Genomic DNA, 115343 nt, shown 5'->3' on the forward strand with positions numbered 1-115343 from the left:
ATATTTTAGCCTGAGTTTTAACAAAAGATAGCCATGCTTAACCCCTAAATTAACACTGATATGGCAGGAGTAGAATTTGACATAAAAAAAGACACCAAACGTAAAGGCATTGAGCCTACACAGATCAAAAGCATCAAGCTTCTGACTCCTTTGGAAAAAGGTTCAGATAATGACGGTACCGGAAAAAACTTTAACCAGGACGGAGCTGTGTTTGGAAAGACCTATAAGTTTAGAGCAGATACTTATACCAATCTTCCCCCAAAAGATAAAAAGAAGATCAAATGGAAATTTAAATATCACAGTCTTTCAAAGAACAAATGGATAGAATATACTTCTCCTAAAACAGGCGAAGAATACAGTCTCTACCTGGATGAAAAAGATATCTGTGGAAGAACACTGCATATTATGGCATACATCAATGATGAAGAATCAGAAGGATATCTAAAAGTATGGCACCATAACAGATTTAGATTTTTTGACAGAAAACTGGTTGAAAAACAAGCAGAAGAAAGAGCTAAGGATCCTTGGAAAGTAAAACAGGCCAGCAGTTCTCTATGTGGAATGGCTGCCTTATACAATGTCCTTATTAAAAGAAGTTCAAGTTCTTACTTGAAAATTGTTAAAGATCTATTGAGAACCGGACAATGTACCATTGGCAGTTATGTAATAGCCCCACATCCTCAGGCCCTTGAAATGTATGATGTAAACCCTCAAAAGAGTCAGGATTTTAAAGGCATGGGAATGTTTGAAGTAGACTGGTTGGTTTTAGCAACAACAAGAAGTAAAGAAAGTACTTCCAATTTAATTTATAAAGGAAAAGAAAGCGGTAGGATGAACATGCTTAAAGCAGTAAACTGGCCGGATATACTTGCAAGAATGGGCAAACAGGTAGGCGGATTCAGCAATTCGACAGCACATGGACTAAGTTACAATAACATCAATAACAAGAAAAGAATATTATCCGGTAGAATTCATGATTATTTTTCCAACAGCGATCTTGAGGAATTATTAGTAATAGATGGCCTTCACAAAAAAGGACGTCATATCCTTATGATGATAGATGCTGATATGATATATAATAAATCAAGCTATAGTTCATTAGCTGATGTTTTCAATGATTCACATTGGGTAGTTTATGAAGGAGGGCTGACTTTTTATGATGCTGATAAGAATCCTACTTCAGATTTGGAAAAAGCAGCATCAGTAAGCTTTAAAATATTCACCTGGGGGCGTGATCCTCAAACGGGTAAATATTTAACACTTGGTGGAAGGTGGGAAAATGATGCAGATGTACAAAAAATGATTGGAAAACCTGGACTAAATATTAAATCATTTAAAAGTAATTATTATGGATATATTGAAATGTACTAGCTATAAAATTTTCATACTTTATTTTATTTCATTCGCATTTATAGCCTGTTCACAGGAAAGACATCTGAAAAATGAAATATATGTTTATCACTGGAATGATAAAGATCCTATCAAAACTATTTCTCTAGCAGAAGTTGAAGGAGAAAAAAAAATAAAAACGTATGATCAAAATATTGAGATAAAAAAGCAATATGACAGTTTGAACAAAACGGTTTATTTACAGCTTATTTTTAAAGATGTAACCCAGTTCCGGCTCAACAAAAATTATGAATTGAAAATTAATAATTCATCATATAGAATCAATGATTTTAAAATGATGTCAAAGAATCAAGGTAGAAATATCATATACACCATTAATAATGAACCGCAGGAAATAGGAGATGATAACATTATAAAAATTGAAGCAGGAAAATAATAGACGGAATAAACCTGATGAATAAGAAAATATATTTTTTAATAGGTTTAATTATTATTGCTATGTCCGGATATGCGGCTTACGGTTTTATTTCCCAGAACAATAAAGATAATCAGTTTAAAACAGAATGTGAAAAAAATCCGAAGGTCCATACATCTTTAATATTTGCAGTAAAACAAGCAGAAAACCCTCATCAGATCAATGTACAGCTCAATGATGATAAAGGAAAAACAATACTGAATAAGATATTAAATGATGCTGAAGAACCTAATGAATTTGAATACGATGGAGGCTTTTCCATTCATGATACAATACAACTTATTTATAATGAAAAAGTATATAGAATTTATGGTTTCCAGTATCACTCAGTAGTTATTAATGACAAAAAAGGACCGGAATGCCAGTATAAGGGAGCTTTTATCAACGGACAATGGAACGCGAGCAATGTATTTGACCTGAATTAAAAAGGTAAAAAGCATAAAATAAAGCACAAAAATTGAAATTAAAAATTTAAACATGACCTCACCATCAACAGATCTTTTCCCTACTTCTACCTATTCGGTGCAGGATCAATGCACTATAAAAATAGGGAGAGAGCAGCATGATGCCTTACTCTCCTACACCCTGTACATAGAACCCGGAAAAAAAGACAGTGAAGAAATAGTAATCAACAGATCGAATTTTAAGGTCAATGGCCAGAAAATAGACACCAAATTTCTTGAGGTATCCAACACGTATATGGATGCTCTGTTTCCCATAACCTGTAAGATAAACAAATACAGTTTTTCCATTGAAAACCTTGGGGAAATCAGAAAACGTATTCAAAAAGCAGACATCAGTATCTATGATATCTACAGTGGAGAAGGTATCGACCACATCCAAACGAATTTTTTTAGAGCCATTGAAACTGATGAAAAACTCACCCAGTTCATCAAACAGCTTCACTTTATCAAAATGCTGGAATATGGCATGCAGAAGTTTAATCCTAAAAGGCAGTATGAAACTTCCTGGAGAGTTTTACCCATTGGGACTTCAGAATGGAAAGGGGAAACCCAATATCAAAAAGAAAACAACACATTGTCTTTTGAACCTAAAATTGAAAATGCCCAGGATATTATGAATGATCTGATCAGATACATTCATCAACATGATTATTATGTCAACTTCGACGAAGAGCATCTCCCTCTATATGCAGACTTTCAGAACAACATCAGCTATACGGGTAAAACCGGAAGGATGGAAAAAGCAGAAACCCAGGTTTGTATTGAAGCAGAAGATAAATTTTATTACCAGCACACCATCACCATAGAAACAAAATAAGAATATGTCAGCACCTATCCCATATACCGTTCAGAGCGGAGAAACGCTGCAGGATATCGCTAAAAAACTGGGTATCAAAGACTGGACAAAGCTTAAACAGTATCATAATGAGCAGGCTGGCTCCGGTCAGCAGACTTCCGATATCCCTTATGCAGGATTCATTCTTCAGACTCCGCCAAAGGACGAAATTTATACCATGAATGGTGAGACTCCACCACCCGATCCGGTAGAAGAGCAAAAGAGTGCCGAACAGAAGCAAGATCAGGAAAAGAAAAAGGAGGAAGAGGAGAAAAAAGAAGAAAAAGCTTCTAAAAGTGATCATGACGGAAAATATTTTGTCGTCCACAATGCAAAATGCGTGTGTGACAAAGCTGAAAATCCAAAACAAACTGCCGATTTACAGGTTACCACCCACTCTATTATTGTCCTGAATGATGAGCAGGGTAAATTGGCTGCGACCGAAGCAGATACTACATTCAACCCTACTCCTGCCACCTTTGGAAAATGTAAGCTAAAACCTTCATCGGGAGGTTATCTTCCCTGTGCTTTAGCTCCTGCACCTAAATGGAGCAAAACCTATGAAAGCACACAGGTCATGGGCAAAAACACCCTTACGGAAATATCCGAACTGCAATGTACCGTAGGTGGAAAAATCACAGTATTCAAACATGGTCAAACCGACTCAGTGAGTAATGCCCACGCCGATAATACCAATCCGGTGGAACTTGCCATGGTCAATCCGGCAATAGATCAGCCTAAGAAAAAAGAGGACTACCCTTCCGTTACTTCTATTGTTTTAACCAAAGTAGAAAACAGAACAGCTTTTAAAGAAATCGATTCTAAAAATAAAAGCAGTATGATCTATCTCCGAAAAGATGAAGAAGCTTCTTTTAAAGCCAATCTGAAAAGCGGTAATAAACAACTTACTTCCTGGATGGTATACAGCGATCATCAGGGGAAAAAAGAAAACAGGATTTTCCTGAGAGAGCAAATCGGAACAGAGTTTTCGCAGAGCTTTGAGGGACTTGGGAAATTCAGAATAGAAGGTTATGGAAAACCTAAAAATCAGGATTTTGAAAAAGGAAAATATGACAAATGCGATCCTTCCTGTTCTATTGATGTAGAAGTGGTAGAAAATACACTGGTTGATATTGAATGTACCTCCGCTGATTTTACTACGCGAATCGATCCTTCCAAAAACAGAAAAATTCAGGAAAGGAGTTCCTTCGGTTTTTAAAGCTAAATTTTTCATTCCCGATCTTACGGCAGAGGAAAAATCAAAACTCACCTTATCAGTACAGGACGGAAGTGGAAATACCATTACAGAAGGCGTTCAGGAGAATGGAGAAATCCTCACCTTCACGCCTAAAAACACCAAAGCAAAATATACCATTATAGCAAGATACACCAATGATAAAGGTGAAGTCATAGAAAAACAGATAGCCGGAGAAACGGAAGGTAATGCTGTATTAGGCATCAGTCATGGTGCGGAGGTTGTAAGACCAGGAACAGCTATGTCTTTCAGTGTTTCCAGGATGAAATATAAATTTGGAGCAGATAATTCCCCGTACGACCTTACTTCTGAAGAATCTTCAGAAATCAAATGGAACCTTAACGGAATTCCTCAGGAAACCGGAAAAAGCTTCACCATAGCAGGCTCCAAACTGATGACTCCTGAAAAATACGTCGTAGAAGCCTACAGCATCTCCGCCAACGCTACCGGAAAAAATGCAAAAAAAGAAGATGATGACTGGCATTTTGAAGTGAGGGAAAATATCGTTACTGAAATCAAAGCTGGAAAAAAGGCCAGAACAGGAGTTGAAGTTCCTTTTGAAATTAGCAAAACATTGCTTAATGGATATGGATCTGCAAAAGATGGCCCCATTGTCTGGAAGGTAACAGGTCCTGCTTCAGGAACAGGAAACGGAGAAAAATTTAACTACAAATTCGTTCTTCCGGGAAATTACATTATCGATTGCCTGATGGGAGGAAGATCTTCCCAAAACCCATTAAAAATAAAAATTATCCAACCGAAAATTCTAATAGAAACATCAAAATGGATTGACAATGATGGAGGGAGCGGTAATATTATAAAAGAAGCAGGATACGGACAGGAAGTATGTGCTTATGTAAAATATGAAGGATTGCAAGGAGAAGAAGTAACATTACAGATTTATGACAACGACAGTAATGGAGTCAACCTGGTACACAATATAGCAGCAAGTTTACCCGAAACCGGAGGAGTGTACTGGCCTTTTACTCTTGATAACAATATAAAGTTAAAAATTGAAGCCAAAGGCTTGACTAAAGATGGAAAACTTCACTTTAAAATAGCTCCCAAAGATGCCACATTGAAAATAGTGAATGGCGATAAGCCCTTAGGGGAATATTTAAAAGTAACCAATGTTCCAAAAATTGTTGACGCCTACTTCTGTGATGCTTCAGATACAGAAAAACTCTACAATTCACCAATTGACAAAGCTTTATATTTTAAAATATATGCCATTAATATGGTAGATAAAAAAGTGGAAGTTCATTTCATGACAAAATCTGATATGTACTTTGACGTAGCATGGAATCCGAAACAATGGAAAGACTGGAAAGACGTAAAAGAAAAATTCGCCAAAGAAACCTTCTTTTACAAAACAGAAGGGACCATCAATAAAAAAGGTGAACTAATCGTAAAAGTAGATCCATCTAAACTGGGAAAACCTAAAAACTATTTTAAAATCTCTGCTGTTGTAAAAACTACAGAAGGAGACGGAAAAGAGGCTAAAGAAAAAGCAGCGTATGCAGACCATTCTGATATGGCCATTCTTTATGCTACAGCCAAGCTTCCTGATATGGTGGAGAATAAGGGAGCAGTGAAAGTGGGAAGAGAACAGTTAAGCAGTGGGGGTAATGAAACTACTGAATGTTGTGCAATTGATGAGGAATACTTCTGTACTAATTATGAAAAAGAGTTTCCTAAAGTAGATAAAAATGGTAAAGCAATACCTTTATCAATTTCTGTAAAAAATAATTTAAAAAGAATTTTCAAAAGCATTTCAGAATATTACTCCAATGAAAAAAGATGTTGTAATAAACATCATATTGCCTATATGCTTGCAACAGCAAAACATGAAACTGGAGAGACATTCGATCCTGTAGAAGAAGCCAATTGGCTAAGCTGGAATGTCAGAAAAAAATATTTTGAGGAAATGTATGATCCTATTTTAGGCAAAAATGAAAAACGGAGAAGTATGGCATTGGAGAATGAAAATACCGCACAAGGTGATGGCGAAAAGTATTTTGGAAGAGGTTACGTACAGTTAACTTGGAAAAAAAATTATCGACGAATGCAGGAAAAATTCAAAGTTAATTTTGTAGATAATAGAAATAATGCTCTAGATCATGAATTGGCAATGAAAATCATGATTTATGGAAGTGAGGAAGGAATCTTTACTGGAATGAAATTATCTAATTATATAAATGATAATAAAAAAGACTACTATAATGCCAGGAGAGTAATCAACGGTACAGATAAAGCAACCACTATAGAAGGCTATGCAGAAAAAATTGAAAAGTGTCTTAAAATTAAAGAATGTAATTGTGGAGGAAAAGATAATGGCAATACTGGTACCCCGTGTTCATCATGTAATAAAACCCACTACAATGCAGCAAAGCCTGAACATTGGATATCACAGGAACCTAGTGAATGTTGGGCAGCAAGTGTTAAGGTACTTAAAAATTATGGAATAACTGGAGGAGCTAGAGCCAATTGCATAATTATGGCTGATCAAGATGATAAAACTTTAACTCCTGTAGATGCTCAGACTGGAATTGATTATATTGATTCACAATTAAAAATTGGTAATCCAGTTGTTGTAGGATTAGATGATAATTTACGTAAAACAACTTACAATGTACATAAAGCGACTGATCACTTTTTTGTTATTGTTGGTTCTGGTTGTGAAAACGGAAAAAGATATTATAATTTCTTTGATGTTGGATCGTCAAAAAAAGAAGCTGGCACAAGCCCAGACAATAAAATGTTTATAAAAGATAATCTTCTAATTAAAGGAAAAAGTAACGGAGGAACTCATGATTATACAGTATCTGAAGTAAGAAGAAATCAATAAAATGAAAAAAGTAGCTTTAAATATTATAATTTTACTCTCGTGCACAGAAAGTGAATTTAATTATGGACGTATTGTAGATCATACTTTCTATCAATTAACAAAAAAAGAAACAAGTATGATTTTATATAAGCCATGTGACGCAAATTACATTTCATATAAAATCAAAAAGAACTATATAGTTCATAATTTTGGACAAGAGGATGATACAATTAAGCAAATAAAAATCAGACAAATTTCACCAAAAGAAATTTTAGTCGAAGGGTTTAATACAAATACAAAAAGTGCAGAAAAAATAACTTTAAAAAAATTAGATAATCAAAAAAAATTCATCATTGAAATAGATAAAAAAAAATATGTTGACAGTATTCATTCCAACAATATTAAAACTTTGAAACAGTCATGTAAAGAATGCTACAATGCCTGTAAGTAAAATAATCATTATATAAAGCCTCCTATGAAACATGTCTTATTATTAATAGCTCTCATCTTATTTTTCTCATGTTCAGGTAAGAACAGTAAAAATATTCCTTTATCTGATAACACAGTTAAAGAAAATAAATCAACTTCTAGAATTTTAGATAATAATTCATCAGATTGCAAGGTACAAGTACAGGAAAATAATATCGTCTTGCTCTGTCATGGTAAAAAAACCACCTATCAGGGTTTAATGATCAACGAAATGTCTATTTCAACAAATTTTTCACAAGGAACAAATAATGAGTTTTCTTTGATTTATGAACTAAATGCTTCTGCAACTAAAGTTAAAGAGAAATATAATTTTATCTATTCAGAACGAGGAATATTTTTAGTATATAAAGAAGTTATAAAATTTGGGCAAGAAGGAATCATGAGCAATCGAATTTATTTTGATTCTTTTGATATGAAAGATAAAACCTACGAAAACCTTGAGTCACAAGGAAGTCAATTAGAAGAAAATTTTTCACAAAATAATGCTACGGTCAATTATCTTGACTTCAAAAGCAAAAATTTTGCAAAGAAAATTTTTAATACATCTAATGAAGATATTTTTATTAACTATCCAGAAACGTCACCAGATGACATTCTAATAACCGACGTAGAAGTTGCAAATAATTTAGCTTTTTCTCTAGAACAAAAAGGAGTGTATAATGACTCTAAATTTCTATTACAAAATATTATTTCACAATATCCGAATAGAGTTGTTGCCTATTTAAATTTGGCTGATGTAGAATGGGGGTTAGAAAATAAAGAAGAAGCCAGGAAGTATTATAATCTTTATCTCTCACTTATGAAAAAACAAAATAAGGACTTAAATAAAATTCCCAAAAGGCTGTACGACAGAATTAATTAATTTTAGAATTATAATGATGGATAAAGATGTTAAAGTAAAAAAATGGGTACTAATAATGCTCTATTTATTTTTAATCAGCTGTAAAACCCATGATGAAAATAAAAAACACCCTACAAAAAAGCCCACTACTGAAAATGTACAATTATCTGAGTCTAAATTTCAGGGAGAATTCTCAGCAGTCGTAGAAACAGAAGAAACGACTTCCGGTACAGCCAATATTACATATCATTTCGTTATAAAAAATGATGTTGCTGTTCTAACTACCAGTACCTATCATGAACCTATCAGATGTAATGGTGACTATAAAGCTATTGCAAATAATGATATGCTGGAATTATATTATTCAGGAAATGAAGAAAACTGTAAGTCACAAAATGCCAATTTCAAAATTAAAAAAGAAAACAACAGCTATTTTGTTCAAGGTCTGGGAGGAGAAGCTACATTTAATGAATGGATAAAATTATCGAAATTAAAATGACAAAACTATCTATCAGTTTTTTTTAATACTACTTCTACTCTAGACTGGCTCCGTTTTACATCAAAAAGGAAAACCCATAAAAGTTTTTCACAAAGCAATGTGGATAACTCTTAAAACACCTCACAAACACCTATCAACAAACGAAATAAACAATTTAAAATCATAGATATTATCAACAATTACCCGTCATTTTCATGAATTTTTGTGGATAACTTCAGAATATGTTTAAGAAAAAAACAGCCCCGGCGTTCTTCGAACGCCGGGGCTGTTTGTACAATATAATTTGCTTAAGCTGTTGCAGCCGGTACAAATACTCTTTGAGATAATTCCTGATCAAAAAGGTAGAGTGCCGATGGATTATCGCAAACCATCTTGATTTTTGTCACATACTGCGAAGCACTAGCCTCCTCTTCTACCTGTTCGTTGATGAACCACTGCATAAAAGATGTTGTTGCAAAATCACCTTCATCATTGGCATTTTTTACGATGTTGAAGATACTTCTTGTTACTTTTTTCTCGTGCTCCAATGCTTTTTCGAAAATATCAGTAGCATTTTCGAACTCATGGGGAGGTTTTGCAATTTCTCCGATGATGATCTCTCCGCCTACGTCATTTAAAAAATCAAACATTTTATCTGCGTGCATCAATTCTTCTTTACTCTGAACTCTGAAGTAATTCGCGATACCGTCAAGATCTTTTCCTGAAAACCAGGCAGACATTGAAAGGTAATATTGTGCTGCATATTGTTCGTGAGCTATCTGTTCGTTAATTAACGTTGCAATTTTTTCGCTGATCATAAGTATAAATTTATATTCAAAAATACGTAATAAAAGCCCGAAATCAAAAGTTTTAATGAAAATTAATACAAAAAGGACGAGAGAAAACCCGTCCTTCAAACATTAAAAAATCAAAATTATGAACTATTATTTTGCTTCCGGAGCTGCAGTATTCATAGTCTTTTTCATCACTTTTTTATCCTTCATTGCCGTTCTTCTCTGCTCCATTTTTGCTTTTCTGTCAGCCTGCCATTTGTCATATTGATCAGGTGTCAGGATCTTTTTCATATCAGCATCCATCTGAGCTCTTTTGGCTTTCATGTCTTCCATTTTGGCCTGTCTTGCTTCTTTACTTCTGTCAAAGTCAGCTTTCATTTCAGACTTTCTTTTTTCATGAAGGCTTTTGATCTGCGCCACCTGAGACTCGTTCAGGTTAAGATCTTTCTGCATCTGGTCAAGGTGCTCCTGATGCTTTTGCTGCATTTTTTGCTGCATCTCTGCTCTTCTTGCCTGTTTGTCTTGCGGAGTCGTTGTGGTCTGTTGGGCCATTGCAAAACCTCCCATTCCGATAAATGCTATTGCTAAAACTAATTTTTTCATCTTAAAAAATATTTAATTAATTGTTATACATCTTTTTGATTATTAGTTAAAAGATAAGTTAAAATAAAATATTCATAAAAAATGTTAAATTTTAATATCAAAACAATAAAATAAAAAAAATAAAAAAAAGGACAGATCCTAAAACCTGCCCTTCACACCACTTAAATATAATATATGAAAATTATTATCTGTTGCTTACTAATCTGCTTCTGAAACCACCTCCTCTGTTTTCACTGCTCTTATTCTGTGATCTCGAAGGGGAATTTTCAGATCTGGAACCTCCATTGTTTCCTCTGAATCCTCCATTGTTATTTTCTCTTTTCTGAGCTCTTTCTCTGTTTGCTTCATTATTTCCTCTGAAACCGCCATTATCATTATTATTTCCGTATCTGCCTCGTGTTCCGTTATTTTCAGAATTCCCTCTGAATCCTCCGTTATTTCTCACTCCATTATTTTCATTGCGGAAACCGTTGTTATTATCAGCCTGCTTACGGAAGCCTCCGGAATTATTATTATCTCTAGATCCTCTGAATCCATTATCAGATCTGCCGCTTCTGATTACATTAAAAGTAGGATTATCCATTCTTCGGAATCTCGATCTGTCTACTCTATACACATTGATGTTTACATTCCTGTATCTTGGCATTACTGCATATCTCGGTGCATAATAAGTTCTCCTGTAATTCTGGAAATAAACGATCGGGCTGGTTCCGCGGTAATAATTGTTCTGGAAAACAACAAATACTCTTGGTCCTAAAATTCTTTCCAATGCATAGAATCTGTCATAATACCATCTGTCCGGATTGTATCTGTAAAAATTATTCCATGTAGAAAAATTCACATACAGGTTATTAAGACTTAGGATCTGATCAATCTGCCATCGGTTTAATCTGTTATCTCTGAAGAATACATTCCAGTTGATATTTACAACACTATTCCTGTAATTATTATAGTATCCCTGGTAATAATCGCTTGGATAATAATCCTGAGGATAGTTATAGTAATAATCGTCCGGGAAATAATTCCTGTCATCTTCATCATTATAATAGCCGTCTCCGTTCTGATAATATCCGTCATCTCCCCATCCGTTATTTGGATACTGCTGGGCGGAAGACAAAGCTGCCAGTCCCAAGGCAAATCCCAAAAGTATTCTTTTCATCTCTATAGTCGTTAATTGGTTAGTATATAGCAGAATATCTCTATTCTATCTTTTGGATATAAATAAAAAAAAGAAGTTAAATCCTAAGACAAAACTTCTTTTAATTTACATTTAACTAATTGATAATCAAATGTTAAATTTATGATCTACCGCTATCTTTTATCCAATAGGCAATTTTTTCATTGAAAGTTTTCTTATTTTTTAAATCTTCAAGCTTTAAATGCATCCTGTAGCGCCAGTAATGAGGGAAAACGGCAGGATTATTAATCCTTTCATTATCCATGTTCGGGTTGGTCAATTCAGGGTCAGCTGCCAGAAACTCCTGGATAGGGAAAACAGCCAGCATCGCCTCAGTGTAAAGATGCTGCTTCATGATGATTTCTGCCAGATGCGAATCCATTTCTTCCGGAGCTTTTCCGTACTGAACCAGCTGCTGATTAAAGTATTTCTGTGTCAATGCAGGATCTTCCTTCCACCACTGCCTCAGCGTTGAGCTGTCATGTGAGGAAGCCGTTACCACATTCATATAATCAGCTTTTTTAGGATTATAAAAGGGAATATTGTCTGACGGCATTCGCTGTACTTTTAAAGCAATGATCGCCAGCTCATCCATTACAACAGGCACACAGCCAGGAACCATTCCCAGATCTTCACCACAGATCAGCATTTTTGTTGCGTTAAGAATAACGGGAAGCTTTTCCATCGCTTTCTCATACCATAGATGATCCTGTCTTCTGAAAAAATAATCATGGTAAAGCTCATAAATTGCCTTCCTTTCCCATTCTGAAAGATATTTATAGGAATGGGTATTAAACACATTAAATCTTGGATGATATACTGTTTCGCCATTCCTTTTTTCAGTAAGGAACAAAACATTGGCACATAAAGAGATAAGCTTTTCTTCTATAGAGCCTTTAGGATTTTTTTTGAAAAACTCAGCCAGTTTTCTCTGGGTATCAAATTCTTCTTTGAATGAGTATGTACCGTCATTATTGCTGTTAATAAATTTAAAAACCTTACTGCTGTCTTCCCCGAAATATTCCCACAAGATTCTTTCATTGATAAAAGGCTTACAATATCTGTTGAAATCAAAAGGAATATGTCTTGCTTTAAATTCATCCAGAACAATTGGAACCGCAGGATAAAAATACCCTAAAATCCCTTGTGTAGCAGAAATTGGCATTCTCCAGATCCTGAAAAATCCTAAGATATGGTCAATTCTCATGGCATCGAAATACTGCTCCAGTGCTTTAAACCTGTTTTTCCACCAGCGGTAATCATCTTCCTTCATGGCTTCCCAGTTGTATGTCGGGAATTCCCAGTTCTGGCCCAGTTCTGTAAACTGATCCGGCGGTGCTCCGGCCTGGAAATCCATTCCGAAAAGCTCAGGTTCCGTCCACGCTTCCACGGAATGCCTGTAAATACCAATTGGAAGATCTCCTTTTAACGATACTCCTAAGCTGTGGATATAATCTACTGCGTCTTTCAATTGCAAGTGAAGCTGGTACTGCACCCAGGCATGAAGCATGGAAGCATCATAATCTTTGCTTTTTGTAGTGAAAAACTGTGAAATTTTTCCTGCAATATATTTTTTATGGGTTTTCCAGTCGTTGAAGTTCGGTGTTTTATATTTATCCCTAAGCACACAGAAAGCAGCATAAGGAGTCAGCCAGTAATCGTTGTCTTTTATAAATTTTTTAAAGTTCCTGTCCTTATAGATTTTTTCTTTCTCTGCAGTGAAAACCGCTTTTAAAAACTTCCATTTTCCTTGGATCATTTTTTCATAATCAATCAGGTCAAGAGCATTTAATGCTTCTTTTTCAGACTGATATTCGGAAACTAATTCTTCCGGTAAAGCAAAATCAAGATTTTCTAAGGAAATATACTGCGGATGCAAAGCATAAACAGAAACTGCTGCATAAGGATAAGAATCTGTCCAGGAATAATTAGCTGTTGTATCATTAATCGGAAGAATCTGGATAATTCCAAGATTGGTTTCCTTCGTCCAGTCGGCCAGCTTTTTAAGATCTGAAAATTCTCCTACTCCAAAACCGTTCTCACTTCTTAAAGAAAACACAGGAACTGCCACACCAGCATCATGATACATCTGGTAGGACTTGAATTTGAAATAATGACTGGAAACAATCTGCAGAACATCTTTCAACTGATTAGCAACCGTAAATCTGTTTTCACCGGTTTCAACATCAATAATTTTTCCTTCTTTTTTGCTGTAGAGACAATATTTAAACTGGATAAACTCATTCTCAGGAATTTCAACGGAAGCTTCCCAAATTCCAAAATCTGTCTGTGAAAGACGGATCGCTTTATCATAATTCCAGTTACCCAGAGAAGCTGTACTGCCGAAGAGGGCAATTTCCCAGTCGGGATTGTAAACAGGTGCTTCAAGTCTGAATAAATGGGTATGTTTTTTTAAAACTGCAGCTTTTTCCGGAACAAACTGATTCAGTTTATTATAAAGAATTTTATTGTTTAAATAGTTCTCCGGGAAGTTCTTATTATTCCATTCATCGAAAATAATAAACTCTTTGTAGTTATGCGGGAAATTTAGATTGTGCAGTACAAATTCTTCTCTAAGGATATTGCCCTTTTCATCTGTAAGCTGATATTTATATGAGATTGATTTTGAGAAATAATCTACTTCACATTTCCAAATACCGTTTTCTGCATAAAACAGGGCATGAGTCTGGATAACAGCACTTTCATTATCAACAATCATAAGCTGTAGATTCTGTCCGGCCTTTGCATTATATCCTACATTAAAGTATAGCTTCATCTATATTTTTTTTATAAAAATACATTTTAATATCGAAAAACAAAACTTATTGAAGATCAAATAATCATTAAAAAACCTTTCCAAAATAACTTGAAAAGGCTTGTATTTTATTAGAGTTAAAGAAATTTATATCAATAGTCTGAGCTTTATTCTGTAACTATAATTTTTTTACTTAATATTGATTTACCGGATTCATTTGTAATGCTTACAATATAAGCTCCATTGACTAGATTTTTGAGATAAACCTGCTGATTGAGTGAACCATCTTTTACAGATAAATTCTGTTCCATTACATTTTTCCCGGAAATATCAAAAACACTAAGCTTTAAATTTCCTTTCACAGCTTTATCATTTACATTAACGTTGATAAAGTGCTCATCTACTCTGGTCGGATAGATATCGATATTAGCCGATGTATTTGCCGAAGAAGCTCTGTCATTGGCAAAATATCTGCTGGCAAGATCATAAATATGAGGTTTTTCTCCTCCAGGAAGAACCTTTGCCTCCAGCGTCAAAAGGTCTACTTCATATAAGCTGTCTCCTTTAGCGCTTGCAATGATTACTTTTCCTTTGGCATTAACAGCAGATCCGTTCACAGAATAATTTTCAGGAATGCCGGAGATCTTACCCATAAATTTGGCTTTCAATTCTTTTGTAATTACCTTAAAAACATTTCCTGAAGCTGAAAAAACATAAAAATTATTTTCAGCATCTGCAATCATATCGCCTCCGAAACCTGTTTCAATAGCTGTAAATGAATTCTTTCCATTGGAAGCATCATCTTTAATAATCCCAAGGTCACTGACTGTGTACTGACTTCCTTTTCTGCTGATCTGAAGCAGCTGTGTTCCGGCATTATTAAGGGCATAAATATTTCCGTCGTATCCTGTGGCCATCCTTGTGATGTGGGAATTGATATCACAGGAAGTCACTTTTGAAACGGTATTTTCCACCAAAGTAATTTCTTTAGTTTTTGCATTTAAAACATAAATATTTGATGAAAACATAGGCATATACACCAAATTATTATTGGATAGATCATAAGCCAAAGCTGCCATAGTAACTGCCTGGGAATGACTGTACGAATTCTTATCTTCTGATATAATGCCTTTCCTGTCCTGAGAAAATACTTTTGCCACAGTATCCGCCGAAAACAATTTTTCTCCGGAATCACCGCTTAACGCATCCATGGCACGGAAATCACTAAAAACTATACTGGAAGTATCTTTTCCGGCAATAGCAAAAAAATCCTGCTGTGCCTGGACATTAGCTCCAAGTACAAGCAGGAAAAGAGGGAATAAATGTTTTTTCATACAATGTAGAATTTAGATTCGTGATCATTTTAGTTATAACTAAGTTACACAATTTACAGATTGAATCATAAAAAAATAATACTGTTTGCATAATATTTACAATCATTTAATCTAAACGTTGAGGTTTTGATAAATTATTTTTCTTTTTTAAACACAAATTTCACCAATAACACTGGACATTAACATGTGTCATTAGTGAAACAATTGTGATACTATTGCTTTTTTAACGCAAAGATTGGTCATTAAGCTGTATTATTTTAAAGAAGCAAAGATTGCCCGCTTCGCTGACATAACTAGAGTCGGTGGTTGAAATTTCAAGAAAGCAGAAGTAGGTAAAGCCTGCAAAAAATTATACCCGCAATTAATCGTAAAAGTAGGATTGCCTGTACCTCAACAAAAAAAGAGCTCCCGCAGATCACACGGATTACAACAGATTGATCTGTAGAATCCACATCATCAGCGGGAGCTGTATTATTTTATTTCAGGATTAATTCAGAACGTAAGTTGTTCCGTCTCTTCCGTCTTTTAATTCAATTCCTTCAGCAAGCAGTTTATCTCTGATCTGGTCTGAAAGGTCGAAGTTTTTTGATTTTCTTGCCTGATTTCTCAGCTCTATTAAAACTTTTAAGGTCTGGTCAAGTTTCTCATTATTATTTTCTTCAATATTCTGAAGTCCCAGAACATCAAATATAAATGCATGTAACGTTGTCTTTAAATCTTCAAGATCTTCAGCAGAAATTGTTTCTTTCTCATCGTTTAAAGCAAAAATATATTTTACAGCTTCAAATAAATGAGCAATCAAAATTGGAGAATTGAAATCATCATTTAAAGCATCGTAGCATTTATTTTTCCATTCCTTAAGATTGAATTCAGATTGCTTTTCATTATTCGGAATAATCGAATTTAATACTTTAACAGCTTCCATTAACCTTATGAAACCTTTTTCACTCGCAATCATCGCATCGTTTGAAATATCCAGGACGCTTCTATAATGTGCCTGCAAGAAGCAGAAACGCACAATAGAAGGGTGGAAAGGCTTTTCAAAAAAATCATTTTCTCCTGTAACTAACTGCATCGGAAGGATATAGTTCCCTGTAGATTTACTCATACGCTGAGAATTCATCGTCAGCATATTGGCATGCATCCAATAATTAACCGGAGCTGTATCATTGCAAGCTTTTCCCTGTGCAATTTCACATTCATGGTGCGGGAATTTCAAGTCCATTCCACCCCCATGGATGTCAAATTTTTCACCTAAATATTTTGTGCTCATCGCAGTACATTCAAGGTGCCATCCCGGAAAACCTTCACCCCATGGAGAGTTCCATCTCATGATGTGTGCAGGAGATGCTTTTTTCCACAAGGCAAAATCCTGAGGGTTTTTCTTTTCGCCCTGCCCGTCAAGGTCACGGGTATTGGCAAAAAGCTCTTCGATATTACGTTTTGAAAGTTCACCGTAGTTCAGACCTCTTTTATTGTATTCCAGAACATCAAAATATACGGAGCCGTTGCTTTCATACGCGAAACCTCTTTCGATAAGTTTTTGCGTAAGCTCAATCTGTTCTACAATGTGACCTGTAGCTGTAGGTTCAATATTGGGAGGCAGCAGGTTGAACATCTCCAGCACTTTGTGAAAATCGACTGTATATTTCTGTACGATTTCCATAGGTTCCAGCTTTTCAAGACGGGTCTGTTTTACAAACCTGTCGTTATCTACGTTCCCATCATCTGTAAGGTGGCCTGCATCCGTAATATTTCTTATATACCTTACTTTATACCCCAAATGCATCAGGGTTCGGTATATAAAGTCAAAGGAAAGAAATGTTCTTACATTTCCTAAATGCACATTGCTGTACACGGTAGGTCCGCAGACATACATTCCTACGTTTCCTTCTAAAATTGGTTTAAATATTTCTTTTTCTCCTGTAAGGGAGTTATATAGTTTTAATTGCATTTTTTTAAATTAAAAGATTCAATGATTAAAGGATTTAAAAATTAGTTAAAATAATTCTGGCCACAACAAATAATTGTCGTGAGAAAAATTTTATTTGAAACTTTTTTAAATATTACCATTGTTAAATTGCTTTTAAGTGATACTGCAGATGATCAATATAATCCTGAATAATGTATTCCAACGTAAACGTCTGAGGAACTGTTTTTGTAGTATCACAGGTTCTTTTCAAGGCTTCATCAGGAATATTTTCCACAGTATGAACGATCTGAAAATTTAAGGATTTCCAAAGGCTGATTACTTCTGAAACCGGAATATTCTGATAATTCTGCGCTTTTACCCAAAAATCCTGATCGTATACAATATTATCATTTTCCTTGTATTGTGTAACTACAAATCTTCTGATATTAGTCAGGGCACTATCACAAAGATGGCCTAAAATTTCTTTTTTGGACCACTTTTCCGGTGAAATTTTATAAGACCATTCTTCTTCAGAAATTGTTTCAAATCTCTGAAATTCGGCAGTAACAATATTTTTTAGAATCTGATAGTTCATATTTTTTTACTAATAATCTAATTTAGCATGACTCCCCACATAATGCAGGAATTCCTGTCTCGTGATCGGGTTGGTTCTGAAAATACCACTCAGTTCTGCCGTAATGGTAGAGCTTGCCGTATCTTTTATTCCTCTGCAGTTGACGCATAAATGTTTTGCATCGATAATACATGCCACATCTTTGGTGCCCAGTGCCTCTTTCAAAGCATCTACAATCTGCATCGTCAGCCTTTCCTGAACCTGCGGTCTCTTTGCATAATAATCCACAATTCTGTTGATCTTGGAAAGGCCAATCACTTCACCGTTTGAAATATAGGCAACGTGCGCTCTTCCGATGATCGGCAGAAAGTGGTGTTCGCAGAAAGAATATACGGTAATATCCTTTTCCACCAGCATCTGGCGGTATTTATATTTATTGGAGAACGTGGAAATTCCCGGCTTATTTTCAGGAAGAAGCCCTCCAAAAATTTCATTCACATACATTTTGGCAACACGCCTAGGTGAATCCTTTAAAGAATCATCCGTCATATCCATCCCCAGTGTTTCCATAATCTCACCGAAAAGCTCGGTAATTTTTTCTATTTTTTCCTGTGGCGATTTATTAAAAGCATCTTTCCTAATAGGCGTATGTTCTTTTCCTGTGAAAATATCATCGTCGTTATCGGTAAAATCAACCATTTTTATTTAATTTGCAACAAAAATACGGATAAAATCTGTTCATCAATTTCATTTTGAACGAAAAACATTATCCTTTCTCAACTTAGCCTTATGATTATTGTCGAAGAAGTACAGAGTGACAACCAGAAAAAGAAATTTTTAGAATTTCCTGCCCAACTTTACCGGCATGACAAAAGCTATATAAGACCCAGAAATCTGGACATCGAAGAGATTTTTGATCCTGAAAAGAATAAATCTTTCCTGGATGGGGAATGTGCCCGGTTCTTATTTAAAAATCAAGAGAATGAAACGGTAGGAAAAGTGGCCGTGTTCATCTCTAAACTTTATGAGCAGAAACAGCCTACCGGAGGAATTGGTTTTTTCGACTGTATCAATGATCAGGAAACTGCAGATTTTATTTTTGATCATTGTAAAAACTGGCTTCAAAAAAGAGGTATGGAAGCTATGGACGGGCCAATCAATTTCGGGGAACGGGATAAGTTCTGGGGACTTCTGACTGAAGGCTTCGCTGAACCGCTTTTCGGAATGAATTACAATTTTCCTTATTATAAAGAGCTGTTTGAAAATTATGGCTTCAAAATATATTTTGAGCAGCTTTGTTTTTCAAGACCTATTTTCGCAGAAGTTTCAAGGATTTTCACGCTGATGCATACCAAGCACAGCAGAAATCCAACCATTTCTGCAAGACCGATGAAAAAGAATGATCTGCCTAAGTTTGCAAAAGATTTTACAGAAATCTATAATCAGGCATGGGCTGCCCATGGCGAAGGCAAGCAGCTGGAAGAAGCAAAGGTTCTCAAAATGTTCAGAACCATGAAACCTATCATCAATGAGCATATTTCCTGGTTTGTGTATGAAAATGAAAAACCTATTGCCATGTGGATGAATCTTCCGGATGTGAACCAGTGGTTCAAATATCTGAACGGAAAGTTCGGAATTCTGGAAAAGCTTAGATTTTTATGGATAAAGCAGTTCAAAAAGAATGAAAAAATGGTGGGTTTGGTATTCGGTGTTGTTCCGGAATGGCAGAAAAAAGGGATCGACGGCTATATGATATGGGAAGGAACACAGCACCTGAGAAAGCATACGGATTTTAAAACTACGGAGCTCCAGTGGATCGGAGATTTTAATCCTAAAATGATAAAGATAGCGGAAAGCCTGGATACTACTGTGACCAGAAAACTGGCTACATACCGGTATTTATTTGACCGTGATAAAGAATTTGAAAGACATCCTATCCTTTAAATAAAAAACCCTGCTGTTGAATAGCAGGGCTCCTTTCATTTTGAACTCTATTAGAATAGCTCTCCGGCTACTTTTTTAATATTGTCACTTTTTCCCATGGAGTAAAAGTGCAGCACCGGCACTCCAAAATCAAGCAGTTCTTTGCATTGGGCAATAGCCCATTCTACTCCAATCTGTTTTACCGCTTCATTATTTTTAGCATTTTCCACTTCATTAATCAGTTCTTCAGGAAGGTCTATCTTGAAGACCTGCGGAAGGATCTTCAGGTGCTTTTTTGTTGCGATGGGTTTAATTCCCGGAATAATAGGAACGGTAATTCCCATTTCCCTGGCTTTCGTCACAAATTCAATAAATCTTTTATTGTCAAAAAACATTTGAGTAACGATATAATCTGCTCCGGCATCTACTTTTTCTTTCAGCCATTTCAGGTCATAATTCATGGAAGGTGCTTCCATGTGTTTTTCCGGATAACCGGCTACTCCTATGCAGAATTTATTGAGCTCATCACAGGCTTTTTCATCATTATGAAGGTATTTCCCTCTTCCCAGGTCATTAATCTGATGAACGAGATCCATAGCACTGGCATGACCTCCGGGTGTTGGCTCAAAGTACTGATGTCCTTTCATGGCATCACCTCTCAGGGCCATTATATTGTCTATTCCCAGGTACATACAGTCTACCAGAAGATATTCGGTTTCTTCTTTGGTGAAGCCTCCGCAAAGGAGATGGGGAACGGTATCTACGTTATATTTATGCTGGATGGCGGCACAAATCCCTAAGGTTCCGGGACGCATTCTGGTGATCCGGCGTTCCATCAGGCCATTCCCTTTATCAATGTAAATATATTCTTCCCTTGAAGTGGTTACATCAATAAAAGGCGGTTTAAACTCCATAAGCGGATCTATGTTGGTATACAGATCTTCAATTCCGATCCCTTTTTGGGGCGGAACGACTTCTAAGGAGAATAAAGTCTTGCCATTTGCATTTTTAATATGTTCAGTGATCTTCATTTTATAGTTTAGTTATTATTGTAGCTTTAAAGTGCCTGTTGATATATGTATTAATCCGCCAAATTGGGTGACAACCACTTTCTTGCTTCCTGAATGCTACAGCCTCTTCTTTCTGCATAATCCTTAAGCTGGTCTTCTGTAATTTTTCCAAGGCCGAAATATTTGGCATGCGGGCTTCCGAAATAATATCCGGAAACAGATGCTGTCGGGAACATCGCCAGACTTTCAGTCAGGAAAACTCCGGTGTTCTCTTCTACTTTTAAAAGGTCCCAGATGGTCTTCTTTTCCAGGTGATCCGGACATGCAGGATATCCCGGAGCGGGGCGGATTCCCTTGTATTTTTCTGCAATCAGCTCTTCATTGCTTAAATTTTCCTGATTGGCATAGCCCCAATATTCTGTTCTTACTTTTTTATGTAAAAATTCTGCAAAAGCTTCTGCGAATCTGTCAGCCAAAGCTTTTACCATGATGGCATTGTAATCATCATTGGTTTTTTCATATTCTTCAGCAAGTTCGTCTGTACCGAAGCCTGTAGTTACACAGAAAGCTCCTACATAATCTGTTTTACCGGAAGCCTGTGGCGCAATAAAGTCACTTAATGCTAAATATTCTTTTCCTTTTGAACGCTGAGCCTGTTGTCTTAAAGTCAGGAACCTGGCCTGTTCTTCATTATTTTCGTTAAAGATTAAGATATCATCGGTATCATTGGAGTTGGCCTTAAAAATTCCGAAGATAGCTTTTGCTTTCAGCAGTTTTTCATCAAGGATTCTTTTCAAAATAACCTGGGCATCTTTAAACAGCTCTTTAGCCTGGGCTCCTACCACCTCATCTTCTAAAATATTCGGGTACTTCCCGTGAAGATCCCAGCTTCTGAAGAATGGCGACCAGTCAACAAACGGAAGCAATTCATTCAGGTCCTGATCCTCGATTACGGTTACCCCTAAATTATTCGGCGTAAAAATCTCTTCGTTTTCCCAATCGATGCTGAAATGACTCTTTCTGGCTTCTTCAATGGAAACATAATCTTTATCAATTTGTCTGTTCAGAAACTTCTCACGGAAATCAGAGTATTCGTCTTTCAGGTCTGAAACATAATCTTTGTTTCTGTCGCCTAACAATGAGCTCACTACATTTACTGCTCTGGAAGCATCATTAACGTGAACTACTGCATTTTTATATTTTAAATCGATTTTCACAGCGGTATGAGCCTTTGAAGTGGTTGCACCGCCAATCAACAGAGGAAAATTAAGGTTTTGTCTTTCCAATTCAGAAGCGATATACACCATCTCATCAAGACTTGGCGTAATAAGCCCGCTTAATCCGATAACATCCACTTTCTGTTCAATAGCTGTCTGGATAATTTTTTCCGCAGGCACCATAACTCCCAGATCCACAATTTCATAATTGTTACAGCCCAATACCACACTTACGATGTTTTTTCCAATATCATGAACGTCACCTTTTACTGTCGCCATCAGAATTTTTCCGTTAGCCGGCCTTGTGCCGTCTTTTTCGGCTTCAATAAAGGGTTGCAGATAAGCCACTGCTCTTTTCATTACCCTTGCAGATTTTACCACCTGTGGAAGGAACATTTTCCCACTTCCGAAAAGGTCTCCCACAACGCCCATTCCGGTCATAAGATTAACTTCAATAACATGCAATGGTTTTGCGGCCTGTTGTCTGGCTTCTTCCACATCTTCTTCAATAAAACGGTCGATTCCTTTTACCAGAGCATGGGTAATTCTATCCTGTAAAGGCCTTGTACGCCATTCCAGGTCTTCAACTATTTCTTTTTTTACAGCTTTATTTTTCTCAGAATAATCCAGAAGTCTTTCTGTAGCATCCTCTCTTTTATCAAGGATCACGTCTTCTACAAGCTCCAAAAGCTCTTTATTGATCTCATCGTATACTTCCAGCATGGAAGGGTTAACAATCCCGATATTCATTCCGGCCTGAATGGCATGGTAAAGGAATACGGAGTGCATGGCTTCTCTTACGGTATCATTTCCACGAAACGAAAACGAAACATTACTCACACCACCACTTACGGAAGCATAAGGAAGATTCTGTCTTACCCATCTGGTGGCTTCAATGAAATCGATAGCGTTTCTTCTATGTTCTTCCATTCCTGTTGCCACAGGGAAAATATTCAGGTCGAAAATAATGTCTTCAGCAGGAAAACCAACTTGATTAACCAAAATGTCATACGACCGCTTTGAAATCTCAAGTCTTCGATCATAATTGTCCGCCTGACCTGCTTCGTCAAATGCCATTACAATGACTGCAGCACCATATCTTTTGACGGCTTTGGCCTGCTTGATGAATTCTTCTTCACCGCCTTTGAGACTGATGGAATTGACGACACATTTACCCTGTGCCACCTGAAGTCCGGCTTCCAGGATCTCCCATTTGGACGAGTCAATCATGATGGGAATTCTTGAGATGTCCGGTTCTGAAGCTATTAAATTCAGAAATTTAATCATGGAAGCTTTTCCATCGATCAATCCGTCATCGAAATTGACATCAAGAATCTGTGCGCCACCTTCTACCTGATGGCGGGCAATATCAAGTGCTTCAGAGAATTTCTCCTCTTTGATCAGTCTTAAAAATTTTTTGGAGCCGGCAACATTGGTTCTCTCACCAACATTGATGAAATTACTTTCCGGCGTTATAATAAGAGGCTCAAGGCCCGACAATCTTAAATATTTCATTAATTTTTATTCTTCTAAAATATAATAGGCGTTGTTTGCATTCTGCCGCAGCAGATCTACATGCTTGCCTAAAGCAGTAAAAATTGGAAATCTTTTATATTCCAAGCCGTGTTCTTTTGCAAATTTTTCGATCTCTTCTGTGATCTCGTTATAATACATATAGCTGTAATTCGGAAAAAGATGATGGGCCACATGAAAATTAAAATTTCCCAAAATATTTCTCACCAGCCAGTTATTTTCTTTTAAATCATTGGTTACCTCAAACTGATGACGGAGCCAGCTGAACGGAAGCCCATTTTTGGTATCTAATTTTGGAAAAGCATTATCAGGAAGCGGATGCAATGGCAGTAATACAAACAGCGCAAAAATGCTTGCCGCAATAATCTGAAGGCCCCACGCTCCCAAAGCCAGACCTATGGATACTTTAAAGAACAGGATGGGAACTACAATCTGGTAAAAGAAATAGAACAGCTTATAAATCACCATTTTTATTTTTTCAATAAGGGGAATGAAACCCTGTGTCTTTAAAATCACTCTTTCTTTATCAAAAAAATCCCTGAAATCTCTGATAAACATCCAATTGAACAGGTAAAGAGGATATACCAGGAAGAAAAATCTATGCTGGAATTTCTGCACACCTTTTGCCTTAACCCATGGAACTATTAAAAGCAGGCCGCTCTGCTCAATATCCGTATCCCATCCATCCACATTCGGATAGGCGTGATGGCTGGCAATATGTCTTTTTTTCCAGATGTATGAATTGGCTCCTACAAAGTCAAAAATATGCAGCACCAGCGAGTTCAGTCTTTTACTTTTATAAATGTTATTGTGAGCCGCTTCATGGATCAGGTTTAAATAAATCAGCACTAAGGAAATTCCCATTAAAACAAAGCTTCCGATATATATCCAGGGTTTGTCAGCATTAAATAAAGCAAAGAAATACAACGCAAAATAGACCAAAGGCAGGATAACCGCTTTGATCTTAATATATACATCCCTGTTTTGGGGAATTTGTTCTAAACGCTGATTCACTTTTTTTCTCAGTTCATTAAAAAGTCTTATATCCTCTGAATTTTTCAAGTAACTTGGCTTTTCCATAATGTTAAATTTTGTGACTTATTTAAAGATAACATTTATAATCAAGCACTTACTCCATATTTAATTAAAAAAATCTATTAAATCAGACAAATTTTTTCAATTTTCTTGGAGCATATTCTGCTACCAGATCTGCAATGGCTTTGATGTGATCCGGCGTGGTTCCGCAGCATCCGCCTATAATATTGATCAATCCTTTCTCTACATATTCTTTGATCTGTCTTGCCATATCTTCCGGTGTTTCATCATATTTTCCGAAGGCGTTGGGAAGTCCGGCATTCGGATACGCTGAAACATAAAATTCTGAATTATGGGCTAAAGTTTCCAGATATGGCGTCAGCTGGTCTGCTCCAAGTGCACAGTTAAAACCTACACTCAGTAAGTTTAGATGTGACACTGAAATCAGGAAGGCTTCTGCCGTCTGTCCACTCAACGTTCTCCCTGAAGCATCTGTAATCGTCCCAGAAACCATAATAGGAATTTTTATACCTCTTTCTTCCTGAATTTCATCAATCGCGAAAAGAGCTGCTTTTGCATTCAGGGTATCGAAGATAGTTTCTACCAGAAGAATGTCTGAACCACCATCAAGCAAAGCTTCACACTGCTGTTTGTAGGCTATTCTTAATTCATCAAAAGTGATCGCTCTATACCCAGGATCATTGACATCCGGACTTAAGCTTGCCGTTCTGTTTGTCGGTCCTATGGAACCGGCAACAAATCTGGGTTTATCCGGATTTTGAGCTGTAAATTCATCACATGCATTTCTGGCAATTTTCGCCGACTCATAGTTCAGGTCGTACACCAGATCTTCCATATGATAATCTGCCATGGCAATGGTGGTTCCGGAGAACGTATTGGTTTCTATAATGTCTGCTCCTGCTTCCAGGTATTTTTTATGGACTTCTTCAATGGCCTGAGGCTGTGTCAGGGAAAGGAGGTCATTATTTCCTTTTACCGGATGTTCCCAGTCTTTGAAACGTTCGCCACGATAATCTTCTTCTTCAAACTTGTAACGCTGAAGCATGGTTCCCATGGCTCCGTCAAGAATTAATATTCTCTCGGATATTGCCTGGTATAGTTGTTCTGAATTTTTCATTGTATAAATTTTGGCTGAAGCCATTTATGTTATTAAACAGGTATTGAATTAATCCAGGGCCTGCTTTAAGTCTGCTATGATATCATCTACATGTTCCAGCCCTACCGAGCAGCGTACCAAACCTGCGGTAATACCTACTTCGTTTCTTTCCTCATCGGTCAGTTTTGAATGCGTAGTTGATGCAGGATGAGTTACGATAGTTCTTGTATCTCCCAAATTGGCAGAAAGCGAGCACAATTTTATTTTGTCCAGGAAGTTCCTTCCTCCTTCTATTCCGCCTTTAATTTCAAAAGCTACAATATTTCCGCCCAGTTTCATCTGCTTTTTAGCAATTTCATAACTCGGATGAGACTTTAGGAAAGGATATTTTACAAGCTCTACATTGGGATGACCTTCTAAAAATTCAGCCACTTTCAGAGCATTTTCACAATGTTTTTCAACACGGATAGCCAATGTTTCAAGACTTTTTGATAATACCCATGCGTTGAAAGGTGACATCGCCGGCCCGGTATTTCTTGCGAAAAGATAAATCTCTTTGATCAGATCGGCTTTTCCTACAGCTACACCACCTAATACTCTTCCCTGCCCATCAATAAGCTTTGTTGCAGAATGCACAACAACATCTGCCCCGTATTTAATAGGCTGTTGCAGATAAGGCGTCGCAAAACAGTTATCTACAATAAAGATTAGGTTATGTTTTTTTGCAATCTGACCAAAAAATTCAAGATCCAGAATTTCAATAGCCGGATTGGTTGGGGTTTCGAGGTATAAGATTTTTGTATTGGGTTTAATATACTGTTCTACATTTTCAGCATCTCCAGCTTTAAAGTAAGTGGTTTCGATATTCCATTTCGGAAAATACTTTGTAAACAAGGTATGTGTAGATCCGAATACCGACTGGCAGCTGACGATATGATCGCCGGCATTCAATAAAGCCGCAAAGGTTGAATAAATGGCAGCCATTCCCGTTGCAAATGCATATCCGGCTTCTGCCCCTTCCATTATTGCAATCTTATCGGTGAATTCTGTTACGTTCGGGTTTGAAAAACGGCTGTATAAGTTCTTAGGCTTTTCTTCAGCGAAGCTTGCTCTCATGTCTTCTGCATCCTGAAATATAAAACTGGATGTAAGATATAATGGTGTTGTATGTTCATCAAACTGGGTTCTTTCAGTTTGGGTTCTTATCGCTGATGTTTCAAAATTTTCCATATAGTTTAATTATCAATGAATCAATATAACAATGTACCAATGATTGCTAGACTGTTACATTGCTATATTGTTATATTATTAATATTATTTAGTTTCACTTACTCTTAAAATATCTCCAAAAACTCCCCTTGCCGTTACCTGAGCTCCGGCTCCGGCTCCCATAATCACGATTGGGTTTTCGCCATAACTTTCCGTATAGATTTCAAAAATAGAATCTGAACCTTTAAGCTGACCTAGAGCAGAACTGCCGGGCACAGAAACCAATTTCACATCAAGCTGACCCTTGTCTTTCTGAAGGTCACCGTGAAGATCACCCACATAACGGAGCACATGTCCGGGCTCCTGCTCTTCTTTAATTTTCCGGTATTCTTCATCCAGTTCATCCAGTCTTGAGATAAATTCGTTTTTATCTACAGACAGAAGATCTTCAGGAATTAAATTTTGAATGTTGATATCCTGGAATTCATTGATGAGGTCTAATTCTCTGGCCAGAATCAGAAGTTTTCTTGCCACATCGTTTCCGGAAAGGTCTTCACGCGGATCAGGTTCCGTATATCCTTTTTCCATTGCTTCTCCGATAATGGTTGAGAATTTATCATTTCTCACAGAGAAATTATTAAAGATATAGCTTAGTGACCCGGAGAAAACGCCTTTTATTCTTGTAATATTTTCACCTGAGAGATGCAGCAATTTTATGGTATCAATCAATGGAAGGCCTGCTCCTACATTCGTTTCATAGAGATAACGTCTGTTATTTTTACTCAACGTATATCTTAGTTTACGGTATTCTTCTATGGGTAGTGTATTAAAAATTTTATTGGATGAAACCAGATCAAAACCGTTTTCCGCCAGCGCATGGTAATTTTTCACAAAATCTTTGCTTGCTGTATTGTCTACTACAATCAGGTTTTCCAGCTGATTTTCTTTTGAAAAGTTGATTAATTCATCAACATTTGATGGGTGCTCTGCTGTTAAGACCTCATCATTCCAGTCTGCATTGAAGCCTTTTTTATTGAAAGCTATTTTTCTTGAATTGGCTACTGCAACTACTTTAAGGTCTATCTTTTTACGTCTTCTTATTTCTTCAGACGACTGTAAAACCTGCTCTATTAATGTTTTCCCGACGTTACCGTGGCCAATGATTGCGAGGTGAACGGTTTTAGGCTTTTTGAAGATTTCGGATTCAATGATATTCTTCGTTTTTTCGTCCTGGGAAGAAGTAACCACAATATTAACTCTGTTTTCTCCTGCAACCTGGTTGAGAAGAAGTGGGAAAACATTGTTTCTGGCCAGCTCTGCAAGGACTTTATTGAAATCTTCAGCTACAAACCCAAGTACGGAAACATTATTGATGCTGTAAATCTGTGAAACCTTTCCTGATTTTCTTTCCGGTTCAAATTCATCGATCAGGCAGGTCACTGCTTTTTCAGCATCGGCTTCATTGACCAGAATAGATATTCCGTTTTCAATAGCCTGTTGGGAGATCACTCCTACACTGATGCGCGCCAAAGTAAGCGCTTTAAAAATTCTTCCATCGATGCCGATCTCGCCCAGGAAATCTTCTCCTTCAAATTTGATGATTGATCTGTTTTTTAAAAACTTTATCTCGTTAGCATTTCTCATTCTACAAAATATTTTTTATGATAGTATTTAATTGTTCGTATTCCATTAGGAAGGCATCATGCCCGTGAATTGACTGTATTTCATGATAGAAAACTTTTTGATTTTTCTCTTTCAGCTGTTCAAAGCACATTTGGATTTCTGAGGCAGGAAAAAATAAATCTGTGTCTACAGCGATAAGGTGCATTCGGGCACTGATCTTTTCCAGCTGTTCTTCTTCGGTGTTGATGTTCATCAGCAGATGGTTCATCAGCTTATAAGACTTCAAACTAAACCTTTCGTTTAATGAATTTCCATGATAAACAAGCCAGTCTTCTGATTCTAATCTTTGATTTTTCTGATCGTATCTATTCTGAAATCTGTCATTTAAGGATTGAGGTGTTCTGTAACACAGCATCGCATGGATTCTTGCTTTTTGCAGGGGTTCATCATTTCCGTTCAGCAGAAATTTCTGAACCAGGCACTGTGCGTGAAGCCAGTCATGAGTTTTAAAATCGCAGGCAATAGGAATAAAAATCTCCGTCAGCTGTGGCTGTTTGGTAAGCATTTCCCACGCAATCCCTCCTCCGAGAGAACCTCCAATAATGGCGTAAAGATTTTTGATATGTAAAGCTTCAAGCCCTTTCAGAAATATTTCAGCAATATCTGATGGCGTGAAGTCTTCGTATTCGTCAATTAAAAAATGATCATATCCGTTTCCGGGAATATTGAAACACAGAACCGTGTATTTATTCGTATCAATAACCTGATTTTCACCGATCAGCCATTTCCACCATCCTTTTTCTCCGGAAACATTTGAATTTCCGGTTAAGGCATGGTTTATCAATATAACAGGTGCTGTAAACAGGTCTTTCCCGAAGATCTGATAAGTCAACGGGATATTGTATTCCTTTTGGGAATGGGTACGATACGAAAGATTAATATAGTTTAGTTCTGTTTTCAATTCTATTATTTTAATACAATTGAAAATGCCACAGGAATGGCTGAAAAGAACTTCAGTAAGTTATCTGTCCAAAATAAATTGGTAGAACGTAGCACCTTCTCTGCTTGCACAAAGGGTTGCTAAGGTTTCATAGGGTCTAATCCCTCAACCTTTCTTGATAACATTTTCAATATTTGAATGAACGCTCTGCAAAGATAAGTCTTTTCTTTTAAAATTAAAAAGAAAAAATATTTAATATTAAAAAACTCTGTAATAATAAGCGTTTCAGGGCTATATTAATAATTCTTCAGATGGAAGGAATTGGAATTATTTTTCAAAAAAACTAACTTCGTATTGAAAAAGTGATGAAATATGACTGTTGAAAAAGAAAGATTACAAGATGCTAAGTGGAAAAACTGGGGTCCTTATGTAAGCAACCGGCAATGGGGAAATGTACGTGAAGACTACAGCCCGAACGGAAATGCATGGCATTACGCGAACCATAATAATGCAGAAAGCTACGCCTACCGGTGGGGCGAAGAAGGCATCGCGGGAATCTCTGATGTGAAACAGCTTTTCTGTTTTGCATTTTCCTTCTGGAATAAAAAAGATAAAATTGTAAAAGAACGTTTTTTTGGGTTAAGCAATCCTCAGGGTAACCACGGCGAGGATATCAAAGAAATTTTTTATTATTTAGATAATACACCTACTCACAGCTATATGAAAATGGTGTATAAATATCCTATCAATCCGTTTCCTTATGATGACCTTGTTGCCGAAAACGGCAGACGAAGCAAAAAGGAACCTGAATATGAGATATTTGATACCGGAATTTTTAATAACGATGAATATTTTGATATTTTTATTGAATACTGTAAAGCGGATCATAATGATATTCTTGCAAGGGTAACCATTCATAACCGAAGCAATCAAGATGCTCCCATCGTTATAGCTCCGACTGCCTGGTTTCGAAATAACTGGAAATGGGGCTACAATACATATAAGGGGCAAATGAATGCTTCTTATGACGGTTGCATTGATATTAACCATGACAGCATTTCGATTAAAAAGTTTTATTCAAGAAATCTGGCTGCGAAAAGTGCTTTTTGTGAAAATGAAACGAATACTCCCAAATTATATGGAGCCCCTTATCCGGGAAACACCTATTTTAAAGACGGAATAAATGATCATATCATCTATGGAAGCAATACGGTAAATCCGGAAAAAAGAGGCACCAAAGCATCTTTTATCATTGATGAAATGATTGGTGCAGGACAATCCAAAACTTTTGATTTCAGATTGTGCCCTGATGAAACGGATGAACCTTTCGATAGGTTCGACGAAATTTTCAGCACAAGAACTGCCGAAGCAGATGAGTTCTACAATGAAATCCAGACTGAAACAATACACGAGGACGAAAGAAATGTTCAGCGACAGGCTTTTGCGGGACTTCTCTGGAATAAGCAGTTCTATCACTATAATGTAGGAAAATGGCTGAAAGGCGATCCGAACTACGAAGCTCCCAGAAATTTCAATGAGTATGTAAGAAATACGGAATGGAACCATCTTCACAATAAAGATATCATTTCTATGCCTGATAAATGGGAGTATCCGTGGTATGCAACCTGGGACCTGGCGTTTCACTGCGTTCCTTTTTCCATTATTGACGGTGAATTTGCAAAAGGACAGCTTCTACTTTTAACAAAGGAATGGTATATGCATCCGAACGGCCAGCTTCCTGCTTATGAATGGAACCTGAGCGACGTAAATCCACCGGTACACGCATGGTCCTGCTTCCGGGTTTTTAAGATTGATGAAAAACAAAATGGTAAGCCTGACCTTTTATTCCTTGAAAAAGTTTTCCAGAAACTTCTCCTGAATTTTACATGGTGGGTGAACCGAAAGGATAAAAGCGGAAACAATATTTTTGGAGGAGGTTTCCTTGGTCTGGATAATATTGGTGCTTTTGACCGTAATATGGAACTGAAGGATGGGCAACATCTTGAACAGGCAGATGGAACAAGCTGGATGGCGATGTATGCTCTTAATATGATGCGGATTGCCATGGAACTTGCACAGTATTACCAGGTTTATGAAGATATGGCCATCAAGTTTTTTGAACATTATTTGTATATCGCTGAAGCTATGGAAAATCTGGGTGACGGTAAGGAAGGCTTATGGAATGAAGAGGATGGATTCTTCTATGATGTGCTACAGCTTGGTAACGGGGACAGTGTTTCATTGAAATTAAGAAGTATTGTAGGACTGATCCCGATGTTTGCCGTGGAAATTGTAGACCATAAATTACTGGAAAAAATGCCTAATTTCCAGGCAAGAATGGACTGGGTATTAAAAAACAAGCCGGAGCTTACGAAGCTGGTTTCCCACTGGGACGAGGAAGGACAGGGAAGAAAGCATCTGATGAGTATATTACGTAAGAACAGGCTGACAAAGGTTTTGAAAAGAATGCTTGATGAAAACGAATTTTTAAGTTCTTACGGAATCCGTGCCATGTCGAAAGTATATGAAGAAAATCCTTTTGTATTCTCTGTTCACGGGACGGAAAATGTAGTGTATTATACGCCTGCAGAAAGTGACAGCCGGATGTTCGGGGGCAACAGTAACTGGAGAGGACCTATTTGGTTCCCGATCAATTTCCTGATCGTGGAAAGCTTACAGCGTTTTCATTTTTACTATGGCAACAGCTTAAAGGTAGAATTCCCTACCGGAAGCGGCGAGAAGAAAAACCTGGATGAGGTGGCACAGAATATCAGCAAAAGATTATGTTCGCTGTTTTTAAAGGATGAAGACGGGCAGAGACCTTTTAACGGAGGCAATGCCAAGTTTAATTATGATGAACATTTCAGGGATTATATTACTTTCTTTGAATATTTCCATGGAGATAACGGCCGGGGTGTAGGAGCCTCCCATCAGACTGGGTGGACGGCAACGGTTGCCAAGCTCATGAAACCAAGAATGACGATATAAAATGTAGCGGCCGGCCCAAATGGGCCGGCCGCTTTATAATCAATTAAAAAATATCTAAACTTTCTCTCCGTTCACCAAAACTTCATACCCGATCTCTACATTGGGTTCTAAAGTTTTTGATACGGAACAGTATTTCTCAAAGGACAGCTGGGCTGCTTTCAATGCTTTTTTAGGATCTATATTTCCTTCCAGAAGAAATTTCACTTTGATAGCCTTAAATGGCTTTGCATCTTCTACAGGAACTCTTTCTCCTTCTACTTCTGCCTGGAAACCTGTGATTTCCTGACGTTGTTTTTTCAGGATAGCCACTACGTCTATTCCACTGCATCCGGCTACGGCCATAAGTACACTTTCCATTGGGGAAACCCCTTTAGCTCCAGGCTGTGAGGTATTGTCCAGAAGAATTGAATTTCCCTGGGAATTGGTACATTCAAATAAGAAGTCGTCGTTTATTCTGTTGAGTGTTATTTTCATTGTACGGATTTATATTTCAGTATTTTTCAATATTCTTATTCAAATATAAAAAACTTTATGCATTAAGCCCTAGGCTAAGACATGATATCAACTATAGCCTGAAAAAGATTTTCCGGATTTTCCGCAATTCGGTTACACATGTACAAATACCATTCATCACCATACACAATATATTGTCTGCATGGGTAGCCTTCTTTATGGATTTCATCCAATAGCCCTTCCTGTATTCCCAGTAACATTTCAAATTCATATTTAGATTTTGGAACATCATATTTTACAATGAGCTCTTTAACTCTATTTTGAATTTTATCATGATGTGTAGCAATAGAGCATCTTCTATTTTTAAGGAAAAGAGTTTCAATATATTTAATGTATAGATCATCTAAGTGTTCTCCTCTCTCTACAGCATGTCCGGGAGGAACAGCAAACGCACCTTTTACAATTCTTATTTTCCCCTGTGTTTCATTTAATATTCGTTCAAGGTCTTTTGGAGTACGGTTTAAATAAGCCTGAAGGGTAATTCCCACATTTGAAAAATCAGGAGATATTTTACAAAAGGTATTAATAATATCATCTGTTCTTTCCACTCCTTCTGCGCTAATCACCACTTCAATATCCTTTTTGTGAGCTGATTCTGCTAGTGATACCAAATTATTATAAGCCAGATTCTTATCAACGGCAAGCCCAATATGTGATAAATCCAAAGAAATGATAGAATCAATGTTCTCTTCTTTCACTTGGTTGATCAAGTTAAGGAAATGTTGAGTTACCGATTCTGATTCTTCCACTGAACGGGTACTTTCTCCCATAAACTCTAATGAAGTAGGAAGCCCTTTCTCATTAATTCTTTTAGCAGTTGCTATAGCTTCTTCTATCTTCTCACCTCCGATATATCTTTTAGCTGCTTTCAACAGTAATTTAAAGAGCTCAGGATTGTTAAGAATATATTCTTTTGCACCTTCATTTAATGCTGCTATTTTTAACAGCGCACCTGCTCTTTCTCTTGGCTTTAGTTCCATTATTTTTTTATTTGTCTTTAAACTGTTTTTATAAAATTCCTCTCGCTTTTATCTCAAGATATTTATTGATAACGTCAATATTTAAATTTTCAGGCAGGGTATAAACGGTGTAGATCCCATATTTCCGAAGTTCCTGAATGATCAGCTTCTTTTCAAATTCAAATTTTTCAGCGATAATCTCGTCATAAATTTCCTGCATGCTTTCAGGATTTTTATGGATAAGGGTCTGTAATTCTGAATTTTTAAAAAAAATGACAACCAACAGGTGATTTTTGGCAATACCACGGAGGTATTTTAGTTGCCGGTTTAATCCGTCAAGGGTTTCAAAATTGGTAAAAAGTAACACAAGGCTTCTCTGGTTAAGAGAATATTTTACATCCTGATACAGACGGTTAAAATCACTTTCGAAAAAGTCGGTTTTAATGTTGTACAAGGCTTCTGATATCTTTTTCAACTGACCTGATTTATTGTCAGCCGCGATTTTATTCTCGGTCTTCTTTGAGAAGGTCATCATTCCGGCCCGGTCGCCTTTCTTCAGGATAATATGGGATAAGGCCATAGCTGCATTGATGGAGTAATCAAGCAGACTCAGTCCATTAAAAGGCATTTTCATTGTCCTTCCCTTATCAATCAGAATAAAGATACGCTGAGATTTTTCATCCTGAAACTGATTAACCATCAACCGGTTCGTCTTGGACGTGGCTTTCCAGTTGATTGTTCTGATATCATCTCCGGGAACATATTCTTTGATCTGCTCAAATTCCATCGTATGACCCAACTTTCTAATCTTTTTGATTCCACCCAGCATAAATTCGCTCTGCAATGCCATCAGCTCATATTTTCTAAGATGAATAAAAGACGGGTAAGCAGGCAGCATAGCATCTTTCTGAAAATTAAACCTTCTGCCTACAAAGCCTAATGGTGAAGAGGCATATACATTCAGGTTTCCAAAGCTGTACTCTCCTCTTTCTTTTGGTTCCAGACTATACTGGAAATAGGTATTTCTTCCTGATTCAATATTTTTTGTAATCAGAAAGTCTCGTTTCTGAAACTGAAACGGAATTTCATCAATGATCCTTGTACTGATCTTAAAGCTGTAATTATTTTTAATGTCGATTTTTACAAAATTTTCATCTCCGTTGGAAAGTTTCTCCGGCAGGATTCTTTGAGCAAGCACGGCATTCTTTTGGTTGAACAGTAAAAGATAATCTACCATCACCGCAAGAAAGCACAGCAGCAAAAGGATATGAGCCGCCCACATCAGAACCGGAAAGAAAAATGCGAGAACATACAGTACCCCCACTCCGATGAGCGAAAAGAAAAATCGTGTATTGATGTATAGGTTTTTCATTTTTTGTAAGGGATTAGGGATAGGATTTAGAGACTAGGGCTAAATTGCGATGAAACAAATATGTTCATCCCTAACCCTTAAATCTAATCCCTACGATCTATCTCGGAATCTCTATTCCCTCTAAAATCTGGCGTATAATTTCATCTGCTGTAAGGCCTTCCATCTCTCTTTCCGGGGAAACAATTACTCTATGTCTTAATACCGCATAGCTTGCCTCTTTGATATCTTCAGGGGTTACGAAATCTCTTCCCCTAAGCGCTGCGAAAGATTTGGAGGCGGTAAGCAGGGCCAATGAAGCTCTTGGAGAAGCACCCAGATATAAGAACTGGTTTTCTCTTGTATTGACTATAATTTTGGCAATATATTCCATGAGCTGGGATTCTACGATGATCTCTTTTACCAGGTGCTGATAGTTTTTCAGCTGCTCGGCAGTAATAACACGGTTGATGCCTTCGGTTTTATCTTCTTTTTTGCTTTCGTGCTGGTTTCTGATAATTGCTATTTCCTGTTCAAGATTCGGATATCCTACATTGATTTTGAAGAGAAAACGGTCCAGCTGCGCCTCGGGAAGCCTGTAGGTTCCTTCATGTTCTATAGGATTCTGGGTGGCTACTACCAGGAATGGCTCATCCATGATGTAGCGGGTTCCGTCCATGGTGATCTGTCTTTCTTCCATTACTTCAAACAATGCTGCCTGGGTCTTCGCCGGAGATCTGTTGATCTCATCAATTAATATAAAGCTGGAAAAGATAGGTCCTTTTTTAAATTCAAATTCAGAGTTTTTCACACTGAAAACAGAGGTTCCCAGAATATCGGAAGGCATAAGATCCGGTGTAAACTGGATTCTGCTGAAACCTACGTCAATAGTTTTTGCCAAAAGCTTAGCCGTAATGGTTTTTGCCACCCCGGGAACACCTTCAATCAACACGTGACCGTTTGATAAAAGAGCTGCAATAAGATGCTCGACCATGCTTTCCTGTCCAACAATAACTTTAGCTATTTCAGCTTTTACTTTGTCTAAACTGGCACGCAGCTCAATCATATCAATTCTGGATTGAAACTGGTCTTCGTTTTTATTTAAATTGATAGAACTTTGATTTTCTAAATTCTGGTTTTCAAGGTTTTCCATAATTATATTTTTTTCAAACAGAGCAATGTAATGGTTTAGGAGTAGTTTTATCGGCAGCCTATATTTCTGCTTATCCTCTAATCTATTGTTACATTACTAGATTGTTATATTTTATTTGAGCATTTCATCAAGAAGTTTATTCATTCTCTCAAGATCTTCTTTCATGACAGTTGCATAAGGATCCTGCCCTTTTCTAATCAGGTCTATAGCTTCATCAATCATTTCCATTGGCTTTCCTGTTTTTAAATGGAGCTTTTTAGCAAATTCTCCATCCAGATTCTGAGTATCGATCAGCAGGTCCATTCTTATCTTATTCAGGAAATACTGAGCTTTTTTGGCCATCATATCATGAAAATTTCCTTCCTGAAGATAAAGATTTCCAATGCTTTTTACAAAATCTACCGAAGTATTTCTCAGCGGCTCCAAAACCGGGACTATCCGCTGCTTTCTTTTTGCATTAAAGAAAATAAACAGTACAAGCCCGCCTAAAAAGACCCACCAGGCATACTTCAATGCGGGATTGGACAGGACAAATCTCATGAAGAAACGTGAAACTTTGGTGTCATTATCCACAAACCAGATGGTTTCCCTATCCTGAAGATACGAAAAAACATCCTGTGTATATTTTAAACTTCCGGGTTTTAAAAGATAATAATTGGTAAGGAAAAGCGGCTCACTGTGTACATAGATTATTCCTTTTCCAAAGTTGACCTTAATAAAATTCACCTGGTCGGAATTATTTTTTTCCACCGTTTTCCCCAATACCTCCACTTTAGGCTTAATGTATGAGAATCCTCTGCCCGACGGAAATTTATCTAATTTAATAAAATCATTCTGGTATTCTTTATCCGTAAGCTTGAGTACATTTTCCTCTTCAAAGGAAATGTCTGAGCTATGAAAGCCAATACTGTCTGAAATATCTTTTGAAACCCTGTTTACCAGAATCATCGCATCTGATCCGCTTGATACCTGGTCCAGGATTTTTTTCCAGGATTCTTTATCCAGATCTTTTTCTATAATGATGATATTATGTGGGCCTTTTTTTCTCTGGCTATAATAATCATAAGGAGTTTCTTCTGTTTTTCTCAGATTATTTTTAAACAGATCTTTGGCTTCATTATTAAAAACAAACAGGCCAAACGGGGATTTTTCGTTGATATTAAAATTTTTACGCCAGCTTATTGTTTCTTTTTTATTGACTTCAAGCAATGCGAGAATAAGCATCACAACGATGAATATCACAGCATATATTTTGAAGGTTTTTTTCATGGTTAATTGTTTAATTACGGTTTAAATGCCTGGTATTGGTCTTTGAATTTCATATAAGCCTGTTCATCTATGGCGAATTCTCCGTACCAAACATAATCGAAAATATAGGACAGTCCGGAAAACTCCTTTTTCAGATGTTCTGCTTTAAGCTCCATCATATAATCCTTGTTGGTTTTTTCAGGATTCCAGCTGATCTGCTTTTTATCACTCAGCTTTTTCAGGACAAACAGAAACTGGTAACGGACCGCAGAACGGTAATCGCCTTCCCGCTCAAATTTTGCAATGCTTTCAGGGAAATTGATCTCGTGAATATTTTCATGAAGCTCTTCTGCATTAATATCCACTTTTTTATTTTTCTTGCCGAAGAAAAGATTACCGTCTTTCCCCATTAGATATTTAATGATAAAATAAAGAAGAAATCCTACCAGAATAATCGCAAAGAGACGAATAAGAATAGTGGTTATTTTTGCAGAATTGGTAAAGACTGTTTCTCCAAAAATGCTTTGCAGAATCTTATCTATTCTCCGCATCAGTTTCTGGAAAAAAGATTCTTTGGGCTTGGAAACCGAATAATCAAATTCATTCCCTTTATATCTGGACTGAATATTTTCTCTGAACTTCTTTGGATAAATCCTGTTTTCTGAAACCGGCTTTTTGATCAGTACAGAATCTGCCCGGAGCATATTTCTGTAATGTCCCGTTGTACCCAGAGAATCTACCATATAGTCTTCTACCGTTGCAGGTTCATCGTTGTCCTGCGCATAAACAGGACCAATGGAGAAAAATAGCAGCAGAAAAAAAAGAAGTTTATTCATTGATGCCTATGGTTTCTATTTCTTCAAGTTCAGCTTTCTGATGAAGATCCGTCCTGCTGTCATAATACATCAATCCAGCGTTAATATACATCAGATTGGAAAGAAGTAACGATGCGAGCATTGAAAACCCATAGAATATAAAGAAAATGATTCCAGCTGTTCCTGTAAAAGGGTTCTCTTCCAAACTGCCATTGGGAGCAGATGTAAGAAGTGATCCGTAAATAAAGAACAAAGGAATAAATGTAAATACAGAAGTAATCATGTACATAATAACGAACATGATAATAGATGCTCCCCAATATTTCCAGTATGGGGATTTTTCATTCCCGTTCGGATAAGAAAACTGGGATCTTATGGAATAGCTCAAGCTTTCTATAAAACCTCTTTTTGTGTTAAAATAATCATACATCAGAAATGCAGAGACATTGAATGCCGTAGGATAAACAAGAAGCATCAGGAAAAAGCCAATGATAATCAACATCAATATATAGGAAAGTCCCAGCAGGATCATTATTATGGGAAGCACAATAAACAGCATACCTATGCATATTTTAGCTATTCGTCCGGCATTTCGTTTAAAATCACCCAGGATTTCGTCTGTTTTTATCTTTTGGGCTCCTTCAGTAATCCTTTTCAGATAGAAAACCGGATACAGATAATTGACTATTCCCAAAAGAACAAAGAGTATAAAAACCAATATTCCGGCAACGATCAGCATTCCTGCATTTTCTGAAAAATACCTTTCAAAATAATAGCTTTCCCCATTGATATTGGAGCCGACAAGCTGTCCGAAAATCTCTCTAAAGCCAAAAATCACTACAGCAACCATTAAAATTAACAGCAGCCCGTTGATCAGGATATAGTTTTTAAAATAGTTTTTTCCGTATAATTTGAAAAAATTAAAGCTGTCACTGATGAAAGCTCCAAATTCTCTTTTTTTATAAAACTGCATCATGGTTGTGATTATTAATTTTTTTATAAACCACCGAAGGATAAACAAAGTAGTAAAATCCTATAATGGCAAGTGAACTGATTATTATGGCCAGATTTACCACCAACGGCATTTTCAAAGCATGTCTTGTTACATAACCTTCGATAATTCCTGCACAAATGGTAAACGGAATGGTACTGAGGAAGATCTTAAAGGAGTCCTTAAATCCTTTTTTAAAGGAATTAAACCTTGAAAATGTTCTCGGGAACAGAATACTCGCTCCCAGGATCAAACCACACATAGCTTCTACAACCATTGCAAAGATCTCGAAAACACCGTGAAGCCAGATTCCTCTTGCACTGTCTTTTAAAGCACCGTAATCATAGAAAAAATATTGAAAGGATCCGAGCATAACACTGTTGGAAAGCAGAGCAAACAATGTCCCTATTCCTCCGCTAATCCCATAGATATATAATTTCGCGCCTACTCCAATATTGTTGAAAATGATCCCGATCGTGCTTCCCCAGGTAGAACCGCTCTGGTAGACCCCTACAGCATTGCCTTTTTTAATGTTCTCTATGGTCTCATTGACATAGTTTTCTCCAAGAATGATATTCGCAAAGTCTTTATCATACGCTCCGGAAAGTACTCCGATCGAGGTGAACAGAGCGAAAAACAGAAAAGCATACATAAGATATCTCCTGTATTGATGTACCAGCAAGGGGACTTCTGTCCTGAAGAAATAGATAAGTCTGTTCTCTTCTACCCTTTTGGTTTTATAGATCTTCTGGTAAATCTGCGAAGACAGATGATTCAGATATACTGTAGTATTGCTTTTAGGATAATAGGTCTGTGCAAATGAAAGATCATTGATCAGGTTAATATACAGTGAAGACAGGTCATCAGGATTTTTTTTTATTTTCCCTTGAATAACCTGTTCAATTCCCAACCATTTTTCTTTATTTTGTTTAATAAAATAAACTTCTCTCATAATTGTAAGGCTAAAATAATAAAAATTATGTCTCAAATTGCGATAAATACCTCACAAAATGTAAATATTAACTTTAATATTGCTAGCGTTGGGGAAAGAATGCTTGCCTTCATTATCGATCTTTTGATAAAGGTTGCCTATGCCGTCATTGTATTTTATCTTTTCTTCAATATTTTTGATCTGGGATATTTATTGGCCGGACTAGATCAATGGTCTGTCATGGCAGTTTATATTGTTCTTACGTTTCCTGTTTATATTTATCCTGTTGTTTTAGAAAGCCTGATGGAAGGACAGACTCCCGGTAAAAAGCTGATGAAGATCCGGGTAGTAAAAATTGATGGCTACCAGGCGAGCTTTGGTGACTATCTGATCCGTTGGGTTTTCAGATTGATTGATACCTCAGTAGCTGGTGTTGTAGGTCTGATCTCTATGATTGTTTCTAAAAACAACCAGCGGCTGGGTGATATTGCGTCCGGTACTGCGGTGATATCTTTAAAGAATAATATCAATATTTCCCACACCATCTTAGAAAATATTAATGAGGGCTATGTTCCGTCATTTCCTCAGGTTATTGCGTTAAGCGACAATGACATGCGGATCATCAAGGATAATTATACCAAAGCTCTGAAAGCAGACGACCGCCAGATCATCAGCAGGCTTTCGGATAAGATCAAAAGTATTTTAAAACTGGAAATAGATCCCAGGAAGATGACGGAGAGACAGTTTATCAATGTAGTCATTAAAGATTATAACTACTATACTGGGAAAGATAATTAATGAAGGTGTCAAAGATTCAATTTTGTTTTGCAAGAAGAGCTCAATTGGTAATGTTAAAAAAATACTTTCTGCACTTATAAGGTTAAAAAAATTGACTGCGAAGCAAATTCACAATTGACAATTCACCATTAACAATTATCGTCGGTGTAATTTTTGCATCTTTAAAACAAAGCTTTGAATTATGAAATTTGAAAACAATAAATCGGGAAACGGCGGTGTTCTAACACTGAACAATGAAATAAAAGAAGTCGGAAGGCTTACCTATACTATTTTTCCGGAAGAAAACAGGTTTATTATTTCCTTTGTACTGGTTCACCCTGAATTTGAGGGCCAGGGAATGGGAAAATATTTGGTTGAAGAGGCTATAAAATTTGCCAGGGAAAACAACTGGAAAGTATATCCCCACTGCTCTTATGCAAGAGCTGTGATGACAAGAATGAGTGATGTAGATGATGTTTTTTTAAAGAATTAAAACTTCATTTACAAGGATTTCTTCAATATCATCAGGATAATCTACTTTTAAATGATGATCTGAAGCCACCCATTCCATAATTTCCTGAAGATTTAAGACTTTAGAATTCGGAATGCCCATAAGGTTCAATGCACTGGCATTACATTCCTGTTCATACTGGTTATGAATAGGGATTACAAACAGTTTTTTATCCATAAAAAGGGCTTCTGCCGGAGTCTCAAAACCTGCATTGCATAAAATACCGTCACAGCTCTCAAAATATTTCAGATATTCTACCTCATCAATAGGAAAAACTTCTACATTTTTAACCTTAACCTGTACTTTGCTGTGCTTGGAAAATACTTTCCACTGCACAGGAATCTGTTTTAGAACCTTGATGATATTCTCATCTGCAAAGCTGGGAAGATAAACAAGATAATATCCTTTTTTATCCGGATTGAGGTTCCGTATTTTATGTCTGATTACCGGTTTTTTGATTTGTGGATGATAATTTTCAAAATGAAACCCTATTTTTCTTTCACTGGGAACATAATATTTCAGAATCAGTTCACCTAAAAAATCTTTCTTTTCAGGTTTTGGTGTTTCCGCAAAACTCATGGAAGCCTGATGACTCAGTTCAATCATTGGCAGCTTCTTCAGCTTACTCGCCCAGCCGGTCAGAGGTTCGTAATCATTAATGATCAGATCATACTGTGAAAGATCCAGTTCTCTGATTGTTTTTACGGCTTCAAGAAATTTATTCTCTGTAAACGTTTTGCGATAGGATAAACCTCCTGTTTTGTTATAAAGAAGGGAAATCCCCCTGTGTTGGAAATTAATATCAAAACCAGCCTTTAACTGCGACTGATGACCACTGATCAATGTATCAACCGAGGCATATTTTTTGAGAATGGGAATTATCTCCTGCGCTCTGGCAATATGTCCGTTCCCAGTCCCTTGAAATGCATACAGTACTTTCATTTAAGAAAAATTAGTTACTATTTTCAGAAGCTCGGAACTGTCCATGTCCTGGATTTCTTCTACTTCGTCGTCTTTAAGTGAATCTTTGTGGTCGTCATAATAGAATATTTTCCATTCTTTATCATGATATTCGAGAGCCGACAGGTTTTCGATCCAGTCTCCTGAATTCAGATAAGTACAGGATCCTTTTTTAGTAATGACTTCGCGGATCTGAGGCTGATGGATATGCCCACAGATTACATAATCATAATGATTGTCAATGGCCAATTCGGAAGCAGTCAATTCGAAGTCACCGATATATTTAACTGCCTTTTTTACATTATTTTTGATCTTCTTGGAAAACGAATATTTCTCTCTGCCCATTTTCTCTAAAAACCAATTGACAACATTATTAATGACAATCAGGAGATCATAGCCTTTTCCGCCAAGCTTCGCGATCCATTTGGAATGCTGGACAGATGCATCAAAAACATCTCCGTGAAAAATCCAGGTTTTCTTTTGATCAATATCAAGACAGATTTTATTGCAGACCTTCAGTTTCCCGAGTTCAAAATCAGTAAACTTTCGGAACATCTCATCGTGGTTACCTGTAATATAGTAGACCTGTGTGTTTTTAGTAGCAAATGAAAGAATCTTTTTGATCACTTTCAAATGAGGTTTAGGGAAGTAAGACTTTTTAAACTGCCAGATATCAATGATATCACCATTCAAAACTAACGTTTTAGGCTGGATGGAATTGAGATACCGCAGCAGTTCTTTAGCCTTACATCCATAAGTTCCCAAATGAACATCCGATATGACAACTAATTCAACGTTTCTTTTCATAGTTTTATACAAAGAAACTAATTGAAAGTTAACTGTATATGAATGCTATATTATTTTTACAGTGAGTTCATCAACTCATCTGTGATTTCCATATTATGATAAACGTTCTGCACATCATCATCATCTTCAAAACGCTCAAGCATTTTCATATTGGCTTTAAACTGTTCTTCATTTACTTCCTTGATGTTATTCGGAATTCTCTGAAGTTCTGCACTTTTTGCCTCAATCCCCAATTCATCTAATTTATGAGACAATGAACCGAAATCTTCAAAAGCTGTAGTAATCATTACTTCATCTTCATCTTTTTCTACATCTTCAGCACCTCCGTCAATCATTTCCATTTCAAAATCGTCCCAATCCATCTTAATCTGAGCCAGATCTAAGCTGAAGATCCCTTTTCTGTCGAAGATAAATGCTAATTCACCATTCTTACCAAGGTTACCATCAAACTTGTTGAAAATTGCTCTAACATTGGCAACAGTTCTCGTTGTATTGTTGGTAGTGCACTCAACAAAGAAGGCAACACCACCCTGTCCGTATCCTTCATAAGTAACTTCTTCGTAATTTTCCGCATCAGCACCACTGGCTTTTTTGATCGCTCTTTCTACGTTATCTTTGGGCATATTCGCCCCTTTAGCATTCTGGATACACCTTCTTAAAGCAGGGTTGGCTTCAGGATCTGTTCCTCCGGCTTTTACTGCGAGTGCAATATCTTTACCGATTTTAGAGAATGTTTTGGCCATTTTATCCCATCTGGCCATTTTAGAAGCTTTTCTATATTCAAATGCTCTTCCCATTTTAATTTTTAATTTTCAACAAAATTAACTAAAAGTCAACAAAAAAAAAATACCCCCAAAAAATTGGAGGTATTTATTATTTAGAAAAATTAATTATTTTTTCTTTTTAACTACTTTTTTCTTAGTAGTTTTTTTCTTAGCTACTGCTTTTTTAACTGGAGCATCAGCGTAATCTTTCTTAGCGATTGCATTCCACTCGTTAGCATCTTCAACAGCAGTTACAACAACCTTTCTGTCAGCTTGTCTTTCAGCATCAGAAGCTTTTTCAGAAACTGTAGCTTTAGTTTCACCAACTCCGATTGATTTAAGAGCTGTAGCATCTACACCTCTAGCTTCTAAAGCAGAAACTACAGAAGCAGCTCTTTGTCTAGAAAGTTTCAAGTTGTATTCAGCAGCACCTTTAGCATCAGTTTGACCTTCAACTAGGTAGTTACCTCCGTCAGTCTTGATGATTTTAGCAGCGTTATCTAGTTTAGCGCTAGATTCTGGTCTGATAGTCGCTTTATTGAAGTCAAAGAAGATTCCTTTAAGAGCTTCTGTAGTTTCAATAGCAGTTTGTTTCTTAGGCTTAGGACATCCGTTGTATTCTGGAAGACCTGGAACTGTAGGACAAGCGTCATCTTTATCTAAGATTCCGTCACCGTCTGTATCTGGCCAAGGACAACCGTTGTTTTCAGCAGGACCTGCTACTGTAGGACAAGCATCATCTTTGTCGATAACACCGTCACCATCTGTATCTGGCCAAGGACAACCGTTGTTTTCAACTGGACCAGCTACATCTGGACATTGATCGTCTTTATCTGGAACTCCGTCACCGTCAGTATCAGGACATCCTTGGAATTCTGGTAAACCAGGAGTATCTGGACAAAGGTCATCTTTATCTAGGATACCATCCTTATCTCTGTCTCTGTTACCGAATCTGAATAAGATCGATGCAGAAGCTTGCCAGAAGTTAGCAACTGTAGATTTGTCACCTGGAGTTGATACATAATCTCCCTGAACACCAAGACCGAAATTCTTAGTTACCCAGAAGTTTGCACCAGCACCTGTAGAAACTGTAAAGTGGTTAGCTTTACCGTTTTCGTTACCACCATCACCGTTAGAAACTAACTCTCCTTTGTAGTCATATCTAGGGAAAGAAAGAGCAGTGTAGTCATGTCTTAGGTAGTTAGCACCAACTCTCAAATATGGATCGAACCAAGATTCTTCATTCCATAGAAGACCAGCTGCTTTAGCCTGGAAACCAAGACCTGTCATTAGGAAAAATTCTTTTCCCATGTTGAATCTCTTATTGTCTACATTACCTACGGAAGTCTGCCAGTCAATAACTAAACCTTTACCGATGTTTCTAGCAACTGTTAATTTAGATAATGGAGGTGTGATAGAGAAATTGTTCATGTTGAACATTCTCTTCGTTAAATTATTAGCAGAGAACGTATTACTGAATTTTGTCTGTGCTGCCTTGTGATTTTCCGCATGAGCACCAACTCCGATCAACCACGGATTATTGGTAGTCTGGGCAAAGACAGTAGAGGCAACAGTAAGCGCCAATGCTGAAATTCCTAATTTTAGATTTTTCATAGAATTAAATGATTAAATAATTGATAATGCAAAATAAATATAATTTTTCTTTATATACAAAGTTTTTTGAATGATTTTTAACTTTTCTTTAATATTCTGTCCAGGTTACGTTTATTTTCTCTATCTTTTATCGCCTCCCTTTTATCAAAGAGTTTTTTCCCTCTACCAAGCGCAATGAGCACCTTTGCTTTACCCTTGTCTGTGATATATAACTTAAGAGGTATAATTGTGTTACCAGCATCCTTTAACTTCTTTTCAAGTTTCTGCAATTCTTTTTTGTGCAACAGCAATTTCCGTTCCCTTTTTGTTTTGTGATTATAAAAAGTTCCCAATTTATACTCATCAATCATCATATTAATAATGTATAACTCCCCATCAATAAACTGACAGAAGGATTCTGTAATAGATGCTTTGGATGAACGTAAAGATTTTATTTCTGTACCCGTTAAAACCATCCCCGCTTCAAATTCTTCAAGGATTTCATATTCAAAACGGGCTCGTCTGTTTAATATACTTACTGTTTTTTCGATCTTCATTATAAAAATTTCGTGATTATACTGATTAGGTTACGTTCAATCTTTCATTAAATCGCCCCTTTGGGACTTTCTTCTATTTATTTCGTTAATGAAATATAGAAAAAATACCCCATATTTAAAAACTTGACTATTACATTATTACGAAATACCCAAATTCTTTTCGTAATTTTGCGCCAAATTTACAAAACTATATGTTAACAGTATCTAACTTATCTTTACAATTCGGGAAAAGAGTTCTTTTTGACGAGGTAAATATTATGTTTACCAAAGGAAACTGCTACGGGATTATCGGAGCAAACGGTGCGGGAAAATCTACATTCCTTAAAATATTAACAGGAAAGCAGGATCCTACTACAGGACATGTATCTTTGGAGCCGGGGAAAAGAATGTCAGTTTTGGAGCAGGATCACTTTGCTTATGATCAATTTACTGTTCTTGAAGCTGTTTTAAGAGGAAATAAGAAATTATACGAAATAAAAGAAGAAATGGATTCTTTATATGCTAAAGAAGACTTTTCTGATGAAGACGGAATCAAAGCGGGTGAGCTGGGTGTGATCTATGACGAAATGGGCGGATGGACTGCAGAATCTGATGCTCAGACGATGCTTTCAAATGTTGGGATTAAAGATGATATGCACTGGCAGATGATGAGCGAACTTGAGAACAAGGACAAGGTAAAAGTTCTTTTGGCTCAGGCTCTTTTTGGAAATCCTGATGTACTGATCCTGGATGAACCTACGAATGACCTTGACATCGACACAATCTCTTGGTTGGAAGATTTCCTTGCTGATTATGAAAACACCGTAATCGTTGTTTCTCACGACCGTCACTTCCTGGATACGGTTTGTACGCACATCGGAGATTTAGATTATGCAAAACTTAACCTTTATACAGGTAACTATACTTTCTGGTACCAGGCCTCACAGCTAGCAACAAGACAAAGAGCTCAGGCTAATAAAAAAGCGGAGGAAAAGAAGAAAGAACTTCAGGACTTCATCGCAAGATTCAGCTCTAACGTTGCAAAAGCAAAGCAAGCTACAGCCAGAAAGAAAATGATCGATAAGCTGAACATCGATGATATCAAACCTTCTTCAAGAAGATATCCTGCTATTATTTTCGAAATGGAAAGAGAGGCTGGAGATCAGATCTTAGACGTAAAGGGGCTTGAGAAAACAAAAGACGGGGAGCTCTTATTCTCAAACATTGATTTAAACCTTAAGAAAGGTGATAAAGTTGCTGTGCTGTCTAAAAACTCTTTAGCGATCACAGAATTTTTTGAGATTCTGGCAGGAAATGTTCAGGCAGATAAAGGAACTGTGGCTTGGGGAGTTACAACCAACCAGTCTCACATGCCTTTAGATAATACCAATTTCTTTCAGGAAGACTTAAGCCTGGTTGACTGGTTAAGACAATTCACCAAAAACGATGAAGAGCGTCATGAAGAATTTGTAAGAGGATTCTTGGGAAGAATGCTTTTCTCAGGTGATGAAGCTTTAAAATCTTGTAAAGTGCTGTCAGGAGGTGAAAAAATGAGATGTATGTTCAGCAGAATGATGCTTCAGAAAGCCAATGTTTTATTATTGGATGAACCTACCAACCACCTTGACCTTGAAAGTATTACGACCCTGAACAACTCATTGTCTAACTTCAAAGGAAATCTTTTATTAGCATCTCATGACCACGAAATGCTTCAGACAGTCTGTAACAGAATCATTGAACTGACTCCTTCAGGAATCATTGACAGAGAAATGACTTATGATGAGTACCTTGCAGACAAAAAAGTAAAGGAAATCAGAGAAAAAATGTATTCTTAATTTTAAGAACACGTTAAACCTAGATAAAAAAATTCCTCAAAGATAACTTTGAGGAATTTTTATTTTAAATGAAGATTGATTATTTGGTAAGCTTCGTCTTAGGAATAGCAATCGTTCCCGGGTCTTTCCATAAACCGTCTTTTTCCGCTCTCTTCTTAATCGCCTGGGCTCTTTTTTCACTGTCAGGGTGAGAGTTGAACATTTTCTGAAAACCAGTCTGAGTACTTCCTTCCGAAAGCAAGGCCAGCTTTTTAAATGCTGAATAGGCTCCCACTACATTATAATTATTAGCTTTCATAAAATCATAAGAGTAAGTATCTGCCTCAGATTCCTGTTTCTTGCTGTGCGAAGCATCCAGAAAAGCATTGGCCATTTGTCCTATCTGACTATCATTTAATGTTGCTACAGCTCCTGATGCCGATGATGCTGCATCCAGTGCTGCTGCTTTTAAGTAAGCCGATTTAATAGCATCTTTAGTGTCCTGATTCTTTACGTGCCCTATCTCATGTCCGATTACCGCCAATAGCTCATCATCCGTCATAATATCCATTAACGAAGAAAATACACGAACGCTTCCGTCTGCACAGGCAAAAGCATTGATATCCTTTACTTTGTAAACTTTATAGTTCAAAGCAAGTCCGTCCTGAGACTTGTGCTTTCCGAAAAGCTTGTTAAGCCTTACTGTATAAGGATCTTTAGGTCCAGCAACCGGATTATTCTTATCCATCCAGTCAACCGATTCTTTTGAAAGTTTCACTGCATCTTCATTGGTAAAGGTAAGGGCTTTTGCTCCTTTAGAAACAACGCCTGCAGCTTTTCCAAGATTAATTTTCTGTGCCGATACAGCATTCATAGCGCCTAAGAATAAAAGGCAGAGTGTAATTTTTTTCATGATTATTTTAATTTGGACCGCGAAGATAGATAATTTTTTCAACAATCAGTAAGTCAAGTTCAACCTTAATCATTTCAAAATGCTATTTTTTTTCCTTATTTTTGTGAAATGAGTCAGAAATGGATTTACAAGCCCGAACCCGATGAGGAAGTTGTGGACAGATTAAGTTCGTCACTTGGTTTTGGTACTTTTGAATCTAAACTCCTCGTTCTAAGGGGAATTGACAATTATCAAAAGGCCAGAGAATTTTTTAAGCCCAACCTCAACGATATACACAGCCCATTTTTAATGGCAGATATGCAGAAAGCTGTAGAACGTATCGCAACTGCAATTGAAAATGGCGAGAAAATACTGGTTTATGGAGATTACGATGTAGACGGAACTACGGCTGTTGCTTTGATGTACCTTTACCTCAGCAAAATTGTTGAGAAAAAATATTTAGATTATTATATTCCGGACAGGAATTCTGAAGGATACGGAATTTCTACCGAGGGTATTGATTTTGCCAAAGAAAACTGTTTTTCCCTGATCATCGCTCTAGACTGTGGTATTAAAGCGACCGATATGGTACAATATGCCCAGGACAAGGGTATTGATTTTATCATCTGCGACCATCACCTTCCGGGTGAAGAGATTCCCAATGCGGTAGCTGTTCTGGATCCGAAAAGAAACGACTGCAGATATCCATTTAAAGAACTTTCAGGATGTGGCGTAGGCTTTAAGCTCTGCCAGGGACTGAATACTATCTATAAAATTCCTGAAGCCGAATTGTTTGAGCTGACTGACCTTCTGGCTATTTCCATAGCAGCAGATATTGTCTCAATGACCGGAGAAAACCGGGTTTTGGCTAAAATGGGATTAAAAGTTCTCAGAAAAACAAGAAATCTTGGATTAAGATTATTAATTCCTGAAGATAAACTTTCTCATTTTGAAATTTCAAATATTGTCTTTGAAATTGCTCCAAAAATAAATGCTGCAGGAAGAATTTCCCAGGGAAAGGCCGCGGTAGAGCTCATGGTTTCTGATAACCTGAAGCATGCCAACCAGATCGTCAGCGATATTATGGACCTTAATGACGAAAGACGTGAGCTTGATATGAATTCCACGCTTTCTGCGCTAAATCAGATTGTTGAATCTCAGCAGCAAACGAAGTATTCTACCATTGTTTATCACCCTGAATGGAATAAAGGTGTGATCGGTATTGTGGCATCAAGACTTATTGAGACTTATTACAAGCCTACTTTGGTATTTACTGACGGTAATAATGGAGAAATGGTGGCTTCTGCGAGATCGGTTTCTGATTTCGACGTTCATGAAGCGCTTGATATGTGCTCTGAATATTTCCTGAAATTCGGTGGACATCATGCCGCTGCAGGACTTTCGATGGAAAAGGATAAATTTGAGGCTTTCAAAATAAAATTTGAGAAAATAGTCTCTGAAAAGATTCAGGAACATCAGCAGGAACCTTCTATCACTATAGATTCTGAGATCAAAGTAGATGAGATCAACAGAGAATTCATCAATTTCCATAGAAAACTGGCACCATTCGGTCCTCATAATATGAAACCTATTCTTACCCTGACTGACCAAAAACTGTCCGGATATGTAAAAACAATGGGAAAAGATAACAATCACCTGAAATTTTACATCAAGCAGGAATCTACGGGTAGAAATATAGAATGTGTAGGCTTTAAGCTTGGGCAGTATGTGGAAGATTTTAAAAATAAAAAGTTTGATCTTGCCTTTACCTTAGAAGAAAACCACTGGAAAGGAAATGTAACACATTATTTGAATATAAAGGATGTAAAGTTCAGGGATTAGGAATTAGTAAACAGGGATTAGGGCTTATGGGGAATTATAAAGAATTATTGGTATGGCAAAAGTCAGTACATTTTGTAACTGAAATTTATACCTATACCAAAAATTTCCCAAAAGAAGAAATTTATGCTCTTACCAATCAGATCCGGCGCTCTTCAGTTTCTATTCCTTCCAATATTGCAGAAGGGCATTCACGAAGATCAACCTTAGATTACATTCAGTTTTTAAAAATTGCCCGGGGAAGTTGTGCAGAGCTGGAAACGCAACTCATTATTTCAAGAAATCTGAATTACTTAGGCCTTGAAAATTTTCAAAAGTTAGTTGAAACAACATCTGAAAGAGCAAAAATGTTCAACGCCATTATCACAAATTACAATCCAACCCAATCCCTAATCTCTTAAACCTAAGCCCTGACACATGAAAAAAATCGGCTTATTTTTCGGTTCTTTCAATCCGATCCATATCGGACATTTAATTCTGGCTAATTACATTCTGGAAAATTCCGACATGGATGAATTGTGGTTCGTTGTAAGTCCACAGAACCCTTTTAAAGATAAAAAATCGCTGCTGAAAGATCACAACAGGCTGGATATGGTGCAGCTTGCCGTAAAAAGCTATCCGAAAATGAGAGCTTCAAATGTAGAATTTTCACTTCCTAAGCCAAGTTATACTATAGATACGCTTACCTATCTTCATGAAAAATATCCCAACTGTTCCTTCAGCCTGATTATGGGTGAAGATAACCTGGACAGTCTTCATAAATGGAAAAATTCCGATATTTTGATCAAAAATCACCATATTATTGTTTATCCGAGAGTTTTTGAAGGGGAAAAGAAAGATTCTGAATATCTTCAGCATGAAAACATTTCTGTTATTAAGGCACCGGTTATTGAACTTTCTGCTACGGAGATCAGAAATATGATCAAGGAAGGAAAAAATGTACGCCCAATGCTTCCACCGGAAGTCTTTGAATATTTGGACGGAAGCAGTTTTTATAAGTAATTTTTAGCTATGAAATTCTATTTATTTTTATTCTTTATCTTTATCTTTATCTTTATTCAAATTTCTTTATCTGGACAAAACACTGTTATTTCTAACGACGATTCTTTACAGTTAAAATATCAGAATATGCTAAAGGAAAGAAGAAAGTATTATACTGAAAGTTGCACCCGTGATTCCCTGAGAGCTAGTATTGATTCTAAAACACAAAATAGATATTATATTAATATAACTGCACCAAATGGTGATGAGTTTCTGCCATCCAATGAATTAAAAGAAGTTTTTCAAAAACATGACATTATCTGGGGTGGTACATGGATGGTGAGTGATTTAGCCGGGAGTTATGCATATAATACATGTTATTATCATTTTACAACTGAGCTAACTGAAAAAAAATTCGGAAAGAATGTTATTGACAATTTAATAAAAGAAGCTGTAGCCCAATATGTTAGAAAAAATCCTGAAAAAATTTTCACAAATGATGAGCATTCTGAGTGGCTTTATAAAGGAACCTTTCCTAGTTATGATGGAAATGACTTATTAAATAAAGACTTCTTTAAGAATTTTATTTACCCTGATGACTACGACTATTCTAAGCAAAAGTATCAATCACTTACTTATGTGATTTTAAATTTAGATGAAATGGGGAAAGTATTGAAGATAAAAGATTTCCAGCATCATATATATAGCATGCATAATAGACAATATATCAATTATTTTGAAAAGGAAATCAAAAAGTTTATAAAATCAAGTAAATTTGAATCTTTAAAATACAAAGGATATCCGGTAAAATCTGAAATATCCTTTGGCCTTTATTATAAATAACACCATGGAATTCATCGAAAAGTTTTTCTCAAAATATCCTCAGGAAAAAGTCATTAAGTGGTTTAAGCAAATCTGTTTGGCTGAAGCTGTTTCGTGGTTTTTCCTATTCACCGCAATGACCTGGATACGTATTGATCCTGAAGGTGTTGTACCAATCGTATATATCAGTACTATCGGCAGCATTCACGGATTATTTTTTACACTTTACCTTATTTTTCTACCTGCGATAAGAAAAATATATGCCTGGGATGATGAAGACAGCGTCTTCGCTTTAATTGCCGCGTTTTTCCCTTTTGCTACCATCTGGATAGATAAAAAGCTGGCCCGATTCGACCGGGAATAATATTTTTTTCATAAAATTCACATTTTGCTGTAACAAAATTCTTGTTACAGTTGTCTTATTGTGTAGAAACTCAAAAGTATTTGAATTTTAATTTAAAACTTTTAACCCTGTAAATCAGAATGTTAAATTAATAATATAAATATTTTAAGTACTTTGTATTGCATAATACTGTTTTTATTATATATCTTTGCTATGTTAAATAATAACAGATACAAGCTATTAAACCACAAAAAATAATGACCATGAAAACTCATATTCTAATTGCCGCCCTATTTTTCAGCGGACTGGCAGCTGCCCAGCAGTCAAAAGATACCCTGAAAGTAAAAAACATTGAAGCTGTCAATATCAAGAAACAGGTTTTCAAAAAACAAAGCGACCGTTTTATTTATGATGTAGCATCTTCCCCTATTGCAAAAGGAACCAATACCTTCAATCTTTTGAAGCAAACCCCGATGCTCTCAAGTGTAGACGGAAAATCTTTGAAAATCATGGGGAAATCTGATGTAGTGATCTACATCAACAATAAAAAGTCCAATATGGATGCTGAGGCTCTAATTGAAATGCTGAAGGGAACTCCATCTGAAGATATTCAGAAAATTGAAGTGATCACAACACCGGGAAGTGAATTCCAGGTAGAATCCAATGAAGGGGTGATCAATATTGTGATGAAAAAGAAGAAAAATGACGGCTACAACGGAACCCTGAAAATGAATAATGAGCAGGCTTACTACAACAATCCTTCTGCCGGAGCTTCATTCAACTTCAGAAAAAACAAATGGTCTGTGAATTCAAATTTCAATACGGGAAGCTGGACGGACCGTGAAAGATATACTTTATCGAACGGGGATTCCACTTTCAGAAATGAATCTTTCGGATATAATGATGATCCAAACAAAAATGTGGGTGGAAGCGTGAATATTGATTATGAGATCAATAAAAATCACAGTTTAGGGTTTACTTACAACATGAGATATAATAAGAGTTTCAATTCAATTCTTGATGTAACGAACTGGCAGAACGGCGCACTTGTCAACAGAACCGTCAACAATGAGAACGCACAGACAAGAAATCACTCTTTCAATTTAAATTATGAAATAAAAACGGATTCTATAGGAAGCAAACTTACCTCTAACGTTTCTTATTTATGGTTTAACAGGGACAAAATGAGTATCAATGAAAGTTTTCCTTTAAATACTGATCCCGAAAATAAGTACAGCGCATTGCAGCAATCAGTTCCCCAGATCATTAATAATTATGCGGCGAATATCGACTATCTGAAGAAGACTGCTAAAGGTAACACCTGGCTAATGGGGATAAGCTACAATCATACGAATACGGATAATGATACGAGACAGGATAAAATTGAAAAGGGTACGATCATCAATGACGTCAATCAAACCAATCATTTCATTTATAAAGAAAGAATTCTGGGTGCCTATATCACGTATGAAAGAAAGCTAAGCGAAAAGTTCTCAGGAAAAATAGGAACCCGTTATGAAATAACCAGAAGCAGTGGCGAGATTCTTGGTAAAACAAGTTTCGACAGAAATTATAACAACCTTCTTCCCTATCTTAATTTAAATTATGCCATCAACTCAGATCATAATCTTACCTATAGCTTTTCAAGCAGGATCAGAAGGCCAAGGTTTTGGGAACTGAATCCATCTAGAACATATTTCACGCCTAATAACTATACGCAAAACAATCCTTTCGTACTGGCTTCTAAGTTTTACAATCAGGAACTCAGCTATATGTACAAGAATGCTTTTTTTGCCAACCTGAGCTTCAATTATGTACAAGATGCTTCAAACCAAATACCATTGCAGGGAACTGTAACTGGGCCGGAAAAAGATAAAAATGGAAATACGGTAATTGTTACCAAAAGGTTTTTAAGATATATAAGAACGAACTATGGTGACAACAAACAATTTGGGCTGACTCTAGGAATGAACAAATCCTGGTTCAAGGAAATCTGGACAACCAATTATACGGTAAACCTGGGATATAATATTTATAAAGGCTCGGTAACGGAAGATCCTACTTCGGTTCCGGTTGCAGACCAGACAGAAGTGGTTGAACCTTATGTAATCAATTTCAAAAACTTCAACATATCCGGTAATATCAATAATACTGTCCGCCTTTCTTCGAATAAGGACTGGTTCTTAGGAGTTAATTATTACTACGGCAGCAAAGTGAAAATTGAGAGCGGAACATTAGGCGTAAGACAGAGCTTTGATGTAAGCCTAAAAAAGATCATGGGCAACTGGACCTTTGTAGCGGAAGTGTATGATGTATTTAACCAAAACTATAACAGCATACAGGGAATACAGCCTAACGGAAGCTATAATAACGTTGTCAATTTCGAATATCCAAGGATTCTGAACATAGGGGTAACCTACAATTTCGGAAACCAGAAACTGAAAAAGGCAAGAGAAATGAAATCCGCCAACGATGCTATAAAATCGAGAACTTAAGTTTTATAAAAAAATTACAACCTCTCCAACCACTCCGTTTTACAGCGGCACTAAATAAGAAGAATCATGAAAAAGATCATTATACTGGCAGCAGCTATCTCAGGAAGCGTAATTTTCGCGCAGGAAAAAAAATCCGACACGGTAAAAACCAAATCCATAGAAGGAATTACTCTTACAAAACAGGTTTTTAAGAAGCAAAGTGACCGTTTTGTATATGATGTTGCAGCATCTCCTGTTGCCAAAGGAAACACCACTTTTGACTTGTTGAAACAGACTCCGCTTCTGTCTTCAACGGATGATAAGACGTTAAAGATTGCGGGAAAAAACAATGCCCTGATCTACATCAATGGTAGAAAAACCAATATGGATTCTGAATCCCTGGTTCAGTTCCTTAAAAACACACCTGCTGAAAATATTCAGAAAATTGAAGTGATTACGGTTCCCGGAAGTGAGTTTCAGGTGGAATCTTCAGATGGGATCATCAATATCGTTTTAAAGAAAAAAATGAGCGACGGCTTGAGCGGAAATATGAGGATGGCCAATTCACAAAACAAATACAATGCAAGCTCAGCAGCTTTTTCCATCAATTACAGGAAGGATAAACTGGGAATCAGCGCCAATCTTAACGGCGGTGAAAATATAGAGGCTCAGACCTATACTTTAAGAAACGGAAACAGCCTTTCTTCCAACGAATCTAAAGGAGACATCAATGACCCGAATAAAAATTTAGGCGGTTACCTCAACGTTGATTATCAGCTTACAGAAAACAGCAATCTGGCACTAACATGGAATACCTGGGCCAACAGAAGCTATAATTCTACTGTAGATCTGTACAATACCGTTCGCTCCTATGATGCAGAGAGCAAAGATTATATTTTTAATTACAGCAATTCAAAAAATAACGAGAATACCCGTTCTTATAACAATTCATTAAATCTGAACTATGAGCTTAAAACAGATTCTTTGGGAAGTAAGTTAAACCTTAATGCAGCCTATCTGAATTACAAGAGATTCCAGTATACTGATAACAGGACTCTTCTTCCAGATGCTTCCGGAAATTATTCTTTGCTGGGCAAACAGGTGATCCAGGATCTGCCTCAGATTATTAATAACTTTTCGGGAATGGCCGATTATATTCAAAAGTTCAAGAATGATTTCACTGTATCTGTGGGAGGTAATTATAACAAAACCAAAACAGATAACGATACTAAAAATTATACCTACGAATTCGATAAAAAAGGTCAACTGGTAAAACAAAAACCGGAACCGAATCATTTTATCTATGATGAAAGTATTTACGGTGTTTATTTAACACTTGAAAAAAAGTTCTCTGATAAGTTTTCAGGAAAAGTAGGAACCAGATATGAAATCACACACAGTTTAGGAACTTCTGATAACGCTCCTACTACCGATTTGAAAAGAATTGAGAGAAACTACAACAACCTTTTACCTTATCTGAGCCTGAATTATGCCATCAATGATAAAAACAATATTTCCTATGCATTTTCAAGCAGAATGAGAAGACCCAGCTTCTGGGAAATAAACCCGGTAAGGAATATTTTGACTGAAGATAATTATACACAGAATAATCCTTTTGTAAAAGCGTCTTCCACTTACAACCAGGAACTTACGTATATGTATAAAAATTCATATTTCCTGATTTTAAATCATTCCTACTTTAAAGATGTAATTACACAGGTTCCGCTGCAGAGAGACATTCTGAAACCGAGAATTGACGCACAGGGAAATCCTGTCCCTGGCCCAAATGGACAGCCAATTATGGATCCTTACACCCAATTGAGATACATCCGTACCAATTTTGGAGATAAGCAGGAGATGTCTGCAATGGTGGGAATACAAAAATCCTTTTTCAAACAATACTGGACAACTAACTTTAATATTGGTGTACAGCATAATATCAACAACGGGAGTTTAAGTATAGATCCTACTTCGGGAGATGTTTTCCCAACTTATGAAAACAAAAGAAAATCAACGAGCATTGTTATTCAAACCAACAACACGATTCGTCTGGATAAAAAGAAAACATGGTTTGCCGGAGTTAATTACTTCTTTGTAGATAAGCAGCAGATCGAGCTTGGAGTATTGCGAAATCTTATGAGCCTGGATTTGAGCCTTAAAAAAATCTGGAACGACTGGACATTTGCCCTGAATGTAAATGATGTCTTAAATACAAATATCATTGAAATTGAAGATTACCAGGACAACGGAAACTACAACTATATCCACCAGAACAGATACAACAGAGGCATGACGTTAAGCATTACCTACAATTTCGGAAACCAGAAAGTGAAAAAGGTAAGAGACATCGAAGGAGCTTCTGACGCCATTAAAAGCAGAACAAGATAGAACTATCATTTCTTCATATCAATTATTTTGTGGTAAGATCCGCCGGAATTTCCGGCGGGTTTTTCTATCTTTATGATTATGGATAAAAGTTTTATGATTATTCTGTATTTTCTTTCGACCTTCCTTCTTTGGACCGGCTGCAAACAAAAAACAGTGACTTTGGCTAAAGATATCAGTTTTGAAAAAGAAGAAAATACCCAGTATGGAAATGATCCCGAACAGAAGTTAGATCTTTATACTCCTAAAAACAGAGACTCAATAAAGGGTGTTTTTATCATCATTCATGGTGGAGGCTGGCGAGGCGGAGATAAATCCCAGCTTACGTTCTTTACCCTTTCTATGATGAAGAAATTTCCTGATTATGCTTTTGCCAATATGAATTACAGATTGGCAGACAATCATTCCTTTATCCTTCCTAATCAAACAAAAGACATTGATAATGCCTTGGATTTATTAGTTAAAAAATCTGTGGAAATGAAGGTTAAGCCTGAATTTATTTTGCTTGGAAACAGCGCAGGTGCACATTTATCAATGTTATACGGTTATAATAGAATTTTCGACCATAAGCATAGAACAAAAGTGAAGGCAATTGTAAATATTGTGGGACCTGCTGATTTAAATAGTGCTGATTTCAAAAATTATTCTGACTATTCTTTTGTCGAAAAACACATGATTGATTCATCAAAGCCAACTCCAACAGATATAACCCATCAAGATATTCCGAATCCTATTTTCTGGATTAATGAAACATCTCCACCTACTCTCTCTTTTTATGGAAACAGAGATCAGGTTATTCCTTTATCTCAAAAGAGAATATTAGATTCTGCTTTGATTCAAAATAAAGTAAAGCATGAAACCTACGAATTCAACGGCGGCCATCTGGACTGGGACAAAGCTCCGAATGATGAGTTCCTGATTAATAAAATTGCTGTTTTCCTTAAACAAACTGATAAAAAATAAACGCTTTGAAATTCTCAAAGCGTTTTATTTTTCTATTCAGATTTTACAATCTCTGTTCTTTCCGAAATTCCATTCGCATTGAAGGCTTCGATCTGGAAATAGTAAGAATCTGTTCGGTCGGCTCCGGTGAAGAAATATTCATTCTTCCCGTACACCATGATGCTTCCGTACAATTTATCCGGAGATTTCCCCCAATAGATCACATACCCGTCTGCATCCTGATTTTGCTGCCATTTCATCCAGATGCTTCTTCTTTCACCGTATTTTTTAGGATCGGCTCTTAAAGGGACAAATCCTTCCACTTTCTTTGGTCTTTCGCCTTCTCCTTTTCCAAATACCCTGAAACCGCTTAAAGCAAACTTCCCGGTAGGCATTTTCAGGTTTTCCATTTTCAGGAACCTTGCCTTGACAGGTTTTTCGAGCTCTATATAATCGTGGGGAACATCTTTGGTATTTTTACTTTTATCTACGACAACATTCCACTTCTTTCCGTCATTCGAGCCGTAGATCTTATATTGATGCATTTTGCCCAATGTTTTTCCTAAAAATTCAACATCCTGATCTGCGTAATTGATCTGGATCGCATTGATTGTGGAAACTTCACCAAGATCGGTCTGGAACCATTCTCCGGAATTTCCGGTTTTTGCACTCCAATAGGTCTTAATATCTTCATCTACCGCTAAATTCGGCTGGTAGCCTCCTAAAGTGGAAGAAACCTGGACAGGCTTGTTATAATTCAGCAGCATCCAGCCTGCAAAAAGGCCTTTTGAAAAATCTTTACCCTTAGCAAACTGAGGAAGATAGGTTGGATAATCTCCGTAAGCTGTATTGGTATACATTACATCATCTTTGTCAAATCCTGCCGGCCAGATTCCTAATCTTCTTTCAAAATTATTTTTAGTGGAAATAAAGATGGTTGACACATGCCACCAATTTTTGTAATTGTCCTCAAAAGTGGCTCCGTGTCCTGCTCCTCTTGCAAAACCTCCGGGTTTATAGGAAAAAGGATTATGCTGCTGGTATTCAAAACCTTCCAGAGGATTTTTGCTGACATAAACTCCATCGGAATATCCACTGAATTCGGTAGCCGGAGCACCATATTGCATGTAATATTTCCCGTTGTGTTTAGTCATCCATGCTCCTTCTACAAATGGCTGCAGGAAAACATTGTCATTATATTCCCCAAACCTTTCCCAACCATGATCTTCTGGCTTCAGTTTTATAATGGGTTTTACAAATCCTTCTGACTGCAAGTTTTTAACCTTCACTTCTGTTCCCAGAAGCGGCCATTCGTTGCTGGATCCCCAGTAGAGATACAGCTTATTTTTATCCTCATCATAATGGAACGCGGGATCCCAGGCCCCCACTTTTAAAGTATCCACCGCAATTTTCCAGTCGTCTTTGGTAGGATTGGTGCTTTTCCAGATCGGGAAATCCTGTTCCCAGGTAGATCCGTAAACATATAAAGTATCTTTCATTTTCCAAACGGCGGGCGCGTTCAGATCGTGGATGTATTTGTTATCTCTCAGGAATTTCCTTTTTACAAATGTCCAGTCCAGCATATTGTCGCTGTACCAGTATCCTTCCTGGTTGGTAGAAAAAAGGAATAATTTTTCTTTAAAATTAACGATTACCGGATCAGCGGTAGCACGATGTTTTCCCTGTTTTGAGAAAGCTTCGAACGGCGTATAGCCATAATCAATGTTAATCGGGTTACAGAATGTTTTCTGCTGGGCACCAACAAATATTCCCAACAGAACAGCGAATGATAAAAAGTACTGCTGTATCTTCATAATTTTTTGCTTAAAGAACAAATTTAGGTAACTTTTTTGTCTTTTGTCTCAATTTGAAGAAATGAACAGATCAAAAAAAATCCGGCCTTGAAACAAAGCCGGAAGAATATTTAAATAATTACTATTAAACTGTTATTTTTTAGGAAGGAAAACCTCGGCAAGCATGCATCTGGCGCTTCCACCTCCATTCACTTCGATGGTATTCAGATCTGAGTAAATAATCTCACAGTATTTTTCTATGGCAGCAACCTGTTCAGGTGTTAAGGATTGATAAGCCGTCTGGCTCATCACCAAAAACTTCTGTCCGTCTCTATTCTGAACCTGAAGCATGTTCCCTGCAAACTGTTGCATCTGCTCTTCTGAAATTTCGACAATCTCTTTTCCTGAGTTCTTGATGGTTTCAATCACTTTTTCTCTTTCCAGCTCATTATCGATGCAGTCAAGACAGATGACTACAAATTTATCTGCCACACACATCATAACATTGGTGTGGTAAATTGGAAGTCGTTCTGTACCTACAGTCTGGTAAGAATGGAACACTATCGGTGTAAAGCCATACTTTTCACAAAATTCTCTGAATAAATTTTCGTCAAGTCTTAGAGAAACTGAGCCATAAGCAATCTTATTATCGTGGTCGAAGATCATGCTTCCGGTTCCTTCCAGGAAGTGACCCTGAGTTTCAGGCAATGACCAGTCGTCTATTTCAGTAACTTCAAAGCCTTGATTTTTGATACTTTCAATAATATCTTCCCTCCTTTCCACTCTTCTGTTTGAAGCGAACATTGGGTATAGGACAACTTTCCCATCCTTATGGAAGCTTACCCAGTTATTGGGGAAAATAGAGTCCGGAGTATGAGGATCCAATGTATCTTTTATAGTAATTACATTTACCCCTTTACTCCTAAGTTTCCCAACAAAGGTGTTGAATTCTGCCAAAGCTTTAGACTGAATATCAGAACCTTTCTGCTCTACCTGGAAGTAATTGTTTTCTGCGGTCTCCGCGTTGTAGCCGAATGCAATCGGCTCTATCATTAATACTGTATCTGTTGTTTGCATTGTTTTAGATTTAAAAATTAAAAGATTGAAAGATTAAACGATTCAGAAATTACCTATCATCTAATCTTCACAGTAATCTACTCTCTCACCAACGGCATTGTAGAACATCTCAGCAGTCCACCCATTTTGGAGATCTCCCTGTAAGGGATTTCTTCTACAGTCATTCCCCACTCGTTTCTCAGGTGGTTGTTCATTCTTGTAAATGTTTTATCTGATACAATAACTTCGGGAGAAATAGAGAAGATATTCGGAAACATTTCAAACATTTCTTCATCATTAAGGTGGAAGCAGTTCTCTTCCCCAAAGATATCGATGATCAGGCGGTAATCACTTTCATCCACAAATCCGTTTTTATAGATGAGGCATTTATCCTTTCCTACCGGATTGAATGTACAGTCCAGGTGCAGAATGCCTTCAAAGGGAACTTTATCATTTTTCTTTAATTCCAGATCGATGATTCTTTTCTTGGGAAAATATTCTTTTAGAATTTCAATAGCATATTCGTTAGTTCTCGCTGTTTTATAGTTTCTGTAGTCTTCGCTGAAGCATGTTCCTATAAAAAGGAAATCATCCCATACAATTACGTCTCCTCCTTCAATATGCGCAGTTTCCGGAAGATTGATGATCTTTCTCCACGCTACTTTTTCAAAAACTTTCTTATAAGCATCCTGTTCGTCAGCTCTGTCAGCGATCACATTTGAGATGATCATTTTATCGTCAATCACAAAAGCCACATCTCTTGCGAAAACCTGGTTATAATCTTTGATAATGCTTGGGCGAAGTACTTCTACATCATATTTCTTCAATACTGCTTCAAAAGCATTCATTTCGTTGATAATATCCTCTTCTTTAGGATACATATTGTGTTCGATGGAGTAATATGACTTGGCGTCATAGCTCTCCTCAAGTGTGGGAACGGCTCCCATTGAATTAGGCTGTCCTAGAACAACTGATTTCAGCCTGCCCGTTTCGTTTTTAATGTTTAGTTTCATAAAGATTTATGCAATACTACAAATATAAGTAAAGGTCTCTATCTGGAAAACTTTTGATTTGTTTTATACATCAAATTTGATCTTAATGATGGTTATCCTCAAGAAAATACCTTTATATTCTATTATGATTTTGTTTAATCATAATATTAATCTCATTTAATCTGACTACATAATTAATCTACAATTGACTATTTTTCATCTACATAAGAAAGAAAAAACAGTTTATTTTATAAAATAAATTCATATCTTAGTGATATAATTTCAATGGAATTATATATTAAAATTTAACTATTAACATCAAAAAATCAAAATCATGAACAAGAAAAATTCTGTGCTGAAAAATGCACAAAAATTAGGAAGAAACGAGCAGAAATTAATCACAGGAGGAGGGATAACCAGACCTAGATACTGCTGTGAGTGGGACGAAAACGGAAACTGTACCATCTGGACGTGTGGTAACTGCGTTTGTCCATAATCAAAAAATCAATAAACCTGCTTACGATAAGCAGGTTTTATTTTTTTATCTTGCTCTGTTCTCCTCTTCTGTCTTCTGAAGTTCTTTGGCCTCATATTTTGAACTTCCGAAACTATATCCTATAGAAAGCATCAGGCGGCTATTGTCCCACCAATGCGTAAAACGGTTATCCATAATCTGTTTATGCCTGAATTCCAAACGCTGATCGTAGGAATCGAAAATATTGTTATAGCTGATCTTTGTATTCAATGTATTATCAAACCAAGACTTCTGCACAGACAGATCCACTGTATACCTTGGTTTTATGATATACAGGCTGTTTCCGGTTTTGGACTCATAATTTGCAAAGAGATTAACGGTATATCCTTTAGGCAAGGTGAAAACCTGATTTACCCGTATTTCATAATTATAGACTTTCAAAGCAAAAACTTCACCCAGATAGGGTCTGAACTCATCGTTATAGTATCCGGCGAGCTGGCTGGTAATATTCCACCATTTTGTCAGTTTCACAGGAAAGCTGGTTTCTATAGAAGCAAAGTTCCGGTAGGGAAGATTGGTTCCAAGATATTCCAGGACATTAGTTTTGGGATTGTAAAGCGGATACCGGGTCATCACATCTTTTTCTTTACCTGCTGTAAAGCTGGTGACCCAATTCTTATAACGGTACGTAAGTTTGATCTGGCTGGTGAAAGAAGGCTGCAGATAAGGATTTCCTATCCAGTAATTCAGCGGGCTGAAATAAACCCGGAACGGATTGAGCTGGGAAAACACAGGCCGCGTTATCTTTCTGCTGTACGAAAGTGACAGCTCATTAGATTTACTGAATGTATATGCTGTACTGAAAGACGGCAGCCATTCGAGATAATTTCTTGAAACCACAGAATCTTTGGTAACAGCATCCGAAATACTCTCTGTATTTTCAAACCTCAGTCCCACATTCATCTGGAGCTTTCCAAACTTCTGCATGTACGAAACATAGCCTGCCCATATTTTCTCTTTGTACGAAAAGATATTACTGCGTTCCGGATCAAAGATAAAATGATCATTTACAGAGAGTGTATCGTAGCGGATATTATTATGGGTATTGGAACGGCTGTATTTCATTCCTGCCTCAAGATCAGCATTTCCTATCTTTTGCGAAATGTCGATTTGCGCGGTATGGATATCAATTTTATTAAGCAGGTCAGATTTCCAATAAGACAAAAGTTGAGATGCAGCTTTATCTTTATTGATAAAATCATCCTTCTGCTTGTTTTTGACGGAAAGATAATTACCTGTAAAATTCAGTTTGAAACCTTTATTCTGAAATGAATAATCTGCAGCTACCCCATAATTTTCCTGGGAATAATCTGTAGGGTTTTTACTTTCTGTGTTAAAGATCAGCTGTGATTCATCCTTATTAGTGGTATAAAGTGATCCTGAACGGACCCGGTCACTGGTTCTGAAATTACCTCTTATATTGATGCCTAACCTGTTTTTATCATTTATCCTGAAATCTGCTCCGGTCTTAATACTGTATACGTTTCCTTCATCTTCCTGATAGGTATTGGTTCGCATGACATTGGTGTTTGCAAGTTTTTGCAATGCATTATAGCGATAGGTGGAAATACCATTATTGTAACCTGCCTGCAGACTGTAGGCTGTTTTCTCTGTATTATAAGAAAGGTTTAAAGAGTTTTCCCTGTAACTGAACTTATTAACATATGCATTTCCATTGTAATTTCCTTTCCAGCCGAGGTTTCCGTTTCTTTTCAGCCTGATATCGATGATTCCTTTAAATTCCGCATCATATTTTGAAGAAGGATTGGCATTTACTTCAACAGATTCTACCATTTCAGGCGGTAATGCACGGAGATAAGCCTGCAGTTCCTGGCTGCTCATGGTGACAGGTTTACCATCAATAAATATAGCAGGAGTAATTCTTCCGCCAATAAAAATACCGCCTTCCTGATCTATGGAAACACCCGGTGTCTTTCTTAAAACTTCAAAAAGATTTGCAGAGGTTTTAAAATCTTTATTTCCGGAAACGCTCATTACGATATTTCCATCATTGAGCCTGATACTTCTGGGCACTGAACGGATCACTACTTCTGAGATATTTTGAGCTACAGGTTGCAACTCAATCACAGAAAGGTCTTCTACTTTATCCAACTCTTTCGTTTCATATTCTTTTTTCCGGATCACAAAGTAAGAGCCAGCAGCTATATTATTCAGCTGGAAAAAACCTAAGGAATCTGTCAAAATTTTTTGAAGGACGCGTCGGTCTGATTTATTCAACAGAGCTATTTCAGCCTTAAAAACAGCCTTTTTAGTTTCTGAATCCACAACCTTTCCCTGTACTGTTTCCTGAGCTTTCCCGAAGCAGGAAAGAAATAATAGCAACAGCAAAAACCATAATCTGATATTCATAAATTTTAATTTTATGAAACCAAAAGTAGCAGGCTATTGAAAAAATAAGGTTTTGAAGTTTAAATTCCGCAGTACGAAATTATAATTCTGAACTCTGAAACCTTACTTCAGAAGGGGTTTGTGACTGCTTGTACAAAAGCGGTGTGGTATTTTTAATTTTTTTGAATGTGGAAAAGAAAGTAGACTTGGAATTAAACCCAACTTCATAACCAATCTCTTCGATCTTGAGGAAGGAGCCGTTTTCTATTTTTTGGCAGGCTTCGCTGATCCTGTATTCATTAATGTAAGTCGAAAAGCTTTTACCGAGATTATCATTCAGCAATTGGGAAAGCTGATGGGCAGACATGTTCATTTTTGCTGCCAGATCACTTAATTTCAGGTTTGGATTTTTGTATAGTTCTTCGGAATTCATCAGCCGATCGAGTTTTGAAACAAAACCGTCAGCCAGTTCTTCTGAAATCTTTTTATTGGTGTATTTAGGAATTTCTTTCACAGAACCCTGATGATTCTTTTTACTGAACAGAATTAAAAAATTAGCATACAGCACAAATGAGAATACAAGGCTTCCGCCTGCACAGTAAATTTGTACCCAGCCTGTAGAAATTAACTGATAGGCCAGGAAAATAATCACATTGCTGATGAGCACGGGAAGGATAAATTGATTGGGATTTTTTGCTGTCTGCCTTGAAAAAATATAATATTGATATACGGCAAGCAAAACAAATACTGACCAAACCGTATAAATAAAGGTCCCGAAATACTTGTCCCATGTAACCGGAAAGAATAGGTACAGCAGCCCAACTGTCCCAAGAACCAATGTCAGCGCACCAAAAGATGTTCTGCATTGTTTTAAATCAAATTCTTCTCTCTGAAATGATGATTTGATGTAATAATATAAAGCCGGCCCTGTAAAAAATAGCGCAGACATCCCAAAGTGCGGAATGATTCGCGGCCAGTCCGGATAGAAATAGATACAAACGGAAATTCCAACTCTGATGCTTAAAGTCAATAAAATCAAGCCTAAAAAGAAATCCGGAATGTTTTTAAGTTTTTTGACAAACAGAAGATAGAACCCGAGCAGCAACCCATTAAAGGCTCCTACCGCACTAAAGAAAAATAACATCTGCTGTCCGAAAGTCATTGTAATATTTTTTTTGATATAAACATGCCTAATAACTGATTTTATCAGTCTTTATTTATGATTTTCAACAGGAACAGACTTCAGCCTATTTAGTAATGATTCCCATTATCAGGCTTTAACCAAACCTATTGAAAGTGATCAAGTTATGGAAGTAAATTTAATAAAATTATCGATTCCATTTTATAAAAAGACACAACCAATTAAAATAAAAAATCCCAGAGCAAAGCCTTGGGATTTTGTTTATGATAAAACAGGGACTATCTGTTTGTAATATCGATGTAATCTCTTTTTTGAGCACCCTGGTAAACCTGTCTTGGTCTTCCGATAGGATCTCCTTTCATTCTCATTTCTTTCCACTGAGAAATCCATCCCGGAAGTCTTCCCAATGCAAACATTACAGTGAACATTTCTGTAGGAATTCCTAACGCTCTGTAGATAATACCTGAATAGAAGTCTACGTTTGGATATAGTTTTCTTTCTACGAAATATTCGTCCTCAAGAGCTACTTTTTCTAACTGCATGGCAATATCAAGAGCTTTATCCTGGATTCCCAATGCGCTAAGGATATCATCAGCTGCTTTTTTAATGATCTTCGCTCTTGGGTCAAAGTTTTTGTACACTCTGTGTCCAAAGCCCATTAGACGGAAGCTGTCATTTTTATCTTTTGCTTTTGCCACCCATTTATTAACGTCTCCTCCATCTTTATCGATCAGCTCAAGCATTTCGATCACAGCCTGGTTAGCACCTCCGTGAAGAGGTCCCCAAAGTGCAGAAACACCGGCAGAAATAGAAGCGAAAAGACCTGTATGAGCCGAACCTACCATTCTTACTGTAGAAGTAGAACAGTTTTGTTCGTGGTCAGCGTGAAGGATTAATAATTTATCAAGAGCATCTACAATAACCGGATTTACTTCAAATTCCTCATTTGGTAATCTGAATGCCATTTTGTAGAAGTTTTCTACATAGTTCAGGCTGTTGTCTCCGTGGTTAAGCGGAAGACCCTGAGTTTTTCTGTAGGTCCATGCGCAAAGGTGAGAGAATTTAGCAATCATTAATTCTGCAGCATGATCCATTTCTTCTTTAGAGTTTACGTTAACTGCTTTAGGATTGAAAGCAGTTAAAGCGGAAGTTAAAGAAGATAAAACTCCCATAGGGTGAGCAGAACGAGGAAAAGCATCGATGATTTTTTTCATCTCCTCTGCTATAAAGTTATATTTTTTGATGTTGTTGTTGAAAGAACTGAACTGATCCTGAGTAGGTAATTCACCGTTTAATAAAAGGTACATTACTTCTGTAAAGTTAGACTTTTCAGCAATCTGCTCGATTGGATAACCTCTGTAGAATAATTCTCCTTTATCTCCGTCTAAGTAAGTGATGTCGCTAAGAGTAGCTCCGGTGTTTTTGTACCCTAAATCCAGAGTGATTAAACCTGTCTGGTCTCTTAATTTTGAAATATCAATCCCTCTGTCTCCGATAGTACTATCCACGATTGGATATTCATATGAATTACCGTCGTAATTCAATATTACTTTGTTGTCTGACATTTATTTATTTTTTTCTAAATATACTACTTATTACAAAATACGGCAAACAAAAAATATCGCTTGCCGTTATTTATAAATTCAATTATCTTTTGATTTTAAATGCATCTAAACCTGGGAAAAATGCAGTATCACCCAATGCTTCTTCAATTCTTAAAAGCTGGTTATACTTCGCCATTCTGTCTGATCTTGAAGCAGATCCTGTTTTGATCTGTCCGCAGTTCATAGCAACTGCTAAATCGGCAATTGTAGAATCTTCAGTTTCCCCTGATCTGTGAGACATTACTGAAGTAAATTTATTATTCTGAGCCATTTGTACGGCATCCATTGTTTCGGAAAGAGAACCGATCTGGTTCACTTTTACAAGGATAGAGTTGGCAATACCTTCTTTTACTCCTCTTGACAATCTTTCTACATTGGTTACGAATAAATCGTCACCTACAAGCTGTACTCTGTCCCCGATTTTATCGGTAAGCATTTTCCATCCTTCCCAGTCGTTTTCCTGCATACCGTCTTCAATAGAGATGATAGGATATTTGGCTGCTAATTCAGCAAGGTAAGAAACCTGCTCGCTGCTTGAGAACTGAGCGGCATCCGGAGTCTGGAATTTTCTGTAGTCGTAAATTCCGTCTTTATAAAATTCTGAAGCAGCACAGTCAAGGGCTAACATAATGTCATCACCTGGCTTATAGCCTGCTTTTTCAATAGCCTGAAGCAATGTATCCAATGCATCTTCAGTTCCTTTGAAAGTAGGCGCAAAACCTCCTTCGTCCCCTACTGCTGTAGAAAGACCTCTTGAATGAAGAATAGATTTCAGGTTATGGAAGATTTCAGTTCCTTTTCTCAAAGCGTGAGAGAAAGAATCTGCTTTTACCGGCATTACCATAAATTCCTGGAATGCGATAGGAGCATCAGAGTGTGATCCTCCGTTGATAACATTCATCATCGGAACAGGAAGAGTGTTGGCATTAACACCGCCTACATATTTGTATAAAGGCATTCTCAATTCAGCGGCAGCAGCTCTGGCTACAGCTAAAGAAACTCCTAAGATTGCATTAGCCCCAAGATTTCCCTTGTTTGGAGTTCCATCAAGATCAATCATGATCTGATCGATAAAGTTTTGCTCAAAAACCGGTTGTCCGATTAAGTTTTCTGCAATTACTTCTTTTACATTTTCAACAGCTTTCAGGACTCCTTTACCCATATAGTCTGAACCACCGTCACGTAATTCCACTGCTTCATGTTCACCTGTAGATGCTCCTGAAGGTACGGCAGCACGCCCCATGGCCCCGCTTTCTGTAAATACATCTACTTCAATGGTAGGATTACCTCTGGAATCCAAAATTTGTCTCGCTTCTATGAAAGAAATTGCACTCATATTGTTTAGTTTTAAACCATCCGCAAAAGCTTCAAGTTGTTTATTATTAAAATTATACTTGATCACAAATTTAATGAAAAAACTAACCTGATGAAAAAAGTGGGCTTTAATATTTGGTAATAAATAAAATTTCTTCAGTGTTTTTTATAACACCGGAAAATTATGGTCTAATTATCTGTTCGAATAACATTTTCCATTGTTTCTATTCCATGTTTCTGTAAAAAACAGGAGCTCTCCAAAGAATTGTTTGCATTGAACTTTCTGAAGTCTATATTGTAATTTTAAAAATGATTTGGGTTCCCGGATTTTCTTTTAGAATATGACATTCACCTTTCTGCTCCTGCATCCTTCTCTTCATATTGCGCAGACCGTTTCCTTCGGTATCCGCGTCCTGAATTCCGACACCGTCATCCGAGATTTTCATTGTGAAAATGTTTTTTTCCTGAAGAAAGGAAAGCTTTAAAGAATTCGCCCGACTGTGTTTATAGGCATTATTCAAAGCCTCTTTTAAACATAAAAATATGTTACGCCTCAGTTCTGTGGAAATTGGTGTTTCTGATATAATATCTTCGCTTTCTGATAAAAGTTTAATTTTTGTTCTTTTCAGAAAGTTCCCGGTATACTGTATGGCATAGTCTATAAAACTTCCCAGAGTATCATTTCCTGAGTTCAGACTCCAGAGCATTTCGCGCATGGAAAGATTCATTTCTTCTGAGGTTTTCAGGAGTTCATCGATATCATTCTGCAGATCTCCGTCTTCCGCTTTCTGCTTCAGAAACTCTGCCTGAAGCTTTAATGCTGAAATCCCAGCTCCGAGATCGTCATGCATATCGTGGGAAATACGTTCTCGTTCCTGTTCTATGGATTTTTGTTTTTCGAGCTCTTTCTGAAGAAGCTGATTTTGGTGTTCTGCTTCTTTAAGCTGCTGTTCTTTAAGATACAAAAGCTGTTTTTTATTATACATTAGAACAACGAAAATAATGAAAGCAATGAATAGCATTATTACAATAACTGCAATAATATAGGTGAGTTTTATTCTATCCAAGTCATTCATTTCTATCTTTAATTAAATTCCGAACACTATTTTAGGCAAAAAATACCTCTCAAGAATAACGCATAACAAAAAATAGTGATTCCCTGATAAAAGTAATTTATACCTTGGAAAAAAGTACTATCCTTTTCAGCAAAAAACAAGGATGGAATGATTCGCATCAAAAATACGGCACTCCATAATAAAAGTCCAGCACAAAACCAGAATTTCTGTTTATTGTAAATTGAAACCTCATTAGGATTTTTAATTTGCAGCAGCATCCATTCTAAACTAAGAAAAACATAGACAAAACTTTGTACTACCGGTAATAAATTTTCATCTCCAATACTATTCTTTATAAGCAGGCAGGTAATGACTATAAATAAAAAAATATATCTATTATAATGTAATGTAAAAAGTTCTTTAAAATAAAATATAAAGAACATAATATAAAAAACCTTAGTGTATTTATAAATGCCACCATCAAATATTCCTATAAATATCAGGATCTCTGATAAAAAAACAATCAGAAAGTATAAATACAAAAGCCTTTGTCTTGCTGTTTTATTTATAATTGAAAAAGCAAGACAAAGAAAAATTAAAATTAAATAGAATATATACACCTTTAACAACCTGGGGGCTTCAAACAAAAGTCGTCAGAAAAAACGGTTGGGGGATTTCTAAGGGCTTTGTTAGGGCTTAGTTCCATCAAACACATGATTAAGGTTAGATGGTGCATTTTACTTTTATTTGTACTATTAACTGTATTATTCGTTAATACTCCAGGTAAAAAGGATAAAGTATGTTTTGTAGGTTCGTATTGATTAAATTCAGCATATGGTATTAGTATTTCAGTAGTATTACCATACGTTTTATCACCGGACTGTTCTGAATCTACCAATTTCATCTTAGCTTTTGTCATTTCATCATAAATACCAGTTTTGAAAGCATTATCCATTTCTTTAAATGCTTTCTCATCAACTTGCTTAATAGCATCTTCTGTGATAATGTATTTATTATTATCTGAGTCAGCAAAAAGAATTTCCAAATGATTTCCTCTTGTTGTAAGGATTAAACGTATCGAGTCATTATTTTTCACCATTTTCTTCATTTCTTCTCCTACAGCCGGAGCTATATCAAAAGAATATGGATATTTCTTTCCTAATCCTAAATGTGGTTTATAGGTATTTGAATATTTCCCATAATACTTATCTACATCCGTATCCGGTATTGTTGTTAATATAGTATATAAGCTTAGATAATCATACTTCTTTATATATATACTATCCCCATTAGAGTCAACAGGAGCTACATTAGCTTTTTGTTCCGGCCGTTCTAAAGCTCCATTCTTTATCTCTCCGGGTTTATCTTTCTTGCAGCTTCCAAAAAACAAAATTAAAGTTACCAGATAAATAATTCTTAATAGTTTAATTGTTTTCATATTTTCTTAGTTTTTAAAATGGTTAAATTTATTTATAGCTTCTACTTTATTGCTGACATGCAGTTTTCGATAGATGTTTCCTACATGTTTTTTTACAGTATCGATGCTGATGAACTTTTTGCCGGCAATTTCTTTGTAAAGGAGTCCCTGTGAAAGAAGCTCTAGAATTTCTTTCTCACGTTCTGTGAGATCATTAAAATCTTTAATTTCGGGAAGTTTTTTTTCAAAATGGCTCAAGACTCTTCGGGCGATGGACAGGCTCATGGGTGCGCCGCCATTATACACATCGCGGATGGAAGAAAGGATCTTGTCCATGCTTTCACCTTTGATAAGATAGCCCATAGCTCCGGCTTTTAATGAATCAAAGATCTTTTCATCATCTTCAAAGCTGGTACACATGATGAATTGGGTATTGGGCATTTCTTTTCTTAGCTTTTCAATGATTTCAATCCCCAGCATATCCTGAAGCTGGATATCCATCATCACTACATCCGGTAAAATATCTGGAAGATTTTTCAGGGCATCATTCCCGTCAAAGAACTGAGCAGTCACTTTCATGTCATCCTGATAATTGATGACTTTCTTTAATGCATTGTTATAGTTCTTTTCGTCTTCTACTATGGCGATGGAAATACTCATTGTTTTTTCTTTAAAACAAATTTCGTAAGAAAACAAGGCGGAATCAATTACACTTTTGTGTAATTTAGTGACTTGAGTTCAGGGTTATTGGTTTGTTTTTTGTTTCTATTAAATTTAGTTAAAATTTCTATTACAATAGAAAAACAATTAACCCTACCATTAAAAAAATAAATATCATGAGAAAAAGCCTTTTAATAGCAGTTTCAGCTGTGGCATTATTATTAACCAGCTGCAAAAAAAGTGAAAGCGGAAACAAAAGCATCCTCAAAACTGACAGTTCAGAAACTGTGATCACGGACAATAACGGAAAAATTGATTCTGTAACCGAAAGTTCCTCAACAATTGAAGTGAATGGTCAGAAAACAGAAAAAACAGATTTCGTTTACAAGGCTACAGACGGAACATTAGTAAAAGTAGTGTTCAAAAATGATCCTAAGGAAAGTAATGTAGCCATTACCAGCAACAAAAAGACTTTTACATTACCTAAAACGGACACAAAAGACGGCGAAGTCATCTACAAAAAGGATGATATGACCGCCAGGGTAAAAGGTGACAGTCTTCACCTGGAACAGGGGAATAATGTGATTGAGCTGAAAAGAACGAAAATTTAACCGGTTAAATTTCGGAATCGGAGTTTAGAAATAATGAATGGTGAATTGTCAATAGCGAATCTAAAATTCACTGCTCATTTGTAAAGCAAGATTTAGTATTCTTAACAGAAGCCAGCAAATAAAAAAGCCATCCAGAATCTGGATGGCTTTTCATTTATACCTGAATGAATATTATTCTTCAGTTTTCTCTTCTGCAGAGTCAGTTGCTTCAGCCTTAGGCTCTTCAACTTTCTCTTCTGCTTTTGGAGCTTCAGCTACTACAGCTTCAGCTTTTTTTGCAGTTGCAGATCTTCTGCTTCTTCTTGTAGCTTTTTTCTCCTCAGCATTAGGATTGTAAAGTTCGTTGAAATCAACCAGCTCGATAAGAGCCATGTCAGCAGCATCACCTGGTCTGAAACCTGTTTTGATGATTCTTGTATAACCACCGTTTCTTTCAGCGATTTTAGGAGCTACTGATCTGAAAAGTTCAGTAACCGCTTCTTTACTTTGAAGATATGAAAAAACAATTCTTCTATTGTGTGTAGTATCTTCTTTTGCCTTTGTTAATAGAGGTTCAACATATACTCTTAAAGCTTTTGCTTTAGCTACAGTAGTGTTGATTCTTTTATGCTCAATTAGAGAACAAGCCATATTAGAAAGTAAAGCACTTCTATGAGAAGCTGTTCTTCCTAAGTGATTGAATTTTTTACCGTGTCTCATTATTAATTATTTATCAGCGTCTAACTTATATTTTGCAACGTCGAAACCGAAGTTAAGACCTTTTGAATGCACTAATTCTTCTAGTTCTGTCAAAGATTTTTTACCAAAATTTCTGAATTTCATCAAATCAGACTTACTGTAAGAAACCAATTCTCCAAGAGTTTCTACTTCAGCTGCTTTCAGACAGTTAAGGGCTCTTACAGAAAGATCCATATCTGCTAATTTAGACTTAAGTAGTTGTCTTGTATGAAGTGTTTCTTCGTCATATTGGATAGATGCTTTTACAGCTTCAGTTTCAAGAGTGATTCTCTCATCAGAGAACAACATGAAGTGATAAATTAATATCTTAGAAGCTTCAGTTAAAGCATTTTGAGGACTGATGGAACCATCAGTTTCTATATCTAATACAAGTTTTTCGTAGTCTGTTTTTTGCTCTACACGATAATTTTCAATGCTGTATTGTACTTTCTTAATTGGCGTGAAAATAGAGTCAATCGCAATAGTACCTACTGGTGCATTGTTTGACTTATTCTGTTCTGAAGGAACATACCCTCTTCCTTTTTCAATATTGAAAGTAATTTCGAAAGTTACATCACTGTTTAGGTTGCAGATCAAAAGATCTGGGTTCAGCACCTCAAATCCGTTGATAGATTTCCCTAAATCACCAGCAGTAATAACAGTTTGACCTGAAACTTTAGCAATTACCTGCTCGTTGGCCTGGCCTTCTGCTGAAGCTTTTAATCTTACCTGCTTAAGGTTAAGAATAATTTCGGTAACGTCTTCGATTACTCCTGGAATAGTTGAAAATTCGTGCTCTACACCTTCTATTTTGATAGATGAAATAGCATATCCTTCCAGAGAAGAAAGCAACACTCTTCTCAAAGCATTACCGATTGTAAGCCCGAAACCTGGTTCTAATGGTCTGAATTCGAATTGACCTTTAAATTCATCAGAGTTAAGTAAAATTACTTTATCGGGTTTTATGAATTGTAAAATTGCCATATTATTGGGTTGAGCAAAAATTTGATTAAAAAATTATTTAGAGTAAAGTTCGACGATAAGCTGTTCCTTGATGTCCTCCGGAATTTGGATTCTTTCAGGAGCAGAAACGAAAGTACCTTCTTTCTTCTCATCGTTGAATTGTAACCACTCATAATTAGCTTTAGAAGCTAATGAATCAGTAACAACCTCAAGAGATTTAGATTTCTCTCTTACAGCGATCACATCACCTGCTTTTACTAAATAAGAAGGAATGTTAAGGATCTCCCCATTCACAGTGATGTGTCTGTGAGAAGTTAACTGTCTAGCAGCAGATCTTGTTTTAGCAAAACCTAATCTGAATACTACGTTATCCAATCTTGATTCACAAAGCTGTAATAGAACTTCACCTGTTACACCTTTACTTCTGTGTGCTTTTTCAAATAAGTTAGCAAACTGCTTTTCTAAAATACCGTAAGTATATTTAGCTTTTTGCTTTTCAGCTAGCTGAACTGCATATTCTGATTTTTTAGCACCTCTTCTTTTGTTAGGACCGTGTTGTCCTGGCGGTTGGTTTTTTCTTCTTTCGAAGTTTTTGTCGTCTCCGTAGATTGCAGCACCAAACTTTCTAGCAATCTTAGTTTTAGGTCCAATATATCTTGCCATAATGGGTAAATTCTAAAAATTAAACTCTTCTTCTTTTAGGTGGTCTACATCCATTGTGCGGCATAGGAGTCACATCAATGATTTCGCTAACTTCAATACCTGAATTGTGGATTGTTCTGATTGCAGATTCTCTACCTGCACCAGGACCTTTCACATACACCTTTACTCTTCTTAGTCCAGCTTCGTGAGCAACATTAGAGCAATTTTCAGCTGCCATTTGAGCAGCAAATGGAGTATTCTTTTTAGAACCTCTGAAACCCATTTTACCGGCAGACGCCCAAGAGATAACTTCTCCGCTTTTATTTGTTAAAGAAATGATGATGTTATTGAAAGAAGCCTGAATGTGCGCTTCACCAATAGCTTCAACTTTTACTTTTCTTTTTTTAACTACTTTAGTTTGTTTTGCCATAATTCCTAACGATTATTTACTTGCCTTTTTCTTGTTAGCAACAGTTTTTCTCTTTCCTTTACGGGTTCTAGAGTTGTTTTTCGTTCTCTGGCCTCTTAAAGGTAGTCCTAGTCTGTGACGTATTCCTCGTTGGCATCCTATGTCCATCAATCTCTTGATGTTCAATTGCACTTCAGATCTTAATTCTCCTTCTACTTTTACGTTTTCAGAGATATATGTTCTGATTGCAGCCAATTCATCGTCATTCCATTCGTTGACTTTCTTGTCTTCGCTGATACCGGCAGCTTTAAGGATTTCGGAAGAAGTACTTCTTCCAACTCCGTAGATGTAAGTTAAACCGATAACACCTCTTTTGTTTTTTGGTAAATCAATACCTGCAATTCTCGCCATAATTTAATGTTAGCCTTGTCTTTGTTTAAATTTTGGGTTCTTCTTGTTGATTACGAATAGTACACCTTTTCTGCGTACAATCTTGCAATCAGCACTTCTTTTTTTAATTGATGCTCTAACTTTCATTTGAAATATTTATTTTTTTTACTTACCAATGGAATCTTACGATTTCATTTTGATAGTATTTTATTTTTCAACAAGAGCCAAATGGAACATACATTCCATTTGGCGTTTGTCTTAATATCTAAATGTGATTCTCCCCTTCGATAAATCATAGGGAGACATTTCTAGTTTTACCTTGTCTCCAGGTAAAAGTTTAATATAATGCATTCTCATTTTACCGGAAATATGAGCGATAAGTATATGCCCATTCTCCAGCTCTACACGGAACTGGGCGTTCGAAAGTGCTTCCGTGATAACGCCGTCTTGTTCAATATGTTTTTGTTTCGCCATAAATTAATATCCAGTCGTTCTTGATAATTTAGACTGCATTAAGCCATCATAATGATGGTTCAGCAGATATGTATTAATCTGTTGAACGGTATCTAAAATAACTCCAACCATAATCAATAGTGATGTTCCCCCGAAAAATAGGGCGAACGCATCTGTCTGAACAAAGCTTCCATGCACTATTGCTGGAAGGACTGCAAAGATAGACAAAAATATTGCACCTGGCAAGGTAATTTTTGATAAAATATCATCTAAATAATCAGCTGTTTCTTTACCGGGTCTTACTTTCGGTACTAAACCTCCATTTCTCTTCAAATCATCAGCCATTTGGTTTACCGGAATCGTAATTGCAGTATAGAAGAATGAGAAGATAATAATTAATAGCGCGAACAATACGTTGTACTGCCAGCTAAAAACATTCTTGAAACCTGCAAGAAAAGTATTGGACTCATCGAATTTCGTTAATAATCCTGGTACGAACATCAATGCCTGAGCAAAGATAATCGGCATTACACCAGCAGCATTTACTTTCAATGGGATCCACTGTCTTGCTCCCTGCATAAGATTTCTGTTTACACCTCCTCTTGCTTGAGCTCTGCTTACATACTGAATTGGAATTTTTCTGACAGCAACAGATAATACTACTGCTAAAAGAACTACCAGCATCCAGAATATTACTTCTATAAGGATCATGATAGATCCCATTCCTCCTTTTCCGTTCTGCACTGCCATTTCCTGTACGAATGCTTCAGGTAGTCTTGAAAGGATCCCCACCATAATAAGGATGGAAATACCGTTTCCGATACCTTTGTCGGTGATTTTCTCACCTAACCACATTGCGAACACTGAACCGGCAACCAAGATTACAATACTTGGTAACCAGAACATGATGGAATTCGGCTCTACATAATATGCAGACTGGAACTGAGCATACGGTAAGAATAATTGAGTAATAGATGTTAAATAAGAAGGGGCCTGTACAAGACAAACTCCAATAGTTAACCATCTAGTAATTTGATTCAATGTATTTCTACCAGACTCTCCATCCTTCTGAAGTTTCTGAAGATAAGGAATAGCCATCCCCATCAACTGAACAATAATAGAAGCAGAAATATAAGGCATGATTCCCAACGCCATTACGGAAGCGTGGCTGAAAGCTCCCCCCGTAAACGACGAAAGCAAGCCAAGGAGACCTGCTCCTTGCTTGTTACCGCCTTGATCTTTATAATGCTCTAAGAGATCTCCCACTTCTGCAAGGTTAATTGCGGGAAGGGAGATAAAAGATGCGAATCTATACACAAGGATAATACCTAACGTAAAGAGAATTTTATCTCTTAATTCCTTTAGGCTCCAAATATTTTTAAGGGTTTGTATAAATTCTTTCATTAGTAAGTATTATAAGGTAATTGCTTTTCCACCTGCTTTAGCAATAAGCTCTTCAGCAGATTTAGTGAACTTGTCAGCAGAGATTGAAACCGCAGATTTCAATTCTCCTCTACCCATAATTTTCACTAATTCGTTTTTAGAAACTAAACCGTTTTCTACTAAAACTTCTTTCGTGATATCTCCAGTGATGGATTTGTTCTCGATTAAAATTTGGATAGTATCAAGGTTTACTCCTCTAAACTCTTTTCTGTTTACGTTTTTGAAACCGAATTTAGGTAATCTCCTTTGTAAAGGCATCTGTCCACCTTCGAAACCGATTTTCTGGGAATAACCGGCTCTCGCTTTCTGACCTTTATGACCTTTCGTAGCAGTACCTCCTTTTCCTGTACCCTGACCTCTACCAATTCTTTTTGAATTGAAAGTAGATCCTGCAGCAGGTTTTATGTTATTTAAATTCATTTTAATTTCTTTTGTTAAAAATTATTTTTGAACTTCAAGTAAATGACTAACTGCAGCTATCATTCCTAAGATAGAAGGAGTAGCTTCGTGTTCTACAACTTGGTGAAGTTTCTTAAATCCTAATGCTTCAAGCGTTCTCTTTTGGGTTTTTGTTCTTCCAATAGCGCTTCTTACTTGCTTTACTTTGATTGTTGCCATTGTTCTAATATTAACCGTTAAACACTTTAGTTAGAGAAACTCCTCTCATTCTAGCGATCTCTTCAGGTCTTCTGATATCCAATAACGCTTTGAAAGTAGCTTTCACCACGTTGTGAGGGTTAGAAGATCCTTTAGATTTTGAAAGGATATCGTGAATACCAGCAGACTCAAGTACTGCTCTTACCGCACCACCGGCGATAAGTCCTGTACCGTGAGAAGCAGGTCTCAAGAAGATATCTGCACCACCGTATCTGGCAGTAGTCTGGTGAGGAATTGTGTGGTTCATTACAGGAACTTTCACAAGGTTTTTCTTAGCATCTTCAACAGCTTTAGCAATTGCAGAAGCTACTTCTTTAGATTTACCAAGACCGTGACCGATTACTCCGTCTTCATTACCTACTACAACGATAGCAGAAAATCCGAAAGCTCTACCTCCTTTGGTTACTTTTGTTACTCTGTTAACAGCTACGAGACGATCTTTTAATTCTAATCCTCCCGGTTTTACTCTTTCTATATTATCTAGTCCTAACATATTTTCCGAAATTTTATGATTAGAATTTAAGTCCTCCTTCTCTCGCTCCATCAGCAAGAGCTTTCACTCTTCCGTGGTAAACGAAACCGTTTCTGTCAAATACAATACTTTCGATTCCTGCAGCAATAGCTTTGGCAGCGATAGCTTTACCAACAGCAGCAGAAACTTCAGTCTTAGTACCATTAGCGTCAACACCTTTCTCTCTTGAAGAAGCGGAAACTAAAGTTGTACCATTTTTATCATCGATTAACTGAGCGTAAATTTCCTTATTACTTTTATATACAGATAATCTTGGCAATTCAGAAGATCCAGAGATTTTTCCTCTTACTCTTCTTTTGATTCTTATTCTTTTTTCTAATTTACTTAATGCCATAATACTTATAATTTATTAAGCAGATTTACCAGCTTTACGTCTAACAATTTCTCCAAGGAATCTTACACCTTTTCCTTTGTAAGGTTCAGGTTTTCTGAAAGAACGGATCTTTGCAGCTACCATTCCTAGAAGTTGGTTGTCATGAGACGTTAAAGTAATAATTGGGTTTTTACCTTTTTCAGTCAATGTATCTACTTTTACTTCACTTGGAAGTTCTAATACGATACCGTGAGAGAATCCTAAAGCTAACTCAAGTTTTTGACCTGTGTGTGAAGCTCTGTATCCTACCCCTACTAGTTCTAGTTTCTTTTCGAAACCTTTTTCAACACCAACAATCATGTTGTTGATCAACGCTCTGTATAGACCGTGAAGTGCTTTGTGTTGTTTAGACTCAGATGGTCTGTTAACGTTAAGTTCACCATCTTTCTGTTCTAAAGTAATTCCTGCTGTAAGCTCCTGAGAAAGTTCTCCTTTAGGACCTTTAACTGTTACAACACCGTTATTTTCAGTGACAGTAACTCCAGCTGGAATTGTTATAATTGCTTTACCAATTCTTGACATTTTCCTCTGATTAAAAATTAATAAACATAGCAGATTACTTCACCGCCTACTTTCTCTTCTCTAGCCTTCTTGTCAGTCATTACTCCTTTAGAAGTAGAGATAACAGCTATACCCAAACCGTTCAGTACTCTTGGAAGTTCAGTAGAACCTTTGTACTGTCTTAAACCTGGTCTAGAAGCTCTTTGAATAGATTTGATAGCCGGTTTGTTAGTTTGCTTGTCATACTTTAAAGCGATTTTGATCACTCCTTGAACAGCGTTATCCTCAAACTTATAGTTTAAGATATACCCTTGGTCAAATAGGATCTTAGTAATCTCCTTTTTGATTTTCGATGCAGGAATTTCCACCACTTTGTGGCCTGCGCTTTGTGCGTTCCTTACTCTTGTTAGGAAATCTGAAATTGGATCTGTTACCATTTTTCTATTTTAAATTATTGGTTAAAGACAATCAGTATTGAAAGGACTTGAAGATTAAAATATCAGACTTCAGAAAATCTTGGGTCTGATATTTTTATTCTTTAGTATCCAGACAACTTAATTGTCCCGATTAATTAGTAATTATTACCAACTGGCTTTTCTTACTCCCGGGATAAGACCGTTGTTTGCCATTTCTCTGAAAGTTACTCTGGAAATACCAAACGTTCTCATGTATCCTCTAGGTCTACCTGTTAGTTTACATCTGTTGTGTAATCTTACAGGAGAAGCATTCTTAGGTAATTTCTGAAGTCCTTCATAATCACCAGCTTCTTTTAAAGCTTTTCTTTTGTCAGCGTATTTAGCAACTAGTGCTTCTCTTTTGCGCTCACGCGCTTTCATTGATTCTTTAGCCATTTCTTAGTTCTTTTTAAATGGTAAACCGAAGTGAGTTAATAAAGCTTTCGCTTCTTTATCTGTTTTCGCAGTTGTTACGAAAGTGATGTCCATCCCTTGGATTTTTTTCACTTTGTCAATTACGATTTCAGGGAAGATAATCTGCTCAGTAATACCTAAGTTGTAGTTACCTCTACCATCGAACCCGTCTGCTTTGATACCAGAGAAATCTCTGATACGTGGTAAAGCAGAAGAAGTAAGTCTGTCTAAGAATTCATACATTTTATGAGCTCTCAATGTTACTTTAGCACCTACAGGCATACCTTTTCTCAATTTGAAAGCCGCTTCGTCTTTCTTAGAGATAGTACCTACTGCTTTCTGGCCAGTAATCATTGTTAATTCTTCTACAGCATAATCAATGATTTTCTTGTCTGCAGTGGCATCACCTAATCCTTGAGATAGGATGATTTTTTCCAATTTAGGTACCTGCATTACAGATTTGTACCCAAATTCTTCCATCATTGCAGGAACAATTTTCTCTCTGTATATATTTTTGGGTCTTGCTATAAATTCCATGTGTTAATTCAAATTATAAAGTTTCACCCGTTTTTCTATCGATTCTTACTTTCTTATCTCCGTCGATTTTATAACCGATTTTGATAGCTTTTCCGTCTTTACCAACTAGAGCTACGTTTGAGATATGGATAGAAGCTTCCTTTTCAGTAATTCCACCTTGAGGGTTAGAAGCTGAAGGCTTAACGTGTTTTTTAACGATGTTAAGTCCTGCAACGATTACTCTTGGGTCTTTTCCTTCTTTTTTGATCACTTCAATAACTTCACCAGTCTTACCTTTGATATCTTTCTTACCAGTAGTAATGATGACGTTATCTCCTCTTTTTATTTTTAACTTTGACATTTTCTTTTAAAAATTTTAAAAATTAAAGTACTTCAGGAGCTAATGAAATGATTTTCATATATTCTTTGTCTCTCAACTCACGAGCAACCGGTCCGAAAACACGTGTTCCTCTCATTTCTCCTGCTGCGTTTAGTAATACACAAGCATTGTCTTCGAATTTGATGTATGAACCATCTTTTCTTCTAACTGCTTTTTTAGTTCTTACTACTACAGCTTTAGATACCTGACCTTTTTTAGCGTTTCCTGATGGTGTAGAATCCTTGATAGTAACAACGATTTTATCACCAACTGAAGCATATCTTCTTCTGGTTCCTCCCAGAACTCTGATAACTAGTACTTCTTTTGCACCTGTGTTATCAGCAACTTTTAATCTTGATTCTGTTTGTAACATTATTACTTAGCTTTTTCAATGATTCTTACTAATCTCCATCTCTTGCTCTTGCTCAAAGGTCTAGTTTCCTGGATAAGAACTGTATCACCTTCTGTGCATTCGTTGTTTTCGTCGTGTGCAGTATATTTTTTCGTTTTCAAAACGAATTTACCGTACATCGGGTGTTTCACTCTCGTAGTCTCACTTACAACAATGGTCTTTTCCATTTTATTGCTGGAAACTATTCCGATTCTTTCTTTTCTTAAGTTTCTTTCCATAATGTATGAAAATCTTATTGTTGTTTAGTGGTTAACTCAGTGTTTAGTCTAGCGATCGATCTTCTCAAATCTCTGATTTGAATCGGGTTTTCAATTGGACTGATCTTGTGAGCCAATTTCAGTTTTGAATATTGAGTTTTCAATTCAGCAAGTTTTGCTTGAATATCACCCGCGCTTAAATTTTTAATATCAGCTTGTTTCATTGTATCAAAGATTATAGAGGTTTAACAAAATCGTTAGCAACTACGAATTTAGTAACTACCGGTAATTTCTGTGCAGCAAGTCTTAAAGCTTCCTTAGCGATTTCGTAAGATACTCCTCCGATTTCGAACATAATTTTACCTGGTTTTACTACAGCTACCCAATATTCCACAGCACCTTTACCTTTACCCATACGTACTTCGGCTGGTTTTTTAGTAATAGGCTTATCCGGGAAGATTTTGATCCATAGCTGACCTTCTCTCTTCATATATCTTGTCGCAGCGATACGAGCAGCTTCGATTTGTCTTGCAGTGATCCAAGCACCTTCTATAGCTTTGATTCCAAAAGTTCCGTAAGCCAGTTGATTACCTCTTTGAGCAATCCCCTTCATCTTCATCTTGTGAACTCTACGGAATTTGGTTCTTTTTGGTTGTAACATAATTTCTAAATTTTAGATTTTAGATTTTAGATTTTAGATTTTTTATATTTTAAAAAAGTAACGGTAATTTAAAATTCAAAATTTCTAACCTAAAATTTTTAATTATTATTGTTATTATTGTTATTTTTTCTAGGTCTTCTGTTGTCTCTGTCTCCTCTGTTTCCGCCTCCTGAAGGACCTCCTTTTTTCTGTTGTCCCACTAATGGAGCAAGTTCTCTTTTACCGTAAACTTCCCCTTTCATGATCCAAACTTTCACTCCTAATCTACCGTAAGTAGTGTGAGCTTCAGCCCAGTGATAATCGATATCAGCTCTGAAAGTAGACAAAGGAATTCTTCCTTCTTTGAAAGATTCGCTTCTTGCCATTTCAGCACCGTTCAATCTACCAGAGATTTGAACTTTGATCCCTTCAGCACCCATTCTCATTGTACTAGCCATTGCCATTTTAACAGCTCTTCTGTAAGAAATTCTGTTTTCAATCTGCTTAGAGATGCTGTCAGCCACTAATACTGCGTCAAGTTCAGGTCTTTTGATTTCGAAAATGTTGATTTGAATATCCTTACCTGTAAGTTTCTTCAATTCTTCTTTTAATTTATCAACTTCCTGACCTCCTTTACCGATGATAAGTCCCGGTCTAGCAGTAGTGATCGTCACTGTTACTAATTTTAGTGTTCTTTCAATATAAATTTTTGAAATACCACCTTTAGATAATCTAGCCTCAAGGTATCTTCTGATTTTGTAGTCTTCCGCGATTCTGTCTCCATAATCGTTTCCGCCAAACCAGTTAGAATCCCATCCTCTGATGATACCTAATCTGTTACCAATTGGATTTGTCTTCTGTCCCATACCTTGATTAATTTTCTTTATTACCTAAGATTAATGTAACGTGGTTAGATCTTTTTCTGATTCTATACCCTCTACCTTGCGGAGCTGGTCTTAGTCTCTTCAATTGTCTTGCACTATCCACGAAGATTTCTTTAATGATAAGGTTTGCTTCTTCAATATCAGCACCTTCATTTTTAGTCTGCCAGTTTGCCATAGCAGAAAGAAGTAATTTCTCTAATTTGTTAGAGGCTTCTTTTTTAGAATATTTTAGGATATAAAGAGCTTTATCTACCTGCTCTCCTCTAATGATATCAGCAACTAATCTCATTTTTCTTGGAGATGATGGGCAGTCATTTAATGAAGCTTTTACAACGTCTTTGTTAGCTTCTTTTCTTGCGATTGAACTATCTTGTTTTCTTGATCCCATGATTATCTGCTTCCTTTATTTTTGTTACCACCATGACCTCTGAAAGATCTTGTTGGAGAAAATTCGCCTAACTTGTGACCTACCATGTTTTCTGTAACATAAACAGGGATAAAAGATTTCCCGTTGTGTACTGCAATAGTTTGTCCTACGAAGTCCGGAGAGATCATCGATGCTCTAGACCAAGTTTTAATAACTGTCTTCTTACCAGACTCTATGTTTGTCTGAACCTTCTTATCTAAAGTATGATGAATGAATGGTCCTTTTTTAAGTGATCTTGCCATAATTATTTTCTTTTAGATATGATATGACGGTTAGACGCTTTGTTTTTCTTTCTGGTTTTATAACCTTTAGCCGGCATACCGTTTCTAGATCTTGGGTGACCTCCAGAAGAACGTCCTTCACCACCTCCCATTGGGTGATCTACAGGGTTCATTACTACCGGTCTAGTTCTAGGTCTTCTACCTAACCATCTGCTTCTACCAGCCTTACCTGAAACAGTTAACTGATGATCAGAGTTAGAAACAGATCCAATCATTGCATAACATTCAGTAAGGATCATTCTAGATTCTCCTGAAGGCAATTTGATGATTGCATATTTTCCGTCTCTTGAAGTTAATTGAGCTGAAGAACCAGCACTTCTTGCTAAAATAGCACCTTGTCCAGGCTTCATTTCAACACAAGAAATTACAGTACCCAATGGAATGTTTTTCAATTTCATTGCGTTACCTACGTTTGGTTCAACGCTTTCTCCTGAAACTACTTTCTGATCTACTTTGATACCGTTTGGAGCGATGATATATCTCTTCTCTCCATCTGCGTACTCTAATAAAGCGATAAATGCAGTTCTGTTTGGATCATATTCTACAGTTTTTACCGTTGCTTCAACATCATGCTTGTTTCTTTTGAAGTCGATAATTCTGTATTTCTTTTTGTGTCCACCTCCGGTGTAACGCATGGTCATTTTACCAGTTTGGTTACGTCCACCTGACTTACTAATACCAACTGTTAGAGATTTCTCTGGTTTGTTGGTAGTAATTTCCTCAAAATTGTTTACAATTCTGAATCTCTGTCCTGGGGTGATAGGTTTTAATTTTCTAACAGACATTACTATTATTTATAATTAATAATTAATTTACAGCAAAAATATCGATAACTTCACCTTCAACAAGCTTGATTACCGCCTTTTTCAATTTGTTTGTCTTTCCTACTTGAAGACCTTTTTTAGTGTATTTTGAAGAAACCTTCGGAGCATAAATCATTGTGTTAACGTCTGCTACTTTTACACCGTACGCTGCTTCAACAGCTTTTTTTATCTGGATCTTATTAGCCTTAGGATCTACTAAGAAAGAATAAGAACCTCTTAAATCTGTAAGGTAATTAGCCTTTTCTGAGATAACTGGTTTAATAATAAGTGACATGATTTATTTCTTTAAATTTTCCTGGAATTTTTCAACTGCACCTTCTAAGAATACGATCTCACCTGCATTCATTAAGTCATATGAACTAATTTCGTTGAAGTTCATTACTTTAGTTTTAGGTAAGTTTCTTGAAGATAAATACACATTCTTGTTAGCTTCAGGAAGAACAAATAGAGACTTCTTATCGTTCAATGCCAATGCATTTAGGATAGTGATGAAATCTTTAGTTTTAGGAGCGTTTAAGCTCATATCTTCCATTACTCTGATGCTGTTGTCTCTCATTTTCTGAGATAAAACAGATTTTTTAGCTAATCTCTTAAGAGCTTTGTTCAATTTGAATCTGTAGTCTCTTGGTTTTGGCCCGAATACTCTACCTCCACCTCTGAAAGTTGGAGATTTGATATCACCATATCTAGCAGAACCAGATCCTTTTTGCTTCTTAAGTTTTTTAGTAGAAGCAGTAATTTCGCTTCTTTCCTTTGATTTATGAGTCCCTTGTCTCTGTGCGGCAAGGTACTGTTTAACTTCTAAGTAAACCGCGTGCTGATTTGGCTCAATTCCGAATACTGATTCGTCTAGAGTTACTTTTCTTCCGGTCTCTTTTCCTGATGTATTTAATACTACTAGTTCCATTTTCTGATAATTACATAAGAATTTTTAGCTCCCGGAACAGCACCTTTTACTACTAAAAGATTTTGTTCTTGATCCACTTTTAATACTTGAAGGTTTTGTACAGTTACCTGCTTACCTCCCATTCTACCCGCCATTCTCATTCCTTTGAATACTCTTGAAGGATCCGATCCAGCACCGATAGAACCTGGAGCTCTAAGTCTGTTGTGCTGACCATGAGTAGCTTGCATTACACCTCCAAAGCCATGTCTTTTAACAACACCCTGGAAACCTTTACCTTTTGAAGTTCCTGTTACGTCAACATACTCTCCTTCAGAGAATAAATCAACTTTTACTTCTTCTCCTACTTTTACTTCGTCTACGAATTCTCTGTAGAATTCTACCAACTTAGCTTTTGGAGCAGAACCAGCCTTTTTGAAATGGCCAGCTAACGCTTTACCTACGTTCTTTTCACTCTTGTCATCGAAACCTAACTGAACTGACTTGTAGCCGTCCTTTTCTATGGTTCTGACCTGTAAAACCGAGCATGGACCAGCTTGAATAACTGTACAAGGAATATTCTTTCCTTCTTCGTTAAACAAAGACGTCATACCGATTTTTTTACCAATAATACCTGACATTGTTTATATTAAATAAAATTTATCTTTCTAATTTCCACATTTTTAGGAGGTCTGAAGTAATTTCTACTTTTGATATAGGCATACTACGCCCCTAAAATGGAGTGTGCAAATTTATGAATATTTTTAGAACTGACAAATATTTTGAGTAAAATATTTTGATTTTTAATCAATTAGGTAATTTTGAAAAAATCCGGACGAAATTTTCACCGAAATCATTTTGGTTTAAAAAAATATATTGAAAGAAGTTTATTTTACAATAACAGAAACCCCTATTTCTTCTAATGCCACTTTATCTTCGGCACAAATACCATTATCTGTGATCAGATAATCAACTTTATCCAGAGGAGCTATCTTACCAAACCCTTTTTTATTCAGCTTCGAAGAATCGCCAAGAATGACCACTTTTTCGGAACATTCTATCATAAGCTGATTCAGATGGGCCTCTGCGGCATTCGAAGTGCTGATTCCAAAATCGATGTCAATTCCGTCCACACCCAGAAAAAGTTTGTTACAGGAAAACTGTTTGAGAATTCCTTCAGAAATAGAACCTACAATGGAAGTCGAGCTTTTTCGGACTTCACCACCCAATTGTATAATATTAATATTAGGATTATTACAGAGCTCAATAGCCACTCTTAAAGAAGATGTCAGAACCGTAAGAGGTCCAAAGTTCACCAGCATTCTTGCTAAATAATGCATGGTAGTTCCTGAAGCCAGAATAATACAGTCATTCTCCTGAATAAGCTGTAAAGCCGCTTTCGCAATATTCTGCTTGGCTTCTACATTGATGTTTTCCTTTTCGTCCACATTCCTTTCATAGGCATACCGTACATGCTTGCTTGCTCCTCCGTGATTCCTGAAAAGCAATCCTAAGCTTTCGAGATAATTCAGATCCTTTCGGACCGTAACTGAAGAAACATCGAACTTCTCGCACAGATCCTGTACAAGAACATGTCCTTTTTCATCCAGTTCCTTTAATATATCATCGTGCCTTGGTATTAACTTTTCCATTCTGATTCTTTCATCAAAAATACCATTTTTTTTCGAGACCGATAAAATTTCATTTATTTTCTTTTTAGTTTCATTTTTAATTTATAAATTTGAAAACGAAACATAAACGAAACATTTATGAAACGAAACGAAGAAATTAACAAATTATCCAGTGTTCAGGAATGGGACTTCATCATCATTGGAGGTGGAGCCAGCGGCCTGGGTTCAGCATTGGATGCAACCAGCAGAGGATTCAAAACCCTACTTATTGAATCCCATGATTTTGCAAAAGCAACATCAAGCCGAAGCACCAAACTGGTACATGGCGGCGTAAGATATCTTGCACAGGGAGATGTAGGACTTGTGAAAGAAGCCCTGAAAGAAAGAGGCCTTTTAGCCCAAAACGCAGCACACGTAGTCAAAAACCAGTCTTTTATTATTCCTAATTATACTTGGTGGGGAGGTATTTATTATAAAATAGGATTGTCTATCTATGATTTCCTTGCCGGAAAACTTAGTCTTGGAAAAACAAAATACATCAGTAAATCCAAAACGGTTGAAAAACTCCCAACCATTGAACAGCATAACCTTGCAAGTGGCGTGGTATATCAGGACGGGCAGTTCGATGATGCAAGATTAGCGATCAATTTAACCCAGACTCTTATCGAAAAAGGAGGAAGCGCTGTAAATTATATGAAAGTAACCGGACTTCTGAAAAATGATTCCGGAAAAATAAACGGAGTTAAAGCAGAAGATCAGTTTACCGGCCAGCAGTATGAGCTTCGTGCGAAAGCAGTCATTAATGCAACAGGCGTATTCACAAATGACATTCTAAATATGAACAACCCTAAGCACGGTAAATTTGTAGTTCCAAGCCAGGGTATTCATTTGGTATTGGATAAATCTTTCCTGAAAAGTGACGATGCGATTATGATTCCCAAAACATCAGACGGCAGGGTTCTTTTTGTTGTTCCATGGCATGACAGAGCATTGGTAGGAACAACGGATACACTTCTGGAAAGTCCGAGCTTTGAGCCGCACGCTTTAGAATCTGAGATTAATTTTGTTTTAAATACAGCAAGACAATATTTAGCCAAGAAACCAACCAGAGAAGATGTAAAATCTATGTTCGCCGGATTAAGACCTCTTGCCGCTCCAAAAGAAGGAGGCAAAAGCACCAAAGAAGTTTCCCGCAGCCACAAAGTTATCGCTTCCGATACAGGATTAGTCTCTATCATCGGTGGAAAATGGACCACTTACCGTAAAATGGCGGAAGATACTATTGATAAAGCTGTAGAGATCCTTCATTTAAACGGAGGACCTTCTCAAACAGAAAATATGTCTATTCACGGTAATATGAAAGCAGAACTTGTAGACCGTACCAGCCATCTTTATGTTTACGGATCAGACATTCCAGCCATAAAATCATTACAGAGCAGTAATCCTCAATATTCCCAAAAGATCCACCCTGACCATGCTTTTACTATTGCAGAAGCAGTCTGGGCCATAAGAAACGAAATGGCCGAAACCATTGAAGATATTCTCGCCAGAAGAGTCCGTCTCTTATTTTTAGATGCAAGAGCTGCGATTGACAGTGCACATACTATTGCACAGCTTATTGCCAAAGAAAAAGGACATTCCCAGGAATGGGCCGATGAACAGGAAAAAGAATTTATTGAATTAGCAAAAGGATATTTATTAACCCCTTATTCTCCCAAAACTATTACTCATAATTAAAACTTTGCAGTATGAAGGAAAAATTGATTCTCGCTTTAGACCAGGGTACAACTTCTTCTAGAGCCATTTTATTCAATCACAACGGAGCTATAGAATACATCTCCCAGAAAAATTTTGAACAGATCTACCCTACTCCGGGATGGGTAGAACATGACCCCAACGAAATATGGTCGTCCCAGATATCCGTTGCCGCAGAAATTATCGCCAAAGCAGGCATTTCCGGACTGGAAGTAGCCGCCATCGGGATCACCAACCAACGTGAAACGACTGTTGTATGGGACAAAGAAACCGGTGAGCCTATTTACAATGCTATTGTCTGGCAAGACAGAAGAACCTCTAAATACTGTGACGAATTAAAAGAGCAGGGACATGCTGAAATCATCAAAGAAAAAACGGGGCTTGTTCTTGATGCCTATTTTTCAGCAACCAAACTAAAATGGATCCTCGATAACGTGGAAGGCGCGAGGGAAAAAGCTGCAGAAGGAAAATTATGTTTCGGAACAGTTGACACCTGGCTGGTTTGGAAACTTACCCGCGGAAAAATGTTCATTACCGATGTTTCCAATGCGAGCAGAACCATGCTTCTGAATATTCATACTTTAGAATGGGATCAGGATCTTCTGGATCTATTTGACATTCCAAGGTCTGTTCTTCCCGAAGTAAAACAGAGCAGCGAAATCTACGGAGAAACTGCAACCACTTTATTTTCCACAAAAATTCCAATTGCAGGAATTGCAGGGGACCAGCAAGCTGCATTATTCGGACAGCTGTGCATCACTCCCGGAATGGTAAAGAACACCTACGGAACAGGATGCTTTCTATTAATGAATACAGGAACAGAAGCTGTTTCTTCTAAAAACAACCTGTTAACAACAGTGGCATGGAAAATCAATGGAGAAGTAAATTATGCACTGGAAGGAAGTGTATTCGTAGGCGGTGCAGCTATACAGTGGCTGAGAGATGGCCTGAAGCTCATCCATTCATCAGAAGAGGTGAATGAACTGGCAGCCAGTGTTGAAGACAACGGAGGCGTTTACTTTGTTCCAGCTCTTACCGGATTGGGAGCACCGTATTGGGACCAGTATGCAAGAGGAACTATTGTAGGCGTAACCCGCGGAACCACCAACGGGCATATCGCAAGAGCAACTTTGGAAGGAATTGCATTTCAGGTATACGATATCGTAAAATCTATGGAAGCAGATTCAGGAAGGCCAAGTCTTGAGCTTAGAGTAGACGGAGGAGCATCTGCAAGCGATCTGCTGATGCAGATCCAGTCTGACCTTTTCGGTTTTAAGATCACAAGACCAAAAACGCTTGAGACAACAGCTTTAGGAGCAGCTTACCTTGCAGGTTTAGCAGTAGGATACTGGAAAGACATCAATGAGATTCAGTCCCAGTGGATTGTAGACGAGGATTTCCATCCGAAAGTGGATAAAGAAAAAGCAGACAACATGATTCATTTCTGGAACAAAGCTGTAAAACGTTCCCAAAGCTGGATCGAAGATTAAATCCTTAACATTAAAAAACTACTCATGACCCCATTTACCGCAGAACTTGTAGGAACAATGCTTCTTATATTATTAGGCAACGGTGTTGTAGCCAATGTTGTCTTAAAGAATACTAAAGGAAATAATTCAGGATGGATCGTCATTACGACAGCCTGGGCACTGGCAGTTTTTGTAGGTGTCACCGTTGCAGGCCCTGCAAGTGGTGCTCATCTGAACCCGGCCGTAACAATAGGGCTAGCTGCAGCAGGAAAATTCTCCTGGGATCTGGTTCCTTCTTATATAGCTGCACAGATGCTCGGTGGAATGCTTGGCGCTTTCCTTGTCTGGCTTTTTAACAAAGACCATTTTGCCATTACAGAAGACGAAGGTACAAAACTTGCCTGTTTCAGTACCGGGCCGGCCATCAGGAATACGTTTTCCAATTTAATCAGCGAGATCATTGGTACGTTTGTATTGGTATTTGTCATCTTTCATTTTTCGGACCCAAGCATTTCTCTAAATGCAGATCCGACCGCTAAAGTAGGACTCGGTTCTGTAGGAGCCCTTCCAGTTACCTTACTGGTTTGGGCCATTGGCTTATCACTGGGTGGAACAACCGGTTATGCCATCAATCCTGCAAGAGATTTGGCTCCAAGGATTATGCATGCAGTACTTCCAGTAAAAGGCAGCAGTGACTGGGGATACGCATGGATCCCAGTTGCCGGACCCATCCTGGGCGCTGTTATCGCTGCCTTTCTTTTTGGAATAATACATTAAAAAATACCCGATGAAAATTTTAAAAATTGCATGCCTGATTATTTTGGGCACAGGAAAACTATTCTCTCAGGAGAGCGAGGAACCTAAGGAGAGCAACAGGCTGGACTTTACCGCCAATATTCAGAATAATCACTTATGGAGAGGCCTGATCATTACAGATAAACCTGTAGTGATGGGAAATCTTTCCTACGCTCTGGATTCTGAAAAGAAATGGAAGATTGGTATTTGGGGCGCCTCGGCATTAGCTGACGATAAAGACGGCACCCATTATAAGGAGATCAACTACTACATCCAATACTCCCATAACCGTTTTTATATTGGATTGTGGGATTTGTATAATTCCAGAAACATTAATACCGCTATAGCCGCAGACGACATTTTCAGTTATTCACAGAGAAGAACCGCGCACATCATTGACCTTAGAACCAATTATACTTTCGGGCCATCATTCCCATTGAATATTGAAGCTGATATCATGCTTTATGGAGGAGCCAATGCGGGTGAAGTTGTTCTGGAACCTGATGGAAGCTATAAAAAAAATAGATATTCTACCTACATTCAGGCGAGCTATCCGGTTATCTCAGGGGAGAAAGTGAATCTGGATGCTTTTATTGGTGCCGGGTTTGCCCTCAACGATAAACATTTCCTTTATGGCAATGGTGAAAACAGCTTTGATATCGTTAATGTAGGAGTAAAAGCTGGTAAGACTATTAAAATTACGGAGCATTACAGGCTGCCGGTTTCTATGATGGCGATGTGGAATCCTTCCAATAAATACGCAAGAATTCAGCTGGCAGCGACTGTTTTCTAATCTAACTTTAAATCATGATAAAGACCATTCCTATTTGGAGTGGTTTTTCTGTTTTTAACTGATTAAATATTTAACCGCAAAAGTCACAAAAGTTCTTTAAACACTTAGATTATTTTAAACAACAAGCTTTGTATAAGTACACTTAAGCTTTACGAAATCTCAGATTTTCTTTATGTGAACCTTATTACTTTTCATATAATCTTTTATTATTTAGGAGCATCAAGAATCTTTTGCAGCTTTTGTGGTTAAAAAAATTCTATAAATGCCCTAAATAAGCAAATATCCGGGTTTATACGGTTTAATTTTTGCTTAAATATTTTTACTTTTGAAAAAAAATATATGAAAAAGATTTTCAGCTTAGTGATCTTATGCATCAGCATTTTATCCTTTGCGCAGACAAAAGCACCATTTGTAGGCTACAGAAGCTTTAATATCATTGAAGGATTCAGCGGATCGGGAACCCCATCTTATTATTTGGATGTAAAGAAAAACGGTGATGTTTATTTCGGATTTGTTCAGGTAAATCAGGCGGACAGCACTGAAACCATCGAGGAAATCAATGCCGGAAAATACAATCCAAAAGTAATGAAGGTAGATTTCAAAACATACGGTGAAAATTTTTATGTGAAATTCGATAAGGATAACATCTACCTGACGGATAAAGAAGGAAACATTAAGAAATCTGAAGACTGCTGCTCCAGCATGGAAAGCGGAACACAGGATATCTGTTCCTGCGAGAGCAAACTGTATAAACGATGAAAGCATTAAAGCTCCTGCTTGCCCTTCTTCTCATAGTATCATGCAGCGGGAAAAAGAATCATCCTTATACTTTTTATTACTGGAAGACCCATCTTAAGCTTGATCAGGAAGAGAAAAAAGCTTTGGACAAGGCTTCAGTTCCCTATCTGTATACCCGATTTTTTGATATAGATAAGTCCGGCGGACAATTTCAGCCTGTTGCTGTAATCACCAAAGACAGGAGTTTTCAGACAGATAAGCAAATTGTGCCTACTGTTTTTATCACGAATCAGTCTATGTATCATATTTCGGCGGAAGAGATTCGGTTTCTTGCAAAAAACATTCATGATCTGGTTCAGAAAAAAGCCAAAGAATATGATTTAAAGATTAATAATGAAATTCAGATCGACTGTGACTGGACAGCCGGAACCAGGAATGATTATTTTAAATTTTTAAAGGAGCTGAAAAGAGTTTCCGGAAAAGAAATTACCTGCACACTACGTCTTCACCAGGTAAAAGATAAAAGTGAGACCGGAATTCCGCCGGTAGAGAAAGTATATCTGATGTGCTACTCTACTTCGTCACCGCTTGAAAACTCCAGTAAGAATTCTATTCTGGATGTGACGGTTTTAAAAAGTTATCTTTCCAAACTGGAAGATTATCCTGTTAAAAAAATTGAAGTTGCACTGCCGATTTACTCCTGGGGAATTGTTACCAACCATCTTGAAAAACATAAATTAATTAATGCTTTATCCAGAAAAGACCTTGAAAATCCCGGATTTAAAAAAATCTCGGATAATGAAGCTGAAATCATAAGAGATGGTTTCTATTTCGGAAGCTTTCTGAGTAAAGGATTCAGGATAAAGGTTGAAGAAATATCAGATGACCAGCTTCAGGATGTCACCCGTTTTCTGGAGAAAAAAATACATGACTTTAATGTAATTTATTATCAATTAGATAGTAAATTTGTAAGTAACAGGAATTTTTAAATTTCATGCCCTGCCTAATTGAGCTGATCATGAAGCCTCAAACCTGTTGAAACTAAATTACAAAAATAAAAACACCCATCAACTATGAAAAAGTATATTCTTTCGCTGGCGGTTCTATCGCTGTTTTACACCAAATCTGACGCCTGCGCGTGGTCAGACCCAGATTATGAATATTTCAATCTTTTTACACAAAGCATTATAAAGGATAAATCTTATCTGCCCTTCCTGCTCACGTATTCTAACAGGTTTTACGGAGACTACAAAGGCAACCCGATTCCTGACGACAATATTGAAACTTGGAAAAAGTTTTTTAACAACCAACTGAACTACGCAGAAACGGAAAACCTGGTATACAAGATCAGCATGAACGATCTTAATGCTTTGAAAAACGGAGCACCAACAAATCCTTTGCTACAGAAACTGGGAACCGGATTCTACCAAAAGTACAGAGAAGGCATCGATTATTTAATTGAAGCCAAGTATCTGGAACCTTATATGAGTATTAATTATGTTGAAAGTCCGGACTCATTTTACAGCTATGGTCCTTCAAAAAAACAAAATGCCACTTCTATTGATTATGCCAAAACAATCAATGCACTGACTTCTCTGTATAATGCAGCAAGAAATCCGGAGATCAAGCAGCGTTACGGATACCAGCTGGTACGTTTTAATCATTACACCAGAAACTATGATGCTGCACTGGAAGCTTTTAAAACTTATATAGAACCGATCAAACAGAAAGGTACAGTATATTTCATGGCACTGGACCAGCTTGCAGGAGCTCAAAGGGGAAAGAAAATGAACAGTGATGCGAACTGGAACTTTTTCCAGGTTTTTATGAACAGCAAAGACCGTAAGGAATCTGCTTTTGTCTCTATGAAACTTTCGGATACGGCTTCTTTCAGCAATATTATGAAGAGAGCGGGTACCAATGATGAAAAGAATATGGCTTATTTCTTATTGGGCTATGAAGGCTTTACGAATCCTATTCCCATCATGGAAAAGATGTACGATATCAATCCGGATTCTGAGATCCTGAAAGTGATGGCGGTAAGAAGTATCAACGAGCTGGAAAGAAGTTACCTGCCAATCTATTATTATACTTCGGATGCTTCAGACAATGTGCACATGCAGAAAGGAAATGCTGATGATCATGACACAACTTCCAAGGATGCAAAGGCTGAACCTGCTGAAGTAAAAAAAGAAGAAAAGCTTTCATTCTGGCAGAAGATTGTAAGATTCTTCAAAAACCTTTTCGGAGGATCAAAGTCTGACAGCGTGGCCGGAGAAAAAAATGATCAGAGTGATGATGAACTGCTGAACAATCCGGACAGAATTCCTTTCTATACAAAAACAGGTTACGGATACGACGAAAAGACGAAAGATTATCTGGACGACCTGGAAAAATTCACAGAGAAAACTAAAAAGGTATCTAAGGATGAATACTGGCAGATTGCAGATGCTTATCTTAAGTTTTTGAAAAAAGATTATAAAGGAAGCTCGGAGATTCTGGAGGATATCAAAACAACAAACCCGGAATATCTTGAAGAAATAAAAAGAATGAAGGTTCTGAATGATATCGTTTCGCACCCTAAGATCGATGCGGAATTCGAAGATCATCTGATGAAAGACTATGCTGATTATTTCGTGAAAAAAGAAGTGAAAAAAGACAGTACCGTATCTGATTATGATTATTATGGGGAAACTCCGTCTACAGCGGATTTCCTTAAAGATGTTCTTGCCAACCGTTATTTTCTGCAGGGTGAGGACGGAAAATCGTTCCTGATGAGCAATAAGCTTTCGGATCTTCAGTATAACCCGAATTCCAGTCTGGTAAAAAGTGTTGAGGACTTTTATAAAAAACCAAATAAGACACAGTTTGAACAGCAGATTATTGCCAAGAATATGGATAATGTAGGCAATATAGATGCTTTCTTCAGCATGATCTACGGCGACAGAGCCATGAAGCAGGCAGATTTTGAAAAGGCTAAGTCTTATTATGAAAAAGCCCAGGGATTTGCTGGAATTCCAAGAATGAATTATGACTGGACGGATAAAGGTGAAAAAATTACTCCGAAGCAGTATGCAGCCGGAGAATATAATGGATTCAGGGATATTTCGAACCTTGTTTTCGGGCACAATGTATGGGAAAGTTTTGGAAGTCCTGAAACTGAAAGTATGGAAGCCGAAGATTATTCTGCATTCCCTTTCATTAAAGCCAGCATGAACAAACTGGAACTGGCGGATGCGCTGATCCAGCTTAAAAAAATCGGAAACGGAACAGATGAAAAGGCAGCCAAAGCCAGCCAGCTTATCGGAAACCTACTGTACAATACTTCCAGCTTGGGATATTACCGTCAGCTTTTTGTGATGGACATTGACAACACCAACGGCGGAAAGTATGATTTCTGGAATACGGACAGAAAGAATCCATATAAATATTATTATAAGAACTTCCTTTATACCACTTATGTGGAGCCGGATAATTTTGACCTCGCGATCAATTATTATCAAAAGACCCTGAAATTATCGAAGGATAAGGAACAGAGAGCAAGAGTCCTTTTCCAGATGGCCAGCGCGGAGCAAGGAAAGTATTACCAATATGAGGCAAAAAATGCAGCTAACATCAGCTATTCGGATCCTCAATATTCTCAAAAGGAACAGGCACACCAGGCTGAGCTGGATAATATCAAGAACCAGAAATACAGAACGTATTTTGCACAACTGAAATCCCAGTATGCAGATTCTGAAACCATGAAAGGACTTGCAGGAAGCTGCAGCTATTTTGGGTATTTCCTGAAAAGATAATTTTTAACAAGAAAAAGGAATCATTACGATTCCTTTTTTTCTTGCTGTTTCTGAAGCCATTCTTCATGTTTATGTTTAAAGAACTCATATTTGTAATCCTGGTTTCTGTGAGCCACATCTATGGAATGAGAAGTGTGGATATCGGCATCTTCTTTCGCAAACTTAGCCAGCTCTTCATAATAGCAGTGAATCTGGTCTAGCTCCTTTTCTGTAAGATCTTCAATATCTACAATTCTGTTGCTTGCTTTTTCATGAGCGGCAATAAGTTCGTTCAGCTTGATCTGTATCGCTTTGGAATCTTTATTCTGGGCTTTCTGAATTAAAAAGACCATTAAAAAAGTAATAATGGTAGTTCCGGTATTAATAACCAACTGCCAGGTTTCAGAATAATCAAAAACAGGTCCTGAAGCCGCCCATACCACAACGATAAGTACTGCTCCGATAAATGCATATGAACTTCCTGTGAATTTGGTTGCCCAGTCTGAAAACTTCTCAAAAAGATTATTGTTCTTATGGCTCATATATCAATTCTTTTAAAGAATAAATTTATAGAATTAACTTAAACATAAAGAAAAAAAATTACAAAATGGATAAAAAAAGGAAAAATATTTCACAAAAATTGTTTCATATTTATTTTTTAAACCTCATGGGTATTGAAACAAGATCTCATTGATATTAAAAGCAAAAACATTAAGACAGAAAGACTGCCTTAATGTTTTCTAATTAAAATTTGATATGAATGAATGTTTATTATTTTCTTCCGAAGATTATTTCTTCAGATTGATCAATTGTTTTTTTATTGATCGAAGGTAAATCTTTTCCGAAGTGGATTTTCTTTATACCGGGCATCCCATTATTCCATCGGTTCTGCGGCCAGGTATTCCAATGGTTCCAATAGTATGGGTTGTTGATTGTATTATACTTCATTGCTTCATTGGCAGCTTTCAATTCTTCTTCTGAAAGTTCTGTATCGGAAGAGCAGGATACTGTAGCTATTCCAAAAACCATAGCATAGAATATTATTTTGAAGTTTTTCATTATCATAATTTTTACTGATTAGAATTTATAATTTACCTGTACTGCAAAATTTCTTGGCTGGATCTGATCGATGTAACCACCTCTGAAGTAGGAACTATATCCCACAGAATCAAAGATATTATTGAAGAATACCCTTAGTCCCAATCCGTTTTTAAGAGTATATCCTGCCTGGGCGTCTACTGTAGTATATTCCGGCATATCAAAAGGCTTATCTCCAGCTCTTACGCTGTTAAGATGGCCTGCTGTAAATGTCTTCTGAGTCCATTCATCAACCGGTCTTTTTCCAACATAATAGATTCCGGCTCCTACATCAAGACCAGTGAGCGCTCCTGTAATAAATTTGTAATTTAACCATCCGTTTGCCGTATGCTTCGGAGAATTCATTGGCGCAGAACCATTGATATAAGCTGGGCTGTCCTGATACTGAGCGTCCAAGTAAGCCCATCCTGACATAATCTGAAGGTTTGGCAGGATTCTTCCGATAAGCTCTACTTCCATTCCTTTTCTTCTCAGGTTACCGGCAAGTCCGTAAAGGATATTATTTTTATTATCTTTAATTGGCTGGTAATTTTTATCCAGGATCTGGAATGACAGATTATCTGTGTTAATATCAAAGAAAGTAACATTAAATCTCAACCTCTCATTAAACCAGTCAGATTTAATACCTGCTTCCCATTGCTTTGTGTGTGATGCTCCTACCAATCCACCTGTCTGAAGGATATTATTAGAAGCCCTTAAAGAGGTAGTTGTTGTGTAGGATCCAAAAACATTGATATTCTGAATTGGTGAAACGATCAATCCAAAAGATGGATTCCATGTATCTACGGTTTCATTGGAGGATCCATTCAGTCTGCTGTACCTGATTCCCAAGTGAGCTTTCACATATTTCCCGATTGACATTACATCCTGAGCCATAGCTCCAATGCTTGGCGTCAGAACAGGGTTTGAACGCCCAAGGTTTTTATAAATTACATTGACAGGAACCTGGTTCGGGATGGTCCCGTTGACAACATCGAAAATATCAAGAGGATTGGCATCATACGTTATCGCTCCAATTTTTGTGGGCCGGGCAGTAATTAAGTTTTCAGGAGCAATGGAATTTTTATATGCTTCATAGGTAACAGTAGACGTTTCCGTTTCCCGCCAGTCAAATCCAACCTGAAATGTATGGTTGATGAATCCTGTTTTTATCTGCTCACCAATAAAGTCTAGCTGCAGAACTTTATTGATATCTTCTCCCTGAGATTTCCCGATGGTGTGCTGCCTGATATTATAGTTCGTTTCGTTAGTCGGTAATGATATTGAAGAGGCTTCACTGTCTGAACTGCTGGTGGAATTAATAAATGCAACTCTTACCTTTAATTTATCATTAAGCTTACGAACGACTGTTGTCGCAAAATTAAAGGTCTCTGTTTTTGAATAATCAGAAGTATATCCTAAAAACTTCCCTTTCGGCATATGGTACAATGCTTCCACATCGCCAGGTGCTGTATTAATAGTACCTCTGTCAGGAGTACGGTTATCATGAAGATAATCCATCTCTACATTAATTTCCGTTTTATCATCCGGTCGGTAAGATACGGATGGATTGATGTAAATTCTTTCCCCTTCTACATGGCTTCTGAAAGAATTATTATTCTGATAGGCCCCATTGAACCTTACAGCCACTTTACCCTGAGCATCCAAAACCCTCTGGAAATCTACTGTAGGTCTGTAAAAATCCCAGCTTCCGTAGCGGAATCCTACCTCGGTCTGATCTATGAACTGTGGTCTTTTGGTTACGACGTTAATTACACCTCCTGCTGATCCCAAGCCGTTTCCTATTCCCTGGCTCACGGCTGCAGATCCTTTAATAACCTGAATGCTCTCAACGCCCTGCATATCTGTGATCATTCCTGCCGTTCGGAAATCCGAATCCATCTGAACTCCGTTTTTCAATACAGGCACTCCACGATATCCTCTGATAGACATACTTTCACTTCCTCCGCCATAGCTTGAGAATAGGGTGACACCTGGTACATTTTTAGCCACATCAGTTACTGTAAGGGCTCCCAGCTCTTCAATCGCTTTATGGGAGATCACTGAAATGCTCTGGATCTGGTCTCTGGTTTTCAAGGGAAGCCTTGTAATAGCTTCTAAACCTACCGGCTGTTTCTTTTTTTCACCAAATAATTCTACTTCATCAATTTCTTTTGATTTTTTAATAGAATCATTCACTTGCTGTGCGTTTACAAAAACCCCACCCAATACAAGCAGAGAAAAGGATACTACTTTATTCATCTGATAATTTTTTGCGAAATTATTATTTTTATTAATTCTAAATAAATAAATCACACTGACATATCTCACCTGGAAATGACTAAGCATTATCAGATTATAAATTAGTCCGGAGTTGTTATGGGGATATTTTAACGATCCCGGAGCATCATTAAAAGTACCGGTGAAAAGTAGACTTATCTATACAAAGATTAAAATGATAAAAAAAAGAATTTTAATTGTTTTAAAAATAGTATACAGTTTTATATGCAGCTATTTCAAATAAAAAATCCGTTCCTTTTTAGGAACGGATTCTATAATCATTGCAAAATATGCAATTATCACACTTTAATTTCAACGTCTACACCGCTTGGTAACTCTAATTTCATTAGAGCATCAACAGTTTTAGAAGAAGAAGAGTAGATATCCATCAGTCTCTTGTGAGCTGATAATTGGAACTGCTCTCTAGCTTTCTTGTTTACGTGTGGAGATCTCAACACCGTGAAGATTCTCTTATTTGTTGGCAATGGAATTGGTCCGTTTACAACAGCACCAGTAGCCTTTACCGTTTTTACGATTTTCTCAGCAGACTTGTCTACCAAGTTGTAATCGTAAGATTTTAGTTTTATTCTGATTCTTTGTGACATTTCTTTAGTTTAAAAAATTAACCTTTTGCTTTAGCAATGATTTCTTCAGCAACGTTTTGTGGAGTAGCCTGGTATTTCTCTAATTCCATAGAAGAAGTAGCTCTTCCTGATGAAAGTGTTCTTAGAGTGGTTACATATCCAAACATTTCAGAAAGTGGAACAGAACCTTTGATTACAACAGCTCCGTTTTTCTCTTCCTGACCACTGATGGTACCTCTTCTCTTGTTAAGGTCACCAATGATATTACCCATATATTCTTCCGGAGTTACAACTTCCAGTTTCATAATAGGCTCCATGATTACTGGCTTAGCAGCACGTCCCGCTTCTTTAAATCCTAATTTAGCAGCCATTTCAAAAGAAAGTGCATCAGAATCCACTGCGTGGAAAGATCCGTCTTTAAGAACTACTTTAATACCTTCAACTTCGAAACCAGCCAAAGGACCGTTTTTCATTGCAGCTTTAAAGCCTTTTTCAATAGCAGGAACAAATTCTCTAGGAACGTTACCACCTTTGATCTCGTTAATAAATTCTAAACCTATTTTACCTTCGTCAGCTGGTCCTAATTCAAATACGATATCCGCAAATTTACCTTTACCACCAGATTGTTTTTTGTAAACTTCTCTGTGCTGAGCAACTTTTGTAAGATTTTCTTTGTATTCTACCTGCGGCTGACCTTGGTTTACTTCTACTTTGAACTCTCTTCTCATACGATCTACAATGATATCCAGGTGAAGCTCACCCATACCAGAGATAATCGTTTGTCCTGAAGCCTCGTCTGTTCTAACCGTAAATGTTGGATCTTCTTCAGCTAATTTAGCTAGAGCGTTACCCATTTTATCCTGGTCAGCTTTAGTTTTAGGCTCAACAGCGATACCAATTACCGGATCAGGGAAAACCATCGATTCTAGAACGATTGGGTTTTTCTCGTCACACATTGTATCACCTGTTTTGATAGATTTGAAACCTACCGCTGCACCAATATCTCCTGCTTCAATATATTCTACAGGATTTTGCTTGTTAGCGTGCATCTGATAGATTCTTGAGATTCTTTCTTTATCACCTGAACGGGTGTTCAAGATATAAGAACCTGCATCTAGTCTTCCAGAGTATGCTCTGAAGAATGCCAATCTTCCCACGAATGGGTCAGTAGCAATCTTAAATGCTAAAGCCGAGAAAGGCTCGTTTACGTCTGGTTTTCTTACGATTTCAGCATCAGTTCTAGGGTCAGTACCTTTGATATCATCTTTATCCAATGGTGAAGGCAAGTATTTACATACTGCATCCAACATAAACTGTACTCCTTTATTTTTGAATGAAGAACCACAAGTCATTGGGATAATAGATAAATCAATAGTAGCTTTTCTTAGAGCTTCGTTGATTTCGTCTTCAGAGATTGAATCCGGATCTTCGAAGAATTTCTCCATCAAAGTCTCATCGTAGTCAGCAACAGCTTCTACTAATTTCTCTCTGTATTCAAGAACTTCATCTTTCATGTCTTCCGGAATTGGAACTACCTCGAAAGTAGCACCTTGTCCAGCTTCATCCCAGATGATGGCTCTGTTTTTAATTAAGTCTACAACACCTTTGAAATCTTCTTCAGCACCGATTGGTAAAACGATTGGAACTGCATTAGATCCTAACATTTCTTTTACTTGTTTTACAACGTTCAAGAAGTCAGCACCCTGTCTGTCCATTTTGTTTACGAATCCCATTCTCGCTACTTTGTAGTTGTCAGCAAGTCTCCAGTTTGTTTCAGACTGAGGCTCTACTCCATCTACTGCAGAGAATAAGAATACCAATCCATCCAATACTCTCAAAGATCTGTTTACTTCTACAGTGAAGTCAACGTGTCCCGGTGTATCGATGATGTTGAAGTGGTAAGGTTTAGTTTCAGCTACAGGCTTTCCTTGATCAGTTGGAAAGTTCCAAGAACAAGTAGTTGCAGCAGAAGTAATAGTAATACCTCTTTCTGCTTCCTGCTCCATCCAGTCCATTGTAGAAGCACCATCGTGAACTTCACCAATTTTGTGGTTTACTCCTGTATAGAATAAAATCCTTTCTGTAGTGGTAGTTTTACCAGCATCAATGTGAGCGGCAATACCAATATTTCTTGTAAATTTAAGATCTCTACTCATTTCTAATTAGAATTTAAAGTGTGAGAAAGCTTTGTTAGCTTCCGCCATTTTGTGAGTATCAGATTTCTTTTTGTAAGCAGCACCTTCTTCTCTGGAAGCAGCTACCACTTCATTAGCTAATTTCAAAGCCATAGACTTATCATTTCTAGCTTTTGAATATTTGATTAACCATTTCATTGCCATAGAAATTTTTCTGTCAGCTCTGATTGGCATAGGGATTTGGAAGTTAGCTCCACCTACTCTTCTAGAACGTACTTCTACGTGAGGCATTACATTAGTAAGTGCATCTTTCCAGATTTCAAGTGCAGTTTTTTCGTTATCTCCTTTTTTAGTTTCTACGATATCTAATGCATCATAGAAAATTTTGAATGCGATTGACTTTTTACCGTCAAGCATTAGGTTGTTTACGAATCTAGTTACCAATTGATCATTAAACTTCGGATCTGGTAACAACGGTCTTTTTTTCGCTTTTGTCTTTCTCATTGCTTCTGTACCTTATTTAATGATTATTTTTTCTTTCCTTTTGCTGGTGCAGCAGCTGCCTGACCTGGCTTAGGTCTCTTAGCTCCATACTTCGATCTTCTCTGTGTTCTTCCATTTACACCTGCAGTGTCTAAAGCACCTCTTACGATGTGGTAACGTACTCCCGGTAGGTCTTTCACCCTTCCGCCTCTTACCAATACTATCGAGTGCTCTTGAAGATTATGTCCTTCGCCCGGGATGTAGGCGTTGACTTCTTTCCCGTTAGAAAGTCTTACCCTTGCAACTTTTCTAAGTGCAGAGTTAGGTTTCTTAGGAGTGGTAGTATATACTCTCGTACATACACCTCGTCTTTGTGGACAAGAATCAAGGGCAGCCGATTTGCTCTTCTTGGCAAGCGTGGCTCTTCCTTTTCTTACTAATTGTTGAATAGTAGGCATTTAATTGCTTTTTATTTTAGGGTGCAAAAATAGGAATATTTTTTTAATCTACAAAAACTTATATAAAAATTAAAATCAAACACTTACACGAAAAAGCAGTCGCCTCTGAACAGCCAAATAACAGACTGTTGATTTACATTGAGAAAATATGAAATTAGAAAAGGTTTTTATCTTACAGACCATATATTAAATAATTGTAAAACTTATCAATTAATACTTCCTTCATATACATATAGCATAATCATTCTGAATAGAAAATTTAACTAATCCAAACTATTTTAAAAAATTTTCATATAGTTATCTTCTATTGAGATTGAAGGCCTTTCGGCATAATATTTTCTAAATTTGTTAACATAAAAAATAAACATATGAAAAATGCAAGCATTATCGGCCTGAAAGAAGCCGATTGTAAAAACATTTCAGAAAAATTAAATATTCTTTTAGCCAATTATTCAATATTCTATCAAAATACAAGAGGCTCACACTGGAACATCAAAGGTGATCAGTTTTTTACTCTTCATCCTAAATTCGAGGAACTGTACAACAGCCTTGTATTGAAGATCGACGAAATCGCAGAAAGAATCCTTACACTGGGTGCAACTCCGGCTCATAACTATTCAGACTATTTGAAAGTGGCTACCATTAAAGAAAGCAAGGAAGTAACGGATGCCAATAAAAGTGTTGAGCTTATTCTGAACTCTTTCAAAGTAGTAATTGATCTGCAGAGAGAACTTCTGGACATTACAGATGCTGCAGGAGATGAAGGAACCAATTCCCAAATGAGCGACTATATCACTGAACAGGAAAAAGAAGTATGGATGTACAATTCCTATTTAGGAAAGTAACCTACAAAAATCAACTGATTAAAAAAATCGTCTTACATTTAGGCGATTTTTATTTTAAATAATTATATTTGCGTTAAAATTACACATATCATGCACGACGTTAGATTAAACTCTATTCTGGATAACGATTTCTATAAAATAACAATGCAAAATGCAGTGGTGAAACTATTTCCGAGCTCCATTGTAAAATATGAATTCATCAACAGAGGAAAGCATCAGTTTCCGGAAGGTTTTGATGTTGCCTTAAAAGAGGCGGTCAATAAAATGGCAGAATTAAAGCTGACGAAGGAAGAAAAAAAATTCATGGCAAGAACCTGCCCATATATAGACCTGCCCTACCTTGATTTTTTAGAAGGTTATCACTATGATCCGTCTGAAGTAAAAATACGCCAGGAAGGCAATGAGCTTTCTGTAACCGTTGAAGGACTTTGGTACAGAACTATCCTTTGGGAAGTTCCACTTCTTGCTTTGATCAGCGAGCTTCATTACGAAATGAATCATATGGAACGAGATTCTAATGAGATCGTTATGAACAGAACATTGGAAAAGGCGACTTCTCTAGCGAGATTAGGGGTAAATTTCGCAGAATTCGGGACCAGAAGAAGACATTCTTATAAGGTACAGAATCTGGTGATGGAAGCTTTAACGCATAGTAAAGAATCAACTTTTATCGGAAGCTCCAATGTTCATTTTGCCATGAAATACGGTGTAAAACCCATTGGTACCCACGCACATGAATGGTTTATGTTCCATGCCGCTGAATACGGATTCAAAATGGCTAATGAACTGGCTCTGGAACATTGGGTAGATGTTTACCGAGGTGATCTTGGAGTCGCGCTTTCAGACACCTATACTACCGATGTTTTCTTCCAGCAGTTCGACAAGAAATTTGCCAAATTGTTTGATGGCGTGCGCCACGACAGCGGTGATCCATTGGAATTTGCAGATAAAACAATAGCCCACTACATCAATAACGGGATTAATCCTCTATTTAAATACATTATCTTCTCGGATGCTTTGAACCTGGAAAAAGTAGAAGAAATTACCAATTACTGCAGAGGAAAGATTGGCGTATCATTCGGGATCGGAACCAATCTTACCAACGATGTCGGTTTAAAACCAATGAACATCGTCATGAAACTGATCGGAGTACAGGCACCAAATAAAGAATGGATTGCCACAGTAAAACTTTCCGATGAGCATGGTAAATATACCGGTGACCCTAAAATGATTGAACTTGCTAAGGAATTTTTAAGAATAAAAGATTAATTTAGATTTTAGATATCAGATTTCAGACATAAGAGCTAGACTTACAATAAAATCATTGCTATGAAATTTAAAATTTATTTATCCCTCACTCTTTTAGTGGCAACTTTATCTTTTGCCCAGGAAAAGAAAGCAGAAAAACCGAAATTCAACCAAGAGCTTGCAACATCTCTCGGCGCTGATAAATACGGAATGAAATATTACACCATCGTGATGCTTACTAAAGGAAGCACAAAAATTGATGATAAAGCCAAAATGGGTGAATTAATGAAGGGGCACATGGCCAACATCGGAAAGCTGGCTGATGAAGGAAAAATTGTGGTAGCCGGACCTTTTTTGGAACAAAACAAAGAAAATTACCGCGGTATGTTTATTTTCAACACAAAATCTAAAGAGGAAGCTGAACAATGGGTAAAAACTGACCCTGCGGTACTGGCTGGAGTCTTCGGCTATGAAATCTTTCCTTGGTATGGTTCTGCAGCATTGCCTTTGTATTTAAAACATCATGAAGAAATATCTAAGGAGAATCCATAGAACATCTTCTTAAAAATATCAATCTAAAAATAAATCATTATGTAACTTCATAGTGATTTATTTTTTCATTATCTTAGAGGTTCATTTCCAGATGTATACAAATTAAAACCATCAAAAAAAAATTAATACCATGAAAAAAATGAACGTATCTAAACTTTCGAGAACAGAACTGAAAGATGTTTTCGGCGGAAATTTATATCCGGCACAATGCCCGGGAGGATGCCCTGGTGAAGCCATGATCAGATGTCCTGACGGCACAACCACTATGACTAATTATATATGTATGGGTGGAAGATGCGAAGTAGCCGCAATGTGTAAACCATTGGTTCTTGAACCTTTTCCAGATCCGATTACCATCACTCCATAATTAGATCAACAAATATAAAGTGAGTCTTCCGGCTCACTTTTTTATCATATTTAATAAGCAGAAACATTCTATCTCTCAAAATGAAAAGAAACCTTAGCATCTTGTTTTTATTTTATCTAAGTATTTTTTGTACAGCTCAAAATAAAAAACACCCTGAAATCATTAATTCAGGATATAAGGGAAAAATACGTTCACTTACAATCAAAATATACAGCGATTCCATAAAAGATAAACCTGCTGATTCCTTAATCTCTGTGAAAACCCGTTATTATAATGAAGATGGAAATGCTACAAAAGAATCATATCAAAGCAATAAAGACCGGCAAATTACCGAGTATGAGTTTAAAAACGGTTTAAAAACAGGGTATTCTTTAAGCAGAGATGGAGAAGTCAGGCTCAGAGCAAAAATTACTCATCAAAAGGGCGGATATCTCATCGACCTGTATGACTTACAGAACAGGCTGGTATCAAAAGATAAATATAGGTATAATGAACTTTTAAGAATAAAAAGCAACGAACGCATGATTTATGACAATCAGAGCGGTCAACTTAAAAGCCATTCATTTGTCGATTATTATTACAATGAAGAAGGATTTATTTCAGGGTATGATGTAAAAGATCTATTGACTGCCCAAACCATTGCTTACAGATTTCAGACATCTCATAAAGACAAGCACAAAAATCCCGATAAATTAATCTTATTAAAAAATAATCTGCCTTTCCAGATTCATATGATAGATATTGAATATTATAAATAATAACTACCATCCCATTCTACAAAATTTTAACGGTTTCCCGTAAAAGAAATCAATTTTTCTTTTTGTAATTTTGAAACATGGAGATGACCTATTTACTTATTGGATTTATTGCCGGCGGAATTCTGGGTGCCGTTATTTTGTATTTCGCATTAAAATCGTCTACGGTTTCAAGAAATTCTTATGACGATTTGAATAATCTGCATATCAAAAACAATTCAGACCTGGAAAATCTTAATCTGAAAGTTCAGGAACTGAGCCAAAATATAAACAAAGAAAAGGAACTGAATCAGCAACAAACCGACCTGTTGAATGATCTGAAAAATGAATATGCAAAAATTTCGGCAGAACATACTTCTTTAAATGCTCAATTTTTAGAACAGAAACAGCTCAATTCAAAACAAACTTCCCAAATAGAGAACCTTATCTCCGAGAAGCAGCATATTTTTGCTAAAAACTCAGAACTTACTGCTAAGAACGACAGCCTGCAACAGTCTCTTGATAACCAAAAGGAAGAGATCATTAAGATTCAGGAAGAATCAAAGCTGCAGTTTGAAAATCTGGCCAACAAAATTTTAGAGGAAAAAACAGAAAAGTTCACGACTTTAAATCAAAATAATTTAAAAAACATCCTTGAACCTTTTCAGGAAAAGATCACCGACCTTAAAAACAGGGTAAACGAAGCTTATGAAAAAGAAAATAAGGAGCGTTTTTCTCTCGCAGAAAAAGTAAAAGAGCTTGCTGAGCTGAATCAGCAGATTTCAGAAGACGCAAAAAAGCTGACAAGAGCTTTAAAAGGGGAAAGCAAAACTCAGGGAAACTGGGGCGAAATGATCCTTGAAAGCATTCTTGAAAAATCCGGGCTTGTAAAAGGAAGGGAATATTTCCTTGAGCATGAACTTCGTGATGAAGATAACAAAGCTTTGTTCTCGGAGTTTTCCGGTAAGAAGATGCGTCCTGATGCCGTTGTAAAATATCCGGATGAGAGAAATGTGATCATCGATTCCAAAGTATCTCTTACTGCCTTTACGGAACTGGTAGACGAAAATGACCAGGATGTTTATGCAATGAAGCTTAACCAGCATTTGGGTTCAATCAAAAATCATATTCTTCAGCTGAGCCAGAAAGCTTATGATGATTATGGAAAGTCCTTGGATTTCGTTATGATGTTCATCCCGAGTGAACCGGCTTATATTGCAGCCATGCAGGCAGACCAGAACCTTTGGAACTTCGCTTACGAAAGAAGAATCCTTTTGCTGAACCCGAGCAACCTGATTACTTCCCTGAAGCTTATTGCAGATCTATGGAAACGTGAGTACCAGAACAGAAACTCTATGGAAATTGCTGATCGTGGAGCAAAGCTGTATGATAAATTCGTGGGGTTTGTTGAAAATCTTGAGAAAGTCGGGAAAAATCTTGATCAGGCTAAAAATGTATACAATGATGCTTACAAGCAGCTTTCTACAGGAAATGACAACCTTGTCATTCAGACCCAAAAACTGAAATCCTTAGGAATCAAAAACAAAAAAGATCTGCCTCAAAGCCTTATTGACAACGGTAATTTTTTAGAAACAGAAAACTGATGATTAAAAGGATATGATTCTTTTAATCATCAGCGTTGCCATTTTTGCGACATCTCTTGCGCTGTCCTCAGCATTTTCATTCAATGCCAGTTGCTCAGCTAACTTTAAAAATTAAATTCCAAAGACTAATTATATGTTTTCCCTTGCAACATATTCTTATCCAAAATCTGAATCTTATAAAGAGATTCTGCTTTCATCGGTTGCTGCCGGCATTTTAATCTATATATTCCTGATTGTTTTTCAGCCTTTTGGGACAGACAACTTCCGGCATCAGTATAAGTATCTGTTGCTTTTCCCTTATTCCGTTATCTTTGGATTAGCTTTTTTTGCTGCAAACCTTAGTATTATCCGTTTCAGAGACTGGAATATTGGCTCCGAATTGCTGAAGGTGACAGGTATTCTTTTTTCAGCCTCTATCCTTTCCTATTTTTACAATACTTTGTTCATAAGCCATGTTACGCTGAGCTTTAGCAATTATCTCTATATGTTTCTGTATTGTCTGGCGCTGGGAATCCCTATTTCCACTATTTATATATTGTCGAGGTATATTTATTTGAAAAGTACTTACGAAAAAACGACGAAAGAGGTTTCCCCGCAGCTTGTAGAGCAAAATAAATCTATCGGTGCCGCATTCAATAAATCATTGAGTATATCTGCAAATAACACGGATTTACAGATTCCAGAAGAGAACTTCATCTGTGCGCAGTCTATGGAAAACTACTGTTCAATATATTTTTTGGAAAATGGGCAGATGAGAAAACTTGTGATCAGAATAAGCCTCTCAAAACTTTTGAATCAGCTTCAGACAGATTCTATAAAAAGATGTCACCGTTCCTATATTGTTAATTTAAATAAGGTTAAAAATCTTAAAGGAAACGCACAGGGCTACAGACTTTTTCTTTCTGATATTGATTTTGAGATCCCCGTTTCAAGGAGCTTTATTTCGTTGATTATTCCAAAATTAAGATCTTCAAAAGCCTGATATTTGCTGTCCGTCACATTCTTTTGTCATTCATCACTTTCATTTGGCTGACTTTATTGCAATCTTCATTTTTGTTCAAAATTATAAGCCATGAACAAAACTATTTCATTCTTTTTCTTTTTTATTCTTGGGTTTTCTGTCTACTATTTCGTTGATCTCTCTTATTTTAAAAGTATTCAAACCTACGTTAAAGAACTATCCGGGAGCAAAGCTGCCGCCCATGTTGCAGCATACTGTGTCACAATGTTCCCACTCATCATTACCTTAAAAATCATATTTCCGGAAAGGGATATTATCAGCCTTTTTTCAATCCATAAGCCCATTCTAAAAGGTTTTTCGATAGCTTTTATAGGTACGCTTCCTATGTTTATCGGTTATTTTATGAATTTTGAACCAGCAGAAAATATTAATTTCCAATCTCTCTTCATTAATAGCATTTCATCTCCTTTTTTTGAAGAACTTATTTTCAGGGCATTTCTTATAGGGATTCTATACAGATTTACCAGGTTAGGATTTATTACTTCCGCCTTATTCGGATCATTATTATTTGCTCAGGTGCATTTATATCAGGGCAGCAGCTTCACAAAGCTTACTGAAATATTTCTCATCACATTTTTAGGTTCCATCTTTTTTTCATGGGTTTATTTTGAGACTGATTTTAATCTTTGGACGGCAATTTTCCTTCATCTTTTCATGAATCTCTATTGGGAAATTTTTAATGTTTCAGACAATGTTTTAGGGAATATGTATGGAAATTTATTTAAAATCTTATCTATTTTGCTCGTCATAGCCCTAATTATCTACAATAAACGCAGAAATAAAATACCTTTTCAAATTACCAGACAAAACCTTTTCAATAAAACCAGGCAGATGTAATCACAAATTTTGTATAATTTTGCAGCATGTTGATAGAAAGTTTTCAAAACGATAAAATAAAAAATGTCACCAAACTTCTTGCTGACAACAGGTTCCGTAAAAAATCAAAAGTTTTTGTGGTTGAAGGACAGCAGGAAAATGAAAGAGCTTTACAGTATGATTTTGAGCCTAACGAATTTTTTATCAGCGAAAATATATTTAAAGGAAAGCTTCCGGAAGGCAGGATTCATTATGTAAGTGAAAAGGTATATGAAAAAATAGCCTACAGAGGAAGCTCTGAAGGAATTATAGGAATTTATAAGACTAAAGAAAATCTCCTTTCATCATTTATTCCCAAAGAAAATTCTACCATTATCATTGTAGAAGGTGTAGAAAAGCCAGGTAACCTTGGCGCTATCCTGAGAAGCTGCGAGGCTTTCGGAATTGATGCCCTGATTGTAGCAGACGGAAAAGCTGACTTTTATAACCCTAATGTGATACGGTCAAGTGTTGGATGTCTTTTTGGAATGGAAGTGTATGATGCTGAAAATGAAGAAACCTTTGCATTTCTGCAGAAAAACGATTTTAATATTTACACCACTCTTATGGATGAGACCGCTGAGGATCTTTATAAAAGAGATTTCAGGCAGCGTTCTGCCGTTTTATTCGGAACGGAGCATTCCGGATTAAGTGAGTTCTGGATTGGAAAAGGAAAAAATACGCTGATCCCTATGGCAGGAAGCATTGACTCTTTGAATCTGAGCAATGCAGTAGCCATTACCTGCTATGAGTCGTTAAGGCAAAAGAAAGGATAGAGATCTGGACTTTTTTATTTAACCCGATTGAGCTTGCTTTCCCTTTGGCGTGTACTCAGAGGTTAAGACCTAAAAGTTTAAAGCATAAAAAAACCGTCTCACTGGGTGAAACGGTTCTTTTATTGTTAAGCTTATGCTAGAATTATTTCTTAGCAGCGTCTTTAACTTCTTTAGCAGCATCTTTTGCAGCACCTTTAGCAGCATCAGCAGCACCTTTAGCAGCGTCAGCAGCAGCTTCAGTTGTAGCTTTAGCAGCATCAGCACCAGCAGCAGTTGTAGCAGCAGCAGCATCTTTAGTAGCATCAACAGCAACGTTAGCAGCTGAATCAATTACTTTAGCAGCAGAATCAGAAACTACAGCAGCAGAATCAGCTACGTTAGCAGCAGCAGAATCAGTTGCTCCTTCAGTAGAAGTAGCTTCAGTTTTTTTACAAGCAACTAGAGAGATTGCAGCGATAGCAGCTACGAATAATGACTTTTTCATAATAAATTAAATTTAATTTTGTTAATATTGTTTTTATAAATTTTCTTCTGTTCTGTTATTTGAACAAGACAAAGGTAGAGCAGATACAAAAGTTGTTTATGAAAAATAATTGTAATACATTTGTAAAATTGTTTTACAAAAAAACAATACTGATAATCAACAATTTAATTATCTTATAAAAATTGACAGATTTAGATCTATTGCACTTTGAACAGCTAAAAAAAGACGTTCAGACAGAATATTTAAAAAAATCTACTCCTTCTCATGATGAAATTTCAAAATGGAAGGGGATAGATATTATATATTTCCAGGAAGACCTTCGAAAAAAAGCGAAAGGTAACATCAGCGAAAAATCATTTTACACCTATTTTAAAACTTCGCCGGTTACCAAATTACCGAGAATCGATATGCTCAATTTATTGAGTATTTATGCAGGATACGAATCATGGTACGATTTCAAGAAGCAACATCTTTTTGCAGGAGAATTGCTGCAGGAAAATGAAGATCTTGAACAAGAAGAAATTTTGGAATTAGAAAAAACAGTCTCTTCGGCTCCTGAATTGCCAAAAGCTGAAATCCAATCTCAAAAAACAGAACTTCAGCCACAGGAAAACATTGATTTACAAAAATCAATACCTGAAAATCAAATAATTACACATAATCCTGTAACAATTCCCCCGACAGAAATACAACCTCCTGTCGCAAGAAAAAATTTACTCAAAAAAAATGCCTGGGCTATCGTTACCTCTGTTTTGATAGCCATTACCGGAATTCTCGGATTTAAGGACCAAATATTTTCTAAAACTTATAAATACTGTTTTACGGATAAGGACCGTGGTGTTTCTGTAATTAATACTTTAGAAATAAGAGTGATTAAAGAAAATGAATCGCCGCTTCTCTATAAATTAAAACCGGGTGAATGTTTTTATTACTCTACCAAAGACAAAAACATCAAAATGCAGATCAGCGCTCCTTTTTATGAGTATCTGGAAGTCAACAGGAATCTGGAAAATGCTCCGGACGAGGAAATGATCGAGCTGAAACCGGATGATTACAAGATGGCAGCCTATTACTTCTCGATTAAAGATGTAAAAGGAGGTAATCCGGAAGAGCAGGTAGCCCTGATCAAACAGAAAAGAAACCAACTGGAAAACCTGATCAGCAACAATGCCGTGATTTATCAGGTGTACGACAATAAAACATATGGTATAGAAAGGCTTGACAAGCAAAAATACATTACACTGGTAACAACACCTACCACATCTCTGAAAAATCTTAATGTTATAGAGATGAAAAAGGACAGTAAGGGAAAAATAGTATCTATTAAATTTAAAATTGCATCCACAGATGAAGAAAATAAATAAGTTTTTAATTTTCGCAGTACTTGTTTTAGCATTTATTTCCTGCAATAATAAAAAGACGGAAGTAAGTGATCTGGATAAATTAAGAAACAGCACCAACATAAAAAGCTATCCTGCCGTACAGATGGACAGTATGCAGGCCATAAATTCCATCACCAAGCAGAAAGTACAGGAACTTCTTGACCTTTCAACGCTTTACCTTTCCGGAAACAGAAATACAGAGATCGATACGGTGATTTTTTCACAAATGGAAAGCTACTTCCATAAGCCGGATTCTTTGACATTCAAAAAGTTGTTAAAAGAACTGGACAGTTTAAAAGTAAAATCGGTGAAAGTAAATAGCTTAAATGTTTATAAAGAGTTTTATAAAAAAGATACGCTGGATTATGCTAAATTCAATCTGGAATATTTTGACTCAAAAAATAAATCTCTGGGAACTTTTGAGAA

The 115343-nt window shown here is 36.8% G+C and carries 119 protein-coding genes and 1 riboswitch (2 of these 120 cut by a window edge); of the genes, 43 read left to right on the top strand and 76 right to left on the bottom strand.

Annotated elements, in window-relative coordinates; all coding sequences use genetic code 11:
- The 10 genes in view from ACMGDK_RS07320 to ACMGDK_RS07365 are tightly spaced (at most 55 nt apart) and all read left to right on the top strand, a layout consistent with a single transcriptional unit that may run on beyond the window.
- Window positions 1–31, top strand: partial view of a hypothetical protein gene (locus ACMGDK_RS07320; protein ID WP_436807350.1) — the end only. Its footprint begins 557 nt before the window's first position; the window shows 31 of its 588 coding nt (coding positions 558–588); its start codon lies beyond the left edge, outside the window; it ends in the stop codon at window positions 29–31.
- A gap of 29 nt (window positions 32–60) precedes the next feature.
- A complete protein-coding gene (locus ACMGDK_RS07325; protein ID WP_436807351.1) occupies window positions 61–1371 on the top strand; it encodes a hypothetical protein in 1311 nt (436 codons plus the stop codon).
- Window positions 1349–1786 carry a hypothetical protein gene (locus ACMGDK_RS07330; RefSeq protein ID WP_436807352.1) on the top strand — a complete coding sequence of 146 codons (438 nt, stop codon included), beginning with the start codon at window positions 1349–1351 and terminating at the stop codon, window positions 1784–1786. Before ACMGDK_RS07325 ends, ACMGDK_RS07330 begins: the two co-directional genes overlap by 23 nt.
- A 17-nt stretch (window positions 1787–1803) precedes the next feature.
- Window positions 1804–2250 (top strand): hypothetical protein, encoded by a 447-nt coding sequence (locus tag ACMGDK_RS07335; RefSeq protein WP_436807353.1) that lies wholly within the window; start codon window positions 1804–1806, stop codon window positions 2248–2250.
- 52 nt (window positions 2251–2302) lie between these two features.
- Complete coding sequence (locus ACMGDK_RS07340) at window positions 2303–3106, top strand: hypothetical protein (RefSeq protein ID WP_436807354.1); 804 nt, start codon at window positions 2303–2305, stop codon at window positions 3104–3106.
- 4 nt (window positions 3107–3110) lie between these two features.
- Window positions 3111–4343: a PAAR-like protein gene (locus ACMGDK_RS07345; protein WP_436807355.1), complete on the top strand. Its 1233-nt coding sequence runs from the start codon at window positions 3111–3113 to the stop codon at window positions 4341–4343.
- Window positions 4252–7227: a hypothetical protein gene (locus tag ACMGDK_RS07350; RefSeq protein ID WP_436807356.1), complete on the top strand. Its 2976-nt coding sequence runs from the start codon at window positions 4252–4254 to the stop codon at window positions 7225–7227. Before ACMGDK_RS07345 ends, ACMGDK_RS07350 begins: the two co-directional genes overlap by 92 nt.
- Before the next feature lies 1 nt (window position 7228).
- The gene (locus ACMGDK_RS07355) at window positions 7229–7657 is read left to right on the top strand and encodes a hypothetical protein (protein WP_436807357.1); all 429 of its coding nucleotides are present in this window, start codon (window positions 7229–7231) and stop codon (window positions 7655–7657) included.
- 24 nt (window positions 7658–7681) lie between these two features.
- Entirely contained in the window at window positions 7682–8557 is an 876-nt protein-coding gene (locus tag ACMGDK_RS07360) for a tetratricopeptide repeat protein (protein ID WP_436807358.1), read from the top strand.
- Window positions 8558–8612: 55 nt separating this feature from the next.
- Entirely contained in the window at window positions 8613–9035 is a 423-nt protein-coding gene (locus ACMGDK_RS07365) for a hypothetical protein (protein WP_436807359.1), read from the top strand.
- A gap of 287 nt (window positions 9036–9322) precedes the next feature.
- Here ACMGDK_RS07365 and ACMGDK_RS07370 read toward each other — a convergent pair whose 3' ends face one another.
- From ACMGDK_RS07370 to folE, 8 genes are all read right to left on the bottom strand, one after another.
- Window positions 9323–9832 carry a ferritin gene (locus tag ACMGDK_RS07370; protein ID WP_034740414.1) on the bottom strand — a complete coding sequence of 170 codons (510 nt, stop codon included), beginning with the start codon at window positions 9830–9832 and terminating at the stop codon, window positions 9323–9325.
- Window positions 9833–9958: 126 nt separating this feature from the next.
- Complete coding sequence (locus tag ACMGDK_RS07375) at window positions 9959–10411, bottom strand: DUF4890 domain-containing protein (protein ID WP_436807360.1); 453 nt, start codon at window positions 10409–10411, stop codon at window positions 9959–9961.
- 184 nt (window positions 10412–10595) lie between these two features.
- Window positions 10596–11570 carry a hypothetical protein gene (locus ACMGDK_RS07380; RefSeq protein WP_436807361.1) on the bottom strand — a complete coding sequence of 325 codons (975 nt, stop codon included), beginning with the start codon at window positions 11568–11570 and terminating at the stop codon, window positions 10596–10598.
- A 139-nt stretch (window positions 11571–11709) separates the two neighbouring features.
- Window positions 11710–14364, bottom strand: a complete 2655-nt coding sequence (locus tag ACMGDK_RS07385; RefSeq protein ID WP_436807362.1) for a 4-alpha-glucanotransferase — start codon at window positions 14362–14364, stop codon at window positions 11710–11712.
- Window positions 14365–14510: 146 nt separating this feature from the next.
- On the bottom strand, window positions 14511–15677 hold the full coding sequence (locus ACMGDK_RS07390; protein ID WP_436807363.1) for a T9SS type A sorting domain-containing protein: 1167 nt from the start codon (window positions 15675–15677) through the stop codon (window positions 14511–14513).
- A 487-nt stretch (window positions 15678–16164) separates the two neighbouring features.
- Entirely contained in the window at window positions 16165–17631 is a 1467-nt protein-coding gene (cysS, locus tag ACMGDK_RS07395; protein WP_436807364.1) for a cysteine--tRNA ligase, read from the bottom strand.
- 121 nt (window positions 17632–17752) lie between these two features.
- Complete coding sequence (locus tag ACMGDK_RS07400) at window positions 17753–18184, bottom strand: DinB family protein (protein ID WP_436807365.1); 432 nt, start codon at window positions 18182–18184, stop codon at window positions 17753–17755.
- A gap of 9 nt (window positions 18185–18193) precedes the next feature.
- Window positions 18194–18862, bottom strand: coding sequence for a GTP cyclohydrolase I FolE (gene folE / locus ACMGDK_RS07405; protein WP_436807366.1), 669 nt, complete (start codon window positions 18860–18862; stop codon window positions 18194–18196).
- A 90-nt stretch (window positions 18863–18952) separates the two neighbouring features.
- Here folE and ACMGDK_RS07410 point away from each other — a divergent pair, with 90 nt between their 5' ends.
- The gene (locus ACMGDK_RS07410; protein WP_436807367.1) at window positions 18953–20107 is read left to right on the top strand and encodes a hypothetical protein; all 1155 of its coding nucleotides are present in this window, start codon (window positions 18953–18955) and stop codon (window positions 20105–20107) included.
- A gap of 50 nt (window positions 20108–20157) precedes the next feature.
- Here ACMGDK_RS07410 and metF read toward each other — a convergent pair whose 3' ends face one another.
- The 7 genes from metF to ACMGDK_RS07445 form a co-directional block, all read right to left on the bottom strand.
- Window positions 20158–21117 carry a methylenetetrahydrofolate reductase [NAD(P)H] gene (gene metF / locus ACMGDK_RS07415; protein WP_306840381.1) on the bottom strand — a complete coding sequence of 320 codons (960 nt, stop codon included), beginning with the start codon at window positions 21115–21117 and terminating at the stop codon, window positions 20158–20160.
- A gap of 50 nt (window positions 21118–21167) precedes the next feature.
- Window positions 21168–23828, bottom strand: coding sequence for a methionine synthase (gene metH / locus ACMGDK_RS07420; protein ID WP_436807368.1), 2661 nt, complete (start codon window positions 23826–23828; stop codon window positions 21168–21170).
- A 6-nt stretch (window positions 23829–23834) separates the two neighbouring features.
- Window positions 23835–24926 carry a fatty acid desaturase family protein gene (locus tag ACMGDK_RS07425; RefSeq protein ID WP_436807369.1) on the bottom strand — a complete coding sequence of 364 codons (1092 nt, stop codon included), beginning with the start codon at window positions 24924–24926 and terminating at the stop codon, window positions 23835–23837.
- 82 nt (window positions 24927–25008) lie between these two features.
- Window positions 25009–26019, bottom strand: coding sequence for a homocysteine S-methyltransferase family protein (locus tag ACMGDK_RS07430; RefSeq protein ID WP_436807370.1), 1011 nt, complete (start codon window positions 26017–26019; stop codon window positions 25009–25011).
- Window positions 26020–26067: 48 nt separating this feature from the next.
- Window positions 26068–27228, bottom strand: a complete 1161-nt coding sequence (locus ACMGDK_RS07435; protein ID WP_436807371.1) for an O-succinylhomoserine sulfhydrylase — start codon at window positions 27226–27228, stop codon at window positions 26068–26070.
- A gap of 84 nt (window positions 27229–27312) precedes the next feature.
- Window positions 27313–28851 (bottom strand): ACT domain-containing protein, encoded by a 1539-nt coding sequence (locus ACMGDK_RS07440; protein WP_436807372.1) that lies wholly within the window; start codon window positions 28849–28851, stop codon window positions 27313–27315.
- A 1-nt stretch (window position 28852) separates the two neighbouring features.
- Window positions 28853–29791, bottom strand: a complete 939-nt coding sequence (locus tag ACMGDK_RS07445) for an alpha/beta fold hydrolase (RefSeq protein WP_436807373.1) — start codon at window positions 29789–29791, stop codon at window positions 28853–28855.
- Window positions 29792–29848: 57 nt separating this feature from the next.
- A riboswitch (SAM riboswitch) is annotated at window positions 29849–29955 on the bottom strand.
- Window positions 29956–30142: 187 nt separating this feature from the next.
- On the opposite strand from ACMGDK_RS07445, the gene ACMGDK_RS07450 reads away from it, so the two are divergent.
- On the top strand, window positions 30143–32758 hold the full coding sequence (locus ACMGDK_RS07450; protein WP_436807374.1) for an MGH1-like glycoside hydrolase domain-containing protein: 2616 nt from the start codon (window positions 30143–30145) through the stop codon (window positions 32756–32758).
- Between the two features lie 54 nt (window positions 32759–32812).
- On the opposite strand, the gene ACMGDK_RS07455 is transcribed toward ACMGDK_RS07450, so the two are convergent.
- The 8 genes from ACMGDK_RS07455 to ACMGDK_RS07490 all read right to left on the bottom strand — a co-directional run bounded on the left by ACMGDK_RS07455 (window position 32813) and on the right by ACMGDK_RS07490 (window position 40737).
- Complete coding sequence (locus tag ACMGDK_RS07455) at window positions 32813–33232, bottom strand: OsmC family protein (protein WP_436807375.1); 420 nt, start codon at window positions 33230–33232, stop codon at window positions 32813–32815.
- Window positions 33233–33306: 74 nt separating this feature from the next.
- Window positions 33307–34251: a proline dehydrogenase family protein gene (locus tag ACMGDK_RS07460; RefSeq protein ID WP_436807376.1), complete on the bottom strand. Its 945-nt coding sequence runs from the start codon at window positions 34249–34251 to the stop codon at window positions 33307–33309.
- Between the two features lie 28 nt (window positions 34252–34279).
- Window positions 34280–35602 (bottom strand): DUF58 domain-containing protein, encoded by a 1323-nt coding sequence (locus ACMGDK_RS07465; protein ID WP_436807377.1) that lies wholly within the window; start codon window positions 35600–35602, stop codon window positions 34280–34282.
- A 97-nt stretch (window positions 35603–35699) separates the two neighbouring features.
- Window positions 35700–36731, bottom strand: coding sequence for an AAA family ATPase (locus tag ACMGDK_RS07470; protein ID WP_436807378.1), 1032 nt, complete (start codon window positions 36729–36731; stop codon window positions 35700–35702).
- 111 nt (window positions 36732–36842) lie between these two features.
- The gene (locus tag ACMGDK_RS07475; protein WP_436807379.1) at window positions 36843–38000 is read right to left on the bottom strand and encodes a DUF4350 family protein; all 1158 of its coding nucleotides are present in this window, start codon (window positions 37998–38000) and stop codon (window positions 36843–36845) included.
- Window positions 38001–38014: 14 nt separating this feature from the next.
- Window positions 38015–38815, bottom strand: a complete 801-nt coding sequence (locus tag ACMGDK_RS07480) for a DUF4129 domain-containing protein (protein ID WP_436807380.1) — start codon at window positions 38813–38815, stop codon at window positions 38015–38017.
- Window positions 38808–39770 carry a DUF4013 domain-containing protein gene (locus ACMGDK_RS07485; protein WP_436807381.1) on the bottom strand — a complete coding sequence of 321 codons (963 nt, stop codon included), beginning with the start codon at window positions 39768–39770 and terminating at the stop codon, window positions 38808–38810. The genes ACMGDK_RS07480 and ACMGDK_RS07485 overlap by 8 nt, the downstream gene beginning before the upstream one ends.
- Window positions 39754–40737: a stage II sporulation protein M gene (locus tag ACMGDK_RS07490; RefSeq protein ID WP_436807382.1), complete on the bottom strand. Its 984-nt coding sequence runs from the start codon at window positions 40735–40737 to the stop codon at window positions 39754–39756. The genes ACMGDK_RS07485 and ACMGDK_RS07490 overlap by 17 nt, the downstream gene beginning before the upstream one ends.
- Window positions 40738–40764: 27 nt before the next feature.
- Between ACMGDK_RS07490 and ACMGDK_RS07495 the strand changes: the two genes are divergently transcribed.
- Complete coding sequence (locus ACMGDK_RS07495) at window positions 40765–41514, top strand: RDD family protein (protein WP_436807383.1); 750 nt, start codon at window positions 40765–40767, stop codon at window positions 41512–41514.
- Window positions 41515–41695: 181 nt separating this feature from the next.
- Window positions 41696–41986 carry a GNAT family N-acetyltransferase gene (locus ACMGDK_RS07500; protein ID WP_436807384.1) on the top strand — a complete coding sequence of 97 codons (291 nt, stop codon included), beginning with the start codon at window positions 41696–41698 and terminating at the stop codon, window positions 41984–41986.
- Here ACMGDK_RS07500 and ACMGDK_RS07505 read toward each other — a convergent pair.
- The 5 genes from ACMGDK_RS07505 to smpB form a co-directional block, all read right to left on the bottom strand.
- Entirely contained in the window at window positions 41975–42946 is a 972-nt protein-coding gene (locus ACMGDK_RS07505; protein WP_436807385.1) for a glycosyltransferase family protein, read from the bottom strand. The genes ACMGDK_RS07500 and ACMGDK_RS07505 overlap by 12 nt on opposite strands.
- On the bottom strand, window positions 42947–43771 hold the full coding sequence (locus ACMGDK_RS07510) for a UDP-2,3-diacylglucosamine diphosphatase (protein WP_436807386.1): 825 nt from the start codon (window positions 43769–43771) through the stop codon (window positions 42947–42949).
- Between the two features lie 56 nt (window positions 43772–43827).
- Window positions 43828–44568: a YebC/PmpR family DNA-binding transcriptional regulator gene (locus tag ACMGDK_RS07515; protein WP_436807387.1), complete on the bottom strand. Its 741-nt coding sequence runs from the start codon at window positions 44566–44568 to the stop codon at window positions 43828–43830.
- 93 nt (window positions 44569–44661) lie between these two features.
- On the bottom strand, window positions 44662–46149 hold the full coding sequence (locus ACMGDK_RS07520; protein WP_436807388.1) for an OmpA family protein: 1488 nt from the start codon (window positions 46147–46149) through the stop codon (window positions 44662–44664).
- 77 nt (window positions 46150–46226) lie between these two features.
- Window positions 46227–46685 (bottom strand): SsrA-binding protein SmpB, encoded by a 459-nt coding sequence (gene smpB, locus ACMGDK_RS07525; protein ID WP_062650837.1) that lies wholly within the window; start codon window positions 46683–46685, stop codon window positions 46227–46229.
- Window positions 46686–46876: 191 nt separating this feature from the next.
- On the opposite strand from smpB, the gene ACMGDK_RS07530 reads away from it, so the two are divergent.
- Window positions 46877–48499 carry an ABC-F family ATP-binding cassette domain-containing protein gene (locus tag ACMGDK_RS07530; protein ID WP_111957156.1) on the top strand — a complete coding sequence of 541 codons (1623 nt, stop codon included), beginning with the start codon at window positions 46877–46879 and terminating at the stop codon, window positions 48497–48499.
- A 79-nt stretch (window positions 48500–48578) separates the two neighbouring features.
- On the opposite strand, the gene ACMGDK_RS07535 is transcribed toward ACMGDK_RS07530, so the two are convergent.
- A complete protein-coding gene (locus ACMGDK_RS07535; RefSeq protein ID WP_436807389.1) occupies window positions 48579–49391 on the bottom strand; it encodes a M48 family metallopeptidase in 813 nt (270 codons plus the stop codon).
- Window positions 49392–49499: 108 nt separating this feature from the next.
- On the opposite strand from ACMGDK_RS07535, the gene recJ reads away from it, so the two are divergent.
- From recJ to ACMGDK_RS07575, 8 genes are all read left to right on the top strand, one after another.
- Window positions 49500–51212: a single-stranded-DNA-specific exonuclease RecJ gene (gene recJ / locus ACMGDK_RS07540; RefSeq protein WP_436807390.1), complete on the top strand. Its 1713-nt coding sequence runs from the start codon at window positions 49500–49502 to the stop codon at window positions 51210–51212.
- 26 nt (window positions 51213–51238) lie between these two features.
- The gene (locus tag ACMGDK_RS07545; protein WP_436807391.1) at window positions 51239–51610 is read left to right on the top strand and encodes a four helix bundle protein; all 372 of its coding nucleotides are present in this window, start codon (window positions 51239–51241) and stop codon (window positions 51608–51610) included.
- A 16-nt stretch (window positions 51611–51626) separates the two neighbouring features.
- Complete coding sequence (gene nadD / locus ACMGDK_RS07550) at window positions 51627–52211, top strand: nicotinate (nicotinamide) nucleotide adenylyltransferase (protein WP_111957150.1); 585 nt, start codon at window positions 51627–51629, stop codon at window positions 52209–52211.
- 9 nt (window positions 52212–52220) lie between these two features.
- Window positions 52221–53033: a M15 family metallopeptidase domain-containing protein gene (locus ACMGDK_RS07555; protein WP_436807392.1), complete on the top strand. Its 813-nt coding sequence runs from the start codon at window positions 52221–52223 to the stop codon at window positions 53031–53033.
- Between the two features lie 4 nt (window positions 53034–53037).
- Window positions 53038–53376: a DUF3817 domain-containing protein gene (locus tag ACMGDK_RS07560; RefSeq protein WP_436807393.1), complete on the top strand. Its 339-nt coding sequence runs from the start codon at window positions 53038–53040 to the stop codon at window positions 53374–53376.
- 242 nt (window positions 53377–53618) lie between these two features.
- Window positions 53619–55850 (top strand): TonB-dependent receptor domain-containing protein, encoded by a 2232-nt coding sequence (locus ACMGDK_RS07565; protein WP_436807394.1) that lies wholly within the window; start codon window positions 53619–53621, stop codon window positions 55848–55850.
- A 66-nt stretch (window positions 55851–55916) separates the two neighbouring features.
- Window positions 55917–58217 carry a TonB-dependent receptor domain-containing protein gene (locus tag ACMGDK_RS07570; RefSeq protein WP_436807395.1) on the top strand — a complete coding sequence of 767 codons (2301 nt, stop codon included), beginning with the start codon at window positions 55917–55919 and terminating at the stop codon, window positions 58215–58217.
- Between the two features lie 78 nt (window positions 58218–58295).
- Window positions 58296–59177 carry an alpha/beta hydrolase fold domain-containing protein gene (locus ACMGDK_RS07575; protein WP_436807396.1) on the top strand — a complete coding sequence of 294 codons (882 nt, stop codon included), beginning with the start codon at window positions 58296–58298 and terminating at the stop codon, window positions 59175–59177.
- A gap of 32 nt (window positions 59178–59209) precedes the next feature.
- Here ACMGDK_RS07575 and ACMGDK_RS07580 read toward each other — a convergent pair whose 3' ends face one another.
- From ACMGDK_RS07580 to ACMGDK_RS07590, 3 genes are all read right to left on the bottom strand, one after another.
- Window positions 59210–60970 (bottom strand): discoidin domain-containing protein, encoded by a 1761-nt coding sequence (locus ACMGDK_RS07580; RefSeq protein ID WP_436807397.1) that lies wholly within the window; start codon window positions 60968–60970, stop codon window positions 59210–59212.
- A gap of 132 nt (window positions 60971–61102) precedes the next feature.
- Window positions 61103–62026 carry a citrulline utilization hydrolase CtlX gene (ctlX, locus tag ACMGDK_RS07585; RefSeq protein WP_436807398.1) on the bottom strand — a complete coding sequence of 308 codons (924 nt, stop codon included), beginning with the start codon at window positions 62024–62026 and terminating at the stop codon, window positions 61103–61105.
- 77 nt (window positions 62027–62103) lie between these two features.
- The gene (locus tag ACMGDK_RS07590; RefSeq protein WP_436807399.1) at window positions 62104–63018 is read right to left on the bottom strand and encodes a dimethylarginine dimethylaminohydrolase family protein; all 915 of its coding nucleotides are present in this window, start codon (window positions 63016–63018) and stop codon (window positions 62104–62106) included.
- Between the two features lie 313 nt (window positions 63019–63331).
- On the opposite strand from ACMGDK_RS07590, the gene ACMGDK_RS07595 reads away from it, so the two are divergent.
- Window positions 63332–63493 (top strand): hypothetical protein, encoded by a 162-nt coding sequence (locus tag ACMGDK_RS07595; RefSeq protein ID WP_436807400.1) that lies wholly within the window; start codon window positions 63332–63334, stop codon window positions 63491–63493.
- Between the two features lie 45 nt (window positions 63494–63538).
- Here ACMGDK_RS07595 and ACMGDK_RS07600 read toward each other — a convergent pair whose 3' ends face one another.
- From ACMGDK_RS07600 to ACMGDK_RS07630, 7 genes are all read right to left on the bottom strand, one after another.
- On the bottom strand, window positions 63539–65902 hold the full coding sequence (locus tag ACMGDK_RS07600; RefSeq protein WP_436807401.1) for a TonB-dependent receptor domain-containing protein: 2364 nt from the start codon (window positions 65900–65902) through the stop codon (window positions 63539–63541).
- A 79-nt stretch (window positions 65903–65981) separates the two neighbouring features.
- Window positions 65982–67043, bottom strand: a complete 1062-nt coding sequence (locus ACMGDK_RS07605) for a helix-turn-helix domain-containing protein (protein ID WP_436807402.1) — start codon at window positions 67041–67043, stop codon at window positions 65982–65984.
- Window positions 67044–67300: 257 nt separating this feature from the next.
- Window positions 67301–68587, bottom strand: a complete 1287-nt coding sequence (locus ACMGDK_RS07610) for a citrate synthase (protein ID WP_436807403.1) — start codon at window positions 68585–68587, stop codon at window positions 67301–67303.
- Between the two features lie 82 nt (window positions 68588–68669).
- Window positions 68670–69962, bottom strand: coding sequence for a phosphopyruvate hydratase (gene eno, locus ACMGDK_RS07615; protein WP_034703140.1), 1293 nt, complete (start codon window positions 69960–69962; stop codon window positions 68670–68672).
- Between the two features lie 268 nt (window positions 69963–70230).
- Complete coding sequence (locus ACMGDK_RS07620) at window positions 70231–71016, bottom strand: sensor histidine kinase (protein WP_436807404.1); 786 nt, start codon at window positions 71014–71016, stop codon at window positions 70231–70233.
- A 601-nt stretch (window positions 71017–71617) separates the two neighbouring features.
- The gene (locus ACMGDK_RS07625; protein WP_436807405.1) at window positions 71618–72433 is read right to left on the bottom strand and encodes a hypothetical protein; all 816 of its coding nucleotides are present in this window, start codon (window positions 72431–72433) and stop codon (window positions 71618–71620) included.
- A 6-nt stretch (window positions 72434–72439) separates the two neighbouring features.
- The gene (locus ACMGDK_RS07630; RefSeq protein WP_436807406.1) at window positions 72440–73072 is read right to left on the bottom strand and encodes a response regulator; all 633 of its coding nucleotides are present in this window, start codon (window positions 73070–73072) and stop codon (window positions 72440–72442) included.
- 176 nt (window positions 73073–73248) lie between these two features.
- Between ACMGDK_RS07630 and ACMGDK_RS07635 the strand changes: the two genes are divergently transcribed.
- Entirely contained in the window at window positions 73249–73683 is a 435-nt protein-coding gene (locus ACMGDK_RS07635; RefSeq protein WP_436807407.1) for a hypothetical protein, read from the top strand.
- Between the two features lie 171 nt (window positions 73684–73854).
- Here the strand turns inward: ACMGDK_RS07635 and rplQ are convergent, their stop codons facing one another.
- The 29 genes from rplQ to ACMGDK_RS07780 form a co-directional block, all read right to left on the bottom strand.
- On the bottom strand, window positions 73855–74382 hold the full coding sequence (gene rplQ, locus ACMGDK_RS07640; protein WP_436807408.1) for a 50S ribosomal protein L17: 528 nt from the start codon (window positions 74380–74382) through the stop codon (window positions 73855–73857).
- Window positions 74383–74388: 6 nt separating this feature from the next.
- The gene (locus ACMGDK_RS07645) at window positions 74389–75384 is read right to left on the bottom strand and encodes a DNA-directed RNA polymerase subunit alpha (RefSeq protein WP_034725969.1); all 996 of its coding nucleotides are present in this window, start codon (window positions 75382–75384) and stop codon (window positions 74389–74391) included.
- 33 nt (window positions 75385–75417) lie between these two features.
- Window positions 75418–76026: a 30S ribosomal protein S4 gene (rpsD, locus tag ACMGDK_RS07650; RefSeq protein ID WP_034725972.1), complete on the bottom strand. Its 609-nt coding sequence runs from the start codon at window positions 76024–76026 to the stop codon at window positions 75418–75420.
- Between the two features lie 19 nt (window positions 76027–76045).
- Window positions 76046–76435, bottom strand: a complete 390-nt coding sequence (gene rpsK / locus ACMGDK_RS07655) for a 30S ribosomal protein S11 (protein WP_027387198.1) — start codon at window positions 76433–76435, stop codon at window positions 76046–76048.
- Window positions 76436–76447: 12 nt separating this feature from the next.
- Window positions 76448–76825 (bottom strand): 30S ribosomal protein S13, encoded by a 378-nt coding sequence (gene rpsM / locus ACMGDK_RS07660; protein WP_002983260.1) that lies wholly within the window; start codon window positions 76823–76825, stop codon window positions 76448–76450.
- Between the two features lie 9 nt (window positions 76826–76834).
- Window positions 76835–76951, bottom strand: a complete 117-nt coding sequence (gene rpmJ, locus ACMGDK_RS07665; protein WP_007839480.1) for a 50S ribosomal protein L36 — start codon at window positions 76949–76951, stop codon at window positions 76835–76837.
- A 111-nt stretch (window positions 76952–77062) separates the two neighbouring features.
- Entirely contained in the window at window positions 77063–77278 is a 216-nt protein-coding gene (gene infA / locus ACMGDK_RS07670) for a translation initiation factor IF-1 (RefSeq protein WP_027381317.1), read from the bottom strand.
- Between the two features lie 3 nt (window positions 77279–77281).
- A complete protein-coding gene (secY, locus tag ACMGDK_RS07675; protein ID WP_436807409.1) occupies window positions 77282–78661 on the bottom strand; it encodes a preprotein translocase subunit SecY in 1380 nt (459 codons plus the stop codon).
- A 9-nt stretch (window positions 78662–78670) separates the two neighbouring features.
- Window positions 78671–79120: a 50S ribosomal protein L15 gene (rplO, locus tag ACMGDK_RS07680; RefSeq protein WP_111957099.1), complete on the bottom strand. Its 450-nt coding sequence runs from the start codon at window positions 79118–79120 to the stop codon at window positions 78671–78673.
- A gap of 21 nt (window positions 79121–79141) precedes the next feature.
- Window positions 79142–79318 (bottom strand): 50S ribosomal protein L30, encoded by a 177-nt coding sequence (gene rpmD, locus ACMGDK_RS07685; protein WP_007839493.1) that lies wholly within the window; start codon window positions 79316–79318, stop codon window positions 79142–79144.
- Window positions 79319–79328: 10 nt separating this feature from the next.
- The gene (gene rpsE / locus ACMGDK_RS07690) at window positions 79329–79850 is read right to left on the bottom strand and encodes a 30S ribosomal protein S5 (RefSeq protein ID WP_260540626.1); all 522 of its coding nucleotides are present in this window, start codon (window positions 79848–79850) and stop codon (window positions 79329–79331) included.
- A 19-nt stretch (window positions 79851–79869) separates the two neighbouring features.
- On the bottom strand, window positions 79870–80223 hold the full coding sequence (gene rplR, locus ACMGDK_RS07695) for a 50S ribosomal protein L18 (RefSeq protein ID WP_034725976.1): 354 nt from the start codon (window positions 80221–80223) through the stop codon (window positions 79870–79872).
- A gap of 15 nt (window positions 80224–80238) precedes the next feature.
- Window positions 80239–80784, bottom strand: coding sequence for a 50S ribosomal protein L6 (rplF, locus tag ACMGDK_RS07700; RefSeq protein ID WP_436807410.1), 546 nt, complete (start codon window positions 80782–80784; stop codon window positions 80239–80241).
- 17 nt (window positions 80785–80801) lie between these two features.
- Window positions 80802–81200 carry a 30S ribosomal protein S8 gene (rpsH, locus tag ACMGDK_RS07705; RefSeq protein WP_111957093.1) on the bottom strand — a complete coding sequence of 133 codons (399 nt, stop codon included), beginning with the start codon at window positions 81198–81200 and terminating at the stop codon, window positions 80802–80804.
- Window positions 81201–81344: 144 nt separating this feature from the next.
- Window positions 81345–81614: a 30S ribosomal protein S14 gene (gene rpsN / locus ACMGDK_RS07710; RefSeq protein WP_047376574.1), complete on the bottom strand. Its 270-nt coding sequence runs from the start codon at window positions 81612–81614 to the stop codon at window positions 81345–81347.
- A gap of 3 nt (window positions 81615–81617) precedes the next feature.
- Complete coding sequence (gene rplE / locus ACMGDK_RS07715; protein ID WP_111957091.1) at window positions 81618–82169, bottom strand: 50S ribosomal protein L5; 552 nt, start codon at window positions 82167–82169, stop codon at window positions 81618–81620.
- Window positions 82170–82182: 13 nt separating this feature from the next.
- A complete protein-coding gene (gene rplX, locus ACMGDK_RS07720; RefSeq protein ID WP_111957089.1) occupies window positions 82183–82509 on the bottom strand; it encodes a 50S ribosomal protein L24 in 327 nt (108 codons plus the stop codon).
- Window positions 82510–82531: 22 nt separating this feature from the next.
- Window positions 82532–82900, bottom strand: a complete 369-nt coding sequence (gene rplN / locus ACMGDK_RS07725) for a 50S ribosomal protein L14 (RefSeq protein ID WP_007839504.1) — start codon at window positions 82898–82900, stop codon at window positions 82532–82534.
- A 2-nt stretch (window positions 82901–82902) separates the two neighbouring features.
- On the bottom strand, window positions 82903–83160 hold the full coding sequence (rpsQ, locus tag ACMGDK_RS07730; RefSeq protein ID WP_053073319.1) for a 30S ribosomal protein S17: 258 nt from the start codon (window positions 83158–83160) through the stop codon (window positions 82903–82905).
- A gap of 11 nt (window positions 83161–83171) precedes the next feature.
- Window positions 83172–83360 carry a 50S ribosomal protein L29 gene (gene rpmC, locus ACMGDK_RS07735; protein WP_034725985.1) on the bottom strand — a complete coding sequence of 63 codons (189 nt, stop codon included), beginning with the start codon at window positions 83358–83360 and terminating at the stop codon, window positions 83172–83174.
- Between the two features lie 11 nt (window positions 83361–83371).
- Window positions 83372–83797, bottom strand: a complete 426-nt coding sequence (gene rplP, locus ACMGDK_RS07740) for a 50S ribosomal protein L16 (RefSeq protein ID WP_034738777.1) — start codon at window positions 83795–83797, stop codon at window positions 83372–83374.
- A 98-nt stretch (window positions 83798–83895) separates the two neighbouring features.
- Window positions 83896–84642 (bottom strand): 30S ribosomal protein S3, encoded by a 747-nt coding sequence (gene rpsC / locus ACMGDK_RS07745; protein ID WP_040993530.1) that lies wholly within the window; start codon window positions 84640–84642, stop codon window positions 83896–83898.
- A 7-nt stretch (window positions 84643–84649) separates the two neighbouring features.
- The gene (rplV, locus tag ACMGDK_RS07750; RefSeq protein WP_111957085.1) at window positions 84650–85048 is read right to left on the bottom strand and encodes a 50S ribosomal protein L22; all 399 of its coding nucleotides are present in this window, start codon (window positions 85046–85048) and stop codon (window positions 84650–84652) included.
- A gap of 2 nt (window positions 85049–85050) precedes the next feature.
- Window positions 85051–85329, bottom strand: a complete 279-nt coding sequence (gene rpsS / locus ACMGDK_RS07755) for a 30S ribosomal protein S19 (RefSeq protein ID WP_034702850.1) — start codon at window positions 85327–85329, stop codon at window positions 85051–85053.
- A 2-nt stretch (window positions 85330–85331) separates the two neighbouring features.
- Window positions 85332–86153 (bottom strand): 50S ribosomal protein L2, encoded by an 822-nt coding sequence (gene rplB, locus ACMGDK_RS07760; RefSeq protein WP_111957083.1) that lies wholly within the window; start codon window positions 86151–86153, stop codon window positions 85332–85334.
- Window positions 86154–86175: 22 nt separating this feature from the next.
- A complete protein-coding gene (gene rplW / locus ACMGDK_RS07765; protein WP_034702844.1) occupies window positions 86176–86466 on the bottom strand; it encodes a 50S ribosomal protein L23 in 291 nt (96 codons plus the stop codon).
- 3 nt (window positions 86467–86469) lie between these two features.
- On the bottom strand, window positions 86470–87099 hold the full coding sequence (gene rplD, locus ACMGDK_RS07770; RefSeq protein WP_111957081.1) for a 50S ribosomal protein L4: 630 nt from the start codon (window positions 87097–87099) through the stop codon (window positions 86470–86472).
- The gene (gene rplC / locus ACMGDK_RS07775) at window positions 87090–87716 is read right to left on the bottom strand and encodes a 50S ribosomal protein L3 (RefSeq protein ID WP_034678007.1); all 627 of its coding nucleotides are present in this window, start codon (window positions 87714–87716) and stop codon (window positions 87090–87092) included. Before rplC ends, rplD begins: the two co-directional genes overlap by 10 nt.
- Window positions 87717–87962: 246 nt before the next feature.
- Window positions 87963–88727, bottom strand: coding sequence for a DeoR/GlpR family DNA-binding transcription regulator (locus ACMGDK_RS07780; protein WP_436807411.1), 765 nt, complete (start codon window positions 88725–88727; stop codon window positions 87963–87965).
- 117 nt (window positions 88728–88844) lie between these two features.
- On the opposite strand from ACMGDK_RS07780, the gene ACMGDK_RS07785 reads away from it, so the two are divergent.
- The 7 genes from ACMGDK_RS07785 to ACMGDK_RS07815 all read left to right on the top strand — a co-directional run bounded on the left by ACMGDK_RS07785 (window position 88845) and on the right by ACMGDK_RS07815 (window position 98053).
- Window positions 88845–90443 carry a glycerol-3-phosphate dehydrogenase/oxidase gene (locus ACMGDK_RS07785; protein WP_436807412.1) on the top strand — a complete coding sequence of 533 codons (1599 nt, stop codon included), beginning with the start codon at window positions 88845–88847 and terminating at the stop codon, window positions 90441–90443.
- An 11-nt stretch (window positions 90444–90454) separates the two neighbouring features.
- Window positions 90455–91951 carry a glycerol kinase GlpK gene (gene glpK, locus ACMGDK_RS07790; RefSeq protein WP_436807413.1) on the top strand — a complete coding sequence of 499 codons (1497 nt, stop codon included), beginning with the start codon at window positions 90455–90457 and terminating at the stop codon, window positions 91949–91951.
- Between the two features lie 24 nt (window positions 91952–91975).
- Window positions 91976–92707 (top strand): MIP/aquaporin family protein, encoded by a 732-nt coding sequence (locus ACMGDK_RS07795; RefSeq protein ID WP_436807414.1) that lies wholly within the window; start codon window positions 91976–91978, stop codon window positions 92705–92707.
- Between the two features lie 10 nt (window positions 92708–92717).
- Entirely contained in the window at window positions 92718–93518 is an 801-nt protein-coding gene (locus ACMGDK_RS07800; protein ID WP_436807415.1) for a hypothetical protein, read from the top strand.
- Between the two features lie 339 nt (window positions 93519–93857).
- Window positions 93858–94277 (top strand): hypothetical protein, encoded by a 420-nt coding sequence (locus tag ACMGDK_RS07805; protein WP_436807416.1) that lies wholly within the window; start codon window positions 93858–93860, stop codon window positions 94275–94277.
- Window positions 94274–95245: a hypothetical protein gene (locus ACMGDK_RS07810; protein WP_436807417.1), complete on the top strand. Its 972-nt coding sequence runs from the start codon at window positions 94274–94276 to the stop codon at window positions 95243–95245. Before ACMGDK_RS07805 ends, ACMGDK_RS07810 begins: the two co-directional genes overlap by 4 nt.
- 84 nt (window positions 95246–95329) lie before the next feature.
- A complete protein-coding gene (locus tag ACMGDK_RS07815) occupies window positions 95330–98053 on the top strand; it encodes a hypothetical protein (protein WP_436807418.1) in 2724 nt (907 codons plus the stop codon).
- A 23-nt stretch (window positions 98054–98076) separates the two neighbouring features.
- Here the strand turns inward: ACMGDK_RS07815 and ACMGDK_RS07820 are convergent, their stop codons facing one another.
- The 7 genes from ACMGDK_RS07820 to rpsL all read right to left on the bottom strand — a co-directional run bounded on the left by ACMGDK_RS07820 (window position 98077) and on the right by rpsL (window position 105049).
- On the bottom strand, window positions 98077–98574 hold the full coding sequence (locus ACMGDK_RS07820) for a low affinity iron permease family protein (RefSeq protein WP_436807419.1): 498 nt from the start codon (window positions 98572–98574) through the stop codon (window positions 98077–98079).
- Between the two features lie 229 nt (window positions 98575–98803).
- On the bottom strand, window positions 98804–99091 hold the full coding sequence (locus ACMGDK_RS07825; protein ID WP_436807420.1) for a hypothetical protein: 288 nt from the start codon (window positions 99089–99091) through the stop codon (window positions 98804–98806).
- Between the two features lie 18 nt (window positions 99092–99109).
- Window positions 99110–101371, bottom strand: a complete 2262-nt coding sequence (locus ACMGDK_RS07830) for a TonB-dependent siderophore receptor (protein ID WP_436807421.1) — start codon at window positions 101369–101371, stop codon at window positions 99110–99112.
- A 317-nt stretch (window positions 101372–101688) separates the two neighbouring features.
- A complete protein-coding gene (gene rpsJ / locus ACMGDK_RS07835; RefSeq protein WP_002661363.1) occupies window positions 101689–101994 on the bottom strand; it encodes a 30S ribosomal protein S10 in 306 nt (101 codons plus the stop codon).
- 17 nt (window positions 101995–102011) lie between these two features.
- Window positions 102012–104129 carry an elongation factor G gene (fusA, locus tag ACMGDK_RS07840; protein ID WP_436807422.1) on the bottom strand — a complete coding sequence of 706 codons (2118 nt, stop codon included), beginning with the start codon at window positions 104127–104129 and terminating at the stop codon, window positions 102012–102014.
- A 6-nt stretch (window positions 104130–104135) separates the two neighbouring features.
- Window positions 104136–104612, bottom strand: a complete 477-nt coding sequence (gene rpsG / locus ACMGDK_RS07845) for a 30S ribosomal protein S7 (protein ID WP_007839548.1) — start codon at window positions 104610–104612, stop codon at window positions 104136–104138.
- 23 nt (window positions 104613–104635) lie between these two features.
- Window positions 104636–105049, bottom strand: coding sequence for a 30S ribosomal protein S12 (gene rpsL / locus ACMGDK_RS07850; RefSeq protein ID WP_002983146.1), 414 nt, complete (start codon window positions 105047–105049; stop codon window positions 104636–104638).
- 368 nt (window positions 105050–105417) lie between these two features.
- Here rpsL and ACMGDK_RS07855 point away from each other — a divergent pair, with 368 nt between their 5' ends.
- From ACMGDK_RS07855 to ACMGDK_RS07895, 9 genes are all read left to right on the top strand, one after another.
- Window positions 105418–105894: a Dps family protein gene (locus ACMGDK_RS07855; RefSeq protein WP_116012047.1), complete on the top strand. Its 477-nt coding sequence runs from the start codon at window positions 105418–105420 to the stop codon at window positions 105892–105894.
- Window positions 105895–105984: 90 nt separating this feature from the next.
- Complete coding sequence (pncB, locus tag ACMGDK_RS07860; protein WP_436807423.1) at window positions 105985–107163, top strand: nicotinate phosphoribosyltransferase; 1179 nt, start codon at window positions 105985–105987, stop codon at window positions 107161–107163.
- A gap of 60 nt (window positions 107164–107223) precedes the next feature.
- Window positions 107224–107694: a YciI family protein gene (locus ACMGDK_RS07865; RefSeq protein ID WP_436807424.1), complete on the top strand. Its 471-nt coding sequence runs from the start codon at window positions 107224–107226 to the stop codon at window positions 107692–107694.
- Between the two features lie 130 nt (window positions 107695–107824).
- The gene (locus ACMGDK_RS07870; RefSeq protein WP_436807425.1) at window positions 107825–108061 is read left to right on the top strand and encodes a hypothetical protein; all 237 of its coding nucleotides are present in this window, start codon (window positions 107825–107827) and stop codon (window positions 108059–108061) included.
- A gap of 80 nt (window positions 108062–108141) precedes the next feature.
- Entirely contained in the window at window positions 108142–108819 is a 678-nt protein-coding gene (locus ACMGDK_RS07875) for a hypothetical protein (protein WP_223558222.1), read from the top strand.
- 77 nt (window positions 108820–108896) lie between these two features.
- A complete protein-coding gene (locus ACMGDK_RS07880; protein ID WP_436807426.1) occupies window positions 108897–110399 on the top strand; it encodes a DNA recombination protein RmuC in 1503 nt (500 codons plus the stop codon).
- Window positions 110400–110532: 133 nt separating this feature from the next.
- The gene (locus tag ACMGDK_RS07885) at window positions 110533–111381 is read left to right on the top strand and encodes a LytR/AlgR family response regulator transcription factor (protein ID WP_436807427.1); all 849 of its coding nucleotides are present in this window, start codon (window positions 110533–110535) and stop codon (window positions 111379–111381) included.
- A gap of 90 nt (window positions 111382–111471) precedes the next feature.
- Window positions 111472–112257 (top strand): CPBP family intramembrane glutamic endopeptidase, encoded by a 786-nt coding sequence (locus tag ACMGDK_RS07890; RefSeq protein ID WP_436807428.1) that lies wholly within the window; start codon window positions 111472–111474, stop codon window positions 112255–112257.
- 26 nt (window positions 112258–112283) lie between these two features.
- Window positions 112284–113051: a TrmH family RNA methyltransferase gene (locus ACMGDK_RS07895; protein WP_436807429.1), complete on the top strand. Its 768-nt coding sequence runs from the start codon at window positions 112284–112286 to the stop codon at window positions 113049–113051.
- 142 nt (window positions 113052–113193) lie between these two features.
- Here the strand turns inward: ACMGDK_RS07895 and ACMGDK_RS07900 are convergent, their stop codons facing one another.
- The gene (locus tag ACMGDK_RS07900; protein ID WP_076507063.1) at window positions 113194–113535 is read right to left on the bottom strand and encodes a hypothetical protein; all 342 of its coding nucleotides are present in this window, start codon (window positions 113533–113535) and stop codon (window positions 113194–113196) included.
- 182 nt (window positions 113536–113717) lie between these two features.
- Between ACMGDK_RS07900 and ACMGDK_RS07905 the strand changes: the two genes are divergently transcribed.
- Together ACMGDK_RS07905 and ACMGDK_RS07910 are read left to right on the top strand one after the other, a co-directional pair.
- Complete coding sequence (locus ACMGDK_RS07905; RefSeq protein ID WP_436807430.1) at window positions 113718–114899, top strand: hypothetical protein; 1182 nt, start codon at window positions 113718–113720, stop codon at window positions 114897–114899.
- Window positions 114883–115343 carry the 5' portion of a hypothetical protein gene (locus tag ACMGDK_RS07910; RefSeq protein WP_436807431.1) on the top strand. Its footprint extends 121 nt past the window's final position, so only the first 461 of its 582 coding nucleotides appear in the window; it begins with the start codon at window positions 114883–114885; its stop codon lies off the right edge, out of view. Before ACMGDK_RS07905 ends, ACMGDK_RS07910 begins: the two co-directional genes overlap by 17 nt.

It is taken from the genome of Chryseobacterium hilariae, assembly GCF_051400735.1.
Classification (GTDB): Bacteria; Bacteroidota; Bacteroidia; order Flavobacteriales; family Weeksellaceae; genus Chryseobacterium.

Excerpts from the sequence above, each read along its gene's own strand:
- ctlX (WP_436807398.1), bottom strand. The coding sequence starts at position 62,026 with ATGCAAACAACAGATACAGTATTAATGATAGAGCCGATTGCATTCGGC.
- ACMGDK_RS07645 (WP_034725969.1), bottom strand. The coding sequence starts at position 75,384 with ATGGCAATTTTACAATTCATAAAACCCGATAAAGTAATTTTACTTAAC.
- ACMGDK_RS07625 (WP_436807405.1), bottom strand. The coding sequence starts at position 72,433 with ATGAAAACAATTAAACTATTAAGAATTATTTATCTGGTAACTTTAATT.
- ACMGDK_RS07590 (WP_436807399.1), bottom strand. The coding sequence starts at position 63,018 with ATGAAACTAAACATTAAAAACGAAACGGGCAGGCTGAAATCAGTTGTT.
- nadD (WP_111957150.1), top strand. The coding sequence starts at position 51,627 with ATGAAAAAAATCGGCTTATTTTTCGGTTCTTTCAATCCGATCCATATC.
- ACMGDK_RS07380 (WP_436807361.1), bottom strand. The coding sequence starts at position 11,570 with ATGAAAAGAATACTTTTGGGATTTGCCTTGGGACTGGCAGCTTTGTCT.
- ACMGDK_RS07565 (WP_436807394.1), top strand. The coding sequence starts at position 53,619 with ATGAAAACTCATATTCTAATTGCCGCCCTATTTTTCAGCGGACTGGCA.
- ACMGDK_RS07400 (WP_436807365.1), bottom strand. The coding sequence starts at position 18,184 with ATGAACTATCAGATTCTAAAAAATATTGTTACTGCCGAATTTCAGAGA.
- ACMGDK_RS07595 (WP_436807400.1), top strand. The coding sequence starts at position 63,332 with ATGAACAAGAAAAATTCTGTGCTGAAAAATGCACAAAAATTAGGAAGA.
- ACMGDK_RS07555 (WP_436807392.1), top strand. The coding sequence starts at position 52,221 with ATGAAATTCTATTTATTTTTATTCTTTATCTTTATCTTTATCTTTATT.
- rpmD (WP_007839493.1), bottom strand. The coding sequence starts at position 79,318 with ATGGCAACAATCAAAGTAAAGCAAGTAAGAAGCGCTATTGGAAGAACA.
- metH (WP_436807368.1), bottom strand. The coding sequence starts at position 23,828 with ATGAAATATTTAAGATTGTCGGGCCTTGAGCCTCTTATTATAACGCCG.
- ACMGDK_RS07600 (WP_436807401.1), bottom strand. The coding sequence starts at position 65,902 with ATGAATATCAGATTATGGTTTTTGCTGTTGCTATTATTTCTTTCCTGC.
- ACMGDK_RS07360 (WP_436807358.1), top strand. The coding sequence starts at position 7,682 with ATGAAACATGTCTTATTATTAATAGCTCTCATCTTATTTTTCTCATGT.
- ACMGDK_RS07480 (WP_436807380.1), bottom strand. The coding sequence starts at position 38,815 with ATGAATAAACTTCTTTTTTTTCTGCTGCTATTTTTCTCCATTGGTCCT.
- ACMGDK_RS07780 (WP_436807411.1), bottom strand. The coding sequence starts at position 88,727 with ATGGAAAAGTTAATACCAAGGCACGATGATATATTAAAGGAACTGGAT.
- rplO (WP_111957099.1), bottom strand. The coding sequence starts at position 79,120 with ATGAATTTAAATAACATAAAACCTGCTGCAGGATCTACTTTCAATTCA.
- ACMGDK_RS07485 (WP_436807381.1), bottom strand. The coding sequence starts at position 39,770 with ATGATGCAGTTTTATAAAAAAAGAGAATTTGGAGCTTTCATCAGTGAC.
- eno (WP_034703140.1), bottom strand. The coding sequence starts at position 69,962 with ATGAGTGCAATTTCTTTCATAGAAGCGAGACAAATTTTGGATTCCAGA.
- ACMGDK_RS07365 (WP_436807359.1), top strand. The coding sequence starts at position 8,613 with ATGCTCTATTTATTTTTAATCAGCTGTAAAACCCATGATGAAAATAAA.
- smpB (WP_062650837.1), bottom strand. The coding sequence starts at position 46,685 with ATGAAGATCGAAAAAACAGTAAGTATATTAAACAGACGAGCCCGTTTT.
- ACMGDK_RS07890 (WP_436807428.1), top strand. The coding sequence starts at position 111,472 with ATGAACAAAACTATTTCATTCTTTTTCTTTTTTATTCTTGGGTTTTCT.
- ACMGDK_RS07865 (WP_436807424.1), top strand. The coding sequence starts at position 107,224 with ATGAAATTTAAAATTTATTTATCCCTCACTCTTTTAGTGGCAACTTTA.
- ACMGDK_RS07870 (WP_436807425.1), top strand. The coding sequence starts at position 107,825 with ATGAAAAAAATGAACGTATCTAAACTTTCGAGAACAGAACTGAAAGAT.
- ACMGDK_RS07895 (WP_436807429.1), top strand. The coding sequence starts at position 112,284 with ATGTTGATAGAAAGTTTTCAAAACGATAAAATAAAAAATGTCACCAAA.
- ACMGDK_RS07470 (WP_436807378.1), bottom strand. The coding sequence starts at position 36,731 with ATGGAAAACCTTGAAAACCAGAATTTAGAAAATCAAAGTTCTATCAAT.
- ACMGDK_RS07450 (WP_436807374.1), top strand. The coding sequence starts at position 30,143 with ATGACTGTTGAAAAAGAAAGATTACAAGATGCTAAGTGGAAAAACTGG.
- secY (WP_436807409.1), bottom strand. The coding sequence starts at position 78,661 with ATGAAAGAATTTATACAAACCCTTAAAAATATTTGGAGCCTAAAGGAA.
- ACMGDK_RS07455 (WP_436807375.1), bottom strand. The coding sequence starts at position 33,232 with ATGAAAATAACACTCAACAGAATAAACGACGACTTCTTATTTGAATGT.
- rpmC (WP_034725985.1), bottom strand. The coding sequence starts at position 83,360 with ATGAAACAAGCTGATATTAAAAATTTAAGCGCGGGTGATATTCAAGCA.
- ACMGDK_RS07475 (WP_436807379.1), bottom strand. The coding sequence starts at position 38,000 with ATGAAAAAAACCTTCAAAATATATGCTGTGATATTCATCGTTGTGATG.
- ACMGDK_RS07465 (WP_436807377.1), bottom strand. The coding sequence starts at position 35,602 with ATGAAAAACCTATACATCAATACACGATTTTTCTTTTCGCTCATCGGA.
- ACMGDK_RS07495 (WP_436807383.1), top strand. The coding sequence starts at position 40,765 with ATGTCTCAAATTGCGATAAATACCTCACAAAATGTAAATATTAACTTT.
- rplC (WP_034678007.1), bottom strand. The coding sequence starts at position 87,716 with ATGTCAGGTATTATTGGTAAAAAAATCGGTATGACGTCTTTGTTTAAC.
- rpmJ (WP_007839480.1), bottom strand. The coding sequence starts at position 76,951 with ATGAAAGTTAGAGCATCAATTAAAAAAAGAAGTGCTGATTGCAAGATT.
- ACMGDK_RS07580 (WP_436807397.1), bottom strand. The coding sequence starts at position 60,970 with ATGAAGATACAGCAGTACTTTTTATCATTCGCTGTTCTGTTGGGAATA.
- ACMGDK_RS07620 (WP_436807404.1), bottom strand. The coding sequence starts at position 71,016 with ATGAATGACTTGGATAGAATAAAACTCACCTATATTATTGCAGTTATT.
- rpsD (WP_034725972.1), bottom strand. The coding sequence starts at position 76,026 with ATGGCAAGATATATTGGACCTAAAACTAAGATTGCTAGAAAGTTTGGT.
- rplW (WP_034702844.1), bottom strand. The coding sequence starts at position 86,466 with ATGTCACTTATTATTAAACCAGTTATCTCAGAAAAGGCTAATTACCTT.
- ACMGDK_RS07605 (WP_436807402.1), bottom strand. The coding sequence starts at position 67,043 with ATGACTTTCGGACAGCAGATGTTATTTTTCTTTAGTGCGGTAGGAGCC.
- ACMGDK_RS07820 (WP_436807419.1), bottom strand. The coding sequence starts at position 98,574 with ATGAGCCATAAGAACAATAATCTTTTTGAGAAGTTTTCAGACTGGGCA.
- ACMGDK_RS07545 (WP_436807391.1), top strand. The coding sequence starts at position 51,239 with ATGGGGAATTATAAAGAATTATTGGTATGGCAAAAGTCAGTACATTTT.
- ACMGDK_RS07515 (WP_436807387.1), bottom strand. The coding sequence starts at position 44,568 with ATGGGAAGAGCATTTGAATATAGAAAAGCTTCTAAAATGGCCAGATGG.
- ACMGDK_RS07880 (WP_436807426.1), top strand. The coding sequence starts at position 108,897 with ATGGAGATGACCTATTTACTTATTGGATTTATTGCCGGCGGAATTCTG.
- ACMGDK_RS07535 (WP_436807389.1), bottom strand. The coding sequence starts at position 49,391 with ATGAAAAAAATTACACTCTGCCTTTTATTCTTAGGCGCTATGAATGCT.
- recJ (WP_436807390.1), top strand. The coding sequence starts at position 49,500 with ATGAGTCAGAAATGGATTTACAAGCCCGAACCCGATGAGGAAGTTGTG.
- ACMGDK_RS07490 (WP_436807382.1), bottom strand. The coding sequence starts at position 40,737 with ATGAGAGAAGTTTATTTTATTAAACAAAATAAAGAAAAATGGTTGGGA.
- glpK (WP_436807413.1), top strand. The coding sequence starts at position 90,455 with ATGAAGGAAAAATTGATTCTCGCTTTAGACCAGGGTACAACTTCTTCT.
- ACMGDK_RS07430 (WP_436807370.1), bottom strand. The coding sequence starts at position 26,019 with ATGAAAAATTCAGAACAACTATACCAGGCAATATCCGAGAGAATATTA.
- ACMGDK_RS07520 (WP_436807388.1), bottom strand. The coding sequence starts at position 46,149 with ATGAAAAATCTAAAATTAGGAATTTCAGCATTGGCGCTTACTGTTGCC.
- rplN (WP_007839504.1), bottom strand. The coding sequence starts at position 82,900 with ATGTTACAAACAGAATCAAGATTAAAAGTTGCTGATAACACAGGTGCA.
- ACMGDK_RS07830 (WP_436807421.1), bottom strand. The coding sequence starts at position 101,371 with ATGAATAAAGTAGTATCCTTTTCTCTGCTTGTATTGGGTGGGGTTTTT.
- rpsH (WP_111957093.1), bottom strand. The coding sequence starts at position 81,200 with ATGGTAACAGATCCAATTTCAGATTTCCTAACAAGAGTAAGGAACGCA.
- rpsG (WP_007839548.1), bottom strand. The coding sequence starts at position 104,612 with ATGAGAAAGACAAAAGCGAAAAAAAGACCGTTGTTACCAGATCCGAAG.
- ACMGDK_RS07340 (WP_436807354.1), top strand. The coding sequence starts at position 2,303 with ATGACCTCACCATCAACAGATCTTTTCCCTACTTCTACCTATTCGGTG.
- ACMGDK_RS07435 (WP_436807371.1), bottom strand. The coding sequence starts at position 27,228 with ATGGAAAATTTTGAAACATCAGCGATAAGAACCCAAACTGAAAGAACC.
- rplB (WP_111957083.1), bottom strand. The coding sequence starts at position 86,153 with ATGTCTGTTAGAAAATTAAAACCTATCACCCCAGGACAGAGATTCAGA.
- ACMGDK_RS07800 (WP_436807415.1), top strand. The coding sequence starts at position 92,718 with ATGAAAATTTTAAAAATTGCATGCCTGATTATTTTGGGCACAGGAAAA.
- rplF (WP_436807410.1), bottom strand. The coding sequence starts at position 80,784 with ATGTCAAGAATTGGTAAAGCAATTATAACAATTCCAGCTGGAGTTACT.
- rpsL (WP_002983146.1), bottom strand. The coding sequence starts at position 105,049 with ATGCCTACTATTCAACAATTAGTAAGAAAAGGAAGAGCCACGCTTGCC.
- ACMGDK_RS07575 (WP_436807396.1), top strand. The coding sequence starts at position 58,296 with ATGGATAAAAGTTTTATGATTATTCTGTATTTTCTTTCGACCTTCCTT.
- rplR (WP_034725976.1), bottom strand. The coding sequence starts at position 80,223 with ATGGCATTAAGTAAATTAGAAAAAAGAATAAGAATCAAAAGAAGAGTA.
- rplQ (WP_436807408.1), bottom strand. The coding sequence starts at position 74,382 with ATGAGACACGGTAAAAAATTCAATCACTTAGGAAGAACAGCTTCTCAT.
- ACMGDK_RS07610 (WP_436807403.1), bottom strand. The coding sequence starts at position 68,587 with ATGTCAGACAACAAAGTAATATTGAATTACGACGGTAATTCATATGAA.
- ACMGDK_RS07330 (WP_436807352.1), top strand. The coding sequence starts at position 1,349 with ATGGATATATTGAAATGTACTAGCTATAAAATTTTCATACTTTATTTT.
- metF (WP_306840381.1), bottom strand. The coding sequence starts at position 21,117 with ATGAAGATCACTGAACATATTAAAAATGCAAATGGCAAGACTTTATTC.
- rplX (WP_111957089.1), bottom strand. The coding sequence starts at position 82,509 with ATGTCAAAGTTAAAAATAAAAAGAGGAGATAACGTCATCATTACTACT.
- rpsM (WP_002983260.1), bottom strand. The coding sequence starts at position 76,825 with ATGGCGAGAATTGCAGGTATTGATTTACCAAAAAACAAAAGAGGTGTT.
- ACMGDK_RS07810 (WP_436807417.1), top strand. The coding sequence starts at position 94,274 with ATGAAAGCATTAAAGCTCCTGCTTGCCCTTCTTCTCATAGTATCATGC.
- infA (WP_027381317.1), bottom strand. The coding sequence starts at position 77,278 with ATGGCGAAACAAAAACATATTGAACAAGACGGCGTTATCACGGAAGCA.
- ACMGDK_RS07500 (WP_436807384.1), top strand. The coding sequence starts at position 41,696 with ATGAAATTTGAAAACAATAAATCGGGAAACGGCGGTGTTCTAACACTG.
- fusA (WP_436807422.1), bottom strand. The coding sequence starts at position 104,129 with ATGAGTAGAGATCTTAAATTTACAAGAAATATTGGTATTGCCGCTCAC.
- ACMGDK_RS07795 (WP_436807414.1), top strand. The coding sequence starts at position 91,976 with ATGACCCCATTTACCGCAGAACTTGTAGGAACAATGCTTCTTATATTA.
- ACMGDK_RS07425 (WP_436807369.1), bottom strand. The coding sequence starts at position 24,926 with ATGGAAAAGCCAAGTTACTTGAAAAATTCAGAGGATATAAGACTTTTT.
- ACMGDK_RS07460 (WP_436807376.1), bottom strand. The coding sequence starts at position 34,251 with ATGGAACTAAAGCCAAGAGAAAGAGCAGGTGCGCTGTTAAAAATAGCA.
- rpsS (WP_034702850.1), bottom strand. The coding sequence starts at position 85,329 with ATGGCAAGATCACTTAAAAAAGGACCATTCATTCATCATACTTTAGAT.
- ACMGDK_RS07875 (WP_223558222.1), top strand. The coding sequence starts at position 108,142 with ATGAAAAGAAACCTTAGCATCTTGTTTTTATTTTATCTAAGTATTTTT.
- ACMGDK_RS07355 (WP_436807357.1), top strand. The coding sequence starts at position 7,229 with ATGAAAAAAGTAGCTTTAAATATTATAATTTTACTCTCGTGCACAGAA.
- ACMGDK_RS07410 (WP_436807367.1), top strand. The coding sequence starts at position 18,953 with ATGATTATTGTCGAAGAAGTACAGAGTGACAACCAGAAAAAGAAATTT.
- ACMGDK_RS07375 (WP_436807360.1), bottom strand. The coding sequence starts at position 10,411 with ATGAAAAAATTAGTTTTAGCAATAGCATTTATCGGAATGGGAGGTTTT.
- ACMGDK_RS07335 (WP_436807353.1), top strand. The coding sequence starts at position 1,804 with ATGAATAAGAAAATATATTTTTTAATAGGTTTAATTATTATTGCTATG.
- ACMGDK_RS07385 (WP_436807362.1), bottom strand. The coding sequence starts at position 14,364 with ATGAAGCTATACTTTAATGTAGGATATAATGCAAAGGCCGGACAGAAT.
- rplV (WP_111957085.1), bottom strand. The coding sequence starts at position 85,048 with ATGGGATCAAGAAAACAAGATAGTTCAATCGCAAGAAAAGAAGCTAAC.
- ACMGDK_RS07440 (WP_436807372.1), bottom strand. The coding sequence starts at position 28,851 with ATGAGAAATGCTAACGAGATAAAGTTTTTAAAAAACAGATCAATCATC.
- folE (WP_436807366.1), bottom strand. The coding sequence starts at position 18,862 with ATGGTTGATTTTACCGATAACGACGATGATATTTTCACAGGAAAAGAA.
- pncB (WP_436807423.1), top strand. The coding sequence starts at position 105,985 with ATGCACGACGTTAGATTAAACTCTATTCTGGATAACGATTTCTATAAA.
- ACMGDK_RS07630 (WP_436807406.1), bottom strand. The coding sequence starts at position 73,072 with ATGAGTATTTCCATCGCCATAGTAGAAGACGAAAAGAACTATAACAAT.
- cysS (WP_436807364.1), bottom strand. The coding sequence starts at position 17,631 with ATGCAATTAAAACTATATAACTCCCTTACAGGAGAAAAAGAAATATTT.
- ACMGDK_RS07370 (WP_034740414.1), bottom strand. The coding sequence starts at position 9,832 with ATGATCAGCGAAAAAATTGCAACGTTAATTAACGAACAGATAGCTCAC.
- ACMGDK_RS07510 (WP_436807386.1), bottom strand. The coding sequence starts at position 43,771 with ATGAAAAGAAACGTTGAATTAGTTGTCATATCGGATGTTCATTTGGGA.
- ACMGDK_RS07805 (WP_436807416.1), top strand. The coding sequence starts at position 93,858 with ATGAAAAAGATTTTCAGCTTAGTGATCTTATGCATCAGCATTTTATCC.
- rplD (WP_111957081.1), bottom strand. The coding sequence starts at position 87,099 with ATGGAACTAGTAGTATTAAATACATCAGGAAAAGAGACCGGAAGAAAA.
- rpsC (WP_040993530.1), bottom strand. The coding sequence starts at position 84,642 with ATGGGACAGAAGACAAATCCAATTGGTAACAGATTAGGTATCATCAGA.
- ACMGDK_RS07325 (WP_436807351.1), top strand. The coding sequence starts at position 61 with ATGGCAGGAGTAGAATTTGACATAAAAAAAGACACCAAACGTAAAGGC.
- ACMGDK_RS07855 (WP_116012047.1), top strand. The coding sequence starts at position 105,418 with ATGAAAAATGCAAGCATTATCGGCCTGAAAGAAGCCGATTGTAAAAAC.
- ACMGDK_RS07390 (WP_436807363.1), bottom strand. The coding sequence starts at position 15,677 with ATGAAAAAACATTTATTCCCTCTTTTCCTGCTTGTACTTGGAGCTAAT.
- ACMGDK_RS07815 (WP_436807418.1), top strand. The coding sequence starts at position 95,330 with ATGAAAAAGTATATTCTTTCGCTGGCGGTTCTATCGCTGTTTTACACC.
- ACMGDK_RS07570 (WP_436807395.1), top strand. The coding sequence starts at position 55,917 with ATGAAAAAGATCATTATACTGGCAGCAGCTATCTCAGGAAGCGTAATT.
- ACMGDK_RS07785 (WP_436807412.1), top strand. The coding sequence starts at position 88,845 with ATGAAACGAAACGAAGAAATTAACAAATTATCCAGTGTTCAGGAATGG.
- ACMGDK_RS07635 (WP_436807407.1), top strand. The coding sequence starts at position 73,249 with ATGAGAAAAAGCCTTTTAATAGCAGTTTCAGCTGTGGCATTATTATTA.
- rplE (WP_111957091.1), bottom strand. The coding sequence starts at position 82,169 with ATGGAATTTATAGCAAGACCCAAAAATATATACAGAGAGAAAATTGTT.
- ACMGDK_RS07560 (WP_436807393.1), top strand. The coding sequence starts at position 53,038 with ATGGAATTCATCGAAAAGTTTTTCTCAAAATATCCTCAGGAAAAAGTC.
- rpsE (WP_260540626.1), bottom strand. The coding sequence starts at position 79,850 with ATGTTAGGACTAGATAATATAGAAAGAGTAAAACCGGGAGGATTAGAA.
- rplP (WP_034738777.1), bottom strand. The coding sequence starts at position 83,797 with ATGTTACAACCAAAAAGAACCAAATTCCGTAGAGTTCACAAGATGAAG.
- ACMGDK_RS07885 (WP_436807427.1), top strand. The coding sequence starts at position 110,533 with ATGTTTTCCCTTGCAACATATTCTTATCCAAAATCTGAATCTTATAAA.
- ACMGDK_RS07530 (WP_111957156.1), top strand. The coding sequence starts at position 46,877 with ATGTTAACAGTATCTAACTTATCTTTACAATTCGGGAAAAGAGTTCTT.
- ACMGDK_RS07900 (WP_076507063.1), bottom strand. The coding sequence starts at position 113,535 with ATGAAAAAGTCATTATTCGTAGCTGCTATCGCTGCAATCTCTCTAGTT.
- rpsK (WP_027387198.1), bottom strand. The coding sequence starts at position 76,435 with ATGGCAAAACAAACTAAAGTAGTTAAAAAAAGAAAAGTAAAAGTTGAA.
- ACMGDK_RS07505 (WP_436807385.1), bottom strand. The coding sequence starts at position 42,946 with ATGAAAGTACTGTATGCATTTCAAGGGACTGGGAACGGACATATTGCC.
- rpsN (WP_047376574.1), bottom strand. The coding sequence starts at position 81,614 with ATGGCTAAAGAATCAATGAAAGCGCGTGAGCGCAAAAGAGAAGCACTA.
- ACMGDK_RS07345 (WP_436807355.1), top strand. The coding sequence starts at position 3,111 with ATGTCAGCACCTATCCCATATACCGTTCAGAGCGGAGAAACGCTGCAG.
- ACMGDK_RS07825 (WP_436807420.1), bottom strand. The coding sequence starts at position 99,091 with ATGAAAAACTTCAAAATAATATTCTATGCTATGGTTTTTGGAATAGCT.
- rpsJ (WP_002661363.1), bottom strand. The coding sequence starts at position 101,994 with ATGTCACAAAGAATCAGAATAAAACTAAAATCTTACGATTACAACTTG.